The 108,269-nt window shown below is 72.1% G+C and carries 109 protein-coding genes and 5 pseudogenes (1 of these 114 running past the window's edge); 54 read left to right on the forward strand and 60 right to left on the reverse strand.

What is annotated here, in order from left to right; genetic code table 11:
* Positions 1-124 precede the first annotated feature (124 nt).
* Positions 125-644: pseudogene (locus ACWGJM_RS30140) on the forward strand (transposase); the annotation flags it as partial.
* Positions 645-754: 110 nt separating this feature from the next.
* On the opposite strand, the gene ACWGJM_RS30145 reads toward ACWGJM_RS30140, so the two are convergent.
* Positions 755-997 carry a DUF5302 domain-containing protein gene (locus tag ACWGJM_RS30145; protein ID WP_453414887.1) on the reverse strand — a complete coding sequence of 81 codons (243 nt, stop codon included), beginning with the start codon at positions 995-997 and terminating at the stop codon, positions 755-757.
* A 225-nt stretch (positions 998-1,222) separates the two neighbouring features.
* Between ACWGJM_RS30145 and ACWGJM_RS30150 the strand changes: the two are divergent.
* A pseudogene (locus tag ACWGJM_RS30150) lies at positions 1,223-1,669 on the forward strand (LysR substrate-binding domain-containing protein); the annotation flags it as partial.
* 187 nt (positions 1,670-1,856) lie between these two features.
* Here the strand turns inward: ACWGJM_RS30150 and ACWGJM_RS30155 are convergent.
* Positions 1,857-2,711, reverse strand: coding sequence for a helix-turn-helix transcriptional regulator (locus ACWGJM_RS30155; RefSeq protein ID WP_453414888.1), 855 nt, complete (start codon positions 2,709-2,711; stop codon positions 1,857-1,859).
* 505 nt (positions 2,712-3,216) lie between these two features.
* Here ACWGJM_RS30155 and ACWGJM_RS30160 point away from each other — a divergent pair.
* The gene (locus ACWGJM_RS30160) at positions 3,217-3,807 is read left to right on the forward strand and encodes a DoxX family protein (RefSeq protein ID WP_453414889.1); all 591 of its coding nucleotides are present in this window, start codon (positions 3,217-3,219) and stop codon (positions 3,805-3,807) included.
* Positions 3,808-3,905: 98 nt separating this feature from the next.
* Here ACWGJM_RS30160 and ACWGJM_RS30165 read toward each other — a convergent pair whose 3' ends face one another.
* The gene (locus ACWGJM_RS30165) at positions 3,906-4,745 is read right to left on the reverse strand and encodes an SDR family oxidoreductase (RefSeq protein ID WP_453414890.1); all 840 of its coding nucleotides are present in this window, start codon (positions 4,743-4,745) and stop codon (positions 3,906-3,908) included.
* A gap of 91 nt (positions 4,746-4,836) precedes the next feature.
* On the opposite strand from ACWGJM_RS30165, the gene ACWGJM_RS30170 reads away from it, so the two are divergent.
* Entirely contained in the window at positions 4,837-5,208 is a 372-nt protein-coding gene (locus tag ACWGJM_RS30170) for a winged helix-turn-helix transcriptional regulator (RefSeq protein WP_453414891.1), read from the forward strand.
* A 190-nt stretch (positions 5,209-5,398) separates the two neighbouring features.
* Here the strand turns inward: ACWGJM_RS30170 and ACWGJM_RS30175 are convergent, their stop codons facing one another.
* Both ACWGJM_RS30175 and ACWGJM_RS30180 read right to left on the reverse strand, forming a co-directional pair.
* Positions 5,399-5,902 (reverse strand): hypothetical protein, encoded by a 504-nt coding sequence (locus tag ACWGJM_RS30175; RefSeq protein WP_453414892.1) that lies wholly within the window; start codon positions 5,900-5,902, stop codon positions 5,399-5,401.
* Positions 5,903-5,977: 75 nt separating this feature from the next.
* On the reverse strand, positions 5,978-6,988 hold the full coding sequence (locus ACWGJM_RS30180; protein WP_453415003.1) for an NADP-dependent oxidoreductase: 1,011 nt from the start codon (positions 6,986-6,988) through the stop codon (positions 5,978-5,980).
* Positions 6,989-7,099: 111 nt separating this feature from the next.
* Between ACWGJM_RS30180 and ACWGJM_RS30185 the strand changes: the two genes are divergently transcribed.
* Entirely contained in the window at positions 7,100-7,693 is a 594-nt protein-coding gene (locus ACWGJM_RS30185; protein WP_453414893.1) for a TetR/AcrR family transcriptional regulator, read from the forward strand.
* Positions 7,694-8,089: 396 nt separating this feature from the next.
* Here ACWGJM_RS30185 and ACWGJM_RS30190 read toward each other — a convergent pair whose 3' ends face one another.
* The 3 genes from ACWGJM_RS30190 to ACWGJM_RS30200 are packed head-to-tail and all read right to left on the reverse strand — an operon-like array spanning position 8,090 to position 11,643.
* The gene (locus tag ACWGJM_RS30190; protein WP_453414894.1) at positions 8,090-10,633 is read right to left on the reverse strand and encodes an FtsX-like permease family protein; all 2,544 of its coding nucleotides are present in this window, start codon (positions 10,631-10,633) and stop codon (positions 8,090-8,092) included.
* 3 nt (positions 10,634-10,636) lie between these two features.
* Positions 10,637-11,410: an ABC transporter ATP-binding protein gene (locus ACWGJM_RS30195; protein ID WP_453414895.1), complete on the reverse strand. Its 774-nt coding sequence runs from the start codon at positions 11,408-11,410 to the stop codon at positions 10,637-10,639.
* Positions 11,407-11,643, reverse strand: coding sequence for a hypothetical protein (locus tag ACWGJM_RS30200; RefSeq protein ID WP_453414896.1), 237 nt, complete (start codon positions 11,641-11,643; stop codon positions 11,407-11,409). Before ACWGJM_RS30200 ends, ACWGJM_RS30195 begins: the two co-directional genes overlap by 4 nt.
* Positions 11,644-11,877: 234 nt before the next feature.
* On the opposite strand from ACWGJM_RS30200, the gene ACWGJM_RS30205 reads away from it, so the two are divergent.
* The 3 genes from ACWGJM_RS30205 to ACWGJM_RS30215 all read left to right on the forward strand — a co-directional run bounded on the left by ACWGJM_RS30205 (position 11,878) and on the right by ACWGJM_RS30215 (position 15,121).
* A complete protein-coding gene (locus ACWGJM_RS30205; RefSeq protein WP_453415004.1) occupies positions 11,878-13,137 on the forward strand; it encodes a sensor histidine kinase in 1,260 nt (419 codons plus the stop codon).
* Position 13,138: 1 nt separating this feature from the next.
* Positions 13,139-13,798: a response regulator transcription factor gene (locus ACWGJM_RS30210; protein WP_453414897.1), complete on the forward strand. Its 660-nt coding sequence runs from the start codon at positions 13,139-13,141 to the stop codon at positions 13,796-13,798.
* 156 nt (positions 13,799-13,954) lie between these two features.
* Positions 13,955-15,121: a serine hydrolase domain-containing protein gene (locus ACWGJM_RS30215; RefSeq protein WP_453414898.1), complete on the forward strand. Its 1,167-nt coding sequence runs from the start codon at positions 13,955-13,957 to the stop codon at positions 15,119-15,121.
* 27 nt (positions 15,122-15,148) lie between these two features.
* Here ACWGJM_RS30215 and ACWGJM_RS30220 read toward each other — a convergent pair whose 3' ends face one another.
* Positions 15,149-15,763, reverse strand: a complete 615-nt coding sequence (locus ACWGJM_RS30220; protein ID WP_453414899.1) for a TetR/AcrR family transcriptional regulator — start codon at positions 15,761-15,763, stop codon at positions 15,149-15,151.
* A gap of 137 nt (positions 15,764-15,900) precedes the next feature.
* On the opposite strand from ACWGJM_RS30220, the gene ACWGJM_RS30225 reads away from it, so the two are divergent.
* The 4 genes from ACWGJM_RS30225 (at position 15,901) to ACWGJM_RS30240 (ending at position 20,689) form a co-directional block, all read left to right on the forward strand.
* Positions 15,901-16,359, forward strand: a complete 459-nt coding sequence (locus ACWGJM_RS30225) for a cupin domain-containing protein (protein WP_453414900.1) — start codon at positions 15,901-15,903, stop codon at positions 16,357-16,359.
* A 62-nt stretch (positions 16,360-16,421) separates the two neighbouring features.
* On the forward strand, positions 16,422-17,240 hold the full coding sequence (locus ACWGJM_RS30230; RefSeq protein ID WP_453414901.1) for an alpha/beta fold hydrolase: 819 nt from the start codon (positions 16,422-16,424) through the stop codon (positions 17,238-17,240).
* 14 nt (positions 17,241-17,254) lie between these two features.
* Positions 17,255-18,676: a DHA2 family efflux MFS transporter permease subunit gene (locus tag ACWGJM_RS30235; RefSeq protein ID WP_453414902.1), complete on the forward strand. Its 1,422-nt coding sequence runs from the start codon at positions 17,255-17,257 to the stop codon at positions 18,674-18,676.
* 627 nt (positions 18,677-19,303) lie between these two features.
* Positions 19,304-20,689, forward strand: coding sequence for an MFS transporter (locus ACWGJM_RS30240; RefSeq protein WP_453414903.1), 1,386 nt, complete (start codon positions 19,304-19,306; stop codon positions 20,687-20,689).
* Positions 20,690-20,740: 51 nt separating this feature from the next.
* Here ACWGJM_RS30240 and ACWGJM_RS30245 read toward each other — a convergent pair whose 3' ends face one another.
* The 4 genes from ACWGJM_RS30245 to lnt all read right to left on the reverse strand — a co-directional run bounded on the left by ACWGJM_RS30245 (position 20,741) and on the right by lnt (position 25,813).
* The gene (locus ACWGJM_RS30245; protein WP_453414904.1) at positions 20,741-22,708 is read right to left on the reverse strand and encodes a helix-turn-helix domain-containing protein; all 1,968 of its coding nucleotides are present in this window, start codon (positions 22,706-22,708) and stop codon (positions 20,741-20,743) included.
* 76 nt (positions 22,709-22,784) lie between these two features.
* The gene (locus ACWGJM_RS30250; RefSeq protein WP_453414905.1) at positions 22,785-23,585 is read right to left on the reverse strand and encodes a 3-hydroxybutyrate dehydrogenase; all 801 of its coding nucleotides are present in this window, start codon (positions 23,583-23,585) and stop codon (positions 22,785-22,787) included.
* A gap of 55 nt (positions 23,586-23,640) precedes the next feature.
* Positions 23,641-24,135 (reverse strand): NUDIX hydrolase, encoded by a 495-nt coding sequence (locus ACWGJM_RS30255; RefSeq protein WP_453414906.1) that lies wholly within the window; start codon positions 24,133-24,135, stop codon positions 23,641-23,643.
* 67 nt (positions 24,136-24,202) lie between these two features.
* Positions 24,203-25,813, reverse strand: coding sequence for an apolipoprotein N-acyltransferase (gene lnt, locus ACWGJM_RS30260; protein WP_453414907.1), 1,611 nt, complete (start codon positions 25,811-25,813; stop codon positions 24,203-24,205).
* Positions 25,814-26,114: 301 nt separating this feature from the next.
* Here lnt and ACWGJM_RS30265 point away from each other — a divergent pair, with 301 nt between their 5' ends.
* Positions 26,115-27,122: an O-antigen ligase family protein gene (locus ACWGJM_RS30265; RefSeq protein WP_453415005.1), complete on the forward strand. Its 1,008-nt coding sequence runs from the start codon at positions 26,115-26,117 to the stop codon at positions 27,120-27,122.
* Between the two features lie 10 nt (positions 27,123-27,132).
* On the opposite strand, the gene ACWGJM_RS30270 is transcribed toward ACWGJM_RS30265, so the two are convergent.
* Positions 27,133-27,678, reverse strand: coding sequence for a hypothetical protein (locus ACWGJM_RS30270; protein WP_453414908.1), 546 nt, complete (start codon positions 27,676-27,678; stop codon positions 27,133-27,135).
* An 82-nt stretch (positions 27,679-27,760) separates the two neighbouring features.
* Entirely contained in the window at positions 27,761-28,546 is a 786-nt protein-coding gene (locus ACWGJM_RS30275; protein ID WP_453414909.1) for a glutamate racemase, read from the reverse strand.
* A gap of 57 nt (positions 28,547-28,603) precedes the next feature.
* Here ACWGJM_RS30275 and ACWGJM_RS30280 point away from each other — a divergent pair, with 57 nt between their 5' ends.
* Positions 28,604-29,779: a glycosyltransferase gene (locus ACWGJM_RS30280; protein ID WP_453414910.1), complete on the forward strand. Its 1,176-nt coding sequence runs from the start codon at positions 28,604-28,606 to the stop codon at positions 29,777-29,779.
* Between the two features lie 15 nt (positions 29,780-29,794).
* Here the strand turns inward: ACWGJM_RS30280 and ACWGJM_RS30285 are convergent, their stop codons facing one another.
* The gene (locus ACWGJM_RS30285; RefSeq protein ID WP_453415006.1) at positions 29,795-31,180 is read right to left on the reverse strand and encodes a TerD family protein; all 1,386 of its coding nucleotides are present in this window, start codon (positions 31,178-31,180) and stop codon (positions 29,795-29,797) included.
* Positions 31,181-31,507: 327 nt separating this feature from the next.
* Here ACWGJM_RS30285 and ACWGJM_RS30290 point away from each other — a divergent pair, with 327 nt between their 5' ends.
* The 4 genes from ACWGJM_RS30290 to ACWGJM_RS30305 all read left to right on the forward strand — a co-directional run bounded on the left by ACWGJM_RS30290 (position 31,508) and on the right by ACWGJM_RS30305 (position 36,234).
* Positions 31,508-31,939, forward strand: a complete 432-nt coding sequence (locus ACWGJM_RS30290) for a DUF6643 family protein (RefSeq protein WP_453414911.1) — start codon at positions 31,508-31,510, stop codon at positions 31,937-31,939.
* Positions 31,940-31,981: 42 nt separating this feature from the next.
* Positions 31,982-32,806 carry an MOSC domain-containing protein gene (locus tag ACWGJM_RS30295; protein ID WP_453414912.1) on the forward strand — a complete coding sequence of 275 codons (825 nt, stop codon included), beginning with the start codon at positions 31,982-31,984 and terminating at the stop codon, positions 32,804-32,806.
* A 229-nt stretch (positions 32,807-33,035) separates the two neighbouring features.
* Positions 33,036-33,638 (forward strand): Rv1733c family protein, encoded by a 603-nt coding sequence (locus ACWGJM_RS30300; protein WP_453414913.1) that lies wholly within the window; start codon positions 33,036-33,038, stop codon positions 33,636-33,638.
* 154 nt (positions 33,639-33,792) lie between these two features.
* The gene (locus tag ACWGJM_RS30305; protein ID WP_453414914.1) at positions 33,793-36,234 is read left to right on the forward strand and encodes a right-handed parallel beta-helix repeat-containing protein; all 2,442 of its coding nucleotides are present in this window, start codon (positions 33,793-33,795) and stop codon (positions 36,232-36,234) included.
* On the opposite strand, the gene ACWGJM_RS30310 is transcribed toward ACWGJM_RS30305, so the two are convergent.
* On the reverse strand, positions 36,204-38,582 hold the full coding sequence (locus ACWGJM_RS30310; RefSeq protein ID WP_453414915.1) for a hypothetical protein: 2,379 nt from the start codon (positions 38,580-38,582) through the stop codon (positions 36,204-36,206). The genes ACWGJM_RS30305 and ACWGJM_RS30310 overlap by 31 nt on opposite strands.
* Positions 38,583-38,870: 288 nt before the next feature.
* Here ACWGJM_RS30310 and ACWGJM_RS30315 point away from each other — a divergent pair, with 288 nt between their 5' ends.
* Positions 38,871-39,701 carry a DeoR/GlpR family DNA-binding transcription regulator gene (locus ACWGJM_RS30315; RefSeq protein WP_453414916.1) on the forward strand — a complete coding sequence of 277 codons (831 nt, stop codon included), beginning with the start codon at positions 38,871-38,873 and terminating at the stop codon, positions 39,699-39,701.
* 71 nt (positions 39,702-39,772) lie between these two features.
* Complete coding sequence (locus ACWGJM_RS30320) at positions 39,773-40,234, forward strand: SRPBCC family protein (RefSeq protein ID WP_453414917.1); 462 nt, start codon at positions 39,773-39,775, stop codon at positions 40,232-40,234.
* Here ACWGJM_RS30320 and ACWGJM_RS30325 read toward each other — a convergent pair.
* Entirely contained in the window at positions 40,231-40,512 is a 282-nt protein-coding gene (locus tag ACWGJM_RS30325) for an Imm7 family immunity protein (protein ID WP_453414918.1), read from the reverse strand. The two genes, ACWGJM_RS30320 and ACWGJM_RS30325, sit on opposite strands and share 4 nt — an antisense overlap.
* Positions 40,513-40,540: 28 nt before the next feature.
* Positions 40,541-41,665 (reverse strand): PLP-dependent cysteine synthase family protein, encoded by a 1,125-nt coding sequence (locus tag ACWGJM_RS30330; RefSeq protein WP_453414919.1) that lies wholly within the window; start codon positions 41,663-41,665, stop codon positions 40,541-40,543.
* A 353-nt stretch (positions 41,666-42,018) separates the two neighbouring features.
* Here ACWGJM_RS30330 and ACWGJM_RS30335 point away from each other — a divergent pair, with 353 nt between their 5' ends.
* Both ACWGJM_RS30335 and ACWGJM_RS30340 read left to right on the forward strand, forming a co-directional pair.
* Positions 42,019-42,342, forward strand: coding sequence for a hypothetical protein (locus tag ACWGJM_RS30335; protein WP_453414920.1), 324 nt, complete (start codon positions 42,019-42,021; stop codon positions 42,340-42,342).
* 201 nt (positions 42,343-42,543) lie between these two features.
* On the forward strand, positions 42,544-43,125 hold the full coding sequence (locus tag ACWGJM_RS30340) for an ATP-binding protein (protein ID WP_453414921.1): 582 nt from the start codon (positions 42,544-42,546) through the stop codon (positions 43,123-43,125).
* Positions 43,126-43,190: 65 nt separating this feature from the next.
* Here ACWGJM_RS30340 and ACWGJM_RS30345 read toward each other — a convergent pair whose 3' ends face one another.
* From ACWGJM_RS30345 to ACWGJM_RS30360, 4 genes are all read right to left on the reverse strand, one after another.
* A complete protein-coding gene (locus ACWGJM_RS30345; RefSeq protein ID WP_453414922.1) occupies positions 43,191-43,715 on the reverse strand; it encodes a DinB family protein in 525 nt (174 codons plus the stop codon).
* An 82-nt stretch (positions 43,716-43,797) separates the two neighbouring features.
* Positions 43,798-46,359: an ABC transporter permease gene (locus ACWGJM_RS30350; protein WP_453414923.1), complete on the reverse strand. Its 2,562-nt coding sequence runs from the start codon at positions 46,357-46,359 to the stop codon at positions 43,798-43,800.
* A complete protein-coding gene (locus tag ACWGJM_RS30355) occupies positions 46,356-47,105 on the reverse strand; it encodes an ABC transporter ATP-binding protein (protein ID WP_453414924.1) in 750 nt (249 codons plus the stop codon). The genes ACWGJM_RS30350 and ACWGJM_RS30355 overlap by 4 nt, the downstream gene beginning before the upstream one ends.
* Positions 47,102-47,386: an SHOCT domain-containing protein gene (locus tag ACWGJM_RS30360; RefSeq protein ID WP_453414925.1), complete on the reverse strand. Its 285-nt coding sequence runs from the start codon at positions 47,384-47,386 to the stop codon at positions 47,102-47,104. The genes ACWGJM_RS30355 and ACWGJM_RS30360 overlap by 4 nt, the downstream gene beginning before the upstream one ends.
* A gap of 176 nt (positions 47,387-47,562) precedes the next feature.
* On the opposite strand from ACWGJM_RS30360, the gene ACWGJM_RS30365 reads away from it, so the two are divergent.
* The 4 genes from ACWGJM_RS30365 to ACWGJM_RS30380 are packed head-to-tail and all read left to right on the forward strand — an operon-like array spanning position 47,563 to position 50,047.
* Positions 47,563-48,120, forward strand: coding sequence for a TetR/AcrR family transcriptional regulator (locus ACWGJM_RS30365; RefSeq protein WP_453414926.1), 558 nt, complete (start codon positions 47,563-47,565; stop codon positions 48,118-48,120).
* Positions 48,121-48,132: 12 nt separating this feature from the next.
* A complete protein-coding gene (locus ACWGJM_RS30370) occupies positions 48,133-48,528 on the forward strand; it encodes a (R)-mandelonitrile lyase (RefSeq protein WP_453414927.1) in 396 nt (131 codons plus the stop codon).
* A 14-nt stretch (positions 48,529-48,542) separates the two neighbouring features.
* Positions 48,543-49,127: a DUF4865 family protein gene (locus tag ACWGJM_RS30375; RefSeq protein WP_453414928.1), complete on the forward strand. Its 585-nt coding sequence runs from the start codon at positions 48,543-48,545 to the stop codon at positions 49,125-49,127.
* Positions 49,124-50,047: a phosphotriesterase family protein gene (locus ACWGJM_RS30380; protein WP_453414929.1), complete on the forward strand. Its 924-nt coding sequence runs from the start codon at positions 49,124-49,126 to the stop codon at positions 50,045-50,047. The genes ACWGJM_RS30375 and ACWGJM_RS30380 overlap by 4 nt, the downstream gene beginning before the upstream one ends.
* Positions 50,048-50,066: 19 nt before the next feature.
* Here ACWGJM_RS30380 and ACWGJM_RS30385 read toward each other — a convergent pair whose 3' ends face one another.
* From ACWGJM_RS30385 to ACWGJM_RS30395, 3 genes are read right to left on the reverse strand one after another with little or no spacing between them, the layout of a single operon-like run.
* A complete protein-coding gene (locus ACWGJM_RS30385; protein WP_453414930.1) occupies positions 50,067-50,804 on the reverse strand; it encodes an NUDIX hydrolase in 738 nt (245 codons plus the stop codon).
* Positions 50,801-52,039, reverse strand: coding sequence for an ROK family protein (locus ACWGJM_RS30390; RefSeq protein ID WP_453414931.1), 1,239 nt, complete (start codon positions 52,037-52,039; stop codon positions 50,801-50,803). Before ACWGJM_RS30390 ends, ACWGJM_RS30385 begins: the two co-directional genes overlap by 4 nt.
* A 48-nt stretch (positions 52,040-52,087) precedes the next feature.
* The gene (locus tag ACWGJM_RS30395; protein WP_453414932.1) at positions 52,088-52,738 is read right to left on the reverse strand and encodes an alpha-ketoglutarate-dependent dioxygenase AlkB family protein; all 651 of its coding nucleotides are present in this window, start codon (positions 52,736-52,738) and stop codon (positions 52,088-52,090) included.
* A gap of 67 nt (positions 52,739-52,805) precedes the next feature.
* Between ACWGJM_RS30395 and ACWGJM_RS30400 the strand changes: the two genes are divergently transcribed.
* The gene (locus tag ACWGJM_RS30400; protein ID WP_453415007.1) at positions 52,806-53,942 is read left to right on the forward strand and encodes a methyltransferase; all 1,137 of its coding nucleotides are present in this window, start codon (positions 52,806-52,808) and stop codon (positions 53,940-53,942) included.
* Here ACWGJM_RS30400 and ACWGJM_RS30405 read toward each other — a convergent pair.
* Together ACWGJM_RS30405 and ACWGJM_RS30410 are read right to left on the reverse strand one after the other, a co-directional pair.
* Entirely contained in the window at positions 53,920-54,810 is an 891-nt protein-coding gene (locus ACWGJM_RS30405; RefSeq protein ID WP_453414933.1) for a class II fructose-bisphosphate aldolase, read from the reverse strand. The genes ACWGJM_RS30400 and ACWGJM_RS30405 overlap by 23 nt on opposite strands.
* A 28-nt stretch (positions 54,811-54,838) precedes the next feature.
* Positions 54,839-55,720 carry an SIS domain-containing protein gene (locus ACWGJM_RS30410; RefSeq protein WP_453414934.1) on the reverse strand — a complete coding sequence of 294 codons (882 nt, stop codon included), beginning with the start codon at positions 55,718-55,720 and terminating at the stop codon, positions 54,839-54,841.
* Positions 55,721-55,846: 126 nt separating this feature from the next.
* Between ACWGJM_RS30410 and ACWGJM_RS30415 the strand changes: the two genes are divergently transcribed.
* Positions 55,847-56,626: a DeoR/GlpR family DNA-binding transcription regulator gene (locus ACWGJM_RS30415; protein WP_453414935.1), complete on the forward strand. Its 780-nt coding sequence runs from the start codon at positions 55,847-55,849 to the stop codon at positions 56,624-56,626.
* Positions 56,627-56,670: 44 nt separating this feature from the next.
* Here ACWGJM_RS30415 and ACWGJM_RS30420 read toward each other — a convergent pair whose 3' ends face one another.
* Positions 56,671-57,066, reverse strand: a complete 396-nt coding sequence (locus ACWGJM_RS30420) for a luciferase domain-containing protein (protein WP_453414936.1) — start codon at positions 57,064-57,066, stop codon at positions 56,671-56,673.
* A gap of 321 nt (positions 57,067-57,387) precedes the next feature.
* On the opposite strand from ACWGJM_RS30420, the gene ACWGJM_RS30425 reads away from it, so the two are divergent.
* Positions 57,388-57,954: a hypothetical protein gene (locus ACWGJM_RS30425; protein WP_453414937.1), complete on the forward strand. Its 567-nt coding sequence runs from the start codon at positions 57,388-57,390 to the stop codon at positions 57,952-57,954.
* 107 nt (positions 57,955-58,061) lie between these two features.
* Here the strand turns inward: ACWGJM_RS30425 and ACWGJM_RS30430 are convergent, their stop codons facing one another.
* On the reverse strand, positions 58,062-59,117 hold the full coding sequence (locus ACWGJM_RS30430; RefSeq protein WP_453414938.1) for a glycoside hydrolase family 5 protein: 1,056 nt from the start codon (positions 59,115-59,117) through the stop codon (positions 58,062-58,064).
* Positions 59,118-59,315: 198 nt separating this feature from the next.
* Here ACWGJM_RS30430 and ACWGJM_RS30435 point away from each other — a divergent pair, with 198 nt between their 5' ends.
* A complete protein-coding gene (locus ACWGJM_RS30435) occupies positions 59,316-60,362 on the forward strand; it encodes a LacI family DNA-binding transcriptional regulator (protein ID WP_453414939.1) in 1,047 nt (348 codons plus the stop codon).
* A gap of 73 nt (positions 60,363-60,435) precedes the next feature.
* Here ACWGJM_RS30435 and ACWGJM_RS30440 read toward each other — a convergent pair whose 3' ends face one another.
* Positions 60,436-60,897, reverse strand: a complete 462-nt coding sequence (locus ACWGJM_RS30440) for an ALF repeat-containing protein (protein WP_453414940.1) — start codon at positions 60,895-60,897, stop codon at positions 60,436-60,438.
* A 235-nt stretch (positions 60,898-61,132) separates the two neighbouring features.
* Between ACWGJM_RS30440 and ACWGJM_RS30445 the strand changes: the two genes are divergently transcribed.
* Complete coding sequence (locus ACWGJM_RS30445) at positions 61,133-62,347, forward strand: MFS transporter (protein WP_453414941.1); 1,215 nt, start codon at positions 61,133-61,135, stop codon at positions 62,345-62,347.
* A 54-nt stretch (positions 62,348-62,401) separates the two neighbouring features.
* Here the strand turns inward: ACWGJM_RS30445 and ACWGJM_RS30450 are convergent, their stop codons facing one another.
* Positions 62,402-63,346: an SDR family NAD(P)-dependent oxidoreductase gene (locus ACWGJM_RS30450; protein WP_453414942.1), complete on the reverse strand. Its 945-nt coding sequence runs from the start codon at positions 63,344-63,346 to the stop codon at positions 62,402-62,404.
* 177 nt (positions 63,347-63,523) lie between these two features.
* Between ACWGJM_RS30450 and ACWGJM_RS30455 the strand changes: the two genes are divergently transcribed.
* Entirely contained in the window at positions 63,524-64,261 is a 738-nt protein-coding gene (locus ACWGJM_RS30455) for a maleylpyruvate isomerase family mycothiol-dependent enzyme (RefSeq protein ID WP_453414943.1), read from the forward strand.
* On the opposite strand, the gene ACWGJM_RS30460 is transcribed toward ACWGJM_RS30455, so the two are convergent.
* A complete protein-coding gene (locus ACWGJM_RS30460) occupies positions 64,247-64,651 on the reverse strand; it encodes a MarR family winged helix-turn-helix transcriptional regulator (RefSeq protein ID WP_453414944.1) in 405 nt (134 codons plus the stop codon). The two genes, ACWGJM_RS30455 and ACWGJM_RS30460, sit on opposite strands and share 15 nt — an antisense overlap.
* An 85-nt stretch (positions 64,652-64,736) precedes the next feature.
* Between ACWGJM_RS30460 and ACWGJM_RS30465 the strand changes: the two genes are divergently transcribed.
* A complete protein-coding gene (locus ACWGJM_RS30465) occupies positions 64,737-66,233 on the forward strand; it encodes an MFS transporter (RefSeq protein WP_453414945.1) in 1,497 nt (498 codons plus the stop codon).
* Positions 66,234-66,339: 106 nt separating this feature from the next.
* Positions 66,340-66,624, forward strand: coding sequence for a DUF6332 family protein (locus ACWGJM_RS30470; RefSeq protein WP_453415008.1), 285 nt, complete (start codon positions 66,340-66,342; stop codon positions 66,622-66,624).
* On the opposite strand, the gene ACWGJM_RS30475 is transcribed toward ACWGJM_RS30470, so the two are convergent.
* From ACWGJM_RS30475 to ACWGJM_RS30485, 3 genes are all read right to left on the reverse strand, one after another.
* The gene (locus ACWGJM_RS30475) at positions 66,585-67,250 is read right to left on the reverse strand and encodes a response regulator (RefSeq protein ID WP_453414946.1); all 666 of its coding nucleotides are present in this window, start codon (positions 67,248-67,250) and stop codon (positions 66,585-66,587) included. The genes ACWGJM_RS30470 and ACWGJM_RS30475 overlap by 40 nt on opposite strands.
* Entirely contained in the window at positions 67,247-68,533 is a 1,287-nt protein-coding gene (locus ACWGJM_RS30480) for a sensor histidine kinase (protein WP_453414947.1), read from the reverse strand. Before ACWGJM_RS30480 ends, ACWGJM_RS30475 begins: the two co-directional genes overlap by 4 nt.
* Positions 68,534-68,631: 98 nt before the next feature.
* Entirely contained in the window at positions 68,632-69,318 is a 687-nt protein-coding gene (locus ACWGJM_RS30485) for a TetR/AcrR family transcriptional regulator (RefSeq protein WP_453414948.1), read from the reverse strand.
* 129 nt (positions 69,319-69,447) lie between these two features.
* Here ACWGJM_RS30485 and ACWGJM_RS30490 point away from each other — a divergent pair, with 129 nt between their 5' ends.
* The gene (locus ACWGJM_RS30490) at positions 69,448-69,909 is read left to right on the forward strand and encodes a nitroreductase family deazaflavin-dependent oxidoreductase (RefSeq protein ID WP_453414949.1); all 462 of its coding nucleotides are present in this window, start codon (positions 69,448-69,450) and stop codon (positions 69,907-69,909) included.
* Here the strand turns inward: ACWGJM_RS30490 and ACWGJM_RS30495 are convergent.
* Positions 69,899-71,152, reverse strand: a complete 1,254-nt coding sequence (locus tag ACWGJM_RS30495) for a geranylgeranyl reductase family protein (protein WP_453414950.1) — start codon at positions 71,150-71,152, stop codon at positions 69,899-69,901. The two genes, ACWGJM_RS30490 and ACWGJM_RS30495, sit on opposite strands and share 11 nt — an antisense overlap.
* A 132-nt stretch (positions 71,153-71,284) precedes the next feature.
* On the opposite strand from ACWGJM_RS30495, the gene ACWGJM_RS30500 reads away from it, so the two are divergent.
* Both ACWGJM_RS30500 and ACWGJM_RS30505 read left to right on the forward strand, forming a co-directional pair.
* Positions 71,285-72,640 carry a M20/M25/M40 family metallo-hydrolase gene (locus ACWGJM_RS30500; protein WP_453414951.1) on the forward strand — a complete coding sequence of 452 codons (1,356 nt, stop codon included), beginning with the start codon at positions 71,285-71,287 and terminating at the stop codon, positions 72,638-72,640.
* Between the two features lie 61 nt (positions 72,641-72,701).
* Positions 72,702-73,418, forward strand: coding sequence for an MBL fold metallo-hydrolase (locus ACWGJM_RS30505; RefSeq protein ID WP_453414952.1), 717 nt, complete (start codon positions 72,702-72,704; stop codon positions 73,416-73,418).
* 243 nt (positions 73,419-73,661) lie between these two features.
* Here ACWGJM_RS30505 and ACWGJM_RS30510 read toward each other — a convergent pair whose 3' ends face one another.
* From ACWGJM_RS30510 to ACWGJM_RS30520, 3 genes are all read right to left on the reverse strand, one after another.
* Positions 73,662-74,177, reverse strand: coding sequence for an oligopeptide/dipeptide ABC transporter ATP-binding protein (locus ACWGJM_RS30510; RefSeq protein ID WP_453414953.1), 516 nt, complete (start codon positions 74,175-74,177; stop codon positions 73,662-73,664).
* A 130-nt stretch (positions 74,178-74,307) separates the two neighbouring features.
* Positions 74,308-75,351 carry an NUDIX hydrolase gene (locus ACWGJM_RS30515; protein WP_453414954.1) on the reverse strand — a complete coding sequence of 348 codons (1,044 nt, stop codon included), beginning with the start codon at positions 75,349-75,351 and terminating at the stop codon, positions 74,308-74,310.
* A gap of 142 nt (positions 75,352-75,493) precedes the next feature.
* Positions 75,494-75,685, reverse strand: coding sequence for a hypothetical protein (locus ACWGJM_RS30520; protein ID WP_453414955.1), 192 nt, complete (start codon positions 75,683-75,685; stop codon positions 75,494-75,496).
* A 102-nt stretch (positions 75,686-75,787) separates the two neighbouring features.
* On the opposite strand from ACWGJM_RS30520, the gene ACWGJM_RS30525 reads away from it, so the two are divergent.
* Positions 75,788-75,913, forward strand: a complete 126-nt coding sequence (locus tag ACWGJM_RS30525; protein WP_453415012.1) for a hypothetical protein — start codon at positions 75,788-75,790, stop codon at positions 75,911-75,913.
* 261 nt (positions 75,914-76,174) lie between these two features.
* Here ACWGJM_RS30525 and ACWGJM_RS30530 read toward each other — a convergent pair whose 3' ends face one another.
* The 3 genes and pseudogenes from ACWGJM_RS30530 to ACWGJM_RS30540 form a co-directional block, all read right to left on the reverse strand.
* A complete protein-coding gene (locus ACWGJM_RS30530) occupies positions 76,175-77,737 on the reverse strand; it encodes an FAD-dependent monooxygenase (RefSeq protein WP_453414956.1) in 1,563 nt (520 codons plus the stop codon).
* A 204-nt stretch (positions 77,738-77,941) separates the two neighbouring features.
* A pseudogene (locus ACWGJM_RS30535) lies at positions 77,942-78,088 on the reverse strand (MarR family transcriptional regulator); the annotation flags it as partial.
* A gap of 285 nt (positions 78,089-78,373) precedes the next feature.
* A complete protein-coding gene (locus ACWGJM_RS30540; RefSeq protein WP_453414957.1) occupies positions 78,374-79,327 on the reverse strand; it encodes an ROK family protein in 954 nt (317 codons plus the stop codon).
* A gap of 201 nt (positions 79,328-79,528) precedes the next feature.
* Between ACWGJM_RS30540 and ACWGJM_RS30545 the strand changes: the two genes are divergently transcribed.
* Complete coding sequence (locus ACWGJM_RS30545) at positions 79,529-80,578, forward strand: LacI family DNA-binding transcriptional regulator (RefSeq protein ID WP_453414958.1); 1,050 nt, start codon at positions 79,529-79,531, stop codon at positions 80,576-80,578.
* Between the two features lie 7 nt (positions 80,579-80,585).
* Entirely contained in the window at positions 80,586-81,308 is a 723-nt protein-coding gene (locus tag ACWGJM_RS30550; RefSeq protein WP_453414959.1) for a hypothetical protein, read from the forward strand.
* A gap of 21 nt (positions 81,309-81,329) precedes the next feature.
* Here the strand turns inward: ACWGJM_RS30550 and ACWGJM_RS30555 are convergent, their stop codons facing one another.
* Positions 81,330-82,634 carry a DUF6986 family protein gene (locus tag ACWGJM_RS30555; RefSeq protein ID WP_453414960.1) on the reverse strand — a complete coding sequence of 435 codons (1,305 nt, stop codon included), beginning with the start codon at positions 82,632-82,634 and terminating at the stop codon, positions 81,330-81,332.
* 193 nt (positions 82,635-82,827) lie between these two features.
* On the opposite strand from ACWGJM_RS30555, the gene ACWGJM_RS30560 reads away from it, so the two are divergent.
* The gene (locus tag ACWGJM_RS30560; RefSeq protein WP_453414961.1) at positions 82,828-83,757 is read left to right on the forward strand and encodes an endonuclease/exonuclease/phosphatase family protein; all 930 of its coding nucleotides are present in this window, start codon (positions 82,828-82,830) and stop codon (positions 83,755-83,757) included.
* Between the two features lie 55 nt (positions 83,758-83,812).
* Here the strand turns inward: ACWGJM_RS30560 and ACWGJM_RS30565 are convergent, their stop codons facing one another.
* From ACWGJM_RS30565 to ACWGJM_RS30580, 4 genes are all read right to left on the reverse strand, one after another.
* Positions 83,813-84,775, reverse strand: a complete 963-nt coding sequence (locus tag ACWGJM_RS30565) for an electron transfer flavoprotein subunit alpha/FixB family protein (RefSeq protein ID WP_453414962.1) — start codon at positions 84,773-84,775, stop codon at positions 83,813-83,815.
* A 53-nt stretch (positions 84,776-84,828) separates the two neighbouring features.
* Positions 84,829-85,614 (reverse strand): electron transfer flavoprotein subunit beta/FixA family protein, encoded by a 786-nt coding sequence (locus tag ACWGJM_RS30570; protein WP_453414963.1) that lies wholly within the window; start codon positions 85,612-85,614, stop codon positions 84,829-84,831.
* Between the two features lie 218 nt (positions 85,615-85,832).
* The gene (locus ACWGJM_RS30575) at positions 85,833-86,342 is read right to left on the reverse strand and encodes a flavin reductase family protein (protein WP_453414964.1); all 510 of its coding nucleotides are present in this window, start codon (positions 86,340-86,342) and stop codon (positions 85,833-85,835) included.
* Between the two features lie 208 nt (positions 86,343-86,550).
* Positions 86,551-86,964 carry a TlpA family protein disulfide reductase gene (locus ACWGJM_RS30580; RefSeq protein ID WP_453415009.1) on the reverse strand — a complete coding sequence of 138 codons (414 nt, stop codon included), beginning with the start codon at positions 86,962-86,964 and terminating at the stop codon, positions 86,551-86,553.
* A gap of 74 nt (positions 86,965-87,038) precedes the next feature.
* Between ACWGJM_RS30580 and ACWGJM_RS30585 the strand changes: the two genes are divergently transcribed.
* A complete protein-coding gene (locus tag ACWGJM_RS30585) occupies positions 87,039-87,455 on the forward strand; it encodes a DUF4395 domain-containing protein (RefSeq protein WP_453414965.1) in 417 nt (138 codons plus the stop codon).
* 186 nt (positions 87,456-87,641) lie between these two features.
* Positions 87,642-88,370, forward strand: coding sequence for a lysophospholipid acyltransferase family protein (locus tag ACWGJM_RS30590; RefSeq protein ID WP_453414966.1), 729 nt, complete (start codon positions 87,642-87,644; stop codon positions 88,368-88,370).
* A 173-nt stretch (positions 88,371-88,543) separates the two neighbouring features.
* Here the strand turns inward: ACWGJM_RS30590 and ACWGJM_RS30595 are convergent, their stop codons facing one another.
* From ACWGJM_RS30595 to ACWGJM_RS30610, 4 genes are all read right to left on the reverse strand, one after another.
* Complete coding sequence (locus ACWGJM_RS30595) at positions 88,544-89,116, reverse strand: transglutaminase domain-containing protein (protein WP_453414967.1); 573 nt, start codon at positions 89,114-89,116, stop codon at positions 88,544-88,546.
* 87 nt (positions 89,117-89,203) lie between these two features.
* A complete protein-coding gene (locus tag ACWGJM_RS30600) occupies positions 89,204-90,274 on the reverse strand; it encodes a threonine aldolase family protein (protein WP_453414968.1) in 1,071 nt (356 codons plus the stop codon).
* Complete coding sequence (locus ACWGJM_RS30605) at positions 90,271-91,017, reverse strand: SDR family NAD(P)-dependent oxidoreductase (protein ID WP_453415010.1); 747 nt, start codon at positions 91,015-91,017, stop codon at positions 90,271-90,273. Before ACWGJM_RS30605 ends, ACWGJM_RS30600 begins: the two co-directional genes overlap by 4 nt.
* A 35-nt stretch (positions 91,018-91,052) precedes the next feature.
* Positions 91,053-92,450: a DUF6421 family protein gene (locus ACWGJM_RS30610; RefSeq protein ID WP_453414969.1), complete on the reverse strand. Its 1,398-nt coding sequence runs from the start codon at positions 92,448-92,450 to the stop codon at positions 91,053-91,055.
* Positions 92,451-92,816: 366 nt separating this feature from the next.
* Between ACWGJM_RS30610 and ACWGJM_RS30615 the strand changes: the two genes are divergently transcribed.
* Positions 92,817-93,500 (forward strand): glycerophosphodiester phosphodiesterase, encoded by a 684-nt coding sequence (locus ACWGJM_RS30615; RefSeq protein ID WP_453414970.1) that lies wholly within the window; start codon positions 92,817-92,819, stop codon positions 93,498-93,500.
* A 31-nt stretch (positions 93,501-93,531) separates the two neighbouring features.
* Here ACWGJM_RS30615 and ACWGJM_RS30620 read toward each other — a convergent pair whose 3' ends face one another.
* Positions 93,532-94,071 carry a GNAT family N-acetyltransferase gene (locus tag ACWGJM_RS30620; protein WP_453414971.1) on the reverse strand — a complete coding sequence of 180 codons (540 nt, stop codon included), beginning with the start codon at positions 94,069-94,071 and terminating at the stop codon, positions 93,532-93,534.
* Positions 94,072-94,142: 71 nt separating this feature from the next.
* Between ACWGJM_RS30620 and ACWGJM_RS30625 the strand changes: the two genes are divergently transcribed.
* Positions 94,143-94,535 (forward strand): VOC family protein, encoded by a 393-nt coding sequence (locus tag ACWGJM_RS30625; RefSeq protein ID WP_453414972.1) that lies wholly within the window; start codon positions 94,143-94,145, stop codon positions 94,533-94,535.
* A 9-nt stretch (positions 94,536-94,544) separates the two neighbouring features.
* On the opposite strand, the gene ACWGJM_RS30630 is transcribed toward ACWGJM_RS30625, so the two are convergent.
* Entirely contained in the window at positions 94,545-95,456 is a 912-nt protein-coding gene (locus tag ACWGJM_RS30630; protein WP_453414973.1) for an N-acetyltransferase, read from the reverse strand.
* Positions 95,457-95,670: 214 nt separating this feature from the next.
* The gene (locus ACWGJM_RS30635; protein WP_453414974.1) at positions 95,671-95,979 is read right to left on the reverse strand and encodes a DUF6980 family protein; all 309 of its coding nucleotides are present in this window, start codon (positions 95,977-95,979) and stop codon (positions 95,671-95,673) included.
* 14 nt (positions 95,980-95,993) lie between these two features.
* On the opposite strand from ACWGJM_RS30635, the pseudogene ACWGJM_RS30640 reads away from it, so the two are divergent.
* Positions 95,994-96,445 (forward strand): annotated as a pseudogene (locus tag ACWGJM_RS30640) (IS5 family transposase); the annotation flags it as partial.
* A 96-nt stretch (positions 96,446-96,541) separates the two neighbouring features.
* Here ACWGJM_RS30640 and ACWGJM_RS30645 read toward each other — a convergent pair.
* Positions 96,542-97,492 (reverse strand): alpha/beta fold hydrolase, encoded by a 951-nt coding sequence (locus ACWGJM_RS30645; protein ID WP_453414975.1) that lies wholly within the window; start codon positions 97,490-97,492, stop codon positions 96,542-96,544.
* Positions 97,493-97,582: 90 nt separating this feature from the next.
* On the opposite strand from ACWGJM_RS30645, the gene ACWGJM_RS30650 reads away from it, so the two are divergent.
* Together ACWGJM_RS30650 and ACWGJM_RS30655 are read left to right on the forward strand one after the other, a co-directional pair.
* Entirely contained in the window at positions 97,583-98,197 is a 615-nt protein-coding gene (locus tag ACWGJM_RS30650) for a TetR/AcrR family transcriptional regulator (RefSeq protein ID WP_453414976.1), read from the forward strand.
* Positions 98,198-98,218: 21 nt separating this feature from the next.
* Positions 98,219-98,898, forward strand: a pseudogene (locus ACWGJM_RS30655) (VOC family protein).
* 15 nt (positions 98,899-98,913) lie between these two features.
* On the opposite strand, the gene ACWGJM_RS30660 reads toward ACWGJM_RS30655, so the two are convergent.
* From ACWGJM_RS30660 to ACWGJM_RS30670, 3 genes are all read right to left on the reverse strand, one after another.
* On the reverse strand, positions 98,914-101,490 hold the full coding sequence (locus ACWGJM_RS30660) for a cellulosome protein (RefSeq protein WP_453414977.1): 2,577 nt from the start codon (positions 101,488-101,490) through the stop codon (positions 98,914-98,916).
* Positions 101,491-101,593: 103 nt separating this feature from the next.
* The gene (locus ACWGJM_RS30665; protein ID WP_453414978.1) at positions 101,594-102,142 is read right to left on the reverse strand and encodes a MarR family winged helix-turn-helix transcriptional regulator; all 549 of its coding nucleotides are present in this window, start codon (positions 102,140-102,142) and stop codon (positions 101,594-101,596) included.
* Positions 102,139-103,800 carry an FUSC family protein gene (locus tag ACWGJM_RS30670; protein ID WP_453414979.1) on the reverse strand — a complete coding sequence of 554 codons (1,662 nt, stop codon included), beginning with the start codon at positions 103,798-103,800 and terminating at the stop codon, positions 102,139-102,141. The genes ACWGJM_RS30665 and ACWGJM_RS30670 overlap by 4 nt, the downstream gene beginning before the upstream one ends.
* Before the next feature lie 174 nt (positions 103,801-103,974).
* Between ACWGJM_RS30670 and ACWGJM_RS30675 the strand changes: the two genes are divergently transcribed.
* The 5 genes from ACWGJM_RS30675 (at position 103,975) to ACWGJM_RS30695 (ending at position 107,549) form a co-directional block, all read left to right on the forward strand.
* Positions 103,975-104,520 carry a DUF5134 domain-containing protein gene (locus ACWGJM_RS30675; RefSeq protein WP_453414980.1) on the forward strand — a complete coding sequence of 182 codons (546 nt, stop codon included), beginning with the start codon at positions 103,975-103,977 and terminating at the stop codon, positions 104,518-104,520.
* 114 nt (positions 104,521-104,634) lie between these two features.
* Positions 104,635-105,570, forward strand: a complete 936-nt coding sequence (locus ACWGJM_RS30680; RefSeq protein WP_453414981.1) for a M56 family metallopeptidase — start codon at positions 104,635-104,637, stop codon at positions 105,568-105,570.
* A gap of 104 nt (positions 105,571-105,674) precedes the next feature.
* Entirely contained in the window at positions 105,675-106,364 is a 690-nt protein-coding gene (locus ACWGJM_RS30685) for a phosphatase PAP2 family protein (protein WP_453414982.1), read from the forward strand.
* Positions 106,365-106,470: 106 nt separating this feature from the next.
* Positions 106,471-106,806: a twin-arginine translocation signal domain-containing protein gene (locus ACWGJM_RS30690; protein WP_453414983.1), complete on the forward strand. Its 336-nt coding sequence runs from the start codon at positions 106,471-106,473 to the stop codon at positions 106,804-106,806.
* 53 nt (positions 106,807-106,859) lie between these two features.
* Entirely contained in the window at positions 106,860-107,549 is a 690-nt protein-coding gene (locus tag ACWGJM_RS30695; protein WP_453414984.1) for an HAD family hydrolase, read from the forward strand.
* Between the two features lie 21 nt (positions 107,550-107,570).
* On the opposite strand, the gene ACWGJM_RS30700 is transcribed toward ACWGJM_RS30695, so the two are convergent.
* Entirely contained in the window at positions 107,571-107,819 is a 249-nt protein-coding gene (locus tag ACWGJM_RS30700; protein ID WP_453414985.1) for a DUF2630 family protein, read from the reverse strand.
* A 252-nt stretch (positions 107,820-108,071) separates the two neighbouring features.
* Here ACWGJM_RS30700 and ACWGJM_RS30705 point away from each other — a divergent pair, with 252 nt between their 5' ends.
* A protein-coding gene (locus ACWGJM_RS30705; RefSeq protein WP_453414986.1) for a TetR/AcrR family transcriptional regulator crosses the window boundary here: on the forward strand, positions 108,072-108,269 show its 5' portion. Its footprint extends 483 nt past the window's final position; only the first 198 of its 681 coding nucleotides appear in the window; its start codon is at positions 108,072-108,074; its stop codon lies beyond the right edge, outside the window.

The raw sequence follows: 108,269 nt of genomic DNA on the forward strand, positions 1-108,269 counted from the left end.
AGCTACCTCGCCGGCCTCCACCTCCGTGCCTCAATGATCTGGATCAACGACCTGCTGAAGGCAACTGGCTGATCACAACGTCACACAGGCCCTAGCAACGTGCTCCCGAAGGAGTCTGGTGTGCCGCTGCGTTGACTCGCTGGTCGATCCCGACGCCCGGCCGATCCGAAAGGGCAAGCCTCAGCACCCGACCCAGTTCGGCTATACCGCACTGGTGGCCGAGGACGAAGACGGCTTCGTCGTCGACCACCAGGTCCAGCGCGGGAACCCGCCCGACGCACCGCAGCTGGTGCCATCGGTGGAACGCGTCACCACGCTGACCGGCCGCCCACCGGGCAGGTCGTTGCCGACCGGGGCCGCTTCGGCACCGTTGCCAACGACAAGGCTCTGAGTGAACCGGCGTGCGGCGGATCGGCCTCCGACGCTCCGGGAAGCCCGGAAAGGCACGACGGGAGTACGAACACAGCCGCCCGCTCCGACGCATGCGCAACTGGAGAGTCGGCATCGAGGCCCGCATCAGCCACCTCAAACGCAGCTTCGGCTTCCGCCGAACCCGCCTCCGCGGCCTGACCGGCGCCCAGTCCTGGGCCGGACTCGGGATCTTCGCCTACAACCTCCACCGGATGACCGCCCTCAACCGGTGAGGTACACACCACCGGCAGGCCAGCGAGATACCGCCGGCCCTCAGCACAGCCCCGTCACCAGGCTGAACTCTTTTTCAGGGGCAAGTAGCCACCTAGCGGCCGTTACGGACTCAGCCGCCGCTCTTGCGTCGGAACGACCGCTGGTTTGCAGCCGGGCCGTGCGCGGCGCGGACCTTTGACGCGTCGGTGTTCGCAGCGAGTTCGGCGGCGTCCGCCTGCATACCGCGCTTGCGCGCCAGGGCCTCCCGAAACTTGCGCTTCAGGTCGTACTGACCGTCGTCGTCGGGCGACAGGGCAGGGCTCTCGACGTCAGCCGACTCCGAACCTTCTTGTGATGGAGACTCTGCGGCCATGTTGACCTCCTGGGTTCGGGCAGTGGAGATCACAGCTTGTCATGCCGGGCACCGCATGAGGCGTCCGAGGTCGGCATCACCAGCCGCCATTCGCTCGTGAGAGTTGGGGAACAGGCATTTTTGACCTGACCATCCCCCGTACAGGCGCGAAAGCCCGGCCTCTCCATTCGGAGATGCCGGGCTTCGGTGCAGGTGGTGCGCACTTCCTGAGGCGACCAGGTCCAAGGGGTGCACGAGGGCCTTCTCGACGTGAGCTTCGTACGGCTGCCGGTCGACCATCGCGGCCTGGAGCTGCGCCCGCTCTTCCGGGAGCCCCGCGTCGCCGTGCTGCCGGCGGACCACCGGCTGGCGCGCGAGGAGTCCATCGCTATCGCGGATCTGGCGCCCGAACGGCTACTGCAGGACCCCGACGCCGTCCCCGAGTGGCGTGACCTCCCCGAGCGGACCGGCGGCGAGGGGGCCGGGCCGCGGCCCTCGGCGTCAGGCTGGTGGCCTGCCGCATGCTGTGGGCGGGTGACGCCTGTGTCGGTCAAGCACCGACGTCGCGAATATCCGTTTGATTACTTTCGCCCACGCGGCCAACGCTGCGCTGGCGGCAGCGTGGGGTCAAGCGTGGAGGGGGTAGTGGTTGTACCAGCGCAGGTGAAATCCCGTGCTTCGAGTCCTGAGTAGGTGACTGACGCCTTTTGAAGAACTGGCCGGTGCCGGGGGGTGCGGCGCCGCCCGGCCGGGGCCCTCGACCGCCTCGGCCGTGAGGGTCGCGATCAGCGGATGCCAGGCGCGCGACCGTCGGGTCGTGCACCGGGCGCAGGTGGATTCGGGGGCTCCGGCTCCACGGTGACAGTTCGGCGGTGGCAGGTCAGTCCGGCGAGGTCGGGGGTGACGGCTGGTCGTCGGTCATCTGACGCAGACGTGCGGCAGTGTCCGGGTCCACGGGCGTGTAGATCACCACGCGCACATCGGGATGGTCCGAGGGTGCCAGGCGGTGTTGCTCGAGGCGCAAGGAGCCGACGACCGGGTGGTGGAAGACGCGCTCACGTGAGGTGAACACTTCGATGTCGCGGATGCTCCAGTCGGTGCGGAAAGCTTCGCTGGTCTTGAGGAGCCGCCCGATCAGATGGGCGTAGGGCGGTTCGCCCAGCCTGGGGCCGGACTCGGCCCTGAATTCGGCGAGGAGAAGGCGGCGGCTGACCTCCCAATCGGCGATCAGCTCGTGGAGATAGGGATCGGTGTACACAAGCCACAGCACATTGCGGTCCTGGGCCGGGACGGTCGCCACGTTGGGGTACAGGGCCCTATACGCTCTGTTCCACCCTGATATGCACCAGTCCGGTGCGATCGCGTAACAGGGGAAGTCCGCGAGCGCGTCGAGCAGCCGCTGGACGTGGGCCGGGGCCGGTAGCGGCGCAGCCGCAGGTCGAGGGGCGGAGTAGCCGGCCAGCGCGAGGATGTAGGTGTGTTCGGCGACAGACAGGCGGAGGGTGCTAGCGACCGCGTCGAGTACCTGCCGGGACGGCTTGATCTCCCGGCCCTGTTCGAGCCACGCGTACCAGGTGACGCTGACGCTGGAGAGAAAAGCGACCTCCTCACGGCGGAGCCCCGACGTTCTCCTTCCCCCGACCGGGGGCAGTCCGAGGTCGGCGCGCACGACCTCGCCCCGCCGCGCTTTGAGGAAGTCGGCCAGGTCCTGGCGCCGTCGTGCCTCGCCGTTCATGTATTCCAGGCTAGCGATTAGTGCCACTTCTAGTGGCGAGGCCGTCTTCCCCTCGAAGCGGTCCGGGGACACCATTGCGGCATGCCACGGCTGAGGTCACACGGCGTGAACCCACGGCATTCGGGACATGCGGCCGTGACCCTCTCAAGAGGCCGGCTTCTGCCAGAGGCCTGCGGAAAGCCGTTCGCCGAGGAGACAGCAGCTTCACCCATGAGGCCGGCTGCATCACCGAGTGCGACGCCGACCCCGTTTCCTGCCAGGCACCAATGCCCATGATGGGCGGCGGATAAATCACCGGCGCAAGGCCGTACCTCGCTCGGCCACCGGCGGGTGTCGATTTGGCCCCCGCAGCGGCTCCGGGCGCTGTGCCCACAAGGCCAACGGTGCCATCTGCGCCTCACGAACGCTCAACCGACATGACTCCTCAACTCCATCGCACCGCCCCGGCAGCCCCCCGCCTCAGCGTCGATGTCCGCCGGCACCCGATGCCGAAAGAGAACCAGCGATGAAAATCACCTACGCGCCACTCCAGGCAATCTCCGCACCCTCTGCTTCGGCAACAGAATCCCCCCGGGCGGATGGCCGCCGCATACAGCCGTCCGTCTCGGCAGCCGACGTCGGGATGCTCCTGCTGCGTGCCACGACCGGCCTGCTACTGGCCGCCCACGGCGCGCAAAAGCTCTTCGGCCTGTTCGGCGGCCCCGGGCTGAACGCCACCGGCAAAGGATTCGCTGCCCTGGGCTATCACCCCAGCGAGTTCTTCGCCGGCCTCGCCGGCGCCTCGGAACTCCTGGGAGGGCTCGGCCTGGCCGTCGGTCTACTGACCCCGCTGGCCGCCGCCGCCGTGGTCGGCGTGATGATCAATGCCATGGTGGTGACGTCGTCGCACGGCCTCTGGGCCACCAACGGTGGGTTCGAGTACCCGCTGTCCATCGCCGTGGTCGCAGTCGCCGTCGCCGCCATCGGCCCCGGCCGTCTGGCCCTGGACCGTCCCTTCCGCTGGCGCGACGGCGGAATGCTCCCGGCGGCCACAGCCTTGTGCCTGGGCGGTATCGGCGCGGCCATCATCCTTGCTCTCAAAGGGCATGTGATCTAGATGGATCGCCCCCATACCCCAGCCCGGTCGTTTCACTTGCGTCCTGTCCGGATGATGAGCGAAAAGCCGAAGGCGCCTTCCAGCGGCGCTGACCCGTCTCAGCGGAACGCGGCGATATTGCGGACGGCCCAGTCGGCGAACGGGCGCGGGGCACGGCCGAGGACCCGCTGGACGTCCGGGCTGACGCGCAGCTCGGCCGGGCTCGGGGCACCGAGGATGTCCAGGGTGTCCTCGGCGAGCTCCGCCGGCATGCTCCGGGCCATGGCGGCCTTGGCCTCGTCGCGGGTGAGGTCGTGAAACCGCACTGGCGAGCCCAGTGCGGCGGCGATGGCCTCCGCCTGCTGGCGCGGCGTGATCACCTCCGGGCCGGTCAGCTCGTACACGGCGCCGGTGTGCCGGTAATCCAGCAGGCAGGCCGCCGCGACCTCGGCGATATCCGCCGGGTCGATGATCGGCACCCCGACGTCGCCGAAGGGCGCGGCGACGACCCGCCGCACGCGGATGGACTCGGCCCACCACAGGGCGTTGGAGGCGAATCCGCCCGGCCGCAGGATGGCCCACTCCAGGCCGGACTCCCGCAGCACGTCCTCCACCGCGCGCATCGCGATCCGCGTCGTGCCGAAGGGCCTGGTCGCCACGCCCTGCGAGGAGAGCAGGACGACCCGGCGGATCCCGCTGACCGCGGCTTCGCCGATGATGTCGGCCGGGCCGGCTCCGGCGGCGTGCATGTCGCCGGACAGCAGCAGGAACAGCGCCTTCGCCCCGGCCAGCGCGGGCTCAAGGCCGGCCGGCTCGGCCAGGTCGGCCGCCACGTGGCGGACGCCATCCGCCACCTCCGCCGCGTGCCGCGACACCGCGGTCACCTGCTGGCCCGCCTCGGCCAGCGCCCGCGTCAACGGCCGTCCCACATTCCCGGTAGCCCCGGTCACGACGATCATGATCAGCTCCTTGTCCGATGTCCTCTGTGGCCTTCACGCTAGGAGTCGGGCTGACTATTGGTAAGGACATACCTTTGGGTAAGCTCAACACATGGCGGGAAGCGCGCAGTTCATACCGGCCGAGGCGGGGAAGAGGTATGAGGTGTTTCACACCGACTGCCCCGCGCGCGATGTGGTCGACCATGTGACCAGCAGATGGGGCGTCTGGGTGTTGATCTCCTTGCGGAGCAACGCCCTCCGGTTCTACGAGCTGCGCGAGAGCATCCAGGGCATCAGCGAGAAGATGCTCGCCCAGACCCTGCGCGCGCTGGTCCAAGACGGCCTGGTCTGGCGGGAGGTCGAGCCGACGACGCCGCCCCAGGTCACCTACGGGTTGACGGAATTCGGTCGGGACGTCGGCGAGCCGCTGGAGGAGCTGTTCGATCGGATCACACAGCGGCTGTCACCACGCAACGCGGGATAGGCACTGTTCTCGTATAGCTACGGCGAGGCTCTGGACGACCAAGTCGGCTTGGGCCGCCTTGACGGCCTCCGGGTACGCCTCCCGCTTCGCGTGCTCGGTGAGCGCCCGGTAGATGCTCGCGACCGACGGGGCGTGTACCTTGCGCTTGCCGGTGGGGAAGATCAGGTCGCAACCACGATCATGGCTCCGCTCATGACCGACCGGACTCGCTCGGCTCAAGCGCAAGGGTCTGGCCAACCGCCGCGAGCAGTTCGAGCGGCAACTCCTTATCCCCCTGTCCAATGGCGAGCCCGAGCCAGCGACCGGGATCCCGGTGCGGCCACGCCTGCATGCTTCCAGTCAGCTGGCTCAGGCAGTTGATCGGCTCGGACACCGCCTCCCCCTCGAGGCCGGCCCGCAGATACGGCAACAGGTCAATGACGAGCGGCTCGCCCCAGCGTGCCGTAAGGGCTGCGATCAGGGCGTCCAGGTAGGCACGCAGGTCTGCGTCAGCCTCACGCGCCGCCTGGCCGTCATCGTCACCCCAGAACTCCTGACTGGCCCGCAGGATGCGCACACGATGCTCAGGGCCACCGCACCCGGTGTCGTCATGGAAGTTCGCCTCCGGGAAAGGCTGTGCGAGCAGCTCGTCGATCAAGGAGAGGTACTCCTCAAGGGCCGCACTCGAAAAAGATCCGGACTCAGCGGTCGTCATGAGCGCAGGCTATGGGACTGTTCCGACAAGCAACCCCTGGCCTTGCGCACCGAACCGTGATCGCCCGGACAGCTCCTAAGCGACCGTGAGTACGATCTTGCCCTGGATGTGCCCTCGGGCGGCGCGTTCGTGCGCGGCCCGGGCATCCGCGAGCGCAAACACGCTGTCGATCGCGACGCGGACCGTGCCCGCGTCGAGCAGGCGTCCCAGTTCGGCGAGCTGCGCGCCGTTCGAGCGGACCTGTGCGCTCGAGACCGTGACGCCCAGCTTCGCGGTCTCTTCTTCGTCGAGTTGGCCAGGGAACACCGGGAAGAGGGAGCCGCCACGCTTGAGCGTGCGCAGGAAGCGGCTGCTGTCGGGGCCACCGACGGTGTCGAGAACGAGGTCGACGTCGTGCACGAGTTCCTCGGGACGACTCTTGGTGTAGTCGATGAACTGATCGGCGCCGAGCTCGCTCAGGAACGATTCATGCGCGCCCGATGCCACCGCGATGGCACGTGCGCCCTTCCACTTCGCCAGCTGTAGCGCGAAGTGCCCCACGCCGCCCGCGGCGCCGTTGATGAGCACCGTCGTGTCGGCGTCGAGTGCCGTCGGGCGATGCCGTGCCTCCTGGAAGGGCGAGGGGTGATCGTGTCCGAGCTCGATCAGGAACTGCCACGCGGTGAGCCCGGCCATGGGCGCCCCGGCGGCGTGCACGTGGTCGATGCCGGCCGGCTTGCGTGCGAGGTCCGACGCAGGCGCGGCCACGTACTCGGCGTATGCACTGCCGTCGAAGCTGGGAAAACGCAGAAGACCGAAGACTTCGTCACCTACGGCGAGGCCGTCCACGTCCGCGGCGACGGCCTCGACGACGCCCGACACGTCCGTACCCGGAATCACCGGCAGGCTGACCGTCGATTCCGTCTCCCCGGGCATCCTGGTCAGCCCGCCGCGGAGGTACCAGTCCGGAGGATTGATGCCGGCCGCGTGAACGCGAACGAGTACCTCGCCCGGCCCCGGCTCGGGAATCGGCACCTCGTCGTAACGCAGAACTTCAGGGCCACCGTGCTCATGGAGCCGGACCGCCCTCATCGTGTGTGTCGGCATCGTTTTCTCCTGCCCGCGCTGCGGGATACGCTTAATCGGATCAGCGATCCACATAAGTGGACCACTGATCCGAATATATGGACCACCGATCCGGATAGTCAAGAGGGACAGATGCGAGCCGACGCCAGGAAGAACCGCGACCACCTGCTCGCAGTAGCGGGCACCGCCATCACCGAGCAAGGCGTCGACGTGTCACTGCGCGACATCGCGCGCAGGGCCGACGTCGGGCTCGCGACGCTGCTGCGGCACTTCCCGACGCGCGAGGCGCTGCTCGATGCCCTGCTCCGCACGAGCTTCGACGAACTGACGGCAAAGGCAGGCGAGCTCGAGACGTCGAGCTCGCCCGAAGACGCTCTCGTTTCGTGGCTACGCGACTGCGTCGCGTGGACAACCGAGTATCGGGGCGTGACCGTGCTGATGGCAGCCGCCATCGAGGACACCGAATCCGCACTGCACGCTTCGTGCGTCACCCTGCGCGCAGCCGGTGCGCGGCTCCTCACCCGTGCCCAGGCCGCGGGCATGGCGCGGAGCGATATCGATGGCGCCGATTTGTTTGCGCTGGTAGCCATGCTCGCCTGGCTCGGCGATCAACCCTCACTCGTGCCACGCGCCGATCGCCTCTTCGAGGTTGTCGCGAGCGCGATTCTGACAACTGCAAGGAGCAGCGATACCGAGGAGGAACGTCGCCCGCGGGCCTGCAGATGAAACCGTCTCGCTCGCGGACCAGCGAAACTCGGCCGCGCGCTCGGCAGTAACGATTCGACGCCGAGTTCGCCAAGGCGGTAAGGGCACCGGCATCGAGCCGCGCTCCCCGGAAGCGGACCGCGACCGCCGCGAAGCGGGTGACGAAGGCGGCGGCGCGCAAGCTGCTTGACGATCTACAGGAGTCGACCGTTCACCTGCGGTGACGCCCCACGGGCGTGAAAATCGGTACAGGGGCTGTCCGCCGACGCCGCTTGATGTTCGGGCTGTGAGCCCCGGATGCTGCCGCCTGCCCTCCCGGACATCGATTTTCCGATCAGCTTCAGAACTGATCACGCTCGGCCGGAGGCCCCGGCCGAGCGTTTGTCCTGGCGACTGGCCCCTTCGTGGTGGCCGGGCCTACTCGCGGGCGGCGAGTGCGTGAGCGGGTGGCGTGCGCAGGGCCTGTCGGGTGGGGAGTTCGATGGTGACGAAGGCCGTGCAGACGACGGCGAGCGCGAGCGCGGGCAGCAGCCATACCGGGCCTGCGGGCCAAGGCCGGTGGAGGAAGCCGACGCCCAGGAGGGCCAGGGGGACGGCGGACAGCAGCAGGCCCGTGGCGAGGGCCGCGGCGCCGATCAGCGCGGCTTCGCGGCGCATCATGGCGAGGATCTGGCGCGGTGTGGTGCCGTTCAGGCGGAGGGCGGCTATCTCGTTGCGGCGCTGGGCGGTGGCGGCGACCAGCTTGTTGGCGATGCTGAGGAGCAGGTAGCCGAGGAGTACGACGATGGTGGCCAGGTTGATCCAGACCTCGGGCGGGGCATCGCTCAGGTCGTCGCCGGAGCCGGTGTCGGCCGCTTCGAGGGCGAGGCCGGGGCGGGACGCGGCGAGGGCGGCGAGGCCCTGCCGGGACGCGGCGGTGTCGTCGGTGCGGATGAGGATGCTCTGGTCGAGTCCGGCGGTGGTGTGCCCCGTGGCGAGGTCGTGGGAGATGACGAGCGGGCCGAAGCCGAGGCCGCGGTCGTAGACGGCGACGACCTTCGGGGTGACACGGGTGCCGTCGCCGAGGACCAACGTCACCCGGTGCCCCAGACGCGCACCCCGGGTCCGGGCGGCGTCGCCGCTGACGGCGACGGTGTCGCCGGTGAGGCGGGCCAGGCTGCCGTCGCGTACGTCCAGGTCGAGGACGGCCGGTGCGTCCGGGGTCAGGATCATCGCCGTACTGGAGTCGACCTCGTCGTCGCCGAACTGCTTGTACGGCCACACGACGGTGGTGGTGCCGACCGGGGCCGCCGCCCGTACGCCTGAGGTGTTCCGTACGGCGGTGAGCGCGTCGTCGGGCAGTCCGCCGAGGCCCGGTGCGCTCAGGCGCTGCTGGGCGAGGGTGCCGGCGCGGATGTCCTGGGCGGTGGCGGTCAGCACCGTCGTCTGGGTGAGGGTGTAGGTCAGGACGAACACGACCGCCATGGCGAGGGCGCTGACGACACCGGCGAACCGCAGGGCGTAACCGCGGATGTTGGCCACGGCCAGCCAGGTGGGGGCGGAGACGCCGGGCGGCAGGCGTCGCGCCGCCGTGTTGCCGACGCCCCGGACCAGGGCGGGGCCGGCCAGCGCCAGGCCGATCGCTCCGACGATGCCGCCGAAGGACGTGGCCGTCGCGCCGAGGACCGTCCGGCTCAGCAGCGGCAGGATCGAGAGGGTCGTCGCCGCGGCGATCGCCAGCAGGCCGATGCGGGTGCGGACTTTCGACGGAGCGCGGGGCTCACTGCGCGATTCGGCGACCGCCTCGGTGGCCGGCAGTCGGGAGGTGCGCCATGCGGCGCCGCGGGCCGACGCCTGGACGGCGGCGGCCAGCAGCAGGGCCGTGGCGATCGCGGGAAGCGGGCTGATGCTCAGCGGCAGGGTCTCCGGGAGAACCCCGCGCTCGACCAGCTGCCGCCGGAACTGCCCGGCCAGCAGGTAGCCGAGCGCGACGCCCGGTACGAGTGCCACGGCCGCGATGACCGTGGCCTGGGAGGCGGCAAGTCGCCGTATCTGCCGGGGCGTTGCACCGACGGCCCGCATCAGCGCGAGGTCACGTCGTTGCCCGGCGATCGACACGGCCAGAGCGCTCGCCATGACGAACCCGATGATCATCAGGACGACGCCGGCCAGTGAGCCGGCGAGCAGGACCAGCAGGGACCTGGCCGATCCCGCGCCGGGCGACGCGGCGTCTCCCCGGTCCGCGCCGGTCGTCACCGTCAGGCCGGTGCCCCGCACCTGTTCACGGGCCGCGGTGGCCACCGCGTCGGCGGCACCGGGTGCGGTGCGCAGGCCGATCAGGTCCACGGTCCCGGCGCGGACACCGCCGGCGCGGCCGGACAGTCCCGCGGCCCTCGCATCGGCGAAGAGAATTCCGGCTCCGGGTGCGTCGACCACCCCCGAGAGGCGGTAGACGGCAGCCGGGCGGCCGGCCGCGACGACCTTGACCTGGTCGCCCACCCGGACCCCTGCGGCGGTGGCTGTGGCGCCGTCGACGGCGATCTCGTCCGAACCGCCCGGCCCGCTGCCCACGACCCGCGGGTCCTTCAGCAGCTTCGTCGAGGACCAGCCGTGTCCGGCCGTACGGGGATCCTCGGTCGGGACGACGCGGCCCCGGCCGTCGAGGAGCGCGGCGGGGAAGCTGATGTCGCCGGCCGCCGCGGTGACGCCCCGCAGCCCTGCCAGCCGGCCGACCAGGCGGGCCGGGACCGTACCGCGTTCCGGGAGTGCGATCGGCAGGTCGCCGCTCGGGTGGAAGTTCTGGTCGGCACAGACCACGACGTCCGTACCGGCGAGCCGTCCGGCCGGCGGATGGGAGCGGAGCCCGGACTCGGCCAGGACCCCGGTGCCGGTGATCAGTGCCGCACCGCCGAGCACCGCGCACGCCACCGCCAGCAGCGCGGTGATCCGGTGCCCGGCCATGCGGATCGCGAGACGCAGCATGATCTAGTCCTCCCCCAGCGCGACGAGACGGCCCGCCAGTTGGGGGGCGGTGGGCGCGTCCAGGGTCTCCACCACCCGGCCGTCGGCCATCACCAGCGCCTGGTGGGCCTGGGCCGCGGCGGCCGGGTCGTGGGTGACCATCACCACCGTCTGGCGCAGTTCGTCGACGAGTTCGCGCAGCAGGTTCAGCACTTCGTGGGCGCTGCGCAGGTCCAGCGCGCCGGTCGGCTCGTCGGCGAACACGACGGCCGGTCTGGCCACCAACGCCCGTACGATGGCGGCCCGTTGCTGCTGGCCGCCGGAGAGTTCGGCCGGGCGGTGCGTGAGCCGGCCGGCCAGCCCGACCCGGTCGACCAGCGCCTCCAGCCAGTCCCGGTCGGGGGCCCGCCCCGCCAGGCGCAGCGGCAGCGTGATGTTGTCGGCGATGCTGAGCGAAGGGATCAGGTTGTAGGACTGGAAGACGAAGCCGATGCGCTCGCGGCGCAGTTCGGTGCGGCGGGTCTCGTTCAGGCCGCCGATCTCGTGGCCGTCGATGGAGATGCTCCCCTCGGTCGGGGAGTCGAGGCCGGCGGCGCAGTGCATCAACGTGCTCTTCCCGGATCCGGACGGCCCCATCACGGCCAGGAAGGTGCCGTGTGCCACGGTCAACGACACGTCGTCGAGGGCTCGTACGCCCCCCGGATACGTCTTGCCGACGTGCGCCAGCGCGATCGCGGGCGGGTGGACCGGCCCCGTGACGTGGGGGGAGCGGTCGGCTTCCGCGGTGCGGGCCCTCATCGCCGGCCCCGCAGACGCTGAGTGACGAGCGCCCCCACGCAGAGCGCGGTGACCGCGCCGCAGGCGAGGTGGACATGCGTCGCGGCGCCGGTGTACGAGGCCGCCATGTTGCCGGCCACGCTGATCACCAGCACCAGCCAGAGGGTCGCCCTTGCCAGGTCCGCCCCGGTGATGCCGGGCGGTCGGGCGCTGTCCGTGTCGGTCGTGAGGCGGTAGGGGTCCGTGGTCGTCATCGTGTGCTCCTTCGGCGCATCGCTGTCAGTCACCGAAGCTACGGACCGTGACCCTCGTCTCCGAGCCCGCCAGCCGCCCGGTTCGGGGTACAGCAGGCTGTACTTCCGGGCTCCTGATGCTGACGGCGAACTGGCCGACCCCATAGGGTCGTTCGCGAAGGAGGGGGCGATGTGACCACGACCCGGCACGACGACGTCACCACCGGCCGGAAGGCTGCCGGCGCGCGACCCGGCATCCGGGACACCGTCGTCCGCGCCGCCGGTGCCACCGTCGCCGCGCTCGAACAGCTCGCCGGCGGACTCGGTACCGCGCTGCTCGCGCTGATCGTCCTGCTCTGGCTGACGGTCGCTGCGGTCACCGCCCCGCTCGGCGTCGGGTTGCTGATGGCGCCCGCCGTCCTGCGCGCGCTGCACTCGCTGGCCGAGCGCGAGCGCGACCGTCTCGGCCGCTGGGGGCCCGAGATCGTGGGCCCGGGTCCGGCACCGACGCGGCTGCGGCTCGCCGTCGTCGACGCCGCCACCCGGCGGGAGCTGTGCTGGCTGGCGGCTCACGCGACGCTGGGGCTCCTGCTGGGCCTGATCGGCGTCCTGCTGCCCCTGCTCGCCCTGCGCGACTTCACGTTCCCGGCGTACTGGCCGCTGATTCCGAAGGACGCGGACAGTACGTCGGTGGGGTTCGGGCCCGCCCAATCCTGGGCGGACGCCCTCGCCGTCGCGCTGCTCGGCCTGGGCTGGATCGCGATCATCGTGGGACTCACGCCCGGGATGGCGCGGTTGCAGGCGCGGCCGGGACGGCGGCTGCTCTCCGCCGGCCCCGACGCGGACCTGTCCCTGCGCGTCGCCGAGCTCACCGCCACCCGGGCCGCCGCGCTGGACGCCCACGCCACCGAACTGCGCCGGATCGAGCGCTCGTTGCACGACGGCACCCAGAACCGGCTCGTCACCGTCACCGTGCTGCTCGGCGCCGCCCGCCGCATGGTGGCCCGGGACCCGGTCGGCGCCGACGAACTCCTCGAACGCGCGCAGGGCGCCGCCGAACAGGCCCTGGCCGAGCTGCGCATGGTCTCGCGCAGCATCCTGCCCCCGGTCCTGGCCGACCGCGGTCTCGAAGGCGCCCTCTCCGGACTCGCCGTGAACTGCGCGGTGCCCTGCCGGATCGACGTCGACGCGCCGGAGCGGTGTGCCGCCTCCGTCGAGGCGACCGCCTACTTCGTGGTCGCCGAGGCGCTGACCAACATCGCCAAGCACAGCGGCGCCGAGCACGCCACCGTCACCGTCCGCAGCCGCGCCGGACGACTGCACCTGACCATCACCGACGACGGCCGCGGCGGCGCTGGGGGCACCTCCCAGGCCTTCGGCCCTGGGAGAGAGGACGGTGGCTCCGGACTCGCCGGTATCCGCGGCCGGGTCGCGGCGCACGACGGCACCCTCTCCCTGGCCAGCCCGCCCGGCGGCCCGACAACCCTCGAGGTGGAACTTCCCTGTGGAGCGTGACATGCGGATCGTGATCGCGGAGGACGACCCGTTGCTGCGCGAAGGGCTGGCCCTGCTGCTGCGCGCGGAATCGCTCGACGTGGTGGCCACCGCCGGCACACCCGACGGCATCCTGGACGCCATCGACGAGCACAAGCCGGACGTCGCCATCCTCGACGTACGGATGCCGCCGACCCACACCGACGAGGGCATCGTCGCGGCCGTCGAGGCCAGGCGCCGCCGGCCCGGTCTGGCGGTCCTCGTCCTGTCCGCGTACGTCGAGCAGTCCTTCGCCACCGAACTCCTCGGCGGCGGCGTGGGCGGCCTCGGCTACCTGCTCAAGGAACGGGTCGGCCGGGTGGAGGAGTTCCTGAGCGCACTGCACCGCGTCGCGGCCGGCGGCACCGCCATCGACCCCGAGGTCGTCGCCCAGTTGTTCACCCGCACCCGCCAGGACACCCGCCTGGAGCGCCTCAGCCCCCGCGAACGCGAGGTCCTCACCCTCATGGCCGAGGGCCTCGGCAACAGCGCCATCGCCGCCCGCCTCGTTGTCACCGAGGGCGCCGTCCACAAGCACATCCGCAGCATCTTCGCCAAGCTCGACCTGTCCCCCGCCGACCAGGTGGACCGGCGGGTGGCCGCGGTTCTGCGTTACCTGGAGGACGTACGGCGGCGGAGTTGACGTTCTCGGGGTACAGCTGGCTGTACCCCGCTGTGGGCGTAAGTGCCCCCACCGGTCTGGCAGTTGGCGTGATCGTCCGGAGCGGGGCCGGATTCCTAGGTTGGTGACCGCACCGCACAGAGCGGTGCAAACGCCGACCCGCAAGGAGCACACCCCATGAGGATCACCGCCTCGGCCCTCGTCGCAGCGATCGCCGCGTCCGTACTCACGATCCCTACGGCGACAGCCGCGACGCCTGCGACCAAGTCCCCGCAGAGCAGCCTGCAGGACAAGGTGAACGCGATCATGGCGACCGGGACCGTCGGTGTCCTCGCCCGGTCGACCGGCCCGGGCGGGCAGCGCCGCCACGCCGGCGCCGGCCTCGCCGACACCGCCACGGGCGAGTCCGCACGCACCGGCGACCGTTTCCGGATCGCCAGCGCCAGCAAGACCTATGTCGCCACGGTGGTGCTGCAACTCGTCGGCGAGGGGCGGCTGTCGCTGGACGACACCCTGGAGGACTGGCTGCCGGGCGTGGTGTCCGGCAACGGAAACGACGGCAGCGAGATCACCGTGCGGCAGCTGCTCCAGCACACCAGCGGGCTGTTCAACTACACGGCGGACTTCCCCGCACTCGCCGACGTGGCCGGCTTCCAGGCGGACCGGTACAAGACCTGGACGGACGAGCAGCTGGTGGCCATCGCGCTGCGGCACGCGCCTGACTTCGCGCCCGGCGCCAAGTGGGAGTACTCCAACACCAATTACATCCTCGCCGGAATGATCATCAAGAAGGCCACCGGGCACAGCTGGCAGCAGGAGGTGACCCGGCGCATCATCAAGCCGCTCGGCCTGCGCCACACCCTCGCCCCGACCACGGACACCCGTATCCCCGGCCGGCATTTGCACGGCTACTCGAACTTCGGCGGGTCCGGCACGACGATCGACGTCACCGAGTTCAACCCGTCCGCGGCGGGCGCGGCGGGCGCCATGATCAGCACGACTGCCGACATGACCCGCTTCTACTCCGCGCTCCTGGGCGGCCGTCTGCTGCGTCCGGCGGAGCTGGCCGCGATGAAGACGACCGTACGCACCCCGGACCTGGACGTCGTGTGGCCCGGTGCGAGCTACGGCCTGGGCCTGATGCGGATCCCGCTGTCCTGCGGCGGCTCCTACTACAGCCACGCCGGCGATTTCCCCGGATACAGCACCCGCGACGGCATCAGCCCCGACGGCCGACGCGTCGTCGTCATGGAGACGACCGGCGACGGCGCGTCCGACCTCTCCACCGAGCAGGCCCAGAACAGGCTGATCGACCAGGAACTCTGCGCCCCTGGCCGCCAGTGACAGCGAAGACTTCCCCGTGCGCGCGGCTCAGCCCCGCCTGACCGTGCGCACCGCGGCTTCGGTCAGCGTCGCCGCCGTGCGTACGGCGCTGTTGACGGCATCATCGGGGCCAAGGCCGCACAGGTCGGTGAGGGTGAAGAGGGCTTCGGCGCTGACGACCACGGCCAAGTCCCGCTTGAGCTGGGAGAAGGCTGCGGGATCCGTCGCACCCAGCGTTCCCTCCAGAGGAGCGAGCGCATGGTCGATCAGCCCGAAACGGACACCGGGTCTCGCACTCGCCGTCTCGGGGTGAGTGATGGTCGCCGCGATCATGGCGCGTACCGCGCCCTGGCGCAGGAGTATGCCGCGCAACAGGAACTCGCAGGCGAAGGCGACTCGTTCGGCGGGGTCGGCGGAGTCCGCGACCGGCGCGAGTGCCTCGGCGGGGGGCGGCCAGACACCGGCCAGGGCCTCGCTGATCAGCGAGGGGAGGTCGGGGAAGTAGCGGTAGGCGGTGGCCTCGGAGACCAGGGCGGCGCGCGCGATCGCGGGCATGGTCACGTCGCCGCCCGAGGCGATGAGTTCGCGGGCGGCTTCGACGATCGCCGTACGCGTGCGCCTCTTCTGGTTGCTGCGGCCGGTGTCGGTCTGCGTCGTCGCCACCGGTACGTCCCCTTTCGTGTCCGTCCATCCGTCGTCAGCTTATCACTGGTTGCTCTCGTCGTGAGAGTCCACTTGCATAACGACACTGCGCCCTCTAACCTCCGTCGTGAGAGCTGACTCTCACGAAGGAGATGGCGATGACCGAGGTTTCCGTGGTCGGCCCGGACGACGGCGAGACGATCCGTCTGGGGCCGGCGCAGATCCGCATCCTTGAGGACGGCAGTACCACCGGGCACCGTCTCGGGATCGGCGAGATCACCCTCGCCCCGCACACCGAAGGGCCCCCGCAGCACCGGCACGCCCAGCACGACGAGGGCTTCTACGTGGTCTCCGGCACCGTGCACTTCACCGTCGGCGAGACGACCCACGTCGCACCGGCGGGCACGCTCGCGATGATCCCGCCGGGCGCCCCGCACACCTTCGCCAACCTCGGCGACGAGCCCGCGGTGATGCTCAACACCTTCACCCCCGACCTGTACGTGCAGTACTTCCGCGACCTGAGGGACATGGTCGCCGGCGGTCAGGAGCTGACCCCGCAGGCGACGGTCGAGGTGATGAGCCGGTACGCCACCGTTCCGGCCACCGACTACGCGTAACGGCTCAGATCACCAACCCGCACACGCCGGCAACCGATCCAGTAACCGATTCGGAGAACTCCATGACCAGCACCGCCCGCACCATCACCGTCACCCTCGACTCCGGCGACCTCGACCTCAGCATCACCGTCGACGAGCGGGGCGAGGGCCACCCCTTCCTGCTCCTGCACGGCGGTGGCGGCCCGCAGACCGTCGCGGGGTTCGCCGGGTTCCTCTCCGGGCAGCGGCCGGCCCGCGTCATCACCCCCGTCCACCCCGGCTTCAGCGGCACCGCCCGGCCCGACTGGCTGACCGACGTACCCACCCTCGCCCAGGTCTACGTGCGGCTGCTGGACGAACTCGGCCTGAGCGACGTCACTGTCGTCGGCAACTCCATCGGCGGCTGGATCGCCGCCGAGATGGCCCTGCTCGGCAGCGACCGGATCAGCAGCGTCGTCCTCGTCAACGCCGCCGGCATCCACGTCCCCGGCCACCCGGTCGCCGATCCCTTCACCCTGACGCCCGCCGAACTGTCCGCTCTCTCCTTCCACGACGTCGAGAGGTTCCGCATCGACCCCAGCACGTTCTCCGACGAGCAGCGCGCGGCGGCGGTCGCCAACCGGGCCGCACTGCAGATCTATTCGGGCCCGCACGCGATGGCCGACCCCACCCTGCGCGAGCGCCTTTCCAAGGTCACGCACCCGGTCCTCGTCGCGTGGGGCGAGAGCGACCAGGTCACCGACACCGCGTACGGACGCGCGTACGCCGACGCCATCCCCGGCGCCCGGTTCGAACTCCTCCGCCGTACCGGCCACATGCCCCAGATCGAGACCCCCGAGCAACTCCTCCCGGTGGTCTGGGACTTCGCCGACACCCACGCCACCAACCAGCCCAACGACTGAGCAGGGAAGACCACATGCCCGTCTCCGGACACGGAAGGCGCGTTCCCGTCCTGGTCGTGTGCTGCCTGAGCGTGCTGCTGGTGAGTCTCGATGTCACCGTCCTCAACATCGCCCTGCCCTCGATGCAGCGGGACCTGAACTCCTCGGTCTCCGGCCTGCAGTGGACCCTCGACGCGTACACCCTCGTGCTGGCCTCGCTGCTGACGCTGGCCGGTGCCACCGCCGACCGCGTCGGACGCCGGCGGATCTTCCAGCTCGGTCTCGTGCTGTTCACCGCCGGGTCCGGGCTGTGCAGCCTGGCGCCCACGACGGGGTGGCTGGTGGTCTTCCGTACGGTGCAGGCGGTGGGCGGCAGCATGCTCACCCCCGTCGCCATGGCGATCCTCGCCAACACCTTCACCGAACCCCGGGACCGGGCACGGGCCATCGGCGTATGGGGCGGGGTCGTCGGCCTCAGCATGGCGGCCGGGCCGGTCCTCGGCGGCGTACTGGTGGAGTCGGCCGGGTGGCGGTCGGTGTTCTGGCTGAACGTGCCGATCGGGCTGGCCGCGCTGACGCTCTCCGCACTGTACGTCCCGGAGTCCCGCGCGCCGCGGGCCCGACGGGCCGACCCGGTCGGCCAGTTGCTGGTGATCGTCCTGCTCGGCACGCTGACGTACGCCATCATCGAGGCGCCCGGCGAGGGCTGGACCGCGCCGCCGATCGTGGCCTGCCTGATCGTCGCGGCGGGCACGCTGGCCGCCTTCGTACCGTACGAGAACCGGCGCGCCGAACCGCTGATCGAACCGCGGCTCTTCCGCAGCGCACCCTTCAGCGGGGCCACCGCGACAGCGGTCCTCGCCTTCGGCGCGCTCGGCGGCTTCCTGTTCGCCAACACCCTCTACCTGCAACGGGTGGTGGGACTGAGCGCCCTGGGCGCGGGGCTGCACCTGCTGCCGATGGCGGTACTGTCCCTGGTGTGCCCGCCGCTGTCCGGGCGGATCGTCGCCAGCCGCGGTCCGCGGATTCCGCTGCTGCTCGCGGGGGCCGGCATCGCCGCCAGCGGTGCACTGGCCGTAGCCGTCACCCGCTCCGACCACCCGTCCGACACCCTGCTGTACGTCACCTACGCCCTGTTCGGTCTCGGCTTCGGCTTCGTCAACGCCCCGATCACCTACACGGCGGTGTCCGGCATGCCGCGCGCCCAGGCCGGGGTCGCCGCCGCGGTCGCCGCCACCAGCCGGCAGCTCGGCTCCTCACTCGGCATCGCGGTGATCGGCGCCGCGATCACCTCCGGAGCCCGCCCGGCCGCCTGGTGGATCATCGCCGGCTGCGGAGGGGCCATCGTGATCCTCGGCGCCGGGACCTCCGGCCGCTGGGCCGTCGCCTCCGCCGAACGCGTCGCCGCCCGCCTCACACCCGACCCGCCACGCGCCACGGCGGACACCTCCGGATGACCGCTAGCCCCCTGGTGCGCGATCGTCGTGCGTTGGGCTCAGCCGAGCGCGACGTCGGGGGACTGTGACTCGGCGGCGTCCAGTGCGGTCCGTGTGGCGTCTTCGAGTTCGATCGTTCCGGCCGCGATGTTCGCCTCCCCGCGCTGGACTGGCGTAGACGCCCCTGGACGGTCTCTGCAACCTGTGCCATGTGGTACCGCACACGCAGGCGACACCCACAAGGCGTCGCCCTTCCAGCTGCCCTCGGTCCCTCCCGTGCACACGAAGCCACGGGACAGGAAAGATCCGGACCATACGCGGACCAACCAAGCCGCAAAGGCACCTCTTACATCATCACTGCAGTTCAGGGTCTCGCAAGCGCTGTACCACCAGCAGACGAAGAATCTGCTGGGGCGAACGCGCAGCACGCGCAGGGGCAGCGCCTTGCACCCCGAACTGCGCGTCCCGGACGGCGCTCGTTTCCACCACTTTCGAGCCCCTGAACCGCCCTTCCTTGAGCCGGCATGGCGGCCGCACGCATAGCCAACCCGCGAACTATGTTGCCCCACCACATGTGCCCCTGACGTGCGTCTTCCTACCGTGTGCCGACACGTACCCGTCCCCACCGCACACGAGGAAGTGGCGCACATGGCATCAGAGACCACCGCTCCCCCACCGCCCGCCAGCCTCCCCCGGATCGTCGCCGCCGGCCTCATAGGTACCACCATCGAGTGGTACGACTTCTTCCTGTACGGCTCGGCCGCCGCGCTGGTGTTCAACAAGCTGTTCTTCCCGGACTCCGATCCGCTCGTCGGGACGCTGCTGTCGTTCCTGACGTACGCGGTGGGATTCGCGGCCCGGCCGCTGGGGGCCCTCGTGTTCGGGCACTACGGTGACCGGCTCGGGCGTAAGAGGCTGCTGGTGCTGAGCCTGCTGATGATGGGTGGGGCGACGTTCGCGATCGGGTTGCTGCCGACGCACGCGAGTGTCGGGGCCGCCGCGCCCGTGTTGCTGACCGCGCTGCGGCTGGTGCAGGGTTTCGCGCTCGGTGGTGAGTGGGGCGGGGCCGTGCTGCTGGTGTCCGAGCACGGGGACGCGCGGCGGCGCGGGTTCTGGGCGTCGTGGCCGCAAACCGGTGCGCCGGCCGGGCAGTTGCTGGCGACCGGTGTGCTGTCGCTGCTCACCGCCGTCCTGTCGGACGACGCCTTCGGCAGCTGGGGCTGGCGGATTCCGTTCCTGCTGTCCGGGGTGCTGGTCGTGATCGGGTTGTGGATCCGGCTGTCCGTCGACGAATCGCCCGTCTTCCGGGAGGCGCTGGAGCGGGCCGAGGCGCGCAGGGCGGCCCGCGGGGACGATGCCGAGAAGCCGCCGCTGGTGTCCGTGCTGCGGCACCACTGGCGCGACATTCTCGTGGCGATGGGCGCGCGCATGGCGGAGAACATCAGCTACTACGTCATCACGGCGTTCATCCTCGTCTACGCCACCACGTCGGCCGGCGTCTCCAAGCAGACGGCGCTGAACGCCGTGCTCATCGGCTCCGCCGTGCACTTCGCCGTCATCCCGGCCTGGGGCGCGCTGTCCGACCGCGTCGGTCGCCGGCCCGTCTATCTGCTGGGCGCGGCCGGGGTCGGCCTTTGGATGTTCCCGTTCTTCTCGCTGGTGGACACGGGAACGTTCGGCAACCTCGTCCTCGCCGTGACCGTCGGGCTGGTGCTGCACGGCGCCATGTACGCGCCGCAGGCCGCGTTCTTCGCCGAGATGTTCGCGACCCGGATGCGCTACTCCGGCGCCTCCATCGGCGCCCAGTTCGCCTCCGTCGCCGCCGGCGCGCCCGCGCCGCTCATCGCCACGGCCCTGCTGGCGTACTACGACAGTTCGACCCCGATCGCCTTGTACGTGATCGCGGCGGCGCTGGTGACGCTGGTCGCCGTGGGCGCGGCCAGGGAGACGCGGCACCGGGATCTCTCGGAGGTGGGGGACGAGGTCGGCACCGAGGCCGTCACGAGCCGGGCGGCCGGCGCGCGCACCGTCTGATCGGCTTCCGGTAAGCCCCGACCGGCCCCCGTACGGCTCTCCGTACGGGGGTCAGTGCCCTGCCGGTGCCGCGAACCGGTGCAGGCGCAGGGCCAGTTGTATCTCCAGGGCCCGAGCGGGGTCCTGCCAGTCGTCGCCGAGGAGGCGGCCGACCCGCTCCAGTCGCTGGGCCACCGTGTTCACGTGGACGTGCAGTTCGTCCTTGGTGCGCGCCGGGCTCATGCCGCAGGCGAAGTACGCGTCGAGGGTGCGCAGCAGCTCCGTACCGCGGCGCTCGTCGTACGCCACCACCGGGCCGATGGTGCGCTCGACGAAGCCGGTGACGTCCCGTTCGCCCGCGAGGAGCAGTCCGAGGAAACCGAAGTCCTCGGCGGCGGCGCCGCCTCCCGAGCGGCCGAGGAGGCGCAGTGTGTCGAGGCAGCGGCGGCTCTCGGCATAGGCGGCGGTCACCTGGTCGGGGTGTGCGGCGAGGTCGGCGACCGGGGCGGAGGCACCGACGGTGACCGGTTCATGGACGGCCGTGCCGAGCTGGTGGGCGGTGCGGCGGGCCAGGTCCGTGGCGGTGTCGCCGGGGGCGAGGGGCAGCAGCAGGACGGTGCCGCCGTCGCGGGCCGCGGCGAGGCCCTGCCGGGTCGCGGCGAGGTGGAACGCGGCGGCCCACAGGCGGCGGCGGGCGTCGGCCTCCTGGTCGGCGTCGGCGGCCGGGCCGTCGAGGCGAGCGGCCAGGACGACGTGGGTGGCGTCGAGGTCGGCGTGCAGCCGGGAGGCGCGGTCGCGCAGCAGGCGGGGGTCGCGGTCGCGGGCGTCGAGGAGGTCGTCGAGGAGTTCACCGCGGACGCGCTGTTCGGCCTCGGCGGCGGAGCGGCGGGCGAGCAGCAGCAGCGAGGTGACCATCGCGGCGCGTTCCAGGGTGCGCTGGTCGACGGGGTCGAGGCCGGGGTGGCCGTACAGGACGAGCGCACCGAGGAGTTCGTCCCCGGCGGCGACCGCGGCGATCCAGTCGTCGCCGTGCCGGACGGCGTGTCCTTCGGCGCGGGAGGCCTCCAGGGCCTGTGCCGGTGCCGTCAGGGCCTCGGCGAACTCGACCCTGCCGTCCAGGACCTGGGAGACCGCGGCGGCCACGTCATGAACCCCGCCGCCGCGCAGGACGAGTTCGGCGAGCCGGTCATGGACGTCCGAGGCGCGTTCGATGACCGCGCTGCGGTCCCGGATGATCTCGTTGGCCCGTTCCAGTCCGGCGAGGGCGCCGCGGGTCTCGGTGAGCAGGTTGGCGGTGTCGATCGCGGCGGCGGCGAGGGCGGCGAAGGAGCCGAGCAGTGCGATCTGCTCGCGCTCGAAGACCCGCGCCCGTCGGTCCGCGGCGAACAGCACGCCGATGACGTGCGGGCCGAGCATCAGCGGCACCCCGAGGATGGCGACCAGGCCCTCGTCGCGCACGCCCGCGTCGATGGTGTGCGTGTGCTGGAAGCGCTCGTCGTGGAAGTAGTCCTCGGTGACGTACGGCCGGGCGGTCTGGGCGACGAGTCCGCCGAGGCCCTCTCCCATGCCCAGCCGCAACTGCTGGAAGCGGGCCGCGACCGAGCCCTCGGTCACGCGCATGTAGGTGTCGCCCCTCGCCGGGTCGTTGAGGCTGAGGTAGGCGATGTCCGTGCCGAGCAGTGAGCGGGCGCGCTGCACGATCGCCCGGAGGACGGCGTCCAGGTCCCTCAGGCCCGCCAGGTCGTGCGCGGTCTCGAAGAGCGCGGACAGCTCCGCCTCGCGCCTGCGTCGTCCTTCCAGTTCCGCCCGGACCCGCAGTGCGAGGACCTTCGCCTCCTCCAGCGCGGCGATCCGGTCGGCCGGACGGCCTTCGGCGCGGGCGAGCAGCACGGGCTGCTCGTACGCGTCCACCGAGGCGCCGCGGGACAGCAGTTCGAGGAAGGGCGCTTCCGTGCCCCCGTCGGGCGGGGCGGCGGCAGCGGCCGACGCCCCGGCGGCGGTGGCGGGGCGCTCGGCGGACTGCACGTGATCGCGGGACATGCTCACAGGATTCCGTATCGTCCGGCCGTCCCGTCGGGCCTGTGGAAAACTTCCCCGCCCGGGGACGCCGGGCCGTTCAGTGGGCCGTCCAGCCACCGTCGAGCACCAGTGAGGTGCCGGTGACGAAGGACGCCTGCGGGCTGCACAGGTACGCCACGGCCTCGGCGACCTCGTCCGGTTCGATGAGCCGCTTGACGGCGCTGTCCTGGAGGAGCACTTCGGACAACACGCGCTCTTCAGGGATGCCGTGCGCCTGTGCCTGGTCGGCGAGCTGCTTCTCGACCAGCGGCGTGCGCACGTAGGCGGGGTTCACACAGTTCGAGGTGACGCCGTGGGGCGCGCCTTCCAGGGCGGCCGTCTTGGACAGTCCTTCCAGGCCGTGTTTGGCGGCCACATACGCCGACTTGTAGACGGAGGCGCGCAGTCCGTGGACGGAGGACACGTTGACGATCCGGCCCCATCCCTGCCCGTACATGTGCGGCAGGGCACCGCGGATGAGGCGGAACGGCGCCTCCAGCATCACGGTCAGGACGGTGTGGAAGACGTCGGGCGGGAACTCCTCGATGGGCCGTACCAGTTGCAGCCCGGCGTTGTTGACCAGCACGTCGGTGCCGGCGGCGGCGTGTTCGGCGGCGTCCAGATCGGTGAGATCCAGTACCTGCGCTTCGACGGTGCCCGCCAGGTCCCGGGCTTGCTCGGCCAGCGCGTCCAGGCCCGCCGCGTCCCGGTCGACGGCTCTCACCTTCGCCCCGGCGGCCGCCAGCCGCAGGGCGCAGGCGCGGCCGATGCCGCCGGCGGCGCCGGTGACGATGGCGGTGCGGCCGCCGAGGTCGAGGGAGAGGGCGTGGGGGCCGGGCGGGACGCTGGGCGAGGTCATGCTCACCACCCTAGGCAGCGTCCAGCCACCACCACATATGGGCCGGACACATACTTCAGTGGGGAGTGGTGGAGTCGGATCCCATGGGGTCGAACCAGGTGGGTGCGTCGGACATGGCCTGCTTGACCCGGAACACCGCGAATTCGTTGAGCTCCGGCAGGGCGTCCACCTCGAACCAGCCCACCTCGAGGGACTCGTCGTCGTTCACCCGTGCCTGGCCGCCGACGGCCCGGCAGCGGAAGGTGATGTCCATGAACTGGCAGACGTCGCCGTTGTCGTAGGTGACGGGATCCAGCGCCTGGACGAGGACCACCCGCTCGACGACGCAGTGCACCGCCGTCTCCTCGTGGACCTCCCGTACGGCGCAGACCGCCGGCTGCTCACCGGGCTCCGGGATGCCGCCGATCACCGACCATCTGCGGGTGTCGGACCGGCGGCCCAGCAGCACGCGGCCCTCGTCGTCGAAGACGATGGCGGTGACTCCGGGGAGCCACAGCAACTGGTGTCCCGCGGAACCGCGGATCGTACGGATGAAGTCAGGGGTTGCCATGGACCGACCCTAACGGGCCGGTCCGGTCACTCCGGCGAACTCGGCAGGGCGCACGACCGGCGTACGGCTACGCGTCGGCAGCGCGCCGACCGCGCAGGCCGGACCCGATCGCCCAGCCGAGTCCGCCCGCGGCGACGAGCACCAGGGCGATCTCGGGCAGGATGCCCAGCCGGGTGGCGGGCGTCTCGGAGCTGCGCAGCGGCACCTTCTGGACCAGGTAGGCGGGCACGAACATGCCGGTCTTCTGGGTGATCTTCCCGTCGGGCATGATGATCGCGCTGACGCCGCTGGTGACCGGCACGGTCACGGTCCGGCTGTGCTCGACGGCACGGATGCGGGACATCGCGAGTTGCTGGTAGGTCATCTCGCTGCGGTCGAAGGTCGCGTTGTTGCTCGGCACGGAGATCATCTGCGCGCCGTCGGTGACCTCGGACCGCACGGCCCAGTCGAAGGCGGCCTCGTAGCAGGTGACGAGGCCGACCTTGGCTCCGTCGAGGTCGAACACGCCGGGCTTGGTGCCGCGGCTGAAGTCCTGGCGGACCATGGTGGTCCAGTTCTTGTTGATGGCCCCGAGCAGGGACCGCAGCGGGAGGTACTCGCCGAACGGCTGGATCTGCCGCTTGTCGTACGTCTGCGTGGGGCCCTTGGCCGGGTCCCACAGGATCTGCTCGTTGTACAGCTTGCCGTCGCGCTCGACGACGCCACCGACCGAGATGGGCACGCCGACGGCCCTGGCCGCCTCGTCGATGACGATGGCCGCGTCGGCGTTGGCGAAGGGGTCGATGTCGGAGGAGTTCTCGGGCCACAGGACGAAGTCCGGCTTGGGCACCTTGCCGGCCTTGATGTCGGCGGCCAGCTTCCTGGTCTCGCGCGCGTGGTAGTCGAGCACGGCGCGCCGCTGGGCGTTGAACTCCAGACCGGAGCGCGGCACGTTGCCCTGTATGACCGCGACGGTCGCGGTGCCGTTCTCGGCCTTGTCGCTCACCAGCGGCCGGGCGGCGACCGCTCCCGCGACGGGAACGGCGACGCTCAGCAGGGCGGCGGCAGCGGCCCCGCGCCGCACCGCCCGGGTGCGGCGCCCCTCGACGACCAGGCGCCCGGCCTCGTACAGCCCGAAGCCGCACAGCGCGACCGCGAAACCGAGCACCGGGGTGCCGCCCACGGCGGCGAGCGGCAGGAAGACGCCGTCCGCCTGCCCGAACGCGATCTTGCCCCAGGGGAAACCGCGGAAGGGCACGCGCGCGCGTACCGCCTCGCCCGCTATCCATACGGCGGCCGCCCAGACCGGCCAGGCGGGCAGCTTGGAGACGGCGGCCACGCCGACGCCGACCAGCGCGACGAAGACCGCCTCGATGGCGACCAGCGCGAGCCAGGGTCCGGGGCCGACCTCCACGCCGGTCCACACCAGCAGCGGCAGCAGGAAGCCCAGCCCGAAGAGGTAGCCCAGGCCGAGGGCGGCCTTCCAGCTGCGGTCGCGCAGGACCCAGGCGAACCCGGCGAAAGCGGGCAGCGCCAGCCACCACACGGTGCGCGGCGGGAAGCTGAGGTACAGCCCTACTCCGCAGAGCGCGGCGGTGGCGGCCGGGATCAGTCGGGCCAGCCGGTTGCCGAGCCCGGTGGGCGGGGTCCGCGGGTGCAGCTGGTCGGACTGGTCCACGGAAGTTGCGGTGACGGTCACTCCGGGAGTGTACGGCGGGCGACGTTGGCCTTGGCAGGACGGTCCGGAGGGCGGCATGAGGGCGACATGCAACACTCCTGCGGTCAGGAACCGCATCTTTCCTGCGCAACTCGTCCACAAAACGGTCATCAACCGTTACGGTGTGCCCCAGCTTCTGTCGTGCGGTCGGCCAGGGCCCGGGCGGCGGGGACTGCCACAGGTCGGGGGACCGGGTACGGGGAGCGGCGGGGTGGGATCCACACGGACGGCGTCCGCGGTGCACGCGGAGCCGGACAGCGACAGACGAAACGTTTCTGACGCGATGGGCGTCATCGTGCTCGGAGGCTGCGCCGGCTGGTCCCTGATCAGCGCGGCGGCGCACGACGGCCGCCCGGAAGGCGTCCTCCTCGCGGTGCTCGCGGTGGCCGCCGGCTACGCCTCGGGCCGGATCTCCGGCTCGCTGCTGCCGGTCGCGGCGCCCTGCGCGGGAGCACTGGCCGGGCTCGGGCTGGCGGTGGCCCTGCCGCACCTCGACGCGGGACCCCAGGTCACCACTCCGCTCGGGCACGCCGGTGCCTGCGCCGCGCTGCTCACCCTCGCCGCCGGAGCCGCCTGTTGCGCGGCCTGGGCCACGTCGGCTCCGGCACTGCGGTTCGCCCTGCGGCTCCTGGCCGCCGGGATCGCGGTGACCGCGGCCGTCATGGGCTCGGCCGCCGGCTGCGCCATCGGCGGCGCCGTCCTGCTGTGCTCGCTCGCCGCCGGCCGGATGCGCCCGCGCGGCCTCGGCATCGCGGGCCTGGCCCTGGCCGCGGCGCTGGTGACCGGCACGGCCTGGGCGGTGGCCGGGAACATCCTGACGGCCGGGCTCACCACGTCCCTCGAGAGCCGGCTCGCTCCGCGCCGCATCCAGCTGTGGCACGACGCACTGCGCCTGGCCCACCGGGAGCCGGCTCTGGGCGTGGGTCCCGGCCGGTTCGGCGAGCTGAGCTCCACCGCGTCCCAGGCGCTGTGGCCCGACGGCAAGCCGCACTCGGCGCCGTTGCAGCAGGCCGCGGAGCAGGGGCTCGTCGGCGTGCTGCTCCTGGCCGCGGCGTTCTGCTGGGTCCTGTACGCCCTGTGGCACTCGCCCCGCTCCACGCCGGTCGCGCTCACCGCGGGCGCGGCCCTGACCGGGCTCGCCGCGATCGCCGCGGTGGGCGACGCGCTGAGCTTCACCACGGTGTCGGCGGGCGCCGGACTGCTGGCCGGGCTGGCCACGGCCCGGCCGCTCACGCCCGACGGTCCGGAGGGCGACGGGGACACTCCCGTACGGGGCACCCGACTACGCTGAGGCGGCCGCCTCAGTGGGCCGTGCCCTGTGTGACCGTGCGCAGCCGTTCGCGGATGACGCGCACCGCCGACTCCGCGTTGTCCACCGTGATCGTGAACGTATGGCCGTCCCACAGCCGCAGCACGATGCCCTCGCCCCGGCGCACGACGACCGCGGTGCCCTTCTCGGGCCGCCAGCGATAACCCCAGCCGCCCCAGTGGCGCGGGGTGACGTGCGGATCGAAATCGGCGCCCGCCACATGGGAGAGGGGGATGCGGCGGCGCGGTACGCCGACGTGGCCGCAGCGCACCTCGAGGCACTCCTGGTCCACCTTCAGGGCGACGTGCACGAACGCGAGAGTGCCGAAGAGGACCAGCAGACCTGCCGCGATGCACCCGACGACGGACATCACCAGCGGGGCGATGCCGGACGTCCAGGCGGAGTCGACGGCCAGCTCGATGCCGAGGGCCACGCAGGCCGCACCGGCCAGCGCCAGCAGCCACTGGACGCGGTTCGTGGCGCGTCCGGTCCACACGTCGGCGTGGGGCGCGCTCTCGTCGTGGATGTGGTGCCTCATGACTATGAGACTACTCAGGTTTCGCTGCGCGGGTACCGCGTCGCGGAGGGTGATGGTGCCGGGCGGCGCGGCCCGCCCCGGCTCAGCGGGCCGCAGTGGCGGCCGCGAGCAGCCGGCCTTCCTCGTAGCTCAGCGCGGTGTCGGGCAGTTCGGCCTCCCGGCCGCTGAGCAGCGCCGTGAGAGAGCCGCCGGCGGGCGCGTCGGGAGCGGGCAGCTCACCTATCCGGCGTAGTGCCTGCGCCACGACCGCTCCGGCGGTGCCGTGCAGGATGAGCGGGGCGCGGCCTGGCTTCTGCACGGCCGCACGGATGCGACCGGCGACGAGTTCGTAGTTGGTGCAGCCCAGGACCAGGGTCGTGATGTCGTCGGGGGTGCGTGCCGCGGCAGCGGCGACCGCGGCGTCGATCGCCGCGTCGTCGGCATGGTGCACGGCGTCGGCGAGCCCCGGGCAGGGCACCTCGGCGACGTCCACGCCCGCCGCGAACTCCTCGATCAGCCCGCGCTGGTAGGGACTGCCGGTGGTGGCGGGCGTCGCCCAGATCGCGACGGGCCCGCCGCCCGCGGCGGCGGGCTTGATCGCCGGGACCGTGCCGATGACGGGAATGCCGGGCTCCAGGTGTGCCCGCAGCTGGGGCAGGGAGTGCACGGACGCGGTGTTGCACGCGACGATCAGCACGTCGGGGCGGTACGCGGCGGCGGCCGTGGCGACGGCCAGGGCGCGTTCGGTGATGTCCTCCGGGGTGCGCGGCCCCCAGGGCATGCCGTCCGGGTCCCAGGAGAGCACGAGATCGGCGTCCGGCCGCAGACGGCGTACCGCGGCAGCGGCGGGAAGCAGTCCGATTCCTGAGTCCATGAGCGCGATCTTCACCCGGCCACGATAGACGATGCGCCCTTGACGGCCGTTCCGGTGGGGAAGACTGCGCGCGTGATCGCCATCGTGTGGACCGCCTCCGCATCCCTCGCCGCATGGCTGTGGCTACTGCTGTGCCAGGGCTTCTTCTGGCGCACGGACGTCCGGCTGCCGCCCCGCCGGGACCCCGAGACGTGGCCCTCGGTCTGTGTCGTCGTTCCGGCCCGGGACGAGGCCGCCGTCCTGCCCGCGAGCCTGCCGTCGCTGCTGGCGCAGGACTATCCGGGGCGGGCGGAGGTCTTCCTCGTCGACGACGGCAGTACGGACGGCACCGGTGAGCTGGCCCGCGAGCTGTCGCGGCGCCACGGCGGCCTGCCGCTCACCGTGGACTCCCCCGGTGAGCCACCCGCTGGCTGGACCGGCAAGCTGTGGGCCGTCCGCCACGGCATCGCCCTGGCACGCGCGCGTGACCCCGAATACCTGCTGCTGACGGACGCGGACATCGCGCACGCGCCGGACAGTCTGCGGGAGCTGGTCGCGGCGGCGCGCACCGGCGGCTTCGACGTCGTCTCCCAGATGGCCCGGCTTCGGGTGGAGAGCCTGTGGGAGCGGCTGGTGGTACCGGCGTTCGTCTACTTCTTCGCGCAGCTGTATCCGTTCCGCCGGGTCGCTCTGCGCGGGGCGCGCACGGCGGCCGCGGCGGGCGGCTGCGTCCTGCTGCGCGCGGAGACGGCCGAGCGGGCACGGATCCCGGACGCCATCCGGCACGCGGTCATCGACGACGTGGCACTCGCGCGCGCGGTGAAGGAGGGCGGCGGTCACATCTGGCTGGGCCTGGCCGACCGGGTGGACAGCGTGCGCCCCTATCCGCGGCTGCACGACCTGTGGCGGATGGTCTCGCGCAGCGCCTACGCGCAACTGCGGCACAACCCGCTGCTGCTGCTCGGTACGGTCGCCGGGCTCGTCCTGGTCTATCTGGTGCCGCCCGCGGCCGTGCCGGCGGGCGCGGCCGCCGGCAGTACGGCCGCCGTGGTCACCGGAGCGGCGGCATGGCTGGTGATGACGGTGACGTACGTCCCGATGCTCCGCTACTACCGGCAGCCGCTGTGGCTCGCTCCGCTGCTCCCGTTCACCGCTCTCCTGTACCTCCTCATGACGGTCGATTCCGCGGTGCAGCACTACCGGGGGCGCGGGGCGGCCTGGAAGGGCCGTACGTACGCCCGGCCGGACGCCGTGCCGGACGAGGGCTGACTCCGGCCGGGGCCGCTACTTCCGGCCGGGGGTCCAGTTCATGCCCCACCCGTAGGCGCGGTCGACCGTCCGCTGCGGGCTCACCCCGTACTCCGGCACGAGGTAGCGCACCTCGCGCCGGACGATCAGGTCGCCGCCGGTGTTGGTGATCAGGGCGAGCGCGCACACGGTCGACGGGACCGTGCACTCGTCGAGCGAGAAGTCGATCGCGGCGCCGTGCTGGGGCTGGAGGGTGACCGTGGCGTGCAGGTCGGCGAAGGAGTCGGCGCCCTCGTAGACGGTGACGAAGACGAGGACGCGCCGGAAGTCGCGCTGGTGGTCGAGGTTGATGGTGAGGTTCTCGCCGCTCGCGACGGCGCCGGTGCGGTCGTCGCCGTCGAGGTGGATGTACGGCGGCCGGTGCAGCGACCCGAAGGCGTTGCCGAGGGCCTGTACGACTCCCTTGCGGCCGTCGGTGAGTTCGTACAGGGCGCACAGGTCGAGGTCGAGGTCCGCCGCCCCGCGTCGTCGGCCCCGGCCGGCGGACGGTTTGCGCGTCTGCCAGTTGAGGTTGACCCGCATGGCGCCGGACGTGCCGCCCTGCTTGGCCAGGGACACGGTGGGGGCGGCCTTGGTGAGTGTCACCTTGGTGAGGCGCACGGGCGCGGAGGCGGGGACCTGAGGCGGTGGCGTGGTGACCGGCGCGGTGACGGGCGGGCTGGTGGGCATCGGCGGGGCGGGGGGAGGCGCCACGTGGCGAGGCGGGGCGGGGGCGGCGGGTGGGGCGGCCGGAACAGCACGTGGGGTCGGAGCGGCGGGCGGGATCGGAGCGGCGAGCGGGGCCGGTGCCGGAGGCGCGGCCGGTGCCGAGGGACGTGCGGTCGCGTGCGGCGCCGGCTGCTGCGGCTCGTCCACCGTGATGCCGAAGTCGGTGGCCAGGCCCTCCAGTCCGGTGCTGTAACCCTGGCCCACGGCACGGAACTTCCAGGCGCCCTGGCGCCGGTAGAGCTCCCCGAGGACGAAGGCCGTCTCGACGGTCGCGCCCGGGCTGTCGAAGCGAGCGACCACGGTGTCCTGGGCGGCGTCCCTGACCTCGATGTACAGGCCGGGCACCTGGCCGAACGTGCCGCCGTCCGCGGAGGCGGCGAGGACAACCCGCTCGATCACGCCCTCCACACGCGCGAGGTCCACGAAAAGCGTGTCGGTCACCCGCTCTCCGGCGTTCCGCTTGCCCTCGTGCCGGACCGCGCCGGAGGAATGCGCGGGCTGGTTGTAGAAGACGAAGTCCCCGTCGGAGCGAACCTTTCCGGACTCCAGAAGCAACGCCGAGGCGTCCGCGTCGGGGACGCCGGGTCCGGGGCGCCAGCCCAATTCGACACGCAGGGCCGTCGTGGGCACCGGCGTATTTGATCCTTTCGACATTGTCATGTCCGCCCCCATCACGGGTCACCGCCGGGTCACACCCGGTCCGTCCTCGTCATCCCTGACTCATGCCTGGCTCTCGCCTGGCTCATCCCTACCCGGACAACCTATTCGCGTGGCCGGCGAACGCCCATGAAGGGCACAGGAAGATCGCGGCCAACCCTCGGTAACCCGCCCGGAACTCGGCCTTTACAAGATCGAGGCCTTGAGTGACGTCCATTTTTGCCAAGTTCGCTCGGATTGGGGATGCCCCGTCACCGCCGACACGGAAAACAACCCTCTTATCGGTCTCCCCAACCAGCACACTGTGGGCTTAACTTATGTGCCATGACCTCCCCCCGCTCCACTTATGGTGGCGGCTACTACTCCGCCTCCTTCCCGGACACCCCGATCTACGACTCGCTCGTGGCCGAGCGGGGTACCCCGCAGATCGCCCCGATCCGGGTCCCCGCCGCATACGACTCGGGCAGCCACCTGCCCGCGCTGCCGTCGGCACTGCCCGCGCTCCCGTCGGGCCCCTCCCAGCAGGTCCCCGTCTACGGCTATCCGCAGGCGCAGCAGCCGGCCCCGCTTCAACAGGCACCCACGGCCTACATCCCGCAGCAGGCCACCGCGCCGCGCGGCTACCCCGGCCCGCAGCCGCAGCAGCCCCGGCCCATGGCGCAGGGCACCGGCTACGAGGCGATGCGCCCCGCGGCCCCGCGGCCCGCGCCTCCGTACCAGGAGCCGTACAACAACCAGCAGTACCGCGGCTACTGACCGGCTTCCCCGGTTGTCGCCGCCACCTGGCACGATGACGTCATGGGGAACGCCGAACTGCAGTCGATCCACGTCCATCCGGTCAAGGCGCTCCGGGGCTTCTCGCCCCGGCAAGCCGTGGTGGAGCCCTGGGGGCTGGCCGGAGACCGGCGCTGGGCACTGATCGACGACGGGGGAAAGGTCGTCACCCAGCGCGAACAGCCGCGCCTCGCACTGGCCGCTGCCGAACTCGTGTCCGGCGGCGGTATCCGTCTGTCCGCACCCGGCCGGGCGCCGCTCACGGTCCCCGTGCCACGGCCGGTGGGCACGGTCACGATGGAGATCTTCGGCACCAAGGTGGAGGCCGTCCCGGCCGAGGAGGCCGCGGCCGCCTGGTGCACCGGCCATCTGGGCACCTCCGTCCGCCTCGTCCACATGGACCACCCGGCCACCCGCCGCCCGGTGGATCCGGACTACGCGCTTCCCGGCGAGACGGTGAGCTTCGCCGACGGCTTTCCGCTGCTGGTCACCACCATGGGCTCTCTCGACGCCCTGAACTCCCTCCTCGCGCAGGGCGACCACGCCCACGAAGGGCCGCTGCCCATGAACCGCTTCCGGCCGAATCTGGTCGTGGCGGGCACGGAGGCCTGGGCCGAGGACGACTGGTCGCGCATCTCCGTCGGTGAGGTGGTCTTCCGGGTCGCCAAGGTCTGCGGGCGGTGCGTCGTGACCACGACCGACCAGGAGACCGCCGAACGCGGCCGGGAACCCCTGCGCACCCTGGCGCGCCACCGCCGCTTCGGCAGCCGACTGGTCTTCGGGCAGAACCTGGTGCCCGAGTCCCCCGGCACGGTCCGGGTGGGCGACCCGGTGCGGATCCTCGCGTAGCGCTCCGGGGTCCGGGCTCGTCCGGTCGGGGACAGCGCCCGTGATACGGCTCCGAGATCGCGCCGCCGGCCGGGAACCGGAGGGCCGTGGCCGGTCGTTGGCAGGGCGTGAGAAGTTCATGAGAGGTCCCGGTCGCGGTCAGGGGTGATTTCGCTCTCTCTTCGACCGGACCCGGGCGTGAACGGCTCCGGCGGGGGTTATCACGGAGCGGGAAGGGGGGTGCGGGACGGTGCGGGCAATCGGCGGACTCTGGCGCTGGCGGAACAATCCGCTGCGCCGCACGACCGATCTGGTCGAGGCATGGCTGGCCCTCGTGGCCCTGCTGCTGATAGTGGTGGCCGCCCCCGTGATCGGCGCACTGGTCGGCGCCGTGGCCCAGGACTCCCTCCAGCGGTCGGTCCGGGCCCAGCACGACTCCCGTCACCTGGTGACGGCCACGGTGACGCGCAAGCTGGACCCCGCCCCGCTGGACCCCGAGCCCGACACCACGGCGCACGACACCCGCACCCGAGTCCTGGCCGCCTGGACCGCCCCCGACGGCAGCCGGCAGCACGACACGGTCCTGATACCCCTCAAGTCCCCGCACCCCGGTGACCACTTCCGGCTCTGGACCGACCTGCACGGGCACATGGCCGCCCGCCCCCTGGACTCGGCGACGGCCACCACCCACGCCGTGCTCGCCGGGTTCGGCGCGGCGATGCTGGCCGCGGGCGCGGTCGAGGGCGGCAGACGCCTGGTCGTCTGGCGTATGGTCCGCCGCCGGTACGCGCGTTGGGACCAGGCCTGGGACCGGGCGGGCCCGGACTGGGGCAAGGCCGGCACCGGCAGCTGACGGCCTTACGGCTCTGGTCAACCCACCGCCCGCACGCACGCTACGGTGGTCCGGCCGAACCCTTCGGCATCAACCCGCGTGCGAGCGAGCCGCAGGGGCGCGCCCCGAAGGCGAACAAGCCTGCAATACGACGATGTGGGGGCACAGCAACGCCATGGCACAGGGCACGGTCCAGGTGACGCACACCGGCACGTCGCGGTGGCGGCGCCGCACGGGTGAGTACGCTTCGCTCGCCGCCGCTCTGGAGGCCGCGGCCGACGGTGACGTCCTCACCGTCGCCCCGGGTACGTACCGGGAGAACCTCGTCGTCCAGCGGGCGGTGACGCTGCGTGGCCCCGAGGGCTCGCCCGGTTCCGTGCGCATCGCGCCCCCGGACGGGGTGCCATTGACGGTGCGCGCCTCGGCGGTGGTGCGGGACCTGCACGTCGAGGGCCAGGACGCGGCCTCTCCCGCCCTGCTCGTCGAGGAGGGCACACCGGAGCTGATGGACGTGCGGGTCGTCACCCGGTCCGCCTCGGGCATCGAGGTCCGCGGCGGCGCCCGTCCGACCGTGCGCCGCTGCACCGTCGACAATCCGGCCGGCGTCGGCATCGCCGTACTGGACGGCGGGGGCGGGGTGTTCGAGGAGTGCGAGGTGGTCGCGGCCGGCCAGTCCGGTGTGGCGGTCAGCGGCGGCGGGCACCCCCGGCTGGAGCGCTGCCGGGTGCACCACTCGTCGGGCCCGGGTCTGACCGTGACCGGAGACAACTCCGCGCTGGAGGCGGTGGGGTGCGAGGTGTACGAGGTCCGGGGGTCCGGGGTGCAGGTCACGGCGCGGGCCACCGCGCACCTGACCGACTGCGATGTGCACCGCACCACTGCGGACGGCGTCACACTCGACACGGACGCGGTGCTCACGCTCGCCGACTGCCGTATCCACGACATCCCGGAGAACGCGGTCGACCTGCGCTCCCGCTCGGTCCTGACCCTGACCCGGACGACGGTGCGTCAGTTCGGGCGCAACGGCCTGTCGGTGTGGGACCCGGGCACCCGCGTGGACGCCAACCAGTGCGAGATCTTCGACAGTACGGGCGACTATCCGGCGGTGTGGGTGAGCGACGGCGCCACCGCGGTGCTCGACTCCTGCCGGGTGCACGACGTGCCGGACGCGCTGTTCGTGCTGGACCGCGGCTCGCGCGCGGACGTGGTCGACAGCGATCTCACCCAGGTACGCAACACGGCCGTGTCGGTGAGCGACGGGGCGACCGCCCAGCTCGACGACTGCCGGATCCGGGAGGCGGCGACCGGCGCCTGGTTCCGTGACCACGGCAGCGGCGGCACGCTCAGCAACTGCACCGTGGACGGCACCCAGACGGGTGTGATCGTCACCAAGGGCGCCGACCCCGTCATCGAGCGGTGCACGGTCGACTCCCCCGCGGAGGCGGGTTTCTACGTGTCGGCGGGCGGCCGGGGCAGTTTCCTCGGCTGCCGGGTGACGGGCAGCGGCGGTTACGGCTTCCACGTCATCGACGGCTGCCGTACGACCTTGCGGAAGTGCCGCACGGAGCGGTGTGCGCGCGGCGGCTACGAGTTCGCGGACGCGGGTCCGGACGCCGCGCCCGGCAGCGGTCCGGTCGTGGAGGACTGCACGAGCGACGAGAGCGGCGGTCCGAGGCTGTCCGCGGCGCGCGAGACGGCCATGCAGACGGCGAGCCAGTCCCCCGGCCTGCTGGGCCTGATCCCCGACCAGCGGGCCGACGCCCCGCAGACCCCGGCCGCTGCCCCCGTCGCACCGGAGCAGGCGTCCCGGACGTCCAAGGACGTGCTCGGTGAACTGGACGCGCTGGTCGGCCTGGAGAGCGTCAAGCGGGAGGTCCGCGCCCTCACCGACATGATCGAGGTGGGCCGGCGCCGGCAGCGGGCGGGCCTGAAGGCCGCGTCCGTCAAGCGGCACCTGGTCTTCACCGGCTCCCCCGGCACCGGCAAGACCACGGTCGCCCGCCTCTACGGCGAGATCCTCGCCTCCCTCGGGGTGCTGGACAAGGGACATCTCGTCGAGGTGTCCCGTGTCGACCTGGTCGGCGAGCACATCGGATCCACCGCGATCCGCACCCAGGAGGCCTTCGAACGGGCGCGCGGCGGTGTGCTGTTCATCGACGAGGCGTACGCGCTGTCGCCCGAGGACGCCGGCCGTGACTTCGGCAAGGAGGCCATCGACACTCTGGTGAAGCTTATGGAGGACCACCGGGACGCGGTGGTGGTGATCGTCGCGGGCTACACGGCGGAGATGAAGCGGTTCCTGTCCGTCAACCCCGGTGTGGCCTCCCGCTTCTCCCGGACCATCACCTTCGGCGACTACGGCCCCGAGGAGCTGCTGCGGATCGTGCAGCAGCAGGCGGACGAGCACGAGTACCGGCTGGCCCCGGGCGCGTCGGAGGCCCTGCTGAAGTACTTCACGGCCATTCCCAAGGGCCCCGCGTTCGGCAACGGCCGTACGGCGCGCCAGACCTTCGAGGCCATGGTCGAGCGGCACGCGAGCCGGGTCGCGCAGCTCGCCGAGCCGACCACCGACGACCTGACCCTGCTCTACGCCGAGGACCTGCCCGAGCTGCCCTGAGGTCCGCCGTGCACGTGCCGCGGGCCCGGCAGATCGGGGCGCAGCCGGGCCAGCAGACGTGCCCGCTCCTCGGCGAACACCGGGTCGGCCTGGTAGTCGGAGTGGCCGAGCAGGGGCGCGGGCAGCGGATGCTCGGCGGTGCGGCCGTACGCCAGCGGGTCCTCGAGCGGGGTGTGGTCCACCACCGGGCCGCAGTCGCCGGGCAGGCGGATCGGGCCGCCGATGGGGTCGGTGAGCCGGTAGAGGTTGCGCCAGCAGGCGACCTCCCGGTGCAGCGAGGCGAGCGCGGCCGGGCCGAAGTGGGCCGGGAACCAGCGGCCGTACAGACGTTCGAGCGGGGAGCCGTACGTCAGCAGGGCGACCCGGCCGCGCACGGCGGGTGTGAGCTGCCAGGCCGCGGCGGCCGCGAGCACGCTGCCCTGGGAGTGCCCGGACAGCACCAGGCGCCCGCCGGTGCGCCGCGTCCAGGTGGCCATCCGCCAGGTGAGGTCCGGTACGGCGCGCTCGGCGTAACAGGGTGGCGCGAAGGGGTGCGCGGCGCGCGGCCAGAAGGTGCCCACGTCCCACAGGATGCCGATGGTGCGCCGGGCCGAAGCGTCCTTGTAGGCGCGCCGGCCCCAGGTGACGAACAGTATGAAGCCGATGCCGACCAGCCAGGAGCCCAGTGCCTGCGAGGTCTCGGCGGCGCCCCGGACGACGTCGTAGGTCCGCCCGGCGGCCTCGCCGGGGGTCCGGCCGGTCAGCCGGGCGCCGGCCAGGGCCCCGGCGCCGAGCAACAGGGTGGCGGCGGAGAGGACGCCGACGACCAGGGGTCCGCGGTCGGTGAGGGCGGCCATGGCGCGGGTGCGGGCGATACGGCGGGTGCGCGCCCGGTCCTCGGGTTCTCCCCGGTGCTCGCGCTCGACCCGGCTCCGCTCGGCGCGGGCGAGCCGGTGGGTGCGCCGGGCCAGCCGGGCGGCCAGCGCCAGCAGCACCAGGAGCAGGGGCGGGATCACGGAGGCCTGCCAGGTCAGCAGCACCGGCGGGCCGTCGATGGCGGCGCCGGTGCCGTCCAGCCAGTCGGCCACGCGCTGCGCGACACCGCCCGACATCACACCGCCGAGCGCGCAGGCGAGGAGTACGACCGCCGGTCCGCCGAGTCCGCGCATCGCCGCGCGCGGATCAGGGGCCGAACGGTGCAGCAGGTACGCCACCACGCCGAGCACGACGGCCAGCAGGCCCTGGACGAGGGCGAGGCCCGCGAAGGCGGTGTCGCCGGGCAGGCGACCGGAGGAGTGCCAGCCCGGCCGGGACCAGCCGGCGTACAGCACGACGAGGCCGAGCAGGAGGAGGGCGCCGAGCGGCAGCCGTCGTACGAGGTGCTCGTCGAGCTCCTGGTCGAGGCGGTTCTCGCTGCGGCCCCGACGGCACACCACGGCCACGGTGACGGCCGCCCAGGCGAGCAGCGCCACCGCCAGCAGTCGGCCCAGGGTGTCCAGGGCGGCGGGCCCGCCGGGCCGGCGGTCGAAGCCGGCGGCCGGGCTCAGCACCGCCGCGGCGACCGTGAGCAGGCCCGCGGCGGTGTGGGCGGCGCGCAGCCGGGCCACCAGGCGGCGGCCGTACCAGAAGCCGGGGCGGCCCAGCGAGGTGGGGCCGGTCTCCTCGTCGGGCTCGGGTGCGCGGTCGAGCGGCTTCTGGGACTCGTACGCGCTCCAGGTGCGGTGCGAGAGATACCAGAGGAGGGCGGTGAGGGCGGCCGGTACGAGGGCGGCCACGGCGAGCCGCCGCCCGGGCCGGCTCCACCAGCCGGCGCCGGACCCGGCGGGCGAGAGGAAGCCCAGCCAGGAGTGCCGCCGGGCGCAGGGGCTGGCGCCCGCGCACTGCCAGGCCGCCAGGTCGAGGGCGACCTCGCAGGCCGCCGCGACCAGCAGCACGGTCAGGGTGAGCCCGGCCAGCCGCACCAGCAGCCCGTACAGCCGCACCGCGCGGGACCGGCCGGGTGCGGCGGGGCGCATCCAGTGGGCGAGGTTGACCACCATGAACGGCAGCAGCAACAGCCACAGGGCGCGGGCGCCGTTGCCGGAGGTGAGGTTGCACCAGACGTACGCCTCCGGCACGGGCCCGGCCCGGTGGCCGCCGGGTCTCTCCCCGCCGCCGGCGTCTTCGGCGCCGGCGTCTTCGGCGCGCCGGAACACGGCCGCCGTGTCATCGCCGGTGACGCGTACCGTGCGCGGATCGCCGAGCATCTTCTCCGGTGTGGTGCCCCCGACTCCGTGGACCAGGAGTTCCAGGGCGGCGCCGGTGTCTTCGAGCCGCGTGGTGAGGCCGCTCGCCCCGCCCGCGGCGGTACGTTCCTGTGCACGTTCCACTGTTCGCACTTCCCCCGTGACGCGCCGATGGCTTGTGTCCGTGCATGCACCAGGATCACCCGTTGCGCTGTGACGTACACCACTCATCATGGAATCTCCCCGATCCGCATGAAGAGCGGCGGTACATGTGATGTCCGAATGACATGTGCGCGTCGATGCGGTAGTGGCGCCACCGGGGCCCTCCCGTGACAAGATGGGACGCCCTCGCACCGGGGACGGACGGAACGTCCTGGTCGGAGCAGGTGCGAAGGCGAGGCGGACGGCTGAGGCGAAAGGACCGGAGCGTACGTGAGCGAGAATCAGAACCTCCTCGCGGAGCAGCGGCGCGCCCTGATCCTCGATGAGGTCCGGCGCCGCGGCGGCGTGCGGGTCAACGAACTGACCCGCAAGCTCGGCGTGTCGGACATGACCGTGCGCCGCGATCTGGACGCCCTGGCCCGCCAGGGGGTGCTGGAGAAGGTGCACGGCGGCGCGGTTCCGGTGGTCGAGGCGAGCACGCACGAACCCGGCTTCGAGGCCAAGTCGGGTCTGGAGCTGACCGCCAAGGAGGACATCGCGCGGTCCGCCGCGGAGCTGGTCACGCCAGGCACGGCGATCGCACTGTCGGGCGGTACGACGACCTATGCGCTGGCCCACCACCTGGTCGAGGTGCCCGACCTGACCGTGGTGACGAACTCGGTGCGGGTCGCGGACGTCTTCCACGCGGCGCAGCGCACCTCGGGCCAGCGGCAGGGCGCGGCCACGGTGGTGCTGACCGGCGGGGTGCGCACCCCGTCCGACTCCCTGGTGGGGCCGGTCGCCGACCAGGCGATCGCGGCGCTCCACTTCGACATGCTGTTCCTGGGGGTGCACGGGATATCGGTGGAGGCCGGGCTGTCGACGCCGAACCTGGCGGAGGCGGAGACCAACCGCCGGCTGGTGCAGTCCGCACGGCGCGTCGTGGTGGTCGCCGACCACACCAAGTGGGGGACCGTGGGCCTGAGCTCCTTCGCCGCGCTGGAGCAGGTCGACACGCTGGTGACGGACGCGGGTCTGCCCGCCGAGGCGCGGGCGGAGATCGCCGAGCACCTGCGACGACTGGTGGTGGCGGGCGAGCCCGACGAGGTTGCAGACATCTGACACGACGTCAGCTAGGGTGACCGGCCGAGCGTCCGCTGCCCGTCGAGATCCCACGAGGGGGTCTGTCGCCCATGGCTCACCGTCTGCGCCCGGTGGGGATCGACTTCACCGAGACCGCCCCCGTCCGGCTCGTGTTCGCCCGGGAGATGGCCGCGGCGCCGGAGACGGTCTTCCGCGCGCTCGCCGAGGACGTGCCCGGCTGGCAGCAGTGGTTCTCGGCGGTGGCGTCCGCCCGGCCGGCCGAGGGCGGACGGGAGATCCGGCTGCGGGGCGGTATCCGCTTCGAGGAATCGGTCCTGCTCGCGAAGGCGCCGGAGGTGTACGCCTACCGCGTCGACGTGACGAACGTTCCCGGCGCCCGGGCCTGGGCCGAGGAGTGGCGGCTCGCACCGGCCGGCACCGGGACCCGGGTGCGGATGAGCTTCGCCCTCGACGGAACGGCCCCGTTCCGCCTGGTGTGGTCCCTGGCCCGTCCGGGCGTGGGCCAGGCGTTCCGCAGGGCGGTGGCGGCACTGGACCGGCGACTGGCCTAGGACCCCTCGATGCCGAAGGTGTCCTCCAGTGCCGGGACGCACGGCGACAGCAGCGTCTCGGTGTGCTCGCTCACCGTGCCCCGGACGAGCCTGCGGACGCGGATCTCGTTCTCGTGGCCGGGGTCCTCGTCGTCCCGGATGTCGACGAGCCCGTAGGACCCGGGTGCCACGGACCCGACATGGGCCAGGATGTCGGCGACCTCGGCGGAGCGGTGGTTCTGGTGGCCGCCCGGATCCAGCCGTGGTATTCGAACAGGCGCCGATCCCAGAGGGGTCATCCCCTCGGCCGCCGGGACGGCGGGCCGGTCAGGCCGGCCACACGCCTGTCAGCAGCAGCGAGTCGATCGCCGCGGTGTACGGCGTGATGTCCAGCCCCTGTTCCGCCAGCCACGCGTCGGAGTAGTACTTGTCGAGGTAGCGGTCGCCGGGGTCGCACAGCAGGGTGACCACGCTGCCCGTGCGTCCCTCGGCCACCATCTCGGAGACGATCTTCAGGGCGCTCCACAGGCCGGTACCGGTGGAGCCGCCCGCCCTGCGGCCGATGGACCGCTCCAGGGCGCGTACCGCGGCGACGCTGGCGGCGTCCGGGACCTTCATCATGCGGTCGACGGCGCCGGGTACGAAGCTGGGCTCCATACGGGGACGGCCGATGCCCTCGATACGCGAACCGCAGTCGCAGGTGACGTCCGGATCGCCGGTGGTCCAGCCCTCGAAGAAACACGAGTTCTCCGGATCGGCGACACAAATGCGGGTGTCATATTGCATGTAGTGGACGTAGCGCGCGAGGGTCGCGGAGGTGCCGCCGGTGCCCGCCGTGGCGACGATCCACGCCGGCTCCGGGAACCGCTCCAACTGAAGCTGTCTGAAGATGGATTCGGCGATGTTGTTGTTGCCGCGCCAGTCCGTGGCCCGTTCGGCGTAGGTGAACTGGTCCATGTAGTGGCCGCCGGTCTCCACCGCGAGGCGGGCGGACTCCTCGTACATCTTCCGGGAGTCGTCCACGAAATGGCACCGTCCGCCGTGGAACTCGATGAGGCGGCACTTCTCGGCGCTCGTCGTGCGGGGCATCACCGCGATGAAGGGCACACCGATCAGCTTGGCGAAGTACGCCTCGGAGACGGCCGTCGAGCCGCTGGAAGCCTCGATCACCGGGCGGCCCGGACGGATCCAGCCATTGCACAGGCCGTAGAGGAACAGGGAGCGGGCGAGGCGGTGCTTGAGGCTGCCGGTCGGGTGGGTCGACTCGTCCTTCAGGTACAGGTCGATGCCCCACTGCTCGGGCAGCGTGAAGCGCAGCAGGTGCGTGTCGGCCGAGCGGTTGGCGTCTGCCTGCACTTTACGGACGGCCTCTTTCAGCCAGCCGCGGTAGGCGGTGTCACTGCGGTCGACGTCGAGGGTGGTGCCGGTCCGGGCCTGTGGGGTGGTGCTCACGACGGGGCTCCTTACGCTTCGCGCCGACGGCGCCTCACGCGGCCGACAATCCGATGATAAGCAGCTTCCGTACCGCTTCCCACCTGCATAAACGCTTCTTTGGGCGACCCAAAGGCGCCCCTGGGGCAGTCTGGTGCGGACCAGTGCGAACCACGGGGGGCGCATTCATGCGAGTGCTCCGGGCGCCGGTCGCACGCGCCCCTTGCGGACTGGTGCTCGGCGGCACACGCGGGCAGACTGCACCGACGGGACGGGGGCGCACACTGGATCACACGGACGTACGAAGGGCAGGGCCGGATCACGACCCGGAGGGGCTCGGGTCCGGCGAGCGACGCGCAAGGGGGCGGCGAAGGATGGCGGAGCCGGAGTTCACGGCCACGGGCGTGCGGATCGGAAAGCGGCTGCGTTCGCTCACCCGGGCCGGACAGGTCCGGATCAACGACGGCAGGCTGGAGTTGCTCACCAGTTACGGCAGCGAGATCGACAGCGCGCCGGTGCAGGCGGTGCGTGCCTCCAAGCCCTGGTTCGCCCCGGAGGACCGGGCCCTGGCGGACCTCAACGGCAAGCGGTACCTGCTGACCCTGGGCGAGCACGACCCCGCTCCGGGCGAGCCGGGGCCGCCCGCGGCACGCCGGTTCATCGAGGCCGTGCGCCGGGCCGCCGGACACGGCGGCTGAGCGCGGCGAGTTGCGGGACCGCACCCCTTGCGTCACTCTGGTTCCACGTCACTCTGGGTTTACCGGCGATAACGCTGCGAACCAGCCCGCCGGCCACGACAGCAGGCGGACGTTTGGACGCAAGCACCCTGCTGGATCTGTTCTCCGTGTTCTCCGTGTTCCTCCGGGTTCGACCGGACCTCACATCGGGGAGTCGCAGCCGTGATCAGTCATCCAAAGCACTGCACGGTGGAGCTCCAAGCCCTGCCGTCGCGGATCGGCCAGGTCCGCAGAATCGTATCTGCGCAGTTGCGCTACTGGCATCTGGACGCGTTGATAGACCGGGCCTCGCTCGGTGTGACCGAGCTGCTGAGCAATGTTCACCGGCACGCCCAGCCGGACAAGTTGTGCACGGTGGAGATGGAGCTGGTCCTCGACCGGCTCATGGTGTCGGTGCGCGACCACGATCCGCGCCTCCCCGTGGCCGGGGACATCGCGGATCTCGGGCCGCTGGCCACCTGCGGGCGCGGGCTCGCGATGGTGGCCGCGGTGAGCGAGAGCTGGGGCGCACGGCCGGACGGCGACCAGGGCAAGGTCGTGTGGTTCACGCTGCCCGCGCCCTCGGCGACCGACCGGCAGCCGGCCCGTCCCCCGCGGCGCGCGACCACCGAGGCACCCGCACGCCGTTTCGAGCCGGTCGCGGTGGAACCCGCGGCCTGTGCTCCCGTCCCGGTACACACTCCCGTCCCGGTGCACACTCCCGTCCCAGTCCACACTCCCGCCCGGTCGACCGTCGCCGGTTGACCGGGCGGGCGGGAGCCGGGCGGGCGGGCGGCTCGGGCCGGGGGACGGTGGAACGGTTCGCGCCCTCAGCGTTGAGCCGTGGTGCTCGCCCCGTCCAGGGCCTCCCTGATGATGTCCGCGTGCCCGGCGTGCTGGGCCGTCTCCCTGATCAGGTGCAGCAGGATCCGGCGCGCCGACCAGTGGACGGTCTCCGGCGGGGACCAGGGCGTCCTGGGGAGAGGCACGGTCGTACCCAGGTCCGGCGACGCGGTCACGGCTTCTTCCAGCGTCCGCGCCGTGACCGCGTACAGATCCAGCAGCCCCGCGAGCGTTTCGCCGTCGGTCATGCGGTACTGGCCCGTGTCGAGCATGCCGTCCGGCAGCTCTCCGTCCCCCTCGGCGAGGATCTGCGCCCACACCCGCTGGCCCTGGGCCATGTGCTTGACGATGCCGCCCAGGGTGAGCTCACTGACGGTGGTGCGCCGCATGGCCTGCGCGTCGGTGATGCCGCGGACGGTGATCAGCAGGAGCTCCCGCTGCTCGGCGAGGGTGCCCAGCAGTTCACCGTGCTCGGCGGGAAGGGGCGAGGCGCTTTCCGGAGAAGTGGTCATGGGCCGACCGTAGGAGGCATGTAGGTCAGACCATGACCTCGATCGGACTCGATCAGCCCCGATCCCGGCCCCGCCGAGGGGCTCATTCCGTGGCGATCGCGCGCAGTACGTCGAGGCGGGCCGCACGGCGGGCCGGGCGCAGGCCCGCGAGGGCGCCCGCTGTCAGGCCGACCAGGGCGACCACGGCGAGGCGTGCCGGGGGGAGGGCGAAGGCGAAGGTGCTGTCGCTCGCGCCGTCCGAGGCCTTGACCAGGACCCAGCCGAGGAACGTGCCGAGACCGAGGCCGCCCACGGTGCCGAAGGCGGCGACCAGGACCGACTCCCAGCGGACCATGGCCCGCAGCTGGGACCGGGTCTGGCCGACCGCCCGCAGCAGGCCCAGTTCGCGGGTGCGTTCGTGGATCGCCAGGGTGAGGGTGTTGGCGATGCCCAGCAGGGCGATGAGGACGGCCAGGGCGAGCAGCGCGTAGACCAGTGTCAGCATCATGTCGATCCCGGCGGCCGAGGACTGCGCGTACTCGTCGCGGGTCTGCACCTCGGGGTTGCCGAACCGCGCGGTCACCGCACGGACCGCCGCCTTGCCCGCGTCGGGGCTCACCCCGGGCCGGAAGGACACGGCGACGAGCGTGTCGCTGTCCTGGGTGCGGTGCGGGGCCCAGGCGGCGCGGGTGACGACGTAGTCGCCGGCGAGTTCGGAACGGCCGTACACCGCGCGGACGGTGAAGGGCAGTGTCGTACCGTCCGTGAAGGTGAGGCGGGTGGTGCCGCCCGGCCGCAGGTGCCGGCGGTCGGCCTCCTGCCGGGTGATCGCGATGCCGTCCGCGCCCAGGTCGCGCAGGGAGCCCTGGACCGTGCCCAGATCGAAGGTGCGGGCCAGCGCGGCCGGGTCGGTGACTGTCAACGCCCGCCCGTGGCCGTCGACTTCGGCGACTCCCCGGCCGAGTCCGACGGCGGTGTCCACCTCGGGCAGCCGTTGCAGGGCGGGGGCGAGCCGGGGGCTGAGTCCGCTGCCGCCCGCGCCGAAGGACGGGGTGCTGACGGCGACGTCGCCCGCGAAGGACCGTGACACCGTCCGGTCCATGGTCGCCTTGAGCGAGGCGCCGAACACGGTGAACAGCGACACCACGGCCACCCCGATCATCAGCGCGCTCGCCGTGGCCGCCGTCCGCCTGGGACTGCGCAGGGCGTTGCGCCGGGCGAGGGCTCCGGTGACACCGCGCAGCCGGTGGAGGGGGCTGCCGAGAACACGTACCGCCGTGGTGGCGGCGACCGGGCCGAGGACCAGGAACGCGGCCAGGGCGAGCACCGCGCCGAGCCCCGCCGGCCACAGGGACGGTGACATCAGGACGCCGGTGAGGGTCACCGTGAGCGCCAGCGCGGCCAGGCCCGCTCCGGTGACCGCGCGGACCCGGGAGACGCCCGAGACGTCGACGGCGGTCTCCCGCAGCGCGGCCAGCGGGGCCGTGCGTCCGGCCCGTACGGCGGGCAGCAGCGCGGAGGCCAGGCAGACCACGACGCCCACGGCGAGCGGCAGCGCCATCGACAGGGACCTGACCACCAGGTTCCCGTCGGGGAAGGGGAATCCGATGGCGGGGAACAGGGCCTGGAGTCCGGCGGCGATCCCGATGCCGCCGGCGAGTCCGGCGGCCGACGCGGTGACGGCGACCGCGGTCGCCTCGGTGAGGGTCGACGCGGTGACCTGGCGACGGGAGGCGCCCAGCGCGCGCAGCAGGGCGTTCTCGCGGGTGCGTTGGGCCACGACGATCGCGAAGGTGTTGTGGATGGAGAAGGTCGCGACCAGCAGGGCGACACCGGAGAAGACCAGCAGGAGGCTGGTGAAGAGAGTGAGGAACTGGCTGGAGACCATGTCGGTGTTCTCCCGCGCCGACTCCTGGCCCGTGATGGCCTCGACCCCCTTGGGCAGTACGTGAGTCAGCCGGTCGACCAGCTCCCGCCCGCCGATGCCGGGACCGGCCCGCACCTGGATGCTCGCGGCCTGACCGGGCCGGGCGGTGAGGTACTTCTCGGCGTCGGCCTGCGTCATGCCGGTGAAGGTCACCTGTGCCATGCCGTCCTGCCCGCCGAAGGTCGCGAGTCCGACGACGGTCACCTTCACCGGGTCCGGGGTGCGCAGTGTCGTCGTGTCGCCGATGCGCAGGCCGCCCTTCTTCGCGGCGCCACGGTTGACGACGATCTCGCCGGACCGCGCCGGGGCGCGGCCCTCTGCGAGCCGGTACGGGTTGAGTTCCGGGTCGGCGATCCAGTTGCCGGCGAGGGTGGGCGGGCCCTGGCCACCGATGGGTTTGCCGTTCCTGCCGACCAGTTGGCCCGCGCCCTGGATGTCGGGGGCGACGGCCGCCACGCCGGGGACCCGCTCGATGGTTCTCACCAGCGAGGTGCCGACCGGCCGCCGCACGCCCTGGCTCTGGCCCGGGGCGGTGATGGCGTCGGCGCCCCGGACCACGGCGTCGGTACCGGCGGTGGCGTCGCCGAACATGGTGCCGAAGCCGGCCCGCAGCGTGTCGCCCATGACCAGGGTTCCGGCGAGGAAGGCGACCCCGAGGAACACCGCGAGGAACGTTCCGGCGAAGCGCCTCTTGTGGGCGCGCAGCGAGGCGAGGCTCAGGCGCAGCGAGGCGTTCATGACCGCACCTCGAAGGCCTTCATCCGGTCCAGCACCCGATCGGCGGTCGGCGCCTCCATCCGGTCGACCAGGCGGCCGTCGGCGAGGAAGACGACCTCGTCGGCGTGGGCGGCGGCGACCGGGTCGTGGGTGACCATGACGACCGTGCGGGACGTCTCGCGCACCGCGCGGCCGAGCAGGCCGAGGACTTCCTCTCCGGCCCGGGAATCGAGGTTGCCGGTCGGCTCGTCGGCGAAGACGACGTCCGGCTGCCCGGCGAACGCCCTTGCCACGGCGACGCGTTGTTGCTGACCACCGGAGAGTTCGGAGGGACGGTGGTGGAGGCGGTCGCGCAGGCTGACGACGTCGACCAGCGCGTCGATCCACTCCGGGTCACCCCTGCCACCCGCGAGGTCCAGGGGCAGCGTGATGTTCTCGGCGACGGTGAGCGTCGGCACCAGGTTGAACGCCTGGAAGACGAAGCCGACACGGTCGCGGCGCAGGAGGGTGAGCCGGCGGTCGTCCAGCCTGCCGAGAGGGGTGTCGCCGACGTACGCGGCTCCCGAGGTGAGGGTGTCGAGTCCGGCCGCGCAGTGCATCAGCGTGGACTTGCCGGAGCCCGAGGGCCCCATGATCGCGGTGAAGCGTCCGGCGGGGAAGTCCACGGTCACCCCGTCCAGGGCCCTCACCTCTGTGTCGCCGCGGCCGTACACCTTGACGGCGTCGACGACCCGGGCGGCCGTTCGCACGGTGGTCGCCGTCGTCATGCCGCACCGCCCTTGCGGCCGAACTGCTCGTCCAGGACCGACAGCCGGCGCCAGTACTCGTCCTCGTCGATCTCGCCGGAGGCGAAGCGGCGGCCGAGGACGGCGAGAGGCGAGTCGCCGGACGGGCGGGGGTCGTCCAGCATGCGCCACGGTCCGCGGCGGCCGCGCCACACCGTGCGGCGCAGGACGGCGGCGACGCCGATCACGACGGCCGCCCAGATCAGCGGGAAGAAGAGGATCCAGGGGCCGGGGCCGCCGTTCCAGGCTGCGAGGGTCTGCATCTCGGGTCATCTCCTGAGTAGGTCCGGTGGTGATGCCTCGAGACTCGCGCCGCGGAGGGGTCCGGGTCGTCGTACGGCCAGCGGCAGTGCGCGTACCTCCTGGGGAGTACGAGCATCCTTTCGCGCTGCTCCGTAAAGTCTCGACTTCTGTAACTACTAGTATGTACAGTGAGCGCATGAGCACTTCGGACCGACTCATCGAGTCCACCCGTGAGCTGCTGTGGGAGCGCGGTTATGTGGGCACCAGCCCGAAGGCGATCCTGGAGCGCGCGGGCGCCGGACAGGGCAGCATGTACCACCACTTCAAGGGGAAGCCCGACCTCGCGCTGGCCGCGATCCGGCGGACGGCCGAGGAGTTGCGGGCTACCGCCGAGGGAGTACTCGCCGGACCCGGGACTCCGTACGAGCGCATCGAGGCGTATCTGCGCCGCGAGCGCGACGTGCTGCGCGGCTGCCCGGTCGGGCGGCTGACGATGGACCCGGACGTCATCGCGAGCGACGAGCTGCGCGCTCCGGTCGACGAGACGCTCGACGCGATCCGCGAGCTGATCGCCGGGATCGTCGAGGAGGGCAAGGAGCAGGGCCAGTTCGCGCCTTCGCTGGACGGCGAGGAGATCGCGGCGACGGTCCTGGCCACCGTGCAGGGCGGTTACGTCCTCGCCCGCGCCTCCGGCTCCCCCACCGCCTTCGACGCCGGTGTCCGAGGGCTGCTGTCCCTGCTCGCCCCGCGATAGGAGCGCACGCACGTGCACATCACGAGGAAACGCCCCGACACACAGCAGGGCCCGGCCGAGAACTTCACCGGCCCGGTGTGGCTCGACGAGGTGGCCGCGCCCGAATCCCCTTCCCGGCTGCGGCTGTTCAACGTGCACTTCGCACCAGGCGCGCACACCGCCTGGCACCGGCACCCGCACGGCCAGGTGCTGCACGTCCTGGAGGGTGAGGGACTGGTCCAACGCAGGGGCGGCTCCGTCGAGGCGATCCGGGCCGGCGACACGGTGTGGACAGCGCCCGGCGAGTGGCACTGGCACGGCGCGGCGCCCCGCACCTTCATGACGCACCTCGCGGTCGTCGAGGCCGCCGAGGACGGCACCACCACCGAGTGGGACGCGCACGTGGCCCCCGACGACTATCCGGCCTGAGGAAGGATCCCGGCATGCACGCGCTTCAGTACGAGCTGACGTTCCCCGCCGACTACGACATGGAGATCATCCGCGCCCGGGCGGCCCGCATCGGACACCGGCTCGACGACTGGGAGGGCCTCGGCCTCAAGGCGTATCTGATGCGTGAGCGCGGCGCGCACGGATCCCCGGTCAACCAGTACGCGCCGTTCTATCTGTGGAACACCGTGGAGGGCATGAACCGCTTCCTGTGGGGCGGCGCCTTCCAGGGGCTCGTCGACGATTTCGGGCGGCCGGTGGCGCGGCGGTGGTCGGGGCTGGCGTACGAGGAGGGTGCCGCCGCGGGTTCCCGGGCCGCCGTCGCCGTGCGCCGGCGCGAACCGGTGCCGGACGGGGCCGAGTTGTCCGGTGTGATGGCGGAGGCGGTGCGCGAGACCGGACAGCTGGCCGCAGAGGGCGGTGCCGTGCTGGCGGCGGCCGGCGTGGACACGCACCACTGGGAACTGGTCCACTTCTCGCTCTGGGAGCACGACACGCCCAAGGCGCCCGGGGACGTCTTCCAGGTGCTGCACCTGTCGGCCCCCGGCAGGGAACGGCTGCCGCGCGGACGGCAGTGGTGACGGCAGCGGGGAGTGCCGCGGTCCGTACGGTGCTCGGCGACGTACGCCCCGAGGATCTGGGCGTGTGCGACGCGCACGACCACCTCTTCCTGTGCAGCCCCCAGCTGCCCGGCCAGGAGCTGAACGACGCCGCCGCCGCGCGCGCCGAACTGGACGCGTTCCGCGCGGCGGGCGGGGCGGGCGTGGTGCAGTGGACGCCGTACGGGATGGGCCGCCGGGCCGCGGACCTGCCGCCGCTGTCCCGGGCGGCCGGGGTGCACCTGGTGTGCGCGACGGGACTGCACCAAGCGGCCCACTACACCCCGGAGTCGCTCGGCGAACTGCGCGGCCGGCTCGCCGCCGTCTTCGTCGCCGAACTGACCGAAGGCATCGGCACGTCCGGGGTCCGCGCCGGGCTGATCAAGGTGGCGGGCGGCTTCCACGCCCTCGACGCGCACGCCCGCTGGACGATGACCGCCGCGGCCGAGGCACACCACGCGACGGGCGCGCCGATCGCCGTGCACCTGGAGCTGGGCACCGGCGCGCTCGACGTACTGGACCTGCTGTGCGGCGAGTTGGAGGTTCCGCCGCACCGGGTGATCCTCGGGCACCTCAACCGCTCCCCCGACCTCGTGGTGCAGCGGCAGGCCGCGGACACCGGGTGCTGGCTGGCGTTCGACGGGCCGTCCCGCGCCCAGCACGCCACCGACTGGCGGATGCCCGACGCCGTACAGGCCCTGGCCGAGGCCGGGTTCGGGCATCGGCTGCTGCTCGGCGGGGACACGGTGGTCGCCGGGGCGCGGTCGGTCGACGGGGGGCCGGGAATGCCGTATCTGCTGCGCCGGGTGCGGCCACGCCTGGAGGCGGTGCTCGGCACGGAGCCGGTCCGGGCGATCCTCACCGACAACCCGGGACGGGCGTTCGCCGTCGACTGGCGGTGAGCTGCCTCCCCCTGACGGATCAGGCGCTGTCCTCCGCGAAGTGCCGGACGACCGGCGCCAGGTAGTCCACGTACGGGCCGGCCAGGGCGGCCAGTTCGTCCGGTGAGCGGATCAGCGTGATCCGGTCGAACTCGGGATCGTGGCCCTCGGCCTTCTCCACGGCGGCCAGGGCCGCGTACCGCTCGTGCAGCAGCGAGGCGGGGCGCGGTGGGGCGAGGAACAGGACACCGACGGACCCGTTGCGGCCACGGGTGGCGAGCCGCAGGGTCAGCGCGTCCGGCTCGGTGTCCGACCCGATCTCCTCGGCCAGCTCGCGGGCCGCGTGCCGGCGCAGGGCGGCCAGGTCCAAGTCCTCAGCGGGGCCCGGCGGTTCGACGCTGCCGCCCGGCAGCTGCCAGCGGCCCGGGGCGGCGGTCCACGGCGCCATCCGGCCCACCAGCAGGCTCCCGTCGTCGTCCGGCTGCACGACGGACACGAAAAGGGACGGCAGCCAGGCGGTCGCGCCTGGAACCCGGCGCAGGGCGTGCAGCCGATACGTGGCGCGGGTCCAGGACAGGACCAGGTCGTGCGGTTCCTCCAAGGCCAGCCCGGTGAGGGCGGCCACGGGCCCGTCGAACAGGGTCGGGTTGGCCCGGACCGCCTCCTCCCACACGCGGTCCATCGCCGAGCGTTCCCCCGGGGACAGCTCGGGCGGCGGCGTCTCGACCAACCGGACGTCCCGCGCCCGCAGGAGTTCGACGGCAGGCGGCTCGGTCACCGCAGCGCCCCCAGCGGATCGTCCAGCACCGGCTGCCAGGCCAGCTCGGCCGCGCCGACCAGGCTGTTGTGATCGAGGGTGCAGGGCAGGATGGGGACGCCGCCGCTCTGGCCCCACAGGCTGCGGTCGGCGACGACCGCGCGCAGCCGGTCGGGGTCGGCGTCGAGCAGGGTGCGGTGCAGGCCGCCGAGGATGATGCGGTCGGGGTTGAGGATGTTCACCAGGCCCGCCAGGCCCAGGCCGAGGCGGTCGATCAGCGCCTCGGCGGCGGTGCGGACCGTCGGGTCGGCGTAGTGGTGGCGGATCAGGTCGATGGCCTGCTGGAGCAGGGACACCTCGGGGCCCGGGTCGCGGCCCGCCTCGATGAGCAGGGCCAGCGGGTCCGCCTCGACATCGAGGCAGCCGCGGCTGCCGCAGTGGCAGGGGCGGCCCTCGGGGTTGACGGTGAGATGGCCGACTTCCAGGGCGAGACCCGAACTGCCCGTGTGCAGGCGGCCGTCCAGCACCAGGGCGCCGCCGACACCCCGGTGCCCGGTGGCCACGCACAGCAGGTCCCGGGCGCCCCGGCCGGCGCCGTGCCGGTGCTCGGCGAGCGCGACGAGATTGATGTCGTTGCCGGCGAAGGCGGGTCCGGTGATCCCGGCCGCGCGCACGCACTCGCCGAAGATCCGGCGCACCGGCGCGCCCACGGGCCAGGCCAGGTGCAGCGGGTTGAGGGCCAGGCCGTCCGGTTCGGCCACCGCCGACGGCACGGCGAGCCCGGCGCCGACACAGCGCCGGCCGGTGCGGCGGAGCAGCTCGGCGCCCGCCTGCACGACGGAGCCGAGCACCTTCGCCGGGTCGGCGTCGACGGTCTCGCAGCCGGGCGCGGTCGCCACGATCCGGCCGCCGAGCCCGACCAGCGCCGCCCGGAAGCCGTCGGCGTGCACCTGCGCGGCCAGCGCGACGGGACCGTCCTCGGCGACCTCCAGCCGGTGCGAGGGGCGCCCCTGGGAACCGGCTGCCGCCCCGGGCCGGGCGTCGACCCGGATCAGGCCGAGCGCCTCCAGTTCGGCGGCGACCGCGCCGGCCGTCGCGCGGGTGACGCCCAGTTCGGCGGTGAGGACGGCCCGGGTCGGCGCCCGCCCGGTGTGCACGAGCTCCAACGCGGGCCCGAGCGCGCCGCGCCCCCGGTCCAGCCGCGTCCTCGAGGTGGTCCCATCCCCCGCTGTCCGGGGGTCCGCCTTGCCGCTCATGAGGGCGAGTCTCCCATGATCCGTTGACCGGGCGTCCGGCGCCGCGAGCTAGAAGCCGCTCACCCGCAGAGTGATGTTCAGCCGCCCGGTCAGCCCGAGCGCGGGCGGTGCCGTGCCGGCGTGCACCCGGGGGACGCCGTGGTAGGCGAACCGGGACGGCCCGCCGAAGACGAACAGGTCGCCGCTGCGCAGCTCGACGTCGGTGTAGGGCCTGGTCCGGGTGTCAGTGTTGCCGAAGCGGAACACGCATGTGTCGCCGAGGCTGAGCGAGACCACCGGCGCGCCGGACTTCTCGTCGCTGTCGCGGTGCATGCCCATGCGGGCATCGCCGTCGTAGAAGTTGATCAGGGCGATGTCGTACGCCGCCCCCGTGGCCGCCTCCGGGCCGAGCGCGTCGGCGACCGCGCGGCGGCCCAGCTCGCCCAGCCAGGCGGGGAAGGGCTTCACGGGGGCGCCGTCGCCGTCGACGACCGTGCGGGTGTAGGCGTACGGGTACCAGTGCAGGCCCAGACAGACCTGCCGGGCGGTCATCGTGCCGCCGCCGGGCGTGCGGACGGTGCGCAGGCCGGCCGGCGGGCGGGCCCATTCCCGGCAGGCGGCCAGCAGCTCGCGCTGTGCGCCGGCGTCCAGCCAGTCCGGGACGTGCACGGCGCCCGGCACGACGTGGGTGCGCCCCCTGGGAAACAGCTCCGCCTCCATACCCCCATCCTGCCCGACAAGCCCTGAACTGGGGCTCGGCTAGCCTGGACGCACGATGAACGACCGTATGACGACTCCGTGGGGCGAGCTCGAGCTGTCCCGCTTCCCCGAGGATCCGCGCGACCAGCTACGGGCCTGGGACGCCTCCGACGCGTACCTGCTCCGGCATCTGGCCGAGGAGCGGATCCCCCTGTCCGGCACGGTCGTGGTCCTCGGGGACCGCTGGGGTGCCCTGGTCACGGCACTCGCGGCGCACCGGCCGGCACAGATCACCGACTCGTACCTCAGCCAGGAGGCGACCCGCGCGAACCTCGCCCGGGCCGGTGTGGAGGCCGGCGCGGTGCACCTGCTGACCACCCAGGATCCGCCACCGGGACGCATCGACGTGCTGCTGGTCCGTGTGCCGAAGAGCCTGGCGCTCCTGGAGGACCAGCTGCTGCGGCTGGCCCCCGCCGTGCACGAGGGCACGGTCGTGGTCGGCACCGGCATGGTGAAGGAGATCCACACCTCGACCCTCCGGCTGTTCGAGCGGATCCTCGGCCCGACCAGGACCTCTCTGGCGCAGCAGAAGGCCCGGCTGGTCTTCTGCACCCCGGACCCGGCGCTGGAGCGCCCGGCCAACCCGTGGCCGTACAGCTATGACCTGCCCGACGGCATCGGCGCGGCCTCCGGGCGCACGGTCGTCAACCACGCCGGCGTGTTCTGCGCGGACCGGCTCGACATCGGCACCCGGTTCTTCCTCCAGCACCTGCCGGGCGCCGACGGGCCGCGCCGGGTGGTGGACCTCGGCTGCGGCAACGGCGTCGTCGGTACGGCGGTGGCGCTGGCCGACCCGGCCGCCGAGGTGCTGTTCGTCGACGAGTCGTTCCAGGCGGTGGCGTCGGCGGAAGCCACGTACAAGGCCAACGGGGTACCCGGGCATGCCGAGTTCCGGGTCGGGGACGGGCTGGCCGGGGTGGCTCCGGGCAGTGTGGACGTCGTCCTGAACAACCCGCCGTTCCACTCCCACCAGGCGACGACGGACGCGACCGCCCGGCGCATGTTCACCGGGGCGCGGCGCGCGCTGCGGCCGGGCGGCGAGCTGTGGGTGATCGGCAACCGGCACCTGGGCTACCACGTGCAGCTGCGCCGACTGTTCGGCAACAGCCGGCTGATCGCGAGCGATCCGAAGTTCGTGGTGCTCAAGGCCGTGAAACGGGGCTGACCCGATCGGCCCGCGGGGCGAGCACACCGATGATCCGGGTGACCTCGCGGGCCATCGCCTCGCGGCCCACGCTGAGGTACTCGCGGGAGTCGACGGCCTCCGGGTGTGCGGCGAGGAAGTCCCGGATCGCCCCGGTCATCGCCATGTTGAGGGCGGTGCCGACGTTCACCTTGGCGATACCGCCCGCGACCGCCGCGAGCAGGCCCTCGTCCGGTACCCCGGAGGAGCCGTGCAGCACGAGCGGGACCGGCACGGCGGCGGACAGCCGCTCGAGGAGACCGTGGTCGAGGGCCGCGGTGCGGGCGGTCATGGCGTGGACGCTGCCGACGGCGACGGCCAGCGCGTCCACTCCGGTGCGGGCGACGAAGGCCCGGGCCTCGCCGGGATCGGTGCGGGCGCCGGGAGCGTGGGCGTCCCGCGCCGGCCCGGCGGCTTTCTCCTTGCCGCCGATCTCACCCAACTCGGCCTCGATCCACAGGCCTTGGGCATGTGCCCAGTCGACCGCGGTCCGGGTGGCGGCGAGGTTCTCGGCGTAGGGCAGGCGCGCCGCGTCGTACATGACGGAGCTGAACCCGGCGGCCGGCGCCTGCCGCAGCAGATCGTCGCTGCGGACGTGGTCGAGGTGCAGGGCGACCGGTACGCGGGCCCGCTCGGCGGCGACGGCGGCGGCACGGGCCAGCGGCAGCAGCCGTCCGTAGCGGAATCTGACCGCGTTCTCGCTGACCTGGAGGACCACGGGCGCGCCGGCCGACTCGGCACCGGCGATGACGGCCTCGACGTGTTCCAGGCTGATGATGTTGAAGGCCGCGACGGCGGAGTGCGCGGCGGCGGCACGGGTGACCAGCTCACCGGTGGCTGCGAGGGGCACGGCCGGTCCCTTCCTTTCAGGCGTCCGGTCAGGGGGCGAGGATCACCGAGCGGGTGAGGTGGCGCGGCCGGTCCGGATCGAGGCGGCGGGCGGCGGCGACGGCGACCGCGAGGCGCTGGGCGCGGACCAGTTCGGCGAGCGGGTCGAGGCGGCCCTCGATCCACAACCCGCCCGTGGCACGCACCTGTTCGGCGAGCCCGTCAGGCGCCGTGCCGAGCATCCAGGTGGCCGTGGACCGGGTGGTGACGCTGATGGGGCCGTGCCGGTACTCCATCGCCGGGTAGGCCTCGGTCCAGGACAGCGAGGCCTCGCGCATCTTCAGCCCTGCCTCACTCGCCAGTCCCACGGTCCAGCCGCGCCCCAGGAAGGTGAACTGGGTACGGTCGACGAGCCCGGGGGGCAGCGGGGCCGAGAGGGCGGCGCGGCCGTCCGTGACGACCGTGTCGGTGTGCAGACCGAGATGGGCGCGGAGCAGGGTGAGGGCACTGGTGGCGAACCGGGTCTGGACGACGGACCGTTCGTCCGCGAAGTCCAGCACGACGATGTCGTCGGCGGCCGACATCACGGGGGTGTCCGGGTCGGCGGTGATCGCGGTCGTGCGCGTCCGTCCCTTCAACTGTCCGAGCAGGTGGAGCACTTCGGTCGTGGTGCCGGACCGGCTGAGGGCGATGACACGGTCGTAGCGGCGTTGGAGCGGGAACTCGGACGCGGGGAAGGCGTCCGTCTCACCCGCTCCCGTGCCCTCGCGCAGGGCGGCGGCGGCCTGTGCCATGAAGTACGAGGTGCCACAGCCGACGATCGCGACCCGCTCCCCCGGCGCCGGCAGCACCCCGCCGTACCGCGCCGCCTCCTCGGCCGCCCGTATCCAGCATTCCGGCTGGCTGTTCAGCTCGTCCTCGACATGGGTCATGCCGTGCCCCTCCCAGACGTGCTTGATTGTTCTTGCAAGATAAGGCCAGTTTTCGAGCACAATCAAGCATTGGGTTTCGGACAGGGTGCGCTAGGGTCGCGGCATATCGGGGAACGGAGGCCGCTGATGTCGCGCGACGCGCGCTGGAAAGTGCTGCTGGAGCTGCTCGTCGAACGCGGTCGCCTGGAGGTCGAGGAGGCGGCGGCCGAGCTGGAGGTGTCGTCCGCGACGATCCGCCGGGACTTCGACCGGCTCGCCGAGCAGCAGATGCTGGTGCGCACCCGGGGCGGCGCGGTGGTCCACGGGGTGTCGTACGAACTGCCGTTGCGCTACAAGACGGCCCGCCACGCCTCGGAGAAGCAGCGCATCGCCGAGGCGGTCGCGGATCTCGTCGCGCCGGGCGAGGCGGTGGGCCTGACCGGTGGCACGACCACCACCGAGGTGGCCCGCGCCCTCGCAGTGCGCGGCGATCTCGCCTCGGGCTCACCCGCGCTGACCGTCGTCACCAACGCGCTCAACATCGCCAACGAGCTCGCCGTGCGGCCCCAGTTCAAGATCGTGGTGACCGGCGGGGTCGCCCGCCCGCAGTCGTACGAACTCGTCGGGCCGCTCGCCGACGGCGTGCTCGGCCAGATCACCCTCGACGTGGCGGTACTCGGAGTGGTCGCCTTCGACGTCGCGCACGGCGCGGCGGCGCACGACGAGGCGGAGGCCGCGATCAACCGGCTGCTGTGCGAGCGCGCCGAGCGGGTGGTCGTCGCCGCCGACTCCAGCAAGCTGGGCCAGCGGGCCTTCGCCCGGATCTGCGCGGCCGATTCGGTGGACACGCTGGTCACGGACACGGCGGTGGGCCAGGACACCGTGCACCGCTTCGAGGAGGCGGGGGTGCGGGTCGTCGCGGTGTGATCCCAGACCCTGGACGCCGGACGCGGGGGCCGTCCGGTCCGCCGTCAGATCCCGCCGGGGGCCGACCGCACGAACCCGGCACCGCGCTGGTCGTTGCAGCCGAGCATCGGCCGGTCGCCCGGGTCCGGCCAGGTCTGCTGGGCCTGGAGGGCGACGCTCACCAGTGTCAGCAGCAGGTCCACGTCGCTCGCGGCGTCGAGACGGATGGTCACCCACTGCGAGCCCGGGACGATACGGATCGCCCCCGAGCCCTTGAGGTTCTTGGCGAAATGCCGGATGGCGCGGGCCGTCAGCCGCAGGTCGACATCCCGGTCCGAGTGGAAGTGGGCGATCTCGCCCCCGGCCGAACTCACCGCCTGCCCCAGTCCGCAGCTCGGCGCCGCCTGTCTCAGGTCCGGCCAGGTCGCCAGTTGCGCGAACGCGCGCGAGGCCAACGTCATGGGCCCATCATGGCGCGCTCACTCTCCCGCAACCAGCGCGTGAGCGAGTATTAACCGATCCGTATCGGCGACTTGTCCGTACTCGCGCCTTCTGCGCCCCGGAAAAATCCGAAGACAAAGCCGATCAAGTCGGCGATCACCGGTCGGCCGCACACACACGTTCCCGGAGGTACGTCGCCCGGGGGAACGGGCCTTTCACCCTGCGTGTCTCATCACCTCTTGTACCTCGTTCGTGTCATGGATCTTCGACTGCACCTTCACGCAGGGCTCACCACGGCTACATTCGCCCGTCACGTAAGCAAGCGCCACCAAGGGGGCGAAATGAGCCAGCAGTACCCGCACCAGCCCGGAGGAGCCCCACCACAACAACAGTGGGGTGCACCACCGCCACCGCAGCCGAAGAAGAAGGGCAGCGCGGGCAAGATCCTGGGCTTCGGCTGCCTCGGCGTGGTCGCCCTGTTCGTCATCCTCGGCATCGCCGCCACCGGGGGATCCAACAGCAGCGGCAGCGGCGCCACCGCCACGTCGCAGAAGAACAGCGGCAGCCATGCCAAGAGCGGCGACTCCCAGGCGGACAAGGCGGCGGACACCGTCGTCTTCAAGGTGTGGGGAACCGCACCGAGCGGCGCGGCCGGCCCGCTCGACATCACCTACGGCTCGGACAGCGACAACCGGCAAGGACACTGGAAGCAGGACGGGTTCACCGCGACGCTGCCGCTGCACAAGGGGGCCCTGTACTACAGCCTGACGGCGCAGCTGGCGGGCTCCGGGGACATCCACTGCTCCGTCACCATCGGGGGGACGACGAAGACCGGGCACGCCTCCGGCGGCTACAACATCTGCTCCGCCCAGCTGAACTCCGGGTTCGACGGCGACTGGGAGGGATGACGTGCGGCCCCGCCCCGGAAGAGCCTGATCGCCGACCGCTTCCCGATCCGCAGCACTTCGCCCCGCCGACCACACGATCGACGGGGCAAACAGCCAAGCCCGCGGCGTCAGGGCTTGACGGGCTTCCCGCGTCCCCAGCCCCAGGCGAGCCGGTCGGCGCCGGACTGGTTGGTGGTCTCCAGCCAGGGCCGGGAGGCGTCGCCGACCAGCTTCTGTATCGAGTAGGTGTCGTCGGTGCGCAGGCCGGGCCAGTACACGGACCCCATCCCGAGCTTGCGGAAGGTGTCGGTGTCGGCCTGGATGAAGTTGATGTAGTTGTTGTCGGGGGCCGGCTTGTCGTAGTCGAGGCCCGTGGTCATCGGGGCGCCGAACTCGTCGGCGACGGTACGGCTCGCGCAGTCGCCGAGGCGCTCCTTGAGGTCGGCCGCCCACTGGTCGTAGGTGGCGTAGTCCTTCCAGAACCCGTAGTGGTGCAGCGACAGGTAGGTGCCCTTCAGCCGTGGGTCGGCGCAGACCGAGGTGACGTGGTCGTTGTAGCCGGCGCCGCTGACGAAGACCCGGTTGCGGGGCACGGAGGGGTAGGTGTCGAGCCACTTCGCGGCTATGTCGGCCCACGCGGTGTCGGTGTAGCCGTGGGGCTCGTTCATCGGCTCGAAGTAGACGTGCTTGTCGCTCTTGTAGGCCTTGACCACGGTGTCCCACATGGGCCAGAACGTGGTCTCGTCGTCGATGAAGCCGTCCTTCTTGTCGCCCGTGCCCTCCCAGTAGGACACGATCACCCTGAAGCCCTTGTCCGAGGCCGCGTCGATGACCCCGCGGTACGACTTCCAGTACGCGCCGTTGACGGTGTACGGGTTGATGGGCAGCCGGACGGTGTTGGCCCCGAGGTTGGCGCGGAACGCCGAGATGATCCGGCTCGCCTTGGCGTAGGTCTGGCGGTAGTTGTCGGAGGTCGACAGGCCGGACAGCTGGAGGTAGTCGTCGGCGAAGTTGTCACGCGGATCCGCCCAGTTGACGCCCCTGAACTGGCTCGTTCCGGTCGGCGCGGCGGAGGCGGCGGGGCTGCCGGCCAGGGTCGCACCGCTGACCGCGGTGATCGCGACCGCCACGCAGGCGGCACGCAGTCGGGGGGTGAGGCGGTTGCTGGCGGGGGTCTTGCGCATCGACGTGCCCTTTCCGGAGGTGGCGACTCGGCGCCTCGCATGTTTACGTAAACATGCCCTCCCGCGGCAAGGGATGTTTACGTAAACTCGGCGGCGCCGGAATCGTGGCATCCGCCCCAGCGGGCGTCAAGGTTCCTCACGCGTAACATGCGGTGGATCGCGCAACAGGGCCCGGGGGCCGGGTCGAGGGAGGCACGAGTGGTGGAGCGGGGCGGCTCGGGCGTGCCCGGCGGACGTCGCAAGCAGCGTGTCTCCATGGCCGACGTCGCCAAGCTCGCGGGTGTCTCGTCCCAGACGGTCTCCCGGGTCTCCAACGGCCATCCCGGGGTCGTCAGTTCGACCCGGGAGCAGGTGCTCGCGGCGATGCGGGAACTGGGCTACCGGCCCAACAGCGCGGCGCGCGCCCTCAGGTACGGCCAGTTCAACACCATCGGCGTGATCCTCTTCAGCCTGTCCTCGACGGGCAACAGCCGCACCGTGGAGGCGATCGCCACGCACGCGGCGGCCGAGGGGTACGCGATCACGCTGATCCCCATCGACGTCCCGACCCAGGACAACGTCCGGGGGGCCTTCACCCGGATGGGAGAGCTGGCCGTCGACGCCGTCATCGTCATCATGGAGATCCACCTCCTCGACACCGGCACGGTGCGACTGCCGCCCGGCGTGCACGTCGTCGTCGTGGACTCCGACGCCGGCGACCGCTACAGCGTGGTCGACACCGACCAGGCGGACGGCGCCCGAAAGGCCGTCCGGCATCTGCTCGGCCTGGGCCACCGGACCGTGTGGCATCTGACGGGGCCCCGGACGTCCTTCGCCGCCCAGCGCCGCACCCAGGCCTGGCGTGCGGTCCTGGAGCAGGCCGGACGCCCGGTGCCACCGCCCCTGCACGGCGACTGGTCGGCCGAGTCGGGCTACGCGGCCGGCCTCGCGCTCGCCCAGGAGCCGGACTGCACCGCCGTGTTCGCCTCCAACGACCAGATGGCCCTCGGTCTGCTGCGCGCCTTCCACGAACTCGGCCGCTCCGTGCCCGGGGACATCAGCGTCGTCGGCTTCGACGACATCCCCGACGCCGCGTTCTTCGTCCCGCCCCTGACCACCGTCCACCAGGACTTCGCGGAGGTGGGCCGCCGCTGCGTCGGCAAGGCGCTGGAGCAGATCCGGACCGGCGGGGGGTCGCGGGCCGGGACGGACCTCGTGCCGACGAGTCTGGTGGTGCGGCGGAGCACGGGGGCGCCGCCGGGGTGACCTGGAGGCGGTCAGGCCTGTCGCTCACATGCGTGCGGCCGTCACAGCGGCAAGCCGATGCCGGCGTTCGTGGTCAGCCGTCCACCTCGTACTGCCCGACCTCCAGGAAGTAGCGCATCTCTTCCGGAGCGCCGTCCATCGCCTTCTCGGCCGCCGACCGCAGGGCGTCGCTGATCCCGGGGTCGGCCAGGAGGGTCGCGATGGCGACGCGGTCGTCCTCGGCCTGGGCGAGCCGACGGCCCGTCCCGAGGAAGTGGCGCATGTCCTCGGCGGTGCCGTCGATGGCCTTCTGGGCCTCCCGGTACACGGCCTTGCCGGTGGCCGGGTCGGCCACGATGCGGAGGATCGCGATGCGGAGGTCGTCCTCCGACATCGAGTCGTACGGGGAGTCCGCGTCCGTCCCCGCATCGGTCACCGCCACCGACGCGGTGACGGACGAGGCGGCCGCGCCGACGGCGAAGGACGGCGTGGAGAGCCACAGGGCCGGGGCCAGGGCGCCTGCGGCCACGACGAGCGCCGCACGGTTCAGCCTCATGCAGTCCCCCATGGATCGAAGAGTGGCCGGTTGTTCCTCGCGGGAGATCGTTCCGGGGGCCCGCACCGCGAAGTACTGCCCGTGACCGGCAGACTTCGCGGCCGCTTCGTCGCCGAGTGACGATCATGCCGGGGACACGTGCCCCGCCGCCGCCCAGGGACTCCTTGCTCCGCACCACCCACCCCCCTACCCTGCATTTGTGCCGCAAATAAACAAAACCCGAACGCACAGCGCCGTGCCGGGCAACGACAACCCGCTCACGCGGCTCCGTACCGCGCTGACCGTCTTCTTCGCCATGGACGGCTTCATCTTCGCCGGCTGGGTCGTCCGCATCCCCGCCATCAAGCACCAGACGCATGCCTCGGCCAGCGCACTGGGGCTCGCTCTGCTCGGGGTGTCCGCGGGGGCGGTCGTCACCATGATGCTCATCGGGCGTCTGTGCCGCCGTTACGGCAGCCATCCCGTCACCGTGGTCTGCGCCGTCCTGCTCTCCCTCAGCGTCTCGCTGCCGCCGCTGGCCCACTCGGCGACCGCGCTGGGGGCCGTACTGGTGGTGTTCGGGGCGGCGTACGGCGGGATCAACGTCGCCTTCAACAGCGCCGCCGTCGATCTGGTGGCCGCGCTGCGGCGACCGGTGATGCCGAGCTTCCACGCCGCGTTCAGCCTGGGCGGCATGCTCGGCGCCGGTCTCGGCGGGCTGGTCGCGGGGTATCTCTCCCCCACCCGCCACCTGCTCGCTCTGACCGTGATCGGTCTGCTGGTCACGGCAGTCGCGGGACGTACTCTGCTGCGACTCGAGCCTCCGGCACGGCAGGCGCCACAGGGGCCACAGGGGCCACAGGGGCCACAGGATCGCCCGGCGTCCGACGGGGACACCCCGCGACACCCTCACCGCCCCGACCGGCGCACCCGTGGTCTCGTCGCCGTCTTCGGCCTGATCGCGCTGTGCACCGCGTACGGCGAGGGAGCCATGGCCGACTGGGGCGCGCTCCATCTCGAGCAGGACCTGGACGCCTCGGCCGGGGTGGCGGCGGTCGGCTACTCGTGCTTCGCGCTCGCCATGACCCTCGGCCGGCTGACCGGCACGGCCCTGCTGGAACGCCTCGGCCGGACCCGGACCGTGATCGCCGGGGGCGGCATCGCGGCCGCCGGGATGCTGCTCGGCTCACTCGCCCCCGCCGTCTGGGCGGTCTTGATCGGCTTCGCCGTCACCGGGCTCGGGCTCGCCAACCTCTTCCCGGTGGCCGTCGAGCGCGCGGGCAGCCTGGCCGGTCCCTCCGGCGTCGCCGCCGCCTCCACCCTCGGCTACGGCGGCATGCTCCTCGGTCCGCCCGCGATCGGCTTCATGGCCGACTGGTTCTCGCTGCCCGCGGCGCTCACGAGTGTTGCCGTGCTGGCGGCCGTCGCGGCGCTGATCGGTTTCGTGACGCGGCGGTCGGCCGTGGGCTGACCCCTCCGGCTGACGTGCTTCTCCGCTGACGCCTCTCAGCCACCGCGGCCGTCCTCAGAGGGCGTCGAGAGAGACGCCGGTCAAGCGACAACTGACCTCCCACAGCCGCGCCGCGACCGAGTTGTCGGCGAGATGACCCCACACCGGTTCGCGGCGGGGCTTGCCGCGCAGGCCGAACACCCGCGGTCCCCATACCTGCCCTCCGCGCACGGCCGGGTCCAGCACCGCTCGTACCACCGGCCACGCGCCTGCGTCCTTGCCCTGGACGAGGAGGGCGGCGGGTGCCGCGCGCAGACCCTCGCCGGCGGTCCGCACATGCACCGGGGGCCGCGACGGAGTGAGGGGGTCCAGGGCGCCGCCGGGGTGGGCCACGACGCTCGTCACCGTGCTGCCGACGGCCCGCAGGCGGCGGTCGAGTTCGAGTCCGAAGTACATCTGCGCCAGCTTGGAACGCCCGTAGGTGCGCTTGGGCAGGTAGTCCCGCCGGGACTGAAGGTCGTGGAGGTCGAGCCGCTCGGACTTCGCCGCGAAGCTGCCCACGGTCACGACACGGGCCGCCGGTGCGGCCGAGAGCAGCGGCATCAGGTGGTGGGTGAGCGCGAAGTGCCCGAGGTGGTTGGTGCCGAACATGAGCTCGTGGCCGTCGGCGGTCTCCCGGCGCGGCGGGGCGTCGAGCGCCACCCCGGCATTGTGGACCACCGCGTCCAGGCGGTCCGTACCCAGTGACTCCACCGCCGCTCGGAGCGTCGGCAGATCGGCGAGGTCCAGCCGTACGGCACGCACCCGTGCACCGGGCACACGCGCGCGGATCGCGGCCAGGGCGGCCTCGGCCCTCGCGGGATCGCGGCTGCCCAGGACCACGCCGGCCCCGGTCGCCGACAACTGCTCGGCGGCGAAGTAACCGATGCCGGCGTTGCCCCCGGTGATCAGGAAGACCCTGCCGTCGGCACGGGGCAGGCGCCGTACGTCCCAGGGCGCGGCGGAGGATTCGGAGGGCATGACGGCAGGCTCCCTGCTGCTGGCGGACGAGAGGGGTGAGGACGCTCCCTCGGGAGCGGCTCGCCGCCCAAACTTCCAGTGGCCACCGACACATCGCCTACGGATCACCGACAGCCCCGACGGGCGGCCGACGAAATGCGGTGCCGACCCGCCCGGCCCGTCGGGCACACTCACCCCATGGACACAGCCGACTACCTGGAGACCCTGGACCGCGAAGGCCGCCTGCTCGCCGCGGCCGCCGCCGAGGCGGGGACCGCGGCCGGGGTGCCGACCTGCCCGGAGTGGCGGGTGCGGGACCTGCTGCGGCACACGGGCGCGGTCCACCGCTGGGCGGCGGGGTTCGTCGCCGACGGATACGGCGAGCCGCGACCGCTGGGCGGGGAGCCCGATCTCGACGAGGACGAGCTGGTGAGCTGGTACCGGGACGGTCACCGGCGGCTCGTCGAGACCCTGGCCGCCGCGCCGACCGACGTGGCGTGCTGGACCTTCCATCCGGCGCCCTGCGCCTCGCCGTTGGCCTTCTGGACCCGGCGGCAGGCGCACGAGACGACCGTACACCGGTACGACGCGGAGTCGGCGGCCGGCGGCACGGCGTCCCGGATCGCCACCGACTTCGCCGTGGACGGCATCGACGAGCTGCTGCGCGGCTTCCACGCCCGCCCGAGGAGCCGGGTCCGGACCGAGGCGGCGCGCGTCCTTCGGGTGCGGACCCTCGACGCGGACGCGGTGTGGACCGTACGGCTTTCCGACCGGCCGCCGGTCACCAGCAGGGACGAGTCCGGATACGCGGAGGCCGAACTGGCCGGTGCGGCCGATCAGTTGTACCTCGCGCTGTGGAACCGGCTGCCCGTGCCCAGGGTGACCGGAGACGCCGCGCTCGCCGCCCTGTGGCGCGAGACCTCAGCGATCGGCTGAGTCGTTCAGCATCCGGGTCAGCACCGCGCGCTGCACCGGCCGTACCTCGCCGTGCAGCGCGCGCCCCTTCTCCGTGAGTCCCACGCGGACGCCTCGACGGTCCTCGGGGCACATGGCCCGCTGGAGGAGTCCGTCTTTCTCCAGGCGGGCGATCAGGCGGGACAGGGCGCTCTGGCTGAGGTGGATGCGGTCGGCGATCTCCTGTACGCGGTAGGCGCAGCCGCCGTCCGCCGCGGAGTCCTCGGAGAGCAGGTCGAGGACCTCGAAGTCGCTGGCGCACAGGCCGTGTTCGTGCAGGGCGCGGTCGAGTTCGCACTGGGTGCGGGCGTGCAGCGCCAGGATGTCCCGCCACTGGTTCACGAGCTCCTGCTCGGCCTTCTTCGCCGCCATGAGCGCACCGTAGCAGAGAAATCAATTTGTTGCATCGTAATTAAATGCACTTGCATCGCATGCACATGCATGTACTGTCTACCGCATGACCTCTCCGCTCACCACCCCCGCGGCCCCGTCCCCGGCGGTCCGCTGGACTCCCCGGTTGTGGGGCACCCTGCTGGTGCTGTGCGCCGCGATGTTCCTGGACGCGCTCGACGTGTCCATGGTCGGCGTGGCCCTGCCCTCCATCGGCTCCGACCTCCACCTGTCCACCTCGACGCTGCAATGGATCGTCAGCGGCTACATCCTGGGATACGGCGGGCTGCTCCTCCTCGGCGGCCGGACCGCCGACCTGCTCGGCCGGCGCCAGGTGTTCCTGGTGGCCCTCGGCGTGTTCGCCCTCGCCTCGCTGCTCGGCGGACTGGTCGACTCGGGGCCGCTGCTGATCGCCAGCCGCTTCATCAAGGGGCTGAGCGCCGCGTTCACCGCGCCCGCGGGCCTGTCCATCATCACCACGACCTTCGCCGAGGGCCCGCTGCGCAACCGCGCCCTGTCGATCTACACCACCTGCGCGGCCACCGGCTTCTCCATGGGTCTGGTGCTCTCCGGCCTCCTCACCGAGGCCAGTTGGCGTCTGACCATGCTGCTGCCCGCGCCCATCGCGCTGGTCGCGCTGCTCGCGGGACTGAAGCTGCTGCCGCGCAGCACACGCGAGAAGGACCACGACGGGTACGACATCCCCGGCGCCGTGCTCGGTACCGCCTCGATGCTGTTGCTGGTCTTCACCGTCGTACAGGCGCCGCAGGCCGGCTGGGCGTCGGCCCGTACCCTGCTGTCCTTCCTGGCCGTCGCCGCGCTGCTGACCGTGTTCGTCGTCGTCGAGCGGCGCTCGCCCGGCCCGCTGATCCGGCTCGGCGTGCTGCGCTCGGGCAGCCAAGTGCGGGCCCAGCTCGGCGCGATGGCGTTCTTCGGCAGTTACGTCGGCTTCCAGTTCCTGGTGACGCTGTACATGCAGTCCCTGCTCGGCTGGTCGGCGCTGCACACGGCGCTCGCCTTCCTGCCCGCCGGTGCGCTGGTGGCGGTGTCCTCGACCAAGGTCGGCTCGATCGTGGACCGGTTCGGCACCGCACGGCTGATCGCGGCGGGCTTCGCGCTGATGGTCGCCGGGTACGCGCTGTTCCTGAGCGTCGATCTCCATCCGGTATACGCGGCGGCCATCCTGCCGTCGATGCTGCTGATCGGCGCGGCCTGCGCGCTGGTCTTCCCCTCGCTCAACATCCAGGCCACCAACGGGGTCGAGGACCACGAGCAGGGCATGGTCTCCGGTCTGCTCAACACCTCGGTCCAGGTGGGCGGCGCGATCTTCCTCGCCGTCGTCACGGCGGTGGTCACCGCCCACGCCCCGGCCCACGCGACCCCGCAGGCCGTGCTCGACAGCTACCGTCCGGGCCTGCTCGTGGTGACGGGCATCGCCCTCGCCGGGCTCCTCATCACCCTCACGGGGCTGCGCGGCCGCCCTACCGCGCAGCAGACCGTCGTTATCGCCAGGTCCACCGTGGAGAGGGAGGCGGACGTGGAGCCCGTGGCGGTCCATGACTAGGGGGAATGCCTCCAGGTGTGCGCCCGGCGGGAGTTGCTTGCTCCGCCGGGCGCACGCCTGTGAGACTGGGTCGATGGACGGGGATGGGGACGGGGGCGGGGGGCGGATGGACGGGTACGGGGGACGGCGGACCAAAGCCGAGCAGGACGCCATGACCGTGGAGATCGGGTACGCGCTGGCCAGCGCGGTGTTCGCGGCCGCGGTGACGTTCGGGGCCGTCGGCGGACCGGCGCTGCTCTTCGATCTGCCGCCGCTGCTCGCGGCGGCACTGCTGCGTGTGGCCGGCACGCTCGCCGCCGTCGTCTTCGTGGCCCGGGTGGTGAGCGTGCTGGTGCGCTTCCGGCGGGAGCCTCAGCCCAGCCAGCCCGGCCGCACCAGCCCCGACTCGTAGGCCAGTACGACCAGTTGGGCCCGGTCCCGGGCGCCCAGCTTGACCATCGTGCGGCTCACGTGGGTCTTCGCGGTGAGCGGGCTGACCACCAGGCGGCGGGCGATCTCCTCGTTGGACAGGCCGATGCCGACCAGCGCCATCACCTCCCGTTCCCGCTCGGTGAGCGCGGCGAGGGCGTCGGCGGCCGCGGGCTCCTTCGAGCGGGCCGCGAACTCGGCGATCAGCCGGCGGGTCACACCGGGCGACAGCAGCGCGTCGCCGTCGACCACGGCCCGTACCGCGCGCAGGAGTTCGTCCGGCTCGGTGTCCTTGACCAGGAAGCCGGAGGCGCCCGAGCGGATCGCCTCGAAGACGTACTCGTCGAGCTCGAAGGTGGTGAGCATGACCACCTTGACGTCCTTCAGGCCCGCGTCCCCGGTGATGCGGCGGGTCGCGGCCAGGCCGTCCAGCAGCGGCATGCGGATGTCCATCAGGACGACGTCCGGGCGCAGTTCGCGCACCTGGCCGACGGCCTCCTCGCCGTCCGCCGCCTCCCCGGCCACCTCGATGTCCGGCTGCGCGTCGAGCAGCGCCCTGAAACCCGCCCGCACCAGTGACTGGTCGTCGGCGAGCAGTACCCGGATCACTGATCCTCCCCGGAGTGCAAAGGCAGTACAGCGAGCACCCGGAAGCCGCCGTCGGGGCGCGGGCCCGCCTCGATCGTGCCACCCAGCGCGGCGGCCCGCTCCCGCATTCCGGCCAGGCCGTTCCCGCTGCCGCCCACGTCCGCGCCGGTCGCGGGACCGTCGTCGTCGATCATGAGCCGCAGCGCGCCGCCTTCGTGCGCGAGGCGCACGCGCGCGTGCCGCGAACCGGAGTGCCGTACGACGTTGGTGAGGGCCTCCTGGACGATACGGAAGGCGGCCAGGCCGGCGCCCGGCGGCAGCCGCGGCGGCGCCCCCTCGACCTCGACGGTGAGGCCCGCGCTCGCCGCCTGTTCGACCAGTTCCGGCAGCCGGTCGAGGCCGGGCGCGGGGGCGCGTGGCGCGTCTCCGGGGGTGCGCAGGGTGTCGAGGACCTGACGTACCTCGCCGAGCGCCTCCTTGCTGGCGTCCTTGATGGTGGCGAGCGCCGCCCGCGCCTGCTCCGGGTCGCTGTCCAGGAGGGCGAGGCCGACGCCCGCCTGCACGTTGATGACGGAGATGCTGTGCGCGAGGACGTCGTGCAGTTCGCGGGCGATGCGCAGCCGCTCCTCGTCGGCGCGCCGCCGGGCCGCCTGGGCGCGCTCGGCACGCTCCCGGGCCCACTGCTCACGCCGGACCCGGCCCAGCTCCGCCAGCGCGACGACGGCCAGCACCCAGGTGGCGACGACGATCTCCGCACCGACGCCCGCGCCCTTGTCGTGCGGCGGCGGCAGCCAGCGGTACAGCCAGAGCGCCACCAGGACGTGCCCGGCCCACAGCAGCCCCAGCGACGCCCAGGCGGCCCGGCGGTGCCCGGTGACGACCGCGCTGAAGCAGCTCACGGCGACGGCCAGGAAGACCGGCCCGTACGGATAACCGGCGGCCAGGTAGACCAGGGCGGCCGTAGCGGTGCCGAACGCGACGAACACCGGGTGCCGCTGCCGCCACAGCAGCAGCCCCGAGGCCACGAGCAGCAGCACACGCCCGGAGACGTCCAGCGGCTCGCGGCCCGGCTGCTGGTGTGCGGCGAAGTTGGAGCCGATCACCACGAAGGCGGTGATCAGCACGGTGGAACGCCACGGCAGGTGCGGACGCCGCGCCTCGGTGTCGTCGGTCCCGTACCACCGGCGCCCGTGCCACCGTCGCCCGTGCCACCGTCGCGGCCCGTGCCACCGCCGCGGCCGGTCCACCGGTGCCGGCCGGTCCCCCCGCCTCGACCGGATCCGGCGTCCGTACTGCTCTTCCATGACGGCCACGCTAGACGCGGGCGGGCCGCGTCGGCGTCCGCCGGGCGAGGTGATCACACGTACTCCCCGGGAAGTACGGCGCCCCGCCGTACGGGGACCTACCTCAGCCCCACTCCGTGCGCCAGCCCGGTCACCGCGTGCCGGAAGAACGTCTCCCGGTCCTCGACCACCCGGTGGAACTGCCCGAACAGCTCGAACCCGACCAGCCCGAACAGCTGGGCCCAGGCCGCCACCAGCGCGGTGGCCGCCTCGGGCGGCAGGGCGGGGGCGAAGTCGGCGACCATGCGTTCGGCCTCGGGGCGCAGTTCCGCGGGAAGCGGCAGATCGGCGAGACCGGGGCCCTGGTGGGTGTCCCGGACGATGCCGATGAGGAGGAGGCCGACGCGGGAGGCGGCCCGGACGGTGGTCTCGGGGGCGGAGTAGCCGGGCACGGGCGAGCCGTAGATCAGCGCGTACTCGTGCGGGTGGGCCAGCGCCCAGCCGCGCACCGCCTCGCACACGGCCGTCCAGCGGGCCACGGGAGCGTCGTCGGAGGCGGAGTCATGGGCCTTCTCGGCGGCCTCGCCGAGGGAGTCGTAGGCGTCGATGATGAGCGCGGTCAGCAGGTCGTCGCGGCTGGGGAAGTAGCGGTAGAGCGCGGAGGAGACCATGCCGAGTTCGCGGGCCACCGCGCGCAGCGAGAGCTTGGCCGCGCCCTCGGCGGCGAGCTGTCTGCGCGCCTCGTCCTTGATGGCCGCGGTGACTTCGATCCTGGCCCGCGCGCGGGCGCCCTGTGCGGTGCTCATGCATGTGAGTGTGCCACGAAGAGCGAGCAGTGCACACAAAAGAGAGCGGTGCTCTTGCTTTGGATCGCCACTCTCCCCCACACTGGAGTCGACCGAGAGCACCGCTCTCCCAATCCGTGGGGGTTCACCATGTCGTCGTCTTCGTCTTCGCCGTACTACCTCAAGGGCAGCCCGATGACGGTCCGCATGAACAGCGTCATCGGCTGGCTGGCCCGGCACGGTTTCAGCCTCGCCGGTACGGCGGAGATGTCCGTGCGCGGCCGCAAGAGCGGCAAGATGCAGCGCATCCCGGTCAACCCGCACGCCTACGAGGGCGAGCAGTACCTGGTCTCCGCCCGGGGCCACTCCCAGTGGGTGCGCAACATGCGCGCCGCCGGCGGCGGGGAACTGCGCGTCGGGCGCAGGGTGCGCGAGTTCACCGCGGTGGAGCTTCCCGACGCGGAGAAGCTGCCCGTCCTGCGGACCTACCTGGAGAAGTGGGGCTGGGAGGTCAACCAGTACTTCCAGGGGGTCACGGCCGAGTCCTCCGACGAGGAGATCATCGCGGCGGCCGGTGACCACCCGGTCTTCCGGATCACGGTCAGGAAGTGACTGTGTTCTCCGGCGCGGCGGATTCCGGCGCGGAAGTCCGCCGGTCCATCGCGGTCAGGGCCCGCTGGGCCATCGGATGCGTGCGGACGAGCTCGCCCAGCGACGTGGAGCCCTGCGTGATCTCCTTGAAGGCCCGCCAGGCGGGCCGAAAACCGGTGAGGGCCGCGTGGAACAGGCCGGGCCGGCGCTCGAAAGCGGTCAGCATCCGCTTGCCCACGCTCATCTCGACGCCGAGCCCCGCCTTGATCGCGAACGCGTAGTTCAGGGCCTGCCGACGGGTGTCCACGGCGTCGTGCGCCTCGGCGATCCGGACCGCCCACTCCCCCGCGAGCCGCCCCGACCGCAGGGCGAAGGAGATGCCCTCCCGGGTCCACGGCTCCAGCAGACCGGCCGCGTCCCCGCAGACCAGGACCCGGCCGCGCGAGAGCGGGGAGTCGTCGGCGCGGCAGCGCGTCAGATGCCCGGAGGAGATGCTCGGCTCGAAGCCGGCCAGCCCGAGGCGGGCGATGAAATCCTCCAAGTACCGCTTGGTGGCCGCGCCTTCGCCGCGGGCCGAGATCACGCCGACCGTCAGCGTGTCGCCCTTGGGGAAGACCCAGCCGTAACTGCCGGGCATCGGCCCCCAGTCGATCAGGACCCGGCCCTTCCAGTCCTCGGCGACCGTCTCCGGCACCGGGATCTCCGCCTCCAGGCCGAGGTCGACCTGCTCCAGCTTCACCCCGACGTGCGCTCCTATGCGGCTGGCGCTGCCGTCGGCGCCGACCACCGCGCGCGCCAGCAGCGTCTCGCCGCCCTGGAGGACGACGGCGACCGTACGGCGGTCCGGCACCGCCGAGCCGTGCTGCTCGACCCTCGTCACGGTGACGCCGGTGCGCAGCTCGGCGCCGGCCTTCTGCGCGTGCTGGACCAGCTGCTGGTCGAACTCGGGCCGGTTGATCAGCCCGAACAGCATCTGCTTGGAGCGGCGGGTGCGCGTGAAGCGTCCGTTGTTGGAGAAGGTGACCGCGTGCACCCGGTCCTGGAAGGGCAGCTCGAAGCCCGGCGGCAGGGCGTCTCGCGAGGGGCCGATGATGCCGCCTCCGCACGTCTTGTAGCGGGGCAGCTCCGCCTTCTCCAGCAGCAGCACGCGCCGCCCCGCGACCGCCGCCGCGTAGGCGGCCGAGGCCCCCGCGGGTCCCGCGCCCACCACGACGACGTCCCACACCCGCTGCACGTCGTCCGCCGAAGAGTTCTCGCCGCTCACGATGGTCCGCTGCTCCGATCAAGCCGTCTGCCGCACCTGTCCCCCGCATCCTACGGCGGACGTCGCCGCAGGTTGCTGTGGCAGGATCGGTGCACTCACCGGTACAACGTCGCACCCACAAGGAGCGTGCCCATGTCGTCGAATCCGCTCGCCGAGACCGTCGCCGCCCTGATGCCCAGGGCCAAGGCGGAGCTCACCGAGCTGGTGGCCTTCAAGTCGGTCGCGGACTTCGGGCAGTTCCCCCGGAGCGAGAGCGAGGGTGCCGCGAACTGGGTCGCCGCCGCGCTGCGCGCCGAGGGCTTCGAGGACGTCGCACTGCTCGACACCCCGGACGGCACGCAGTCGGTGTACGGATACCTGCCGGGCCCTGAGGGTGCGAAAACGGTTCTGCTCTACGCCCACTACGACGTGCAGCCGCCGCTGGACGAGGCCGCCTGGACCACCCCGCCCTTCGAGCTGACCGAGCGCGACGGCCGCTGGTACGGCCGCGGGGCCGCCGACTGCAAGGGCGGCGTGATCATGCATCTGCTCGCGCTGCGCGCGCTGAAGGCGAACGGCGGCGTCCCGGTGCACGTCAAGGTGATCGCCGAGGGCTCGGAGGAGCAGGGCACGGGCGGCCTGGAGCGGTACGCCGAACAGCACCCCGAGCTGCTGGCGGCGGACACGATCGTGATCGGCGACGCGGGCAACTTCCGCGTCGGCCTGCCGACCGTCACCACCACCCTGCGCGGCATGACCCTGGTCCGCGTGCGGATCGACACCCTCGAGGGCAACCTCCACTCGGGCCAGTTCGGCGGCGCCGCCCCCGACGCGCTGGCCGCGCTGATCCGCGTCCTGGACTCGCTGCGCGCCGAGGACGGCTCGACCACCGTCGACGGGCTCGAGCCCGAGACCCGCTGGGAGGGGCTTCAGTACGACGAAGGGCAGTTCCGTGCCGACGCCAAGGTGCTGGACGGGGTCGGCCTGATCGGTGACGGTACGGTCGCCGACCGCATCTGGGCCCGCCCGGCCGTGACCGTGCTGGGCATCGACTGCCCGCCGGTCGTCGGTGCCACCCCGTCCGTGCAGGCCAGTGCCCGCGCCCTGATCAGCCTGCGGGTGCCGCCGGGCGTGGACGCGGCCGAGGCGGGCAAGCTGCTCCAGGCCCACGTGGAGGCGCACACGCCGTGGGGTGCGCGGGTGCAGGTCGAGCAGGTCGGTCAGGGCCAGGCCTTCCGCGCCGACACCACCAGCCCGGCGTACCAGGCGATGGCCGACGCGATGGCGGTCGCCTACCCGGGCCAGGAGATGCAGTACGCCGGGCAGGGCGGCTCCATCCCGCTGTGCAACACCCTCGCCGCCCTCTACCCGCAGGCCGAGATCCTGCTCATCGGCCTGAGCGAGCCGGAGGCCCGGATCCACGCGGTCAACGAGAGCGTCTCCCCGCAGGAGCTGGAGCGCCTGGCAGTGGCGGAGGCGCACTTCCTCACGCTGTACGCGGCGGGCTGAACCACTCTGCCGACAGCAGAGGGCCCTCGCCCCCGAGCGGGGCCCTGCCTACCGTCGGCGTATGGACGTCATCGAGCTGCTCCCCCGTCTGCATCTGCTGCGCTTCCCGGTCGGACAGGCCTATCTCTGGCGCGACGACGACGAGTTGACGCTGATCGACGCCGGGGCGGTGGGCTCCGGCGGGGCGATCGCGGACGCCGTGACGGCCCTCGGGCGGGACCCGTCGGCCGTACGGCGGATCGTGCTGACGCACTTCCACGAGGACCACGCGGGCGGGGCGGGCGAGTTCGCCGCGCTGAGCGGCGCCGAGGTGTTGGCGCACCGCCTGGACGCGCCGGTCGTCCGAGGAGAAGTACCCGGCCCACCACCGGTGTTCGAGGACTGGGAGCGGCCGATCCACGCGGAAGCCCTGCGGAAGCTGCCGCCGGGCGAGCCCGTCCCTCCGGAGCACGTCACCGAACTGGACGACGGTGACGTCCTCGACTTCGGCGGCGGCGCCCGCATCGTCCACGCCCCCGGTCACACCCACGGCAGCATCGCCGTCCATCTCCCCGAGCAGCGCGTGCTGTTCACCGGGGACGCGGTGGCCGCGGCGCCGGTCACCGGGGCCGTGATGCCGGGTGTCTTCAACCTCGACCGGGCCCTGACCGTCGCGTCCTTCCACCGGCTGGCGGACCTCGACGCGGACCTGGCCTGTTTCGGCCATGGTGATCCGGTCCTCGGGCAGGCTTCGGCGGTCCTTCGGAAAGCGGCGGACGGACACGGGGTCCCGAGCTGATCATGGCGGCATGCCCCTCCCCGCACGCCTGGCCGCCCACGCCGGCATCGCCATCTCCCTGGACCTCCTCAGTGACCGGGAACCGAGCGGGCGGGTGGCCGGGAAGTCAGGTCTGTGGAGCTTGTGTACGACCGTGGGCGGCACACCGTTCCTTCGCCGGCAACCCCAGGCGGCAGCGGGCTGCGAAGCAGAAAGCCCGACCCGCGAGGGAAGCAATCCCCGCCGTTCACGGCGAGGAGGAGGTCAGACGGAGTCCTCCTCGGGGGTCCCGGCGGGTGCCGGGGCGGCGAAGCGGGCCACGGCCTCGGTGTCGGCGCCGACCGCGTCGAACACCTCACCGGCGCCGGTGCCGACGAGTTCCTCGGCGAAGTGACAGGCGCTGACGTGCGCCCCCGATCTCGCCGGGCGCAGCGCCGGCTCGGCGCTGTCGCACGCGTCCCGGCGCAGCGGGCAGCGTGGGGCGAACGGGCAGCCGGGCGGCAGGTTCAGCAGGGAGGGCGGGGAGCCGGTGACGGGGGTGAGGCGTTCCTCCTCCCGGTCGAGGCGGGGCAGGGAGCCGAGCAGGCCCAGGGTGTAGGGCATGCGCGGGATGTAGAAGATGTCCTCGACCGAACCGGTTTCCACGATCCGGCCCGCGTACATGACGGCGACCCGGTCGGTGTGGCCGGCGACCACACCGAGGCCGTGGGTGATCAGCACGAGGGCCGCGCCGGTCTCGGCCCGGGCGGTCTCCAGCGCGTCCAGGGTCTGGGCCTGCACGGTGACGTCGCCGCGGTGGTCGGCTCGTCGGCGATGATCACGTCCGGGTCGTTGGCCATCGCGATGGCGTTCTCGACCCCATAGCGGAAAATTCGAGCCAGTATCGCCACATCGTGTCCATGACGTGGCGTCAACCGACCGGAACACCGGCCTCCAGGTACAGGGCCGCGCCCCGCTCCCGCGCCCGCAACGCCCACCGCAGCCGCTCGTAACGAACCGGCGGCAGCATGTCGGCGGCCTCCTGCTCGGTGACGAAGCGCCAGTCGCGCAGCTCGGGCCCCGGCAGCAGCAGTCGGCCGGTCTCGGCGGAGTCCAGCCGCCCGCCGTCGAACAGGAACCGCAGCCCGCCGTAACCGGGCGGCACGGGCCGCTCCCAGTCCACGACGAGCAGCCGTGGTACGTCGTCGAGCAGTATCCCGGTCTCCTCGGCGACCTCGCGCACACCGGCCCGGGCGGGCGCCTCGCCGGGTTCCACGACCCCGCCCGGGAACTCCCACCCGGCCTTGTAGGTGGGGTCGACCAGCAGCACCCGGTCCCGCTCGTCGAAGAGCAGGACGCCGGCGGCGAGGGTCTCGGCGATGGGCTCCGGGGTCTGCACGATGTCGCAGACCGGCACCTCCCCGCTGCCGACGGCCTCGGCGAGCCGGGCGGCCGTCTCGTACGGGGTGAGATCGCTGGTGTCGACCGGATGGGCGTCCGCCATGAGCCACGAGGCCAGGGCGGCCCGATAGGTCTCGATGTGGTCGTACGACCACTGCCGCACCCGCATCTCTCCGTCGGGGAGGTCCGGGGATACGTCCCGCCCGGCTATTCGCTCACGCAGGATCGTTTCAGCCGGAGCGAGGAGGATGTGCCGTACAGCGATGCGGCGGGCGGCGAGGCCGCCGAAGATCTCGTCACGGTACTCCTGGCGCAGCAGGGTCATGGGAACCACCAGGGTCCCGCCGAGCTCGGCGAGCATCGCGGCCGCCGTGTCGATCACGAGCCGTCGCCAGATCGGCAGGTCCTGGAAGTCGCCGACCTCGGCGAGGCGCTTGGGCGGCAGCAGGTGCGTGAGCTCTCCGCCGATGACCTCGGGGTCGAAGAGCGTGCTGTTCGGGATCAGCTCGATCAGTTCCCGTGCGGTCGTGGTCTTCCCCGCGCCGAAAGCGCCGTTGATCCAGACGACGGTCACGGACTCCCCCTCTTCTGTTGGCCCCCTGTGGCTTGCCCGCTCCACACTGCCACGGAAACCATCCCCAGTAGAGGGCGCGCCCGCGGCGGTGCCGCCGCCCCGGTGGCAGGGGCGCCGGCACCGCGTTCGACGGCTCGGCGCGCTACCGCTGGGCCGGCGTCTCGTCGTCGAGGGCGAGGCCGTCCTCGCCGATGAGGCCGTCGGCGGAGTCGAGGGTGTGGGAGACGTGCGGGTCCCCGACGACCTCGTGATGGGTCGCGTGCGACGGGGTGATTGCGGCCACGACGAACCCGGTGGCGAGGGAGGCGATGGCGAGCATGCTGCGCTTCTTCATGCCCGGATCAACTGCCCAAGCGGGCCGGGGTCACGCGACTGTCACAGAATCCCGTGGCCGGGTGATCGTTTCACCGCTGTCGTCCGAGGTCACGACCTGGACGTGGCCCGCCTCTCCCCGTTCGTACGGCACCAGGTCAACATGCTCGGCCGGTACTGGTTCCAGCTCCCCGAACTGCCGGGCGGCCTGCGCCCGCTGCGCGACCCGGACGCGGCCGAAGAGGTGTGACCCCGATGCGGGTGACCGTCACCGCCGGGGCTGTCCCGGCGGTGACGTTTGCACTGGTCACCGGCTCGTAGGGTGCCGGGAGCCGTAACACCGGCGGAGGGCGTGGCGGCTATGCGTGGCGGCGGGTGCGGTAGGCGGCCGGTGAGAGCTCCGGGCTGCTGCTGGGCCGGGACTGGGGTGCGGGCGGCCGCCACACCGGGTGGGTGCGGCGGCCGTGGGTGGGATCGGCTCGTGGTTCGAGTCAGTCAGCAGAGCGGCGGATCAGCCCGGCGTCACCGCACCCTCTGGCACTCCGAACCACTCCTCCAGCGCCTCCGCCAGCCCGGCCGTCGACGTCGGCGCCTGCGCCCCGGCGTCGGCCGCCCAGGCCGTGAAGCCGTCCGGACGGACGAGGACCGCCGCCAGTTCCGGGCGGGACGGGCAGCCGGCCGTCAGGGTGTCGACGCGGCCGGCGTACCCCGCGGCGAGGGCCCGGAGCTCCGGGTCGTCGGTGAGGTCGAGCAGGAGCGCCCGGCCGCCGTGGAGGTGGTCCGCGAGGCGGCCGCCGTCGGTGAGTTCGAGGTCCGGGGTGCTGCGGCCGGTCAGCGGGTGCTTGCCCGGCAGCTCGTACCGCACTCCGGCACCGTTGAGCCGCGCGGTGAGGTACGTGGTGCCCACGACCGTCCCCGCCAGGTCGCTGACGATCTCGCGCAGGGCCCGGGACTGCGGGTCCGGGCGCATGGCCGCGACCTGGGACCGGGTCCAGTCCAGGACCCACGCGCCGACCGGGTGCCGCTCGGAGGTGTACGTGTCCAGCAGCCCTTCCGGCGCCCGGCCGCCGATCACCGCGGCGAGCTTCCAGCCGAGGTTCATCGCGTCCCCGATACCCAGGCTCAGCCCCTGGCTCCCGAACGCGGAGTGCACGTGCGCCGCATCGCCCGCCAGCAGCACCCGGCCCTTGCGGTACTCGGTGACCTGGCGGGCGTGGTCGGTGAAGCGGGTCGCGGTCCGCACCCCGGTGATCGTGACGTCCACGCCGGATACGCGGCGCAGCCGCGCCTGGAGGTCCTCGGAGGTGACCGGCGCGTCCCGGTCGGCCGGCGGGCCGTCGAACTCCACGGTGACGACGCGGCCCGGCATCGGCCCGTGGGCGTACACCCCGGTGTCCGTGGCGGTCCAGCCGACCTTCAGGTCCTCGGCGCCGGTCATCTCCACGACCGCCTGGTGACAGGTGACCTCCGGGTCCGTACCGGGAAATTCGAACCCCGCGAGCTTGCGGACCGCGCTGCGGCCGCCGTCGCAGCCCACGAGCCAGCCGGCGCGTATGGCCCCGTGGCTGGTCCGCACGGTGACGGCCTCCTCGTCCGCGTCGAAGCCGGTCAGCTCCACTCCCCGGCGCACCTCGACGCCGAGCTCGTCCGCCCGCTCGCCGAGCAGCCGCTCGATGTCCTGCTGCGCCACGAAAGCGATCTCGGCGGCGGGTCCGGCGTCGCCGAGGCCCGGCTCCGTACGGTCGACCAGGTCGGCGCGCAGCATGATCCCGGCGAAGTGCCCGACGACCCCGAGCCCTTGGCCTGCGGCCCCGCCTCCGTCCCCGCCGTTCCGCTCGCGCACGAACGCCTGGAAGCGGTCCATCGCCTGCCGCTGCACCTCGGCCAGGGCGGGCAGCATGCCCCGGCGGTAGAGCGCCTCGGCACTGGGCGTGGTGATCGCCCCGCCCTTGATCGTCGGGTCCACTTCGGTGAGGCGCTCCAGGGCGGCCACCCGCGCGCCTCCGAGCCGGAGCTCGCAGGCCAGCATCAGTCCGACCGGGCCGCCTCCGGCCACCACTACGTCATAGTCCATGGCGCCCACTATGACCGAGGGCCAAAGAGGCCCTTTCACCGCCCTGACCAGCCACAACAGGTGCCGCGATGTCAAGGGGCCGGCCCCGCGAGGAGGGACGGGAAGCGGTGCGTCCGCGCTCCTCCTCGGCTACCTCACCCGCCTCCCGCCGGTGTCCCGGCCGGTCCTCGATCGGCTCGATCAGGTGGTCGGGCGGTCAGGCGGTCAGGCGGTCAGCGCCGCAAGCTCCGCGTTGGCGCGCTCGGTGACCAGGGCGAGGACGCGGCCGGCGGCGGCCAGGTCCTCGGCGGGTATCCCGCCCCAGAGGCGGGCGGTGATGGGGGCTGTCTCCGCGCCGGCGGCGGCGATCAGCTATTGGGGCGTTATCTGTGGGACGACTTCAGACCCGTCCCGGAGCCGACGCACCGTCAGCCGCCCACCAGGGCCGACAGATCCTCAGCGCCAGTTTCCGTTCCGATGTTCCTCAGCCCCCGAGTACGCCAAGGGGCTCGGGGTGCGCGCGGCGATGGGCACCGTCGCCTTCGAGGTGCGGGCGGACGCCCCGGAGGCCCCTCGACCGGCGTGGCGGACGCGCGGCTCAGTTACCTGAGCCGTCGACCGGTTCCGTCAGGGATTGAACGTTCCTGCGCGGCCCGGTCACACCCCCGCCGCGGTCGCGTCCGGCCTCAGGGCCAGTGCGGCCGCGGCGGCGCCCACCAGGCCGGCGTCCGTGCCCATCTGCGCGGGCGTCACGGTGAGCCCCTGGACGAAGGAGAGGGTGGCGTAGTCGGCGAGGGCCTTGCGCAGCGGCTCGAAGAGGATGTCGCCCGCCTTGCCCACGCCCCCGCCGATCACCGCGACGTCGATCTCGACCAGGGTGGCGGTGGCGGCGATCCCGGCGGCCAGGGCCTGCGCGGCGCGTTCGAAGGACGCCACGGCGACCGGGTCACCGACGCGGGCGGCGGCGGCCACCGCGGCGGCGGAGGTGTCGCCGTCCGGGCCCGGCCGCCAGCCGTTCTCCAGCGCGCGCCGGGCGATGTTCGGGCCGCTCGCGATCCGCTCCACGCAGCCGCGTGAGCCGCAGGGGCACAGGTCGCCGTCGAGGTCGACGCTGATGTGGCCGATGTGGCCCGCGTTGCCGGTCGGGCCGGGGTGCAGCCGCCCGTTCAGGATCAGACCGCCGCCGACCCCGGTCGAGACGACCATGCACAGGGCGTTGTCGTGGCCCCGGGCGGCGCCCTGCCAGTGCTCGGCGGCCGCGATCGCCACGCCGTCGCCGATCAGCTCCACCGGCAGTCCCCCGGTGACCGCGCGCACCCGGTCGACCAGCGGGAAGTCACGCCAGCCCGGCACGTTCACCGGGCTCACCGTGCCGGTGGCGGCGTTCACCGGGCCGGCGCTGCCGATGCCGACGGCGCCCGCGCGGGCCCACAGGGGCGAGCCGGTCAGATCGCCGAGCACCTCCGCCACGGCCCGCATGATGGTGTCGCCGTCCTCCTGCGCGGGCGTCGCGCGCTGCGCTCGCACCAGGATGGAGCCGTGGGCGTCCACCAGCGCTCCGGCGATCTTGGTGCCGCCGATGTCGACCGCGGTCACGAGGTCGGTGTGCATCAGTGTGATATCTCCCCGTCAACCAGGTTAAAAGGGCTGGCCGGTCGCGGTGGGGGCGCGGGCCGGAGATTGCGATGGACAGTCTCTCGCGGGCATGACAACGTTGTCCAGGCTCTATGCTCGACGCCACATCCTCATACAAACCGATGACCGACGCATCACCCCCTGGACAACAAGGCCGACAGGACAGGACAGCGCATCGTGCCCGAGACCATCCGCCGAGGAGACCGCCTCTCCGGGAGCCGCTACGGAAACCGTCCGACCATGAAGGACGTGGCCGCGCGGGCCGGCGTCGGCCTGAAGACGGTCTCCCGCGTGGTCAACGGCGAGCCGGGCGTCACCCCGGACACGGAACGCCGGGTCCAGGAGGCCATCGACGCGCTGGGCTTCCGCCGCAACGACAGCGCCCGGGTGCTGCGCAAGGGCCGCACCGCGAGCATCGGCCTGATCCTGGAGGACCTCGCCGACCCGTTCTACGGTCCCCTCAGCCGCGCGGTGGAGGAGGTGGCCCGGGCCCACGGCGCCCTGCTGATCAACGGCTCCAGCGCGGAGGACCCGGAGCGCGAGCAGGAACTCGCGCTGGCGTTGTGCGCGCGGCGCGTGGACGGGCTGGTGATCATCCCGGCCGGGGACGACCACCGCTATCTGGAGCCGGAGATCAAGGCCGGCGTCGCGACCGTGTTCGTGGACCGTCCGGCCGGGAAGATCGACGCCGATGTGGTGTTGTCCGACAACTTCGGTGGCGCCCACTCCGGCGTCACCCATCTCATCGCCCACGGCCACCGCCGGATCGGGTTCATCGGCGACATGCCCCGCATCCACACCGCGGCCGAGCGGCTGCGCGGCTACCGGGCGGCCATGGAGGACGCGGGGATACCCGTGGCGGAGTCCTGGATGTCCCTGGGCGTCACCGATCCGCAGCGGGTGCGCCGGGCGGCCGAGGAGATGCTCTCCGGGCCCTCCCCCGTCACGGCCGTCCTCGCGGGCAACAACCGGGTGACGGTGACCGTGATCCGCGTCCTCGCCGAGCACCGCCGCCGCGTGGCCCTCGTCGGCTTCGACGACATCGAGCTCGCCGACCTGCTCCAGCCGGGCGTCACGGTCGTCGCCCAGGACGCGGCCGCGCTCGGCCGTACCGCCGCCGAACGCCTCTTCCGCCAGCTGGACGGCACCCTCGTCGCCCCGGAGCGCATCGAGCTGCCGACCCGGCTGATCACCCGCGGCTCGGGCGAGCTGCCACCGGCGGACTGAGCCGCCCATGAGAGGCCGCACACTGGAAGAACTCGGGCTCGCCGAGGTGCCGCGCGAGAACCCGCTGAGCTATCCGGGCGCCCGGCCCGCCGGCTCCGGGCTGCTGCTCGGGGACCGAATGCTGCCTCTGGACCGGCTGGTGCACGAGGACCGGACGCCGGTCGTGGCGGTCGGCTCCAACGCCTGCCCCGGCCAACTGCGCCACAAGCTGGCCGAGTTCGGGATCACCTCGGCGCTGCCGATGGTGCAGGCGCTGGTGCGGGGGCTCGACGTGGGCGTCTCCGCGCACGTCAGCCGCATGGGCTATGTGTCCGCCTCTCCCGTGGGCGCGCCCGGGGCGTCACGGGAGTTGTTCGTCGTCTGGCCGGACGCGCGGCAACTGGCCGTGATCGACGCCAGTGAGCTCAACTTCGACCGTGCCTGGCTGCCCGCGCCCGACGTATGGATCGAGCTGGCCGACGGTTCGGCGCTGCCCGGCGCGTACGCGTACGTCAACCGGCACGGGGTCCTGCACAACGGGGACGGCGCGCCCCGCGCGCACCCCGGGCAGCGGGCCCTGATCGGCGAACTGCTGACGGGGTCGGCCGAGTTGCGGGAGCTCTTCGGCGTCACACCCGAGCAGTTCTGCGCGCGGGCGCGCGCCGACGCCGAACTGTGCGCGCGGGGCACACGGCTGTTCGCCGAGCGGAAGTGGGTGACGGTGTCCGGGCTGGAGGCGTACGTCGCCTGAGGCGGGCGGTCCCCGGGCCCGCTATTCGGCCGACGCCGTGAGGTCACCGCGCCGCGGCGCCGCGAAGCCCTCCAGGCCGGCCCGGGTCAGTCCGCTCAGCCGGGCCACCTCGGCGAGGTCGAGGGCGCCGCAGTCCAGGCCGCGCAGCAGATAGCCGCTGAGGGCCTTGGCGGTGGCGGGTTCGTCCATGACGTCGCCGCCCGTCCGGTTGGCGTACCGGGCGAGCCGGGCCGCCGCCTGTCCGAAGCCCTCCCGGTAGAAGGCGAAGACGGCCGCGTAACGGGTGGGGAGGTGGCCTGGGTGCATGTCCCAGCCCTGGTAGTAGGCGCGGGCCAGGGCGCGGCGGGTGAGGCCGTAGTGCAGCCGCCAGGCGTCGTGGACCTTCTCGGTGGGACCGACCGGGAGGACGTTCGTCGAGCCGTCCGAGACGCGTACGCCGGTGCCGGCGGCCGCCACCTGCATGATGGCCTTGGCGTGGTCGGCGGCGGGGTGGTCGGGCGCCTGGTGGGCGGCGGAGATGCCGAGGCAGGCGCTGTAGTCGAAGGTGCCGTAGTGCAGTCCGGTGGCGCGGCCCTCGGCGGCCTGGATCATGCGGGCGACGGTGGCGGTGCCGTCGGCGGCGAGGACGGCCTGGCTGGTCTCGATCTGGATCTCGAAGCCGATCCGGCCGGGCTCCAGGCCGCGCGCCTTCTCGAAGGCCTCGAGGAGGCGGACCATGGCGGTGACCTGCTCGGCGTACGTCACCTTGGGCAGCGTCAGCACGAGCCCGTCGGGCAGACCGCCGGCCTCCATCAGGCCGGTGAGGAAGATGTCGAGGGTGCGGATGCCCCGGTCGCGCACCGGCGCCTCCATGCACTTCATGCGGATGCCCATGTACGGGGCCGCGGTCCCCTTCTCGTACGCCTCGGCGATCAGGCGGGCCGCGCGGGCCGCCGCCTCGTCCTCCTCCGCGTCGGGGCGCAGGCCGTAGCCGTCCTCGAAGTCGACGCGCAGGTCTTCGACCGGCTCGCGCTCCAGTTTGGCGCGGACCCGGGAGTGGACCGGCTCGGCGAGGTCGTCGCCGAGGCCGAGGACGGCGGCGAAGGAGGCGGCGTCCGGGGCGTGTTCGTCCAGGGCGGCGAGGGCCAGCTCGCCCCAGGAGCGGATGGCGCCGGCGGCGAAGACGTCGCCGGGGACGTACACGGTGTGCACGGGCTGGCGGGTGCCGGGGTCTCCGGGGTAGCGGCGCTCCAGTTCCGCGTCGACCGGGGCGAGGGAGGCGCTGATCTCCTCGCTGACGGCGCCCGCGAGGCTCGTCGACACCTTTTCCCGCCGGCCCTGGCCCATTCCACACCCTCCACAGACTTTCCGCTTTGCGGAATCAACAATCCGTAGAACGAAGTTATCCATGCGGCTTCCCGCTGGTCAACACCCCGTCCACAGCCCGAGCCGCCGTGTTCACTCCCCGTGCCAAGAACCCCTGGGCCCTCTTTCGCACAACGGTTCGCCCCTTCATCCTGATCCGTCGGGAGGGAATCACATGCCGGACACCACCAGAATGACCCGCCGCAGGGGCCTGAGAACGGCACTGGCCACCGCGATCACCGTGCCACTGCTCGGCACGGTGACGGCCCCGGCCGCCACACCGGCCCCCGTGGTCGATCCGACCTCCGCGGCCGGACCGGCCGACCGCCGCCTGGGCGTCATGACGTTCAATCTGCGCTTCGCGAGCACCACCGAACCCAACAGCTGGGCCGTCCGCCGCCCGGTCATGCGGGCGCTGTTACGCCACGAGGCGCCCGACGTCCTCGGCACCCAGGAGGGCCTCTACCAACAACTGCGCGACATCCACGCCGACCTCGGACCGACTTACGACTGGATCGGCACCGGCCGCGAGGGCGGCAGTCACGACGAGGCCGTGGCGGTCTTCTACAACACCCGGCGCCTGGCTCCGGTGGAGCACGACACCTTCTGGCTCTCCGACACGCCGAAGGTGATCGGTTCGAACACCTGGGGTGCCGCGCTCCCCCGCATCGCCACCTGGATCCGGTTCCGCGATCTGCAGGACGACGGGCGCGAGTTCCACCTCCTCAACACCCACCTAGACCACCGCTCCCAGTACGCCCGCGAGCGCGCCGCGGCGCTCATCGCTCAGCGGATCGCGGAACTCGGCCCCTCCCTGCCGTTCCTCGTGACCGGCGACTTCAACTCGGCGGCCCACGACAACCGGGCCTACGACACCCTGCTGGACGCCGGACTCGTCGACACCTGGGACACGGCGGCCGAGCGGAGCAAGCTGTACGCGACCTTCCACGGCTACCAGCCGCTCGTCCCGGACGGCGACCGCATCGACTGGATCCTGGCCACCCCGGGCGTCACGACGCACCGGGCCACCATCAACACCTACGCGCGGGACGGCCAGTTCCCGAGCGACCACCTGCCCGTTCAGGCATCCGTGTCCCTGGGATGAGGCGAGGCCCCCGTGACCGGCGTGGTCACGGGGGCCTCGGTCAGCCCGGTGGCGATCAGCCCTTGCGGGCCTTGATCTCCTCGGTGAGCTGCGGGACGACGTCGAACAGGTCGCCGACGACGCCGTAGTCGACCAGGTCGAAGATCGGGGCCTCGGCGTCCTTGTTGACGGCCACGATCGTCTTCGAGGTCTGCATACCGGCGCGGTGCTGGATGGCGCCGGAGATGCCGTTGGCGATGTAGAGCTGCGGCGAGACCGACTTGCCGGTCTGGCCGACCTGGTTGGTGTGCGGGTACCAGCCGGCGTCCACCGCGGCACGCGAGGCACCGACAGCGGCGCCGAGGGAGTCGGCGAGGGCCTCGATGATCGAGAAGTTCTCCGCGCCGTTGACGCCACGGCCGCCGGAGACCACGATCGCGGCCTCGGTCAGCTCCGGACGGCCCGTCGACTCACGCGCCGTACGGCCGGTGATCTTCGTGCCGGTCGCCTTCTCGGAGAAGGACACGGACAGGGCCTCGACGCTACCTGCGGCCGGGGCGGCCTCGACGGCGGCGCTGTTGGGCTTGACCGTGATGACCGGGGTGCCCTTGATGACACGGGACTTGGTGGTGAAGGACGCGGCGAACACCGACTGGGTGGCCACCGGACCCTCGTCGCCGGCCTCGAGGTCGATGGCGTCGGTGATGATGCCGGAGCCGATGCGCAGCGCCAGACGGGCGGCGATCTCCTTGCCCTCGGCGGAGGACGGGACCAGCACGGCGGCCGGGGAGACGGCCTCGTGGGCGGCCTGGAGGGCGTCCACCTTCGGGACGACCAGGTACTCGGCGTACTCCGAGGCGTCGTGGGTGAGGACCTTCACCGCGCCGTGCTCGGCGAGGGTGGCGGCGGTGTCGGCGGCGCCGTTGCCCAGGGCGACCGCGACGGGCTCGCCGATGCGGCGGGCCAGCGTCAGCAGCTCCAGGGTCGGCTTGCGGACGGCACCGTCCACGTGGTCGACGTAGACGAGGACTTCAGCCATGGGATTGCTCTCCTGCGAAACGAAGTTGAGGGGCGGTCAGCGACTGCGGGGCCTTAGATGAACTTCTGGCCCGCGAGGAACTCAGCGAGCTGCTTGCCGCCCTCGCCCTCGTCCTTGACGATCGTGCCGGCCGTGCGCGCCGGGCGCTCGTTCGCGGCCTCGACCTTGGTGAAGGCGCCGTCCAGGCCGACCTCCTCCGCCTCGATGTCGAGATCGGACAGGTCCCAGGACTCCACCGGCTTCTTCTTGGCGGCCATGATGCCCTTGAAGGACGGGTAGCGCGCCTCGCCCGACTGGTCGGTGACGGACACGACGGCCGGGAGCTGCGCCTGGAGCTGCTCGCTGGCGGCGTCACCGTCGCGGCGGCCGGTGACCGTGCCGTCCTCGACCGAGACCTCGGACAGCAGGGTGACCTGCGGGACACCCAGACGCTCGGCGACCAGCGCGGGTACGACGCCCATGGTGCCGTCGGTGGAGGCCATGCCGGAGATCACCAGGTCGTAGCCGGCCTTCTCGATGGCCTTGGCCAGGACCAGGGAAGTGCCGATGGCGTCGGTGCCGTGCAGGTCGTCGTCCTCGACGTGGATCGCCTTGTCGGCACCCATGGACAGCGCCTTGCGCAGCGCGTCCTTGGCGTCCTCCGGGCCGATGGTCAGCACGGTGACCTCGGCGTCGTCGGCGTCGTCGGCGATCTGGAGCGCCTGCTCGACCGCGTACTCGTCCAGCTCGGAGAGCAGACCGTCCACGTCGTCCCGGTCGACGGTCAGGTCATCGGCGAAGTGCCGGTCGCCAGTGGCGTCGGGCACGTACTTCACAGTGACAACGATCCTCAAGCTCACGCCGGCTCTCCTACTGCGTCGACATTTCCGGTCTGCCTCTTGCAGGCAGCATAGGCGCCTCAAGCGGCCGATCCCGGTCGGGGCGACCGCGCGCTCCGAACGAAATATTACTCGTCAGTACACCCAGTTCGTTCCCGCTAAGCAAGCGCTTTGAACTGTGACCTTCGCAACGCAGCGTAACCGGAATCAGACCGCTCCGCAGGAGAGACGGCGCGTGATCAATCCCGCAGACCGCCGAAGCGGCCCTGGTGGTAGAGCAGGGGGCGCCCGGTGCCGGTGGGGTCACCGAGGACGACTTCGGCGAGCACGATGCGGTGGTCCCCGGCGGGGACCCGCCCGACGACCCGGCAGACCAGCCAGGCCAGCACCTCGTCCAGCACCGGCACGCCTTCCGGGCCGTCGCGCCAGGCCGTGGGCGGGCCGAAGCGGTCGGCGCCGCTGCGGGCGAAGGTGGCGGCCAGCTCCCGCTGGTGTTCGCCGAGTATGTGGACGCCGACGTGGTCGGACTCCGCTATCGCGGGCCAGCTCGAGGCGCCGGTGCTGATGCCGAAGGAGAGCAGCGGGGGCTCGGCGGAGACGGAGGTGAGGGAGGTGGCGGTGAAGCCGACCGGGCCGGCGTCACCGCGGGCGGTGATCACCGCGACGCCCGCGGCGTGCCGGCGGAAAGCGGAGCGCAGGAGGTCGGGGGAGGCGAGCTGGAAGGTGCCGAGATCGGGTGTGGCCGTCATGGAGTTGTCCTTCTCCGGGAGGTGGCGTGGGTGTCCGTCGCTGCTCAAGAGCCGGGACAGCGCGCGCTCGCGGTGCGGGCCAGGTCGACGTGGACCCGTCCGTAGAGAAGGAGTTCCGAAGGCATACGGTCAGGCTGACGATAGGTGGTGCGCCCAGTCAAGTACGTTCCGCGATCTGGGAGCTGCCTCACCGTCACGGTCACGTCCTTCACACGGCCTCGCCGAGCGCCGCGATGACATCGGCCTTGCGGGGCTGGCCGGTGGCGCGCCGCACGACCCGCCCCTGGGCGTCGAGGACCAGCACGGTGGGGGTCTTGAGGATCTCGAGCTCGCGTACGAGGTCGAGGTGGTCCTCGGCGTCGATCTCGACATGGGTGACGCCGGGGACCATCCCGGCGACCTCGCCGAGCACCCGCCGGGTCGCCCGGCAGGGGGCGCAGAAGGCGCTGGAGAACTGCACGAGGGTGGCCCGCTCGCCGAGTTCGCCGCCCAGCTCGGCCGCCCCGAGCCGCTTGCCGTCGTCCCGCCCGCGCACCCGTACTCTCCCGCTCCGCCGCCGTTGCAGCACTCCGTAGGCGCTCGCCACGGCGAGCACCGCCACGCACACCACCACTCCGGTCATCATCCGCACAGCATTCACGAGACTGCAAAGATTCCCGCCTCCCCGGCGGGTGTCCTATCCGGAATGCTTGATTCATGGACATCGACGTGAGGGGGCCGCGCTTCGGGGCGGCCGTGACGACGGTCGTGCTGGCGGCGGTACTGGTCACCGGGAGCGCGTGGCTGCTCGCCTGGCAGACCCTGGCGTTCGCGCTGGGCGCGGCCGGAGGCGTGGGCCGGTCACCGTACGGCCGGCTGTTCCGCAAGGCGGTGCGCCCGCGGCTCGGGCCGCCGACCGAGTTCGAGGCGCCCGAACCGCCGCGTTTCGCACAGGCGGTGGGGCTTCTCTTCGCCGGGCTCGGTCTGGTCGGGTACACGCTGGGACCCGAGTGGCTGGGACTCACGGCGACGGGGGCGGCGCTCGCCGCCGCCTTCCTGAACGCGGCGTTCGGATACTGCCTGGGCTGCGAGTTGTTCCTGCTCGTCCGGCGGGTGACGGTACGTACACAGTAAAGGGGACTTAAAAGACCGAGGTGGAGAATAGGCCGACGTGACGAGGATCTCGCCGTGGCGGGGCACCAGGGCTGGCTACCCGCCCGTTCTTCGGGCACGATCTGCGAGACGCCGTAAACCTACGGCTGCGTAACTTTCCCGCCGGGAGCCCCTTTCCCAGGCTGACAGAGAGGGTCCACCCCGACCATGGCAGAGCTGGTCTACCGTCCCGTCATCGGTCTCGCCCTGACGATGTTCAAGGCCTGGGACCTGAAGATCGACTGCAAGGGTTCGGAGAACATCCCACGCTCGGGCGGCGCGGTCCTGGTGAGCAATCACATCAGTTACCTGGACTTCATCTTCAACGGTCTGGCGGCGCTTCCGCAGAAGCGGCTGGTGCGCTTCATGGCGAAGGAGTCCGTCTTCCGCCACAAGATCTCCGGCCCGCTGATGCGCGGCATGAAGCACATCCCGGTGGACCGCGACCAGGGCGAGACGGCGTACGCGCACGCGCTGGACTCGCTGAAGTCCGGTGAGATCATCGGGGTCTTCCCGGAGGCGACCATCTCGCAGTCCTTCACGCTGAAGAGCTTCAAGTCCGGCGCCGCGCGCCTGGCCCAGGAGGCGGGCGTACCGCTTGTCCCGATGGCGGTGTGGGGCACGCAGCGGCTGTGGACCAAGGGGCATCCGCGCAACTTCAGGCGCAGCCACACCCCGGTCACCATCCGCGTCGGCGAAGCGCTCGAAGCCTCCCGCGAGCAGTACGCGGGCGCCATCACCCGCCGGCTGCGCGAACGTGTCCAGGACCTCCTGGACACGGCCCAGCGCGCCTACCCGGGCCGCCCCAAGGGCCCGGAGGACTCCTGGTGGCTGCCCGCCCACCTCGGCGGCACGGCCCCGACCCCGGAGCAGCTCAAGGCCGCCGAGGCCCACTGACACCCCGGCTCTTCGGGTGCCGCCCCCCGGGTTCCGGCAGGGTGGGCGAAACCGCCATGCTCCGCCCCGACCGGCGCCGGCGCCACGGCCCCGGGGAGCAGCCGGCGCTTCACCGGCCGGGTGAACCGCCAGATCCGCGCCCCGGGGGGCGCTCGCCCCGAATCCGCCTCGCCTCAGAGTGCGGCGGGGAGCGTCTGCCACAAGTACGGGCGGTCGGGTGCCGCCTTCAGCGCCGCGAGCACGACCGGATGAGGTTCGGCGTACAGGACTGGATAATCCAGTTCGCCGGACTCGGCGTCGGGTTCAAAGGCCAGCCGCTCGCCGTCCAGGGAGAACCGCGCGTCCACACCCGGCTTGTTGCCGCGCGGGTCCTGCCGGTGCCAGGCGCCGTTGAAGCGCACGGCGACCAGGCCGTGCACCACGTCGAACTTCTGGTAGCAGAGCGCGGTCGGAATGTCCTCGGCGCGTAGCAGTGCGGCCAGTGCGTGGGCCTTGGCGTAGCAGATGCCGGTGCCCTGCGCCAGTACGTCCGAGGCGCGCCAGGTGACGCGCGGGTCGCCGGAGTCCTGGGAGTGCGGGATGGTGTCGCGCACGAACTCGAATGCGAGGCGCGCATAGGAATACGAGTCATCGGCGTCCTTCGCGAGACGCGCGGCCGTTTTCCGGACCACCGGGTGATGGTGGTCGATGACCTCGTCGGCGGCCAGATAGGCGGACAGGTCGGGTGTCTCCTGGATCAGCTCCATGCCCGCAGAGCATAGGAATGCGATCACCCGAGAGTCAATGACTTTTCAGGTGACCGCATATCTATGCATACATCGAAGGGTCAGCGCTCAGCGCGCCATCTCCTCCTTGACCGCCGCCACGAACGCGTCCACGTCCTCCTCGGTGGTGTCGAAGGAGCACATCCACCGGACGACACCCGCGGCCTCGTCCCAGAAGTAGAACCGGAACCGCTTCTGCAGGCGCTCGCTCACATCGTGCGGAAGCCGGGCGAAGACCCCGTTGGCCTGGACGGGGTAGAGGAGTTCCACCCCGTGCACCGCCCGCACGCCCTCCGCCAGCCGCTCGGCCATCTCGTTGGCTTGGCGGGCGTTGCGCAGCCACAGGTCCCTGGCGAGCAGGGCCTCGAACTGCACCGACACGAAGCGCATCTTGGAGGCGAGCTGCATGGACATCTTGCGGATGTGCTTCATCTGACGGACGGCGTCCTGGTTGATGACCACGACCGCCTCGCCGAACAGTGCGCCGTTCTTCGTCCCGCCCAGCGAGAGGATGTCGACACCGACCGCGTTGGTGAACGTCCGCATCGGAACGTCCAGGGAGGCGGCCGCGTTGGCCAGCCGGGAGCCGTCCAGATGCACCTTCATGCCGTGGGCGTGCGCGTGCTCGCAGATCGCGCGGATCTCGTCCGGCGTGTACACGGTGCCCAGCTCCGTGCTCTGGGCGATCGACACCACCTGCGGCATGGCCCGGTGCTCGTCCTCCCAGCCGTACGCCTGCCGGTCGATCAGCTCGGGGGTGAGCTTGCCGTCCGGGGTGGGCACGGTGAGCAGCTTGAGGCCGGCCACGCGCTCGGGGGCGCCGCCCTCGTCGACGTGGACGTGCGCGGACTCGGCGCAGATCACCGCGCCCCAGCGGTCGGTGACCGCCTGGAGCGCGACGACATTGGCGCCGGTGCCGTTGAAGACCGGGAACGCCTCCGCCGTGGCGCCGAAGTGGCTGCGGACGATCTGCTGGAGGTGCTCGGTGTAGTCGTCCTCGCCGTACGCGACCTGGTGACCGCCGTTGGCCAGGGCTATGGCGGCGAGCACCTCGGGGTGCACGCCCGCGTAGTTGTCACTGGCGAAACCGCGGACCTGCGGGTCGTGATGGCGACGGGCATCGGTCTTCGGGGGGTTCACGGCTTCTCGGTCAGCCACAGGCGGTGTCCGTTCACTTCGGCGGCGGGCTTGGTCCAGACCTCGGTGATGGCCTCCGCCAGGTCCTTGACGTCGGTGAAGCCCGCGAACTTCGCGTTGGGGCGTTCGGCGCGCATCGCGTCGTGCACCAGCGCCTTCACCACCAGGATGGCAGCCGCCGACGTCGGCCCCTCGGCGCCCCCGGCCTTGCGGAAGTAGTCGGCCAGAGCCAGCGTCCAGGCCTCGGCGGCGGCCTTGGCCGAGGCATAGGCGGCGTTGCCGGCGGTGGGCTTGCTGGCGCCCGCCGCGCTGATCAGCAGATACCGGCCGCGTTCGCTGCGCTGAAGCGCCTCGTGGAAGGCCAGGGAGGTGTGCTGCACGGTCTTGACGAGCAGCAGCTCCAGGAAGTCCCAGTCGTCGAGGCTGGTCTTGGTGAAGGTCTCGCTGCCCCGCCAGCCGCCGACGAGGTGCACGAGGCCGTCGACGCGGCCGAAGTCCTTCTCGATGTGCGTGGCCCAGTCGCGGGTGGACTGGAGGTCGAGCAGGTCCACCGTGTCCCCGGTGACGGTGGCGCCGCCGCCGGCGTAGCGGGCCGCGTCCACGGCCTCCGACAGCCGCTCCGGGTCGTTGTCCGCCCCGACGACGGTCGCGCCCGCCTCGGCCAGCCTGCGCAGCGCCGCCCGGCCGGCGGGTCCGCCCGCGCCGGCGACCGCGATCACCGCACCGTTGAGAGCCCCGTTCCCCATTTTCGCCTCCTGCTGAGCGGTGTTCGTACGGTCACTCACGCGGCGACCTTCTCGGCGCCGTCCGCCGTGATGCCCCGGGTGGAGGCGATCACGTTCTTCAGCTTCTTCGACAGTGCCTCATAGAACATGCTGAGCGGAAACTCGTCCGGAAGCACGTCATCCACCAGCTTGCGCGGCGGCTGCGTGAGGTCCAGGGCGTCGGGGCCCTTGGCCCACTTGGAGCCCGGGTGCGGGGAGAGGTAGGTGGAGACCAGTTCGTACCCGGCGAACCAGTGCACGAGCTTCGGGCGGTCGATGCCGTCCCGGTAGAGCTTCTCGATCTCGGCGCACAGCTGGTTGGTGACCTGCGGGGCGCGCTCCCAGTCGATGGCGAGCTTGTTGTCGGTCCAGCGCACGACGTCGTGCCTGTGCAGGTAGGCGAAAAGCAGCTGGCCGCCGAGGCCGTCGTAGTTGCGGACGCGCTCGCCGGTGACGGGGAAGCGGAACATCCGGTCCAGCAGCACCGCGTACTGCACGTCACGGGCCTGCGGGACGCCGTCCGCCTGGAGCTTCACGGCCTCCTTGAAGGCGGTGAGGTCGCAGCGCAGCTCCTCCAGGCCGTACATCCAGAACGGCTGGCGCTGCTTGATCATGAACGGGTCGAAGGGCAGGTCGCCGTGGCTGTGGGTGCGGTCGTGGACCATGTCCCAGAGCACGAAGGCCTCTTCGCAGCGCTTCTGGTCGTGGACCATCGCGGCGATGTCCTCGGGCAGTTCGAGGCCCAGGATGCCGACGGCGGCGTCGGTGACGCGGCGGAAGCGGGCGGCCTCGCGGTCACAGAAGATGCCACCCCAGGAGAAACGTTCCGGCGCCTCGCGGACGGCGATCGTCTCGGGGAACAGGACGGCGGAGTTGGTGTCGTACCCGGCCGTGAAGTCCTCGAAGGTGATACCGCAGAACAGCGGGTTGTCGTAGCGGGTGCGCTCAAGCTCGGCCAGCCAGTCCGGCCAGACCATGCGCAGCACGACCGCCTCGAGGTTGCGGTCGGGGTTGCCGTTCTGCGTGTACATCGGGAAGACGACGAGGTGCTCCAGGCCGTCGGCGCGGTTGGCGGCGGGCTGGAAGGCGAGCAGCGAGTCCAGGAAGTCCGGCACCTGGAAGCCGGCGTCGGCCCAGCGGCGCAGGTCGGCCACGAGGGCCTTGTGGTAGGCGGCGTCGTGCGGCAGCAGCGGGGACAGCTCGACGACGGCGTCGACCACACGGCGGACGGCGAGCTCGGCCTCGGCCGAGCCCGGGGCGCCGTCGGCGTCGAAGTCGATCGATCCGTCCTTGGACTGCCATGGCCGGATCTGCTCCACGGCATCCTTGAGCGCAGGCCACGCAGGGTGCTCAACGACCCTGGCCGCAGGAGAGACCTGCTCCTCCGAACTCACCTGCACAAGAATTTCCGTCATGTCCCATCCTTCACGGGAGAACCTCGAGTAGGCACACCGTACGCATACGGCGTTTCTCCCAGCAAGGGGGGTCACCGAAAATTATCCTGCGTCACTCCATGGTCACCGCTCTTTTTCCTGCCCGGCATCGCATGGACGCACACTTCCGCTTCAGGCGAAGGCATGGGAGACGCGGTCGAGGGTAGGAGGAACGGCCGTACGGATCCAGCCGGTCAATCGTCAGGACCGGCCATCACCCCAAACGCGCGCGTACGTGCGGGTTCAACCCGAGACCCGGCCATTAGGCTGCGAGCCTGTCGCGTGGACAGCGACGTCCCTCCGGTCCGCGCGCGTGCCGAGCCGCCGTCGACGGAAGCGAGTTGAACCTTGAACTTCCTTACCATCGGTCACCGCGGGATCATGGGTGTGGAGCCCGAGAACACCCTCCGTTCCTTCGTCGCCGCCCAGCAGGCCGGCCTCGACCTGATCGAACTCGATCTTCACCTGAGCAAGGACGGCGCCCTGGTCGTCATGCACGACACGGACGTGGACCGCACGACCGACGGCAACGGCGCGATCGCTGAGAAGACCCTGGCCGAGCTGCGCACCCTGGACGCGGGCCACGGCGAGCGGGTGCCGGTGTTCGAGGAGGTCCTGGACGCCGTGAAGGCGCCGCTTCAGGCCGAGATCAAGGATACCGCCGCGGCCCGGGCGCTGGCCGAGGTGATGCGCGAGCGGGACCTCGTCTCCCGGGTGGAGGTGTCCTCCTTCCACGACGAGGCGATCGCCGAGATCGCTCGCCTGGTCCCCGGGGTCCGCACGGCGCTCATCGCCAGCCGCTACGGCACCGACGTGGTGGACCGGGCCGTGGCGGCCGGCGCCTCGACCGTCTGCCTCAACATCCGACGGCTCACCCTGGAGATCGTCGAGCACGCCCGCAAGGCGGACCTGAGGATCATCGGCTGGGTGGTCAACACCCAGGACCACCTGCGGATCGTGCGGGCCCTCGGCCTGGACGGGGCGACCACCGACTACCCCGAGATCAAGCGCACCGGCCGCTTCACGGCGTGACGGTCACGGCGTGACGGTCACGCCGTGACGATCAGGCGAGCGGCTTGACCAGCAGCTCGAACTGGAGGTCGTCGCGCTGCGGGATGCCGAAGCGCTCGTCGCCGTACGGGAAGGGCGTCATCCGTCCCGTACGGCGGTAGCCGCGGCGTTCGTACCAGGCGATCAGGTCGTCGCGTACGGAGATCACCGTCATGTGCATCTCCGTGACACCCCAACTCTCGCGGGCCTGCCGCTCCGCCTCCGCGATGATCACCTTGCCGAGGCCGGCGCCCTGGAGTGCGGGGCTGACCGCGAACATGCCGAAGTAGGCGTGGTCGCCGCGGTGTTCGAGCTGGCAGCAGGCGACGATCCGGCCGTCCCGCTCGACCGTCAGCAGCCGGCTGTCCGGCGACTTCATGACCTCCAGCACGCTCTCCGCATCCGTCCGCTGGCCTTCCAGGATGTCCGCCTCGGTGGTCCATCCGGCCCGGCTGTCGTCGCCCCGGTAGGCCGACTCGATCAGCGCGACCAGCGCGTCCACATCGGCGTCGGTGGCGTCACGGAAGGTCGGTGCGGCAGCGGCGGTGTCCATGGGGAAACGTCTCCGAATCTCTGGCGCGGCAGGGCAGGACGAGACTAACCCTGCCACTACCCTCCGGGTGCATGGTGCACGTACTCAGCAGCCGGACACTTCTGCGCCCCACCGACCCCGAACGCTCCCGGTCCTTCTACGGCGAGCGGCTCGGGCTCGCCGTCTACCGCGAGTTCGGCACGGGTCCGGACCGGGGCACCGTCTACTTCCTCGGCGGCGGCTTCCTCGAGGTGTCCGGACGCTCCGAGACCCCGCCGTCCCCGGCGTTGCGGCTGTGGCTCCAGGTTCCGGACCTGGCCGCGGCCCACGAGGAACTCCTCGCCCGGGGCGTCGAGATCGTCCGGCCGCCGGTGAAGGAGCCCTGGGGGCTGGTGGAGATGTGGGTCGCGGATCCGGACGGGGTGCCGATCGTGCTGGTGGAGGTACCGGCCGATCATCCGATGCGGTACCGGCCGGGTATCTGACGGGTCCCGTCAGGTCTCCGGCCGGTGCTCCCAGCCGCGGTCCGTGCGGGTCAGTTCGCGGAAGCCCGCGGTTCGCAGCGTGTCGAGTGCGCCGTGGTCGTCGGCGAGTTCGTAGGCGAGGAGGCGGTCGACGCCGGACAGCCCGAGCCAGTCGGCGGCGTGGGCCAGGAGCCGGCGCTCCCAGCCGTCTCCGTACCGTGCGGGGTCGATGTGCAGGTTGCCGATGTCGGCGAGCCCGGCGGGGCGGGCGTGGCGCTCGGGGCGGGCCAGGACGGTGTCAACCTCGACGAAGCCGACGGGCTGTCCGTCCGCGTACGCGGTGAGGCGGGTGCCGCACTGTCCGAGCGTGCGCTCGACGGTGACGCCGGGCCGGGGTTCGGGGCGGGGCAGCTCGGACAGCTGGGCGAGGAGGATCACCTCGGTGCGCCCGGTGTGCCGGAAACCGGCGCGCTCGTAGACGGATCGCACGTGCGGCCAGTTGCTGGGCAATCCGTAGACGGCCGGAGCGGGCAGATCGCCTGAGGCGAGGCGGACGCGGACCTGCCAGCGGGCGAGCTGGGCGAGGCAGGCGGCCATGAGCAGGTCGGCGGCCTTGTCGGTGTCCGGCCGGAAGGAGGCCGGCGGATGCCACAGGAACCAGGCGATCTCGCCGGCGTCCCGGTAGTCGGCGCCGACCTCGGCGTCGGCCCGGTAGCGCAGGAGATGGGCCGCGGCGACGATGTGCCGGCGCAGTTCGGCGACGAGCGTGACCCGCTCCGCCACCCACGGGTCGGTGACGAACTCGTCGGGCTGCCGTTCCAGACTGCTGAGCACGGTGTTCACGGAGACGGAGACACCGGGGACGACGGCGGCGACATGAGTGTTGACCAGCTCGGTCAGCTGGTCGCGGTCGTCGCGGTGGAAGGGGCGTACCTGGGACATGCGTGGCCTCCGGTCCGGAGCGTGATCGGAAGGCCGCCATGCGATGCGGTACGGCCCGAGCGTACGCCGCTACCGGCGACGTCCGCGAGGGGGTTTCGGCGGCGTTCGTGGAAGGGTTTCGGCGGCGTTCGCGAGGGGGTTTCGGATGGCCGCGAACCGGAGGCGGGGCCAGGTCCTGTTTCTAAATTGCCCGCAGGAGTTGTCTGAGCTGGTGCTATGGCGTCGGCCGCAGCCAGCGGCCGTCCTGGAAGTCGACGGGGACGTCATCAGCCCAGGGGTCGATCCCACGACTCTCCAGTACCTCGAACCAGCGGTCACGCTGGGACTCGGGTAGCCGCTGACCGCACCATGGGCAGAAATCGATCCCGATGCTTGAGGTGCCGCCATCGTGAATGATCAGCCCGTACTCCTGGAACTTCGGAGTGAAGCCGATGAGTGCATCGGGGCAGTCGAACGGGTCCGGGTGCTGGTCGCAGAGCCAGTTCACCTGGCGCGTCATCGCTTCACAACAGTGCTCGGTCATGGGCTCAGCCTCTCGTGAGCGGCCTGCTCGAAAGAAGCCCGTTGTTGCCGGTGGGCAAGAACCCGGGACGGCCTCCGACCTGGCCCAAGCGGCAGCTCATCGACGGCATACGGTGGCGGACCCGGACCGGCGCGCCGTGGCGGGACGTGCCTGCTCGGTACGGCGAGTGGGAGACGGTCTACGGGCTGTTCCGGCGCTGGCAACGCGACGGAATCTGGAAACGCATACTCGAGCAGCTGTAGACCGATGCCGACGTCAAGGGGCCTGATCACCTGGGACGTCAGGTGGACTCCACCATCGCGCCGGCGCATCAGCACGCTGCCGGGGCGCGCAAAAGGGGGACCCGCAACGGGACAAACCTGGCGGGATTGAGGTCGAACCCGCTGACCACGACCTCGGTCGCTCCCGGGGTGGAATGACTACCAAGCTCCACCTGGCGGTGGAACAGGGGCCACAGCAACCGTTGCCGTCATCAATGAGTGGCTGTGACCAGTACTTTCACACGCGCCCTAGTTCGGCGAGGGCGCGGAGGATCTGGTGTTGGCGAACTCCCTGACACGCTCTACCCGACACGCGCGTGATCGATGAACTCGGTCAACGCGTCCACAGTTGCGTCGGGCCGCTCGTCGGGAATGAAGTGCCCGGCTTCCGGGATGACGACGCCGGTCACGTTCTCTGCCCAGGGGCTGATGGAGGCGGCCATGTCGGGGATCGAGCCGTGGGAGCTGGAGATTCCCAGGACCGGGATGGTCAGGTGCCCTCGTCCGGAAGCGAGAGCGTCATGGTTTTTGCGCCCTGATTCCGCGGCGTCGCGGAAGTAGGCGAGAGACGCTCGGAGCCCTCCCTCGGCCGCGATGGCGGCGGCGTAATGGTCGATATCGGCGCTGTCGAACGTGTTCGGGGACAGTGCCTTGACCCTCAAGAACCAGTCCACGTAGTCACGTTCGCGGCCGGTGATCAGCGTCTCGGGCAGTTCGGGCACCAGGTGGAATGCCAAGTGCCAGGTCTTCCAGGCGCGTTCGGGATCCGTTGGGATGGTGTCCGGGAGGGTGATTCCCGGAATGCCGGCGTCGAGCAGGGCGACGCCGTGCAGGCGGTCCTGGTACCTCAGGGCGAGCGAGAAGGCGACGCAGGCCCCGATGTCGTGGGCGACGAGCCAGTACTTCGGCACGTTGAGCGCGGTCAGCGCGGCCTGGACGCGCGAAGCGACGGTGTGAGTGTCGTAGCTCCCTTGGGGACGATCGGAGTGGCCCTGTCCCGGCAGGTCGATCGCGATCACGTGGAAGCGCTCGGCAAGGCGCGGCATCGCCTTGTGCCAAGCCCACCAGGTCTGCGGGAATCCGGCGAGCAGTACGACTGTGGGGCCGTTCGACCGACCGCCTTCCACGGCGTGAAGCCGGATTCCTTCCGCGTCGACCCAGCGGTGGGTGAAGCCCGCGAGGTCGCGCAGCGGCAGCTCGCGGACCTGGTTCTGGTCGGGAGGGCGGTGCGGGGCGGTGTTGGCGTCGGCCATGCCTCCACTCTAACTCATCTTGGACTGTTCAGTTCAAGATAGGATGGGCAAGGCCACGATTGATTGGCTCAAGAACGGGGTGCATGCGGGATGGCCGGGAAGAAGCAGTTCGACGTGGACGTCGTGCTCGACGCGGCGATGGTCCAGTTCTGGCGGGCCGGGTACGCCGACACCTCGCTCGACGACCTCTCCAGGGCGACCGGATTGAACCGAAGTTCCATCTACTCCTCGTTCGGCGACAAAGACTCGCTCTACCTGCGCTGCCTGGACCGCTACGCCGTCCGGTATGGAGACAGGTACGACCAGGCGCTTTCCTCCGGTGCATGCGGGGAACCGCTACGGGCGATACAGGCGTTTTTCGAGGTCACCCTCCAACGCATCGCCGACCCCGACGTGCCGGACGGATGTCTGGTCGCTCAGACCGCGATGGCGACACCAGCGCTCAGCGCCGCTATCGCCACGCGTGCGATCGAAGCTGTGGGGCTTCAGCGTGCGCGGCTGCGGACCGCCTTGAACACCGCGGAGTTGGCCGAGGGCGACGCCGAGAACTACGCCACTCACATCACGGCGGTCAACCAGTCGCTGGCCGTGATGAGCAGGGCCCGGGCGAGCCAGAAGCAGCTCCGCACGATCGTCGACATCAGCATGACCGCGCTCTCGCAGGCTTTGCACAGCCGGGGCCAGAGCGGCCCTGACAGCTTTTGAAACAGGCCCTGGCGTGCTGCCATGAAGCTCGACGGGCCGGTGACCGGTGGACCCTGCTGGACGGAGCTGGGGACCAGCGACCTGGAGGGGGCCAAGCGGTTCTACGCCGAACTGTTCGGCTGGCGTCCCGAGACGGATCCGCGCCAGGAGGCGGGCGGCTACACGGTCGCGCACATGGGGGACGCGGCGGCGCGGCACGTGGAGGAGGCGGGCGGCACGGTGATCCTCGGCCCGATGGACGTCTTCGACGTCGGCCGCTTCGCCGTCGCCCTCGATACGACGGGGGCGGCCTTCCAGCTGTGGCAGGCGCGCGCCTTCCCGGGCGCCGGACTGTTCAACGCGCCGGGCTCACTGGGCTGGGTGGAGCCGGCGACCCGTGACACCGATCGGGCCCGGGACTTCTACACCACGGTCTTCGGCTGGAGCGTCAACGCCTCCGAGTGGTACACGCAGTGGGGCATCGACGGCGCGGACTTCGGCGGGATGGCGGCGATGGGCGACCGGTTCCCGGCGGAGCTGTCCGCGCACTGGATGCCGTACTTCGCGGTGGCGGACGTGGACGCGACGGCGGAGGTGGCGGTACGAGCGGGCGGCGGTGTGGTCACGGAGCCGTCCTCCGTCCCCGGCGGCCGGCGCATCGCGGTGCTGCGGGATCCGCAGGAGCGGCCTTCGGGGTGTACCGGCCGGGCGAGGAGAGCTGATCCCCTCCGGACCGGTCACCTCAGTGGTGTCACCGTCACCCGGTCGATGACCGGGGCGTGCGCGGAGCGCTGACCGTGGGCGTTGCGGCCGGTGCCGTCGAAGTCGGGGAGTTCGTCGGCGGTGAAGGCGACCGTGTTGTCGCCCCGGCGCAGGGTGACGGGGACGGAGAGCTCGAAGAAGTTGTTGAAGTGGAAGGTGGTCGGGAACAGCAGGCGCCGCGGGTCGGCTCCGTTGACGGAGATGTCGGCGTGACGGCAGACCGGGTCTGGGTTGTAGTGGGTGGCGGGCGCCTGTTCGCCGTTGGAGTAGCGGATGGTCAGCGCGTGCCGTCCGGCGCGCTCGGCCAGGACGGTCAGGGTGAGCGAGTTCGCCGGTCCGGCTCCGATGCCGTCCACCGCCTTGCCGCCGGTGGCGAAGGTGTGGGCGCCGGTGACATGTGCCCGTCCCGTCAGGACACCGTCCTCCGCCTGGTACGTGGCGGCGGGCAGCAGGCCGCGGGACGGTCCGGCCAGCAGCCGGTCCAGGATGAGCCGGTCCGACTCCCCCGTGACCGTGATCTTGTTGATGCCGCCGGCCAGGAAGACCGATACCGCACTGCGCTCGACGGGCCCGAGCTCCTCGCCGTTGACCGTGAGCAGGCCCTCGCCCGGTCCGATGAGGTCGACGGTGACACTCGCCTCGCCGTCGGCGGACGCATGCACCCAGAAGGTGGCGGTGCCCCCACGCGGCAGGACGACCGTGCCGGGTCCGGAGGAACCGCGATGCGCGTGGCTCACCCGCGCTCCGTGTCCGAGCGAGGCGTATTCGGCGTCGTACAGTGCGGGCGCGGTCACGTGCTCGTCGCGCAGGGCGAGGTCGAGCCGGTCGACGACCGCGTCGCCGCGGGTGACGCCCAGGTCGGCGTCGCGGGCGGCCAGGGTGAGCGTGTGGCGGCCGGCGGTCAGCTCCACCCGGGTGTCGGTGCGGCCCCAGACCGCCCACTTGTAGCCGAGGGGCAGCCGCAGCTCCTGCGGCCGTTCGCCGTCGACGCGCAGGAAGACGTTGGTGGGGCCCTGTTCGCGCACGCCCTCGGCGAGATTGTGGGAGTTCGCGAAGACGGCGACGTCGTACGTCCCGTCGCGCGGGACCTCGACGTCGAAGGCGAGGACCAGGTCGGAACCGGTGCGCAGGCCGCCGACGTGATGACCGCCGGAGGTGGCGAACTTCTCCACGTCGGCCGGGGATCCCTCGGGCCCGTGCACGACGTGGCCGTCACCGCTGTGCGCCGCGTCCTCGGCCTCGTACGTCCGCCGCCAGCCGACCGAGGGCGGCACCGGAGCGGCCCCGTTCCCGCCGGGCGACATGATCACCTGGTAGGCGGACATCTCCTCCAGGCCGGGCAGATGCACCGTCAGCTTGCCGTCGTCGACGGGAAGTTCGAGGTCGGCGAGCCGCAACGGCTGGGCCGAGGAACCCAGTTGGCCCGTCCATGGAATCTCGTGCAGCCGTACGTGCACGACGGTGCCGAACACCTCCGGGTCGACGCCCGCGAAGACGAGGTCGGCGCCGCCGCTCCCGCCGCCGAAGAGCACCCGTGCCTGGCGCTTGTCCCGGTCGAGGGCGGCGACGCCCTGGAGGGTGTACTGCACGTTGGGATGCGGCGCGGCGACCCGGACCGTGTTGCCGGTCAGCTGTCCGTAGGCGTTGAACAGCCACCACTGGCCGTTGCCCTTGTTGGCCTCCACCGCGGAGTCGTTGAGGTTGCCGTCGATGTTCCAGTACGCCATGTCGGCGTCGACCTTGCACTCCTCCAGGGCGGCGATCCACTGGATCATCTGGCCGGGCACGGACAGGTGGTAGTTGTGCGCGTACTCGTTGATGTTGACCGGCAGCGGGCCGATCCCCAGCTCCCGCTCCATCCGCCGGTACTCGGCGACGTTCCGGCGGATCTCGTCCGGTGACGAGAGCTCGTGCCAGGTGACCACGTCGGGGAGGACGCCGTGGTCGCGGGCGAACTCCAGGAAGCCCCGGACCTCCTCGTACAGGATGCACGTGTTGGGCCCGGCGATGCGCGCGCCGGGGTGCAGGTCCCGGATGAGCCCGCTCAGGTCCTGCCAGGCGGCGAAGTAGCGGGCCGGGTCGTCCCGCCAGGAGACGGTGTCGTAACTCCACTCCCCCGTACCGAACATGTTGCCCTCGGGCTCGTTGAAGGGCACGTACACGACGTGGGACGCGAGGGGGCCGAGCGTGAGCACCTGCTCGACCTGGCGGCGGACCCGGGCCCGGAAGCCGGCGAGCCGCTCCTCGCCCGTGGCGCCGGGCCACTCGTAGGGGAAGCCGCGGTAGATGTCGGTCATGTAGACGTACACGTCCCGGCCGCCCGCCTCGACGAAGGAGGGCAGGACCTCCAGGGCGTCGCCGCCCGGGTGCTGGGTGCCGTCCTGTGCCTTGGTGGAGACCGTGCGGACGTGCATGCCCTCGACGACGTTGCGGCTGGGCACGCCGTCGCCGTACAGCCCGTACAGCGTGCCGCTCGCGCCGCCGTGGACGGGGCCGGTGTCGGTGCCGAGGTCGACGGTGAGCGTGTGGGCGGCGGAGTCTGCGGCGGTCACGACACCATCCCTTGTCCGTGATTTCGTACACCAGTCGGCAAACCGGACGGGACGACCGTAGGGATCACCTCCGGTCCGCGTCAACGGTGGCGACGGGCACCGCTCACGCGCGCAGGGCGCCCATCCGTCCCTCCAGCCGGGTCAGCAGCTCGGCGAGCAGGCCGGCCAGCTCCCCCTGGGCTTCCGGGGCCAGGACGGACAGGACGGCCGTCTCGTAGGCGAGCTGCTCGGGGAGGATGCTGTCCACGAGGGCGCGGCCGGCGTCGGTGAGGCGCAGATGGGCGACCCGGCGGTCACGGATGTCGCCGCGGCGCTCGACCAGGCCGCGCTCGGTGAGCTGCTTGAGGCGCTTGGTGACGGCCGCGCCGGAGGAGAAGGTCTCGCGGGCCAGCTCGCTCGGGGTCAGCTCGTGGCCGGTGCGGCGCAGGGCGCCCAGCAGGTCGAACTCGGGTCGGCTGAGCCCGGCACGGCGCAGCGGGGCGTCCTCGGCCTGTTGCAGGAGGGCGGCGCAGCGGTTGATGCGGCCGATGACCTCCATGGGCCCGGTGTCCAGCTCGGGGTGGACGGCCCGCCACTGCCGTACGACCACGGCGACGGTGTCGCCCCTCGCCGCGTCGCCGTCGGCCGCCGGTCGTCCGTTGGTCCCCGTCATGGCCGTACGTCCTCCGTGGTCCTCGTCCCGGCCGAGGGGCGTGGCCCCTGGCCTCGTACCGTCGCGGCGAGCGTACGGTGTCCGGACTGCTCGGCGAGCACGACCCGCTCCTCGGGCAGGGCGCGTTGCCACCACTCGCCGGACGCGGCGTCGGCCGTGGCGCGCAGTTCGACCAGGGCGGCGGCCAGCGAGCGGCGGGCGGTTTCCAGGGCGCGGGGCTCCGGGCGGGGCTCGGCGAGCAGGCGGGCGGCGCGTTCGCGGGCCCGCTCGGCCGCGGTCAGGGCGTGTCCGAGGCGGTCGCCCGCCCGCCGGTTGGTGACGGCGACGGCGGCGACGAAGCCGGCGAGCGCGCCGACCAGGGTGTCCACGACCCGCTCGGTGATCAGCGCGGAGGAGTCCTGCGTCCGGGCGAACTCGGTGATCAGCAGCGCCATCGGGGTGACGCAGACACTGCCGAGCCAGTAGTTGCGGCCCATCAGCGCCTCGGCGCCGAAGTTGAGGGCCAGGCAGCACAGCACCGGGGCCGCGGGGTGCAGGTGGGCCACCGGGACGAGGGCGGCGAAGAACAGGACGCCGACCAGGTTGCCGACGACGCGCTGCACGCCCCGGCTCCAGGTGAGGGTGACGTTGGCCTGGTACATGGAGGCGGCGGTGACGACGGCCCAGTAGGGCCTGCCGATCCCCAGGGCGAGGGAGGCGTATCCGGCGAGCGAGCAGCCGATCGCGGTGCGGGCGGCGATCGGGGCGAGCGGGCCGAGGGCGCGCCACCAGGCGGGGTGCGGGGCGGCGCGCTCGGCGTCCACGCCGAGGAGTTCGTCGGCGTCGGCGGCATCCGGGAGGTCGGTCCGGGGGACGCGGCCGGTGCCGCGCAGGGCCCGCGCCCAGCCGCGCAGCCGCTCCGGGTCGGTGTCGGCGGGTGCGGCGAGGGCGACCTCGGCGCGGACGAGCAGGCGTTCGAGGGCGCGGCGGGTGCGGTCGACGCGGGTACCGGTGGACAGCAGCGACTGCCAGGCGGCGTGTACGGCGGCGGCCGCGGCGGCACGGGTGCGGGCGTGGCCGTCGCCGGTGCCGCGCGTGGCGGCGTACGCGGCGGCGGCGTTCAGGGCCTGGGCGGTGGCACGGCGCTCGGGGCCGTACGGGCGCAGCAGGCCGGGCGCCATGCCGACCAGCCAGGCCCAGGCGCCCGCTCCCGCGGCCAGCGCCAGGTGGCCGGGCACTTGGCCGAGGGTCTGCGGCACGAACAGGGACGCGGAGCTGATGAAGGTCAGCACCACGTTCCCGGGCGGGCCGACGCGGGTGGCGTCGCACACCGCCTTCTGCACGGCGGCCAGGAGGGCGCCAACGGTGACCAGGACGACGGCATCGGTGGTGAGCGAGGCCGTGAGCAGGGCGGCGGCGAGCCCGGCGACCATGCCGAGCACCACCCACGCCAGGGCGCGGGCCCGGGCGGCGTACGGACGGTTGTGGCCGTAGAGCGCGCACAGCGATCCGGCCATCGTGTACATCGCGAGGTCCAGGCGGCCGAGCGCGAGCAGGGCCAGGTTGGGCGGGGCGACCGCGGCGACCACGCTCAGCGCGGGCTTGAACCAGATGTCGGACGGCCGGCCCAGGCGCAGAACGCCGGCGAGGGGAAGACGGCGGGGGGTCGCACAGCTCATACCAACGAATTTAGCATATGTTTTACTCGTAAATCATTCCAGGGAGGGATCCTCGCGGGATCTCTCACCTGCCGTGCACCACCGAATGCTCCCGTGCACCCCTTTGCGCTCGCGTGCGCACCGCGCGGACCGGGCATCGCATCCCTCGACCCACCGTGGAGGGGGGAGGGGCGCGTGCACGGACCGACTTCGCCCGGCTGGCTGCTGGTCGCGCTGTGCGCCGGGACCGGGGCCTACTGCCTGCTGCGGATGCGCAGCAGTGTCGAGGAGCAGCGGCGCGCCGCGGGCGGCGAGGCGCTCATGGGCTTCGGCATGGCCGCGATGGCCGTGCCCGGCACGGCGTTCAGCCCACCGCCGTGGACCTGGCCGCTCTACGCCGTGGTGTTCGGCGCGGCGGCACTGCGGGCCCTGTGGGCCGCGCGCGGCAGCCCGCACCACCTGCACCACCTGGTGGGCAGTACGGCCATGGTCTACATGGCGGTCGTGATGGCCGCCTCCCCCGCGTCGCACCACGCCCACGGCGGCGCGGGGGTGCCGCCGCTGACGGGCGCGCTGCTCCTCTACTTCACCGGGTACGTGCTGCTCTCCGGCGTCCGTCTGGTCCCCGCCGGCCTCGCGTCCGGCGCGGGCGACGTCCGGTGGGGTGACCGGCCGGAGCTGGCGCGGGCGTGCCGGCTGTCGATGGGGATCGGGATGGTGGCGATGCTGCTGACGCTCTGAAGAGCCGGCCGGCGGGGCGGGGTGCCCCGGACACGCCGGACGCGAGCGTTGCCTGCGTCACTTTGCCGCGGCGGGCCGTACCCCTCGGTAGCCACCGCTCATAGGGTGCTGCCCATGATGGTCCCCGCGGCACTGCTGCTGCTCGGCGCCCTGACCGCCGTCGGCGCCCCCCGGCTGCTCGCCCGGGCCGACTGGCCGGACCGTGAACCGGTGGTCGCCCTGTGGGCGTGGCAGTGCGTCGTCGCGGCCGTCCTGATGTGCTGCGCGCTGTCGATGACACTCAGCGCGGCGGCCGCCTGGCAGGCGGTGCGCGGGCACCTGTTCGGCTCGGCGCCACGGGCGGTCGTGGACGCGTACACCCTCGGCACGGCCGGGCCCTGGGCGGCGACGACCGCGGTGACGCTGGCGTGCGGCGGGCTGTGGAGCGCGGCGATGCTGGTCCGCGAGGTGGCCCGGGCCCGCTCGCGGCGGCGCCGCCGGCGGGCCGAACTCCTGGTGCGGGCGCCGCTGTTGCCCGGGGAGGAGCCCGCGGGCGGCCGTCTGGTCGTACTGGAGGGCCAGCGGCCGGACGCCTGGTGGCTGTCGGGGGCCACCCCTCAACTCGTCGTCACCACTGCCGCGTTGAGCCGTCTGAAGGGACGGCGACTGGACGCGGTCCTCGCCCACGAGCAGGGACACGCGCAGGCCCGCCACGACTGGTTGCTGCACTGCTCGGCCGCGCTGGCGGGTGGCTTTCCGCAGGTGCCGGTGTTCGCCGCGTTCCGCGACGAGATGCACCGGCTGGTCGAACTGGCCGCCGACGACATGGCCTCCCGCCGCTTCGGCCGCCTGACGACCGCACTGGCACTGGTGGAACTCAACGAGGACCGTGGCATCTTCGGCCCCGGCCCCACCTCGCACACCCATGTCCCCCAACGCGTGCACCGCCTGCTCACGCCCCCGGACCGCCTCACGGCGATGCACCGCCTCCGCCTGACCGCCGCGGCGGCGGTGGTGCCGGTGATCCCGGTGCTGGTGGCGCTGGTGCCGGGGCTGCGGGCGCTGGGGTAGGGCCCGCCCCTCCCACCCATGGTGTCGGTCCGGGCCCCACAGGCTCCGAGCCCCGGCCTGCCCAGTACTGGCCTCCCGCCCCACGCTTCGGCGAAGATCGCATCATGCACCACCCGTCCGTCGACTCACCGCCCCGCCCGAAGCAGTACCGCGCGGCAGCCGTCGCGGCCGCGCTCCTCGCGCTGTGCTCCGCCCTGCTGCTGGCGCTGGTCGCGATCAGATGGCACCCCCTGATCACCGTGGACGGGGACGTCTCCCGCACGACCCACCGCTGGGCGGTCGCAGAGCGCGGCGTGACACAGACCTTCCGCATCCTCACCGACTGGGTCTGGGACCCGCTGACGATGCGCCTGGTGTGCGCGGTGGCCGCGGTGTGGCTGGTGTGGCGCCGGTCGGCGTGGTGGACGGCCGTGTGGCTGGCGGTGACCTGCGCGGTGGCCACGATCGTGCAGCAGTCGCTGAAGGCGGCCGTCGACCGCCCGCGCCCGGTCTGGCATGACCCCGTCGACTCCGCGCACTACGCGGCCTTCCCCTCGGGTCACGCCATGAACGCCATGGTGGTGTGCGGCCTCCTGCTCTGGCTGCTCCCCCGCTTCGGCGCCGGACGCGCCCTGCGGCGTACGGCCCTGGCGGTGGCCGTCGTGTCCGTGCTGAGCGTCGGCCTGACCAGGGTGTGGCTGGGCGTGCACTGGCTGTCGGACGTGGTCGGGGGGTGGCTGCTCGGGGGGCTGGTGGTCGCGGTGGCGATTGTGGCGTACGAGTCGCCGTGGGGTTCCCGGGCACGCTCTGACTAACGGACGGTCCCGTTCAGCCCCACCCGAACATCGAACATGCTTACGATCAGGCGGCGCCCTCGGGAGACGCCCGCAGGGCCGCCTTGGAGGGGGAATCGTGTCCAGCATGTCGAGACGATCACTGCTCGGATATTCGGGGACGGCCGCGGCGAGCGCGGCGATCGGCGGTACGGCGTCCGCGCAGCCGGCCCAGGCCCAGGAGGCGCAGGCGGAGACGGCGTCGACGGATTTCTCCCCGGGGACGCTTTTCTCCGGACAGTCCACCATCGCCGACATCGACGCGTACCTGGACATCAAGTTCAGCGTCCAGGTGACCGACGCCCCCGCGGCCAGCTCCATCGACCCGCTCGAGATCGCCAACCTGCTCAACGACTTCATCGCCACCCGCGGCTGGCACGCCGTCAAGTTCTACGGCACCCCGCCGCCCGCTCCACTGAACTGACCTGCGCCGACGGCGGCCCCGCACCGGCCGGGCCGCCGGGTACAGTCCAGCGCATGACTGCCGTCCTCTTCGACTTCTCCGGGACCCTGTTCCGTGTCGAGTCCACCGAGTCCTGGCTGCGTGCCGTGCTGGCCGAGGCGGCGTTGGAGCTGTCCGAGCGGGAACTGGCCGAGACGGCATGTGCGTTGGAGGCCGCCGGGGCGCTGCCCGGCGGGGCGGCGCCGGTCGAGCTGCCCGCGGAGCTCGCGGAGGTGTGGGCGGTCCGGGACGAGAGCGCCTCGCTGCACCGGGCCGCGTACACCGGGCTGTCCCGCCGGGTTCCGCTGCCCGATGCGGGGCTGCACGAGGCGCTGTACGACCGGCACATGTCACCGCGGGCCTGGTCCCCTTACCCCGACGCCGCCGAGGTGCTCGGTACCCTGCGCGAGCGCGGGATCGGCGTGGGCGTGGTCAGCAACATCGGCTGGGACCTGCGCCCGGTCTTCCGCGAGCACGGGCTCGACGGGTACGTGAACGCGTACGCGCTGTCGTACGAACACGGCATCCAGAAGCCGGACCCGCGCCTGTTCGCCTCGGCCTGCGCGGCGCTCGGCGTCGAGCCCCGGGACGCGCTGATGGTCGGCGACAGCCGGCCGGCGGACGGCGGCGCGGCGGCTCTGGGGTGCCGGGTGCACTTCGTGGACCACCTGCCGGTGTCCGAGCGGCCGGACGCGCTGCTGCCGGTGCTGGACCTGGTGGGCTGAGCCCGGCGGAGCCCGTTCCGATCAGCCCTGGTATCCCTCGACCTGCGACTCGGAACGGACCCGGGCGTCGTCGGGGTCCTCCCCGAACTCTGCCTTGGCACGGCGCTGGCGCAGCAGGTCCCAGCACTGGTCGAGCTCGCGTTCCAGGCCGGTGAGCCGCTGTTGTTCGGTGGCGCTGTCGATCTCTCCGGCCGCGAGGGCCGCCCGCAGCTTGCGCTCGTCCTCGACCATCTCCGTGACCCGGGTCAGGATCTGCTCGTCCTGTTCCATGTCCGCCACGCTCCTCCGCTCGGCGCCCCTGCCCCACTGTAGGGACGGAACAGTCGCCGTGCGACGGAAGAGACGAAGAGGCGTGCGTCTGCGCGCGCCGGGTCGGGCACCGGCCGCTGCCTGAGCCGTCCGTCTGAGACGATCCCCCGTGTCGCCCCAGACGGACGGCAGCCCTGAACAGACCCCGGTAGAAACGGTGCCTGGTGCGTCGATTATAGTTGGCTGGCAGCCAGTCAACGCAGGAGTTTCAGCATGTCCCCGCGCAGCGCCTCGGTCAATGAAGAGTTGCGGCGGCGTTCCCGGGAGCGGCTTCTACAGGCCGCGGTGGAGCTGGTCGGCGAGCACGGGTACGAGGCCACGACCTTGGGTGACATCGCGGACCGGGCGGGCTCGGCGCGCGGCCTGGTGTCGTACTACTTCCCCGGCAAACGCCAGCTCGTACAGTCCGCC

The sequence above is a fragment of the Streptomyces sp. NPDC054834 genome, assembly GCF_053611185.1.

Coding starts and splice junctions, on each gene's coding strand:
- ACWGJM_RS30295 (WP_453414912.1), top strand. CDS start 31,982: ATGGGGAACGCCGAACTGCAGTCGATCCACGTCCATCCGGTCAAGGCG.
- ACWGJM_RS30440 (WP_453414940.1), bottom strand. CDS start 60,897: ATGAGGCTGAACCGTGCGGCGCTCGTCGTGGCCGCAGGCGCCCTGGCC.
- ACWGJM_RS30575 (WP_453414964.1), bottom strand. CDS start 86,342: ATGACGGCCACACCCGATCTCGGCACCTTCCAGCTCGCCTCCCCCGAC.
- ACWGJM_RS30580 (WP_453415009.1), bottom strand. CDS start 86,964: ATGACCGGAGTGGTGGTGTGCGTGGCGGTGCTCGCCGTGGCGAGCGCC.
- ACWGJM_RS30210 (WP_453414897.1), top strand. CDS start 13,139: ATGCGGATCGTGATCGCGGAGGACGACCCGTTGCTGCGCGAAGGGCTG.
- ACWGJM_RS30390 (WP_453414931.1), bottom strand. CDS start 52,039: ATGAGCGGCAAGGCGGACCCCCGGACAGCGGGGGATGGGACCACCTCG.
- ACWGJM_RS30685 (WP_453414982.1), top strand. CDS start 105,675: ATGCACCACCCGTCCGTCGACTCACCGCCCCGCCCGAAGCAGTACCGC.
- ACWGJM_RS30670 (WP_453414979.1), bottom strand. CDS start 103,800: ATGAGCTGTGCGACCCCCCGCCGTCTTCCCCTCGCCGGCGTTCTGCGC.
- ACWGJM_RS30285 (WP_453415006.1), bottom strand. CDS start 31,180: ATGTCGAAAGGATCAAATACGCCGGTGCCCACGACGGCCCTGCGTGTC.
- ACWGJM_RS30325 (WP_453414918.1), bottom strand. CDS start 40,512: ATGACCCCTCTGGGATCGGCGCCTGTTCGAATACCACGGCTGGATCCG.
- ACWGJM_RS30585 (WP_453414965.1), top strand. CDS start 87,039: ATGGACATCGACGTGAGGGGGCCGCGCTTCGGGGCGGCCGTGACGACG.
- ACWGJM_RS30420 (WP_453414936.1), bottom strand. CDS start 57,066: ATGACGTTGGCCTCGCGCGCGTTCGCGCAACTGGCGACCTGGCCGGAC.
- ACWGJM_RS30305 (WP_453414914.1), top strand. CDS start 33,793: ATGGCACAGGGCACGGTCCAGGTGACGCACACCGGCACGTCGCGGTGG.
- ACWGJM_RS30500 (WP_453414951.1), top strand. CDS start 71,285: ATGTCGTCGAATCCGCTCGCCGAGACCGTCGCCGCCCTGATGCCCAGG.
- ACWGJM_RS30200 (WP_453414896.1), bottom strand. CDS start 11,643: ATGACGACCACGGACCCCTACCGCCTCACGACCGACACGGACAGCGCC.
- ACWGJM_RS30350 (WP_453414923.1), bottom strand. CDS start 46,359: ATGAACGCCTCGCTGCGCCTGAGCCTCGCCTCGCTGCGCGCCCACAAG.
- ACWGJM_RS30365 (WP_453414926.1), top strand. CDS start 47,563: ATGAGCACTTCGGACCGACTCATCGAGTCCACCCGTGAGCTGCTGTGG.
- ACWGJM_RS30595 (WP_453414967.1), bottom strand. CDS start 89,116: ATGGAGCTGATCCAGGAGACACCCGACCTGTCCGCCTATCTGGCCGCC.
- ACWGJM_RS30505 (WP_453414952.1), top strand. CDS start 72,702: ATGGACGTCATCGAGCTGCTCCCCCGTCTGCATCTGCTGCGCTTCCCG.
- ACWGJM_RS30630 (WP_453414973.1), bottom strand. CDS start 95,456: ATGTCCCAGGTACGCCCCTTCCACCGCGACGACCGCGACCAGCTGACC.
- ACWGJM_RS30270 (WP_453414908.1), bottom strand. CDS start 27,678: ATGAGGCACCACATCCACGACGAGAGCGCGCCCCACGCCGACGTGTGG.
- ACWGJM_RS30665 (WP_453414978.1), bottom strand. CDS start 102,142: ATGACGGGGACCAACGGACGACCGGCGGCCGACGGCGACGCGGCGAGG.
- ACWGJM_RS30320 (WP_453414917.1), top strand. CDS start 39,773: ATGGCTCACCGTCTGCGCCCGGTGGGGATCGACTTCACCGAGACCGCC.
- ACWGJM_RS30470 (WP_453415008.1), top strand. CDS start 66,340: ATGGACGGGTACGGGGGACGGCGGACCAAAGCCGAGCAGGACGCCATG.
- ACWGJM_RS30480 (WP_453414947.1), bottom strand. CDS start 68,533: ATGGAAGAGCAGTACGGACGCCGGATCCGGTCGAGGCGGGGGGACCGG.
- ACWGJM_RS30625 (WP_453414972.1), top strand. CDS start 94,143: ATGGTGCACGTACTCAGCAGCCGGACACTTCTGCGCCCCACCGACCCC.
- ACWGJM_RS30465 (WP_453414945.1), top strand. CDS start 64,737: ATGACCTCTCCGCTCACCACCCCCGCGGCCCCGTCCCCGGCGGTCCGC.
- ACWGJM_RS30240 (WP_453414903.1), top strand. CDS start 19,304: ATGGCATCAGAGACCACCGCTCCCCCACCGCCCGCCAGCCTCCCCCGG.
- ACWGJM_RS30605 (WP_453415010.1), bottom strand. CDS start 91,017: ATGGGGAACGGGGCTCTCAACGGTGCGGTGATCGCGGTCGCCGGCGCG.
- ACWGJM_RS30185 (WP_453414893.1), top strand. CDS start 7,100: ATGCGAGCCGACGCCAGGAAGAACCGCGACCACCTGCTCGCAGTAGCG.
- ACWGJM_RS30590 (WP_453414966.1), top strand. CDS start 87,642: ATGGCAGAGCTGGTCTACCGTCCCGTCATCGGTCTCGCCCTGACGATG.
- ACWGJM_RS30375 (WP_453414928.1), top strand. CDS start 48,543: ATGCACGCGCTTCAGTACGAGCTGACGTTCCCCGCCGACTACGACATG.
- ACWGJM_RS30680 (WP_453414981.1), top strand. CDS start 104,635: ATGATGGTCCCCGCGGCACTGCTGCTGCTCGGCGCCCTGACCGCCGTC.
- ACWGJM_RS30560 (WP_453414961.1), top strand. CDS start 82,828: ATGCCGGACACCACCAGAATGACCCGCCGCAGGGGCCTGAGAACGGCA.
- ACWGJM_RS30170 (WP_453414891.1), top strand. CDS start 4,837: ATGGCGGGAAGCGCGCAGTTCATACCGGCCGAGGCGGGGAAGAGGTAT.
- ACWGJM_RS30460 (WP_453414944.1), bottom strand. CDS start 64,651: ATGGCGGCGAAGAAGGCCGAGCAGGAGCTCGTGAACCAGTGGCGGGAC.
- ACWGJM_RS30415 (WP_453414935.1), top strand. CDS start 55,847: ATGTCGCGCGACGCGCGCTGGAAAGTGCTGCTGGAGCTGCTCGTCGAA.
- ACWGJM_RS30695 (WP_453414984.1), top strand. CDS start 106,860: ATGACTGCCGTCCTCTTCGACTTCTCCGGGACCCTGTTCCGTGTCGAG.
- ACWGJM_RS30190 (WP_453414894.1), bottom strand. CDS start 10,633: ATGCTGCGTCTCGCGATCCGCATGGCCGGGCACCGGATCACCGCGCTG.
- ACWGJM_RS30255 (WP_453414906.1), bottom strand. CDS start 24,135: ATGGCAACCCCTGACTTCATCCGTACGATCCGCGGTTCCGCGGGACAC.
- ACWGJM_RS30550 (WP_453414959.1), top strand. CDS start 80,586: ATGAGAGGCCGCACACTGGAAGAACTCGGGCTCGCCGAGGTGCCGCGC.
- ACWGJM_RS30250 (WP_453414905.1), bottom strand. CDS start 23,585: ATGACCTCGCCCAGCGTCCCGCCCGGCCCCCACGCCCTCTCCCTCGAC.
- ACWGJM_RS30345 (WP_453414922.1), bottom strand. CDS start 43,715: ATGACCACTTCTCCGGAAAGCGCCTCGCCCCTTCCCGCCGAGCACGGT.
- ACWGJM_RS30230 (WP_453414901.1), top strand. CDS start 16,422: ATGACCAGCACCGCCCGCACCATCACCGTCACCCTCGACTCCGGCGAC.
- ACWGJM_RS30450 (WP_453414942.1), bottom strand. CDS start 63,346: ATGCCCTCCGAATCCTCCGCCGCGCCCTGGGACGTACGGCGCCTGCCC.
- ACWGJM_RS30360 (WP_453414925.1), bottom strand. CDS start 47,386: ATGCAGACCCTCGCAGCCTGGAACGGCGGCCCCGGCCCCTGGATCCTC.
- ACWGJM_RS30490 (WP_453414949.1), top strand. CDS start 69,448: ATGTCGTCGTCTTCGTCTTCGCCGTACTACCTCAAGGGCAGCCCGATG.
- ACWGJM_RS30650 (WP_453414976.1), top strand. CDS start 97,583: ATGGCCGGGAAGAAGCAGTTCGACGTGGACGTCGTGCTCGACGCGGCG.
- ACWGJM_RS30540 (WP_453414957.1), bottom strand. CDS start 79,327: ATGCACACCGACCTCGTGACCGCGGTCGACATCGGCGGCACCAAGATC.
- ACWGJM_RS30555 (WP_453414960.1), bottom strand. CDS start 82,634: ATGGGCCAGGGCCGGCGGGAAAAGGTGTCGACGAGCCTCGCGGGCGCC.
- ACWGJM_RS30425 (WP_453414937.1), top strand. CDS start 57,388: ATGAGCCAGCAGTACCCGCACCAGCCCGGAGGAGCCCCACCACAACAA.
- ACWGJM_RS30485 (WP_453414948.1), bottom strand. CDS start 69,318: ATGAGCACCGCACAGGGCGCCCGCGCGCGGGCCAGGATCGAAGTCACC.
- ACWGJM_RS30620 (WP_453414971.1), bottom strand. CDS start 94,071: ATGGACACCGCCGCTGCCGCACCGACCTTCCGTGACGCCACCGACGCC.
- ACWGJM_RS30355 (WP_453414924.1), bottom strand. CDS start 47,105: ATGACGACGGCGACCACCGTGCGAACGGCCGCCCGGGTCGTCGACGCC.
- ACWGJM_RS30400 (WP_453415007.1), top strand. CDS start 52,806: ATGACGACTCCGTGGGGCGAGCTCGAGCTGTCCCGCTTCCCCGAGGAT.
- ACWGJM_RS30180 (WP_453415003.1), bottom strand. CDS start 6,988: ATGCCGACACACACGATGAGGGCGGTCCGGCTCCATGAGCACGGTGGC.
- ACWGJM_RS30565 (WP_453414962.1), bottom strand. CDS start 84,775: ATGGCTGAAGTCCTCGTCTACGTCGACCACGTGGACGGTGCCGTCCGC.
- ACWGJM_RS30215 (WP_453414898.1), top strand. CDS start 13,955: ATGAGGATCACCGCCTCGGCCCTCGTCGCAGCGATCGCCGCGTCCGTA.
- ACWGJM_RS30165 (WP_453414890.1), bottom strand. CDS start 4,745: ATGATCGTCGTGACCGGGGCTACCGGGAATGTGGGACGGCCGTTGACG.
- ACWGJM_RS30335 (WP_453414920.1), top strand. CDS start 42,019: ATGGCGGAGCCGGAGTTCACGGCCACGGGCGTGCGGATCGGAAAGCGG.
- ACWGJM_RS30160 (WP_453414889.1), top strand. CDS start 3,217: ATGAAAATCACCTACGCGCCACTCCAGGCAATCTCCGCACCCTCTGCT.
- ACWGJM_RS30690 (WP_453414983.1), top strand. CDS start 106,471: ATGTCGAGACGATCACTGCTCGGATATTCGGGGACGGCCGCGGCGAGC.
- ACWGJM_RS30145 (WP_453414887.1), bottom strand. CDS start 997: ATGGCCGCAGAGTCTCCATCACAAGAAGGTTCGGAGTCGGCTGACGTC.
- ACWGJM_RS30265 (WP_453415005.1), top strand. CDS start 26,115: ATGGGCGTCATCGTGCTCGGAGGCTGCGCCGGCTGGTCCCTGATCAGC.
- ACWGJM_RS30395 (WP_453414932.1), bottom strand. CDS start 52,738: ATGGAGGCGGAGCTGTTTCCCAGGGGGCGCACCCACGTCGTGCCGGGC.
- ACWGJM_RS30225 (WP_453414900.1), top strand. CDS start 15,901: ATGACCGAGGTTTCCGTGGTCGGCCCGGACGACGGCGAGACGATCCGT.
- ACWGJM_RS30290 (WP_453414911.1), top strand. CDS start 31,508: ATGACCTCCCCCCGCTCCACTTATGGTGGCGGCTACTACTCCGCCTCC.
- ACWGJM_RS30235 (WP_453414902.1), top strand. CDS start 17,255: ATGCCCGTCTCCGGACACGGAAGGCGCGTTCCCGTCCTGGTCGTGTGC.
- ACWGJM_RS30645 (WP_453414975.1), bottom strand. CDS start 97,492: ATGGCCGACGCCAACACCGCCCCGCACCGCCCTCCCGACCAGAACCAG.
- ACWGJM_RS30700 (WP_453414985.1), bottom strand. CDS start 107,819: ATGGAACAGGACGAGCAGATCCTGACCCGGGTCACGGAGATGGTCGAG.
- ACWGJM_RS30635 (WP_453414974.1), bottom strand. CDS start 95,979: ATGACCGAGCACTGTTGTGAAGCGATGACGCGCCAGGTGAACTGGCTC.
- ACWGJM_RS30245 (WP_453414904.1), bottom strand. CDS start 22,708: ATGTCCCGCGATCACGTGCAGTCCGCCGAGCGCCCCGCCACCGCCGCC.
- ACWGJM_RS30195 (WP_453414895.1), bottom strand. CDS start 11,410: ATGAGGGCCCGCACCGCGGAAGCCGACCGCTCCCCCCACGTCACGGGG.
- ACWGJM_RS30155 (WP_453414888.1), bottom strand. CDS start 2,711: ATGAACGGCGAGGCACGACGGCGCCAGGACCTGGCCGACTTCCTCAAA.
- ACWGJM_RS30175 (WP_453414892.1), bottom strand. CDS start 5,902: ATGACGACCGCTGAGTCCGGATCTTTTTCGAGTGCGGCCCTTGAGGAG.
- ACWGJM_RS30520 (WP_453414955.1), bottom strand. CDS start 75,685: ATGAAGAAGCGCAGCATGCTCGCCATCGCCTCCCTCGCCACCGGGTTC.
- ACWGJM_RS30530 (WP_453414956.1), bottom strand. CDS start 77,737: ATGGACTATGACGTAGTGGTGGCCGGAGGCGGCCCGGTCGGACTGATG.
- ACWGJM_RS30455 (WP_453414943.1), top strand. CDS start 63,524: ATGGACACAGCCGACTACCTGGAGACCCTGGACCGCGAAGGCCGCCTG.
- ACWGJM_RS30410 (WP_453414934.1), bottom strand. CDS start 55,720: ATGACCCATGTCGAGGACGAGCTGAACAGCCAGCCGGAATGCTGGATA.
- ACWGJM_RS30610 (WP_453414969.1), bottom strand. CDS start 92,450: ATGACGGAAATTCTTGTGCAGGTGAGTTCGGAGGAGCAGGTCTCTCCT.
- ACWGJM_RS30430 (WP_453414938.1), bottom strand. CDS start 59,117: ATGCGCAAGACCCCCGCCAGCAACCGCCTCACCCCCCGACTGCGTGCC.